Raw genomic sequence first — 115,343 nt, 5'->3', positions numbered from 1 at the left:
ATAAAATCACTTTGGCGGCCTTCACTCAGGCGCACAAACACCTCTTGCAACTCAACGGCACCCTGTGGATCGTAACCCGCATTAACCATGTAGTTCATACCGTATCTGTCTGAGTCCAATTCATCCTGGCGCCCATAGCGTGCTTGCCATGCAGCAGCAGTAATTCCAACAGTGGATGCGATGAGCTCGCCGTAGGGCGACTGTTGCGAAGACTGTGTGACAACCTGAGTGCCGAGGCCTATTACTGAAGCCTGAGTCATTTGCAATGCGCCATGGCGTGCAGCAGCGTGAACAATCTCGTGACCTAAAACCGCTGCTAGTTGTGATTCGTCTTCTAGGTATAAGAGCAGCCCACGATTAATTGCAATTTTTCCCCCCGGTAAAGCCCAAGCATTGGGTACGTCATTATTCAAAACCACAAATTCGTAAGGTAATTGCGGGCGGTCGCTGACTTTTGCTAATTTCTGTCCTATTTGTGAAACGTAAACGGATAATTCTGGGTCTACGACATACCGCCCGCCCTGAACTTGCTGGCTGGGTTGATAATTTTGTCGACCAATGGCAACCTCTTGTTCCGCCGAGACAAGGCTAAATTCATTTTCTCCCGTCACCGGATTGACCGAACAGCTGCTAATAATCACCGACAGCATTATCACTGTAAAAGTAACAAGGCTACGCGAGTTACCTTGGCGGTATTTGGTTGTTGTGCTGGGGAAGAATTTAAACAAAATCTACTCCTCTTGCTCTTGTATAGAGTCAGTTGGCATAAATAGCCTTGTTGAATACATCACAGAGTTACTTGGTGTCAGCGATTCTAAAGTAAACAGGCTGTTGATCTCTACCTCAGAATAGAACTTTTAAGAAACATTTCACGGTAATAAAAATATGCAGGCACTACAGGTCATTGAGTTAGTCGCGGGTTACGATCCGCAAGGCCAAGCTGTAATCGAACGTTTACAAATAAAAATCACCGATGACGATGCTTGTCAGCTGGTAAAGTCACCCGCGTTTATTAAAGGTATAGCGAGCGGTGACGTCATCAAGCTGGATCCAGAAGATGGTAAATTTGAAATCATTCAGCGTGGCGGCAATCTTTCTATTCGGATATTTTGTCGCGGTGATGTGCTCAGTTTGAGCGAGCAGTTGACACCGCAGCTCGAAAAACTCGGTGGTGATTTGGATTTGGAAACGGAGCGGATGCTGGTGTATTCAATCCATGTAAGCTGTGGATTTAAGATGATTGAAGATATATTAAATAAACACGTTGGTGAGAATACACAAAGCGCTTGGCAATACGGTAACGTCTATGATCCAAGCGATGGAACCACACCTTTAAACTGGTGGAACGAAATTTTGTCGCCGGAATAAAAATTCTTGTTAATAAAATGAAAGCAATACACATCGCAAAATAAAGGATACTGAATGTTAATCGTCATTTCTCCGGCAAAGACCCTCGATTTTGAAAGCAAAGCGAAGACCAAGCGTCATACATTACCGGAATTTATTCCACAATCTAAGCAACTGATAAAAGAATTAAAGCAACTGAGCCCCGCTAAGGTGTCTGCATTAATGGGTATTAGCGATAAATTGGGAGTGCTCAACTACGATCGATTTCAATCCTGGACGCCAAACTTTACTGAAGACAATGCAAAACAAGCCATTTTAGCGTTTAAAGGCGATGTGTATACGGGCTTAGAAGCGGAGAGTTTTAACGCTGAAAATTTTAATTTTGCGCAAAAGCATTTGCGTATTCTCTCTGGTCTGTATGGCTTACTGCGACCCTTAGATTTGATGCAAGCCTATCGACTAGAAATGGGTACTAAATTCAAAACCAAACACGGCAATAATCTTTATGAATTTTGGGGCGATACGCTTACCGAAGCACTAAACAAAGATTTGCAAGCCACTAAAAGCAAGACGTTTATCAATTTAGCCTCAAACGAATATTTCAAAGCCGTTAAGCCCGCGGCTCTTGATGCAGAGGCCATTAGTCCAGTGTTTAAGGACTGGAAAAATGGCGATTACAAAATAATAAGCTTCTTCGCTAAAAAAGCACGGGGGTTAATGAGCGCTTATATCATTCGCAATAAAATCAAAAATGCAGATGATATTTTGTCTTTTGATTTAGAAGGCTACCATCTAAGTAAAAAACACTCATCGGATAACAAGCCGGTATTTATTCGAAAAATGTAAACACTTTCTCGTAGATGAATAAAATGAACAAGCCCTTTTCACAAGCCTGCGAAAACAATAAACAGGCAATCTTCGATATTTTGTCGAGAGTGTTTGCAGATAGAAATCAGGTACTAGAGATTGGCAGCGGCACGGGCCAACACGCTGTGTTTTTTGCGGAGCGTTTGCCCCACCTCATTTGGCAAACGAGCGACTTACAGGAAAATCACGCAGGCATTCAGCAATGGATAGCCGAGAAAAATTTAGCCAACCTCAAAGCACCCTTCGACTTAAATGTGGAACAACTACCTTGGCCAATTGAAACTAAAGATGCTGTTTTTTCTGCAAATACTTTACACATTATGTCTTGGCAGAACGTAGAGCATTTCTTTATGGGCTTAGATCAGGCCCTCGGAGTAAAGGGTAAGTTAGCCGTTTACGGGCCTTTTAATTATCAAGGTGAATTTACCAGCGATAGCAATCGTCAGTTTGATGCTTGGTTAAAACAGCGAGGATCACACCAAGGCATTCGTGATTTTGAGGCCGTCGATAGATTGGCCAAAAATATTGGTTTAGTGTTAAAGGAAGATAATGCGATGCCAGCTAATAATAGGCTGCTCGTTTGGCAAAAACATAACCCTTAGTTAGCCTTGTGTTTAAATGGTAAATAAGACTTTGCATCTTCGAAATAACTAAGCGTTCCCTTTCTTTCCTGAACTAGAAACTGATTGATCGCAGAACGAAATTCGGGGTGGGCTATCCAGTGATTTGAATAGGTTATCGTCGGTGTAAAGCCGCGTTGAATTTTGTGCTCGCCCTGTGCCCCCGGATCGAATCGCGACAAGCCTTTCTCAATTGCAAAGTTGATTCCTTGGTAATAACACGCCTCAAAGTGTAAACATTCAAATTCCTGTTGGCAGCCCCAATAACGGCCGTACAGCGTGTCGCCACCGATAAAAAAAAGAGAGGCGGCGACCAAGCTGTTCTGGTGATAAGCGGTAACCATCATTATTTGCGATGGCATAGTGTTAGCTAATAGGGAAAAAAACTTTTCGTTTAAATAACCTTGTCTGCCGCTGCGTTTAAAATAAGTGAAATGATAGAACTGGTAAAATTGCTGCCACTCATCAGCACTGATTTCTTCACCACATTTTGTTTGCAGCATAAGTCCTTGATCTGCCACTCGCTTGCGTTCTTTATTGAGATTTTTTCGTTTTCTTGAGTTAAAACTAGCGAGAAACTCCTCAAAACTCGCATAATTTTGATTTAGCCAATGAAACTGACAACCAATGCGCGAGCTAATTTCATGCTCACGCAAATATTCATTTAATTCTTGTTCCGGAAATAAGCAATGCCAAGAGGACGCATTTAGGCGAGATGCTTCGGACTTAATAGCCGAGGTTGCTATACTGACGAGATGGTTGAGATCATAACTTTTATCGAAAAGTACGCGTGGGCCCGTAGCGGGCGTAAAAGGAATGCAAGAAATTAGCTTTGGATAGTAATCTATGCCGTGCTGATGATAGGCGTCAGCCCAAGACCAATCGAAAACATATTCGCCGTAGGAATGGGCTTTTATATATAGCGGAATAATCGCAATAATTTTTGCCGGGTTTTCAGCCGTTTGTTCGATAACAATATGATGTGGCGTCCATCCCGTTGCCTTACTGGTTGCACCAGAATGTTCAAGTGCCCAAATAAATTCATAACGCAAAAAAGGATAGTCATTATCGCGCAAAATATCCCATGAGGCTTTATCGATATCGTCGATAGAATCGACAAATTTAATCACCAAGCCTGCGTTAGACAATGAGCTTCCTATGGTTTTTAAAATTAAGAGGTTTTGAATTGTATAAGAGACTAATCAGAAACTAAACGACTTAAAGGAAACAAACAGGTAAAGCAGCTGCCTTTTCCTGGCTCGCTATCGATATGAAGGGTGCCATCGTGACGCAGCAGCACATGCTTAACAATAGCCAAACCAAGCCCTGTTCCGCCAGTATTAATCGAACGGCTTGCGTCGACCCGGTAAAAGCGTTCGGTGAGTCGAGATAAATGAATATCATCGATGCCAATACCATTGTCGACAACCTCTACCTCTATTCCCTCTTCACCGACACGCACATTGATTTGGATATCGGTACCGGGGGGAGAATATTTAATAGCATTGATAACCAAGTTTGAAACAGCGCTATGCAATTCCTTTTGATTTCCTTTCATCAAAATTTTTGGGTCACAGTCTGCGCTGACTTGATATTTATGTTTACCGACGACTTCTGCTTCGCTCTTAACAGCATTAACTAATTGGGCTAAATTTACCGTCGTCTGATTGCCTTGAGTATCTTCAGTTTCTAAGCGAGACAAGGTAATCAAATCGTTAACCAGTAAATTCATACGATCGGTTTGTTGTTGAATTTGTACAATTGGTTTTTCCCAAGTTGGAGCTACCTCGCCGGCATGGTCCGCTAAGGTTTCTACATAGCCTTTTATGACCGTAAGTGGTGTACGCATTTCATGAGAAACATTGGCGACAAAGTCTTTGCGCATTTTTTCTAAACGATAAATACGGGTGATGTCGCGCAGTAAGACAAGGCGTTCACCGTGACCATAGTGGGTTATCTGAATCTGTAAACGCTTGGCTTTGTGTTGAGGCGAGGGAATTTCAAATGGTAAGCGGTAATCTTGATTTTCGTAATACTCAATAAATTGTGGATCGCGAATAAAATTCACCAAAGGGGTTTGTAAATCACCGGACTGGAAGGCGAGTAGTTCACTGGCATTGTCATTCCACCAAGTCATACAACCGCGGGAGTCTAAAAGTATTACGCCGTCAGGAAGTGCCGCCACCGTTTCTTGAACCCGCGTTAAGACCGCTTGTAGCCTCAAGGCTTCTCGTTCTCGGCGTCTTTGTAGATGATAGATTCGGTCAAAAATATCACCCCATATCCCGCTGGCGTCAGGTGGTAGACCTGGTTCGCGAGCGATAATCCAGCGATCTAAGCGAAAGATTTGCCATAGGGTCCAGCCCATGTAAATGGCGCCGCCGGCAATGAGCGTCCAGGCCAAATAACCGTTGATTAGGCCAAAGCCAATACAGAGACCGGTTAATATGATGACTCGCCGAATCTCGGTCGCAAACCCTCTATGCAAAACATTGCGCCTTTAAAAATTGTAAAAATTGACCACCCGAAAGAATAGGTAAGACACTAAACTCGGGTTTAGTAAGCGGTGCGCATTAAAGCAAATTTATCCCTGCTATGCAGAAAGAGGCATCTTGGTGGAAAACCGATAGCCCGCGCCGCGGACAGTTTGAATGTATCGTTCGTGTCCATCAAGGGCTAAGGCTTTACGCAGGCGGCGAATATGCACGTCGACCGTGCGTTCTTCAACATACACATTCCCCCCCCATACGTGGTCGAGGAGTTGAGAACGTGTATAAACCCGTTCTTGGTGAGTGAGAAAGAACTCTAGCAGGCGATATTCTGTCGGCCCGATCTGAATCGGGTGACTATGAATACTGACGCGATGGCTTGCAGGGTCCAAGCAGAGGCCGTTTACCTGTAAGGGCTCACTCTCTTCCTGGCCCCCAGCTCGTCTTAGCACGGCCTTTAATCGGGCGACTAGTTCGCGGGGTGAGAAAGGTTTGGTGATGTAATCGTCTGCTCCGACCTCAAGGCCTTGAATCTTATTATCTTCTTCGCCCTTTGCGGTGAGCATGATGATGGGGATCTTGGCGGTGACTTCTTCGCGTTTGAGACGACGAGCCAATTCTATTCCGCTTGTGTGGGGCAACATCCAATCGAGAAGGATTAGGTCCGGTAGGCTATCGACGATAATGCTGTGCGCATCTTGTGCGTTGCTAGCTTCGAGACAGTTGTAGTCTGCCATCTCTAAGGCTATTCGCAGCATATCTCGAATAGCGGTTTCATCGTCAACAATGAGTATTGTTTTATCTGCCATATTAGGAAATTTCCTGAAAGCCCTAGATTAACCAAGGTTGATACAGAGCTTCACTTGGTTACTGAATGGTTTCCATTTAATAAAGAGACTGTTACAAGTTTATGACAATTTCAAAATCGTGCGCGATCTTCATTGATTAAGAAAAATAGAAATTTGCCACCAGCCCCAAAAAGATGACTAATCCTACCCAATTGTTATTGAGAAATGCCCGGAAACAATCTTTTGGATGGCGAAATTTAATGAGATATTGCTGGTAAGCAAAGAAAAGCCCAGCAACCACAAGGCCTAGGAAGTAATAGAGCCCTAACTCGAAGCGGACACCGGCCATCACTAGCGCTAATAGGGTGATGGCCTGTAAAAGGCCAGTTATGAGGCGGTCGTTGCTGCCAAATAAGATTGCCGTGGATTTTATTCCCACTTTAAGATCATCTTTTCGATCAACCATCGCATAAAAGGTGTCATAAGCAACAGTCCAAAGCAGGTTAGCGATGTAAATCAGCCAGATCTCGTTTGGTAATTCCCCAGTTTGTGCAGCGTAAGCCATTGGAATACCAAATGAAAAAGCGGCGCCAAGCACTACCTGCGGTAGATGGGTATGGCGTTTCATGAAGGGATAGCAAACCGCCAAGGCGATCGCACCAAAGGACAACTTGATAGTGAGTTCATTGGTCATTAATACCAAGGCAAATGCCACCGCAGTTAACAGCGCGAACAAACAAATTGCTTCTACGCTCGATACCCGTCCGGTCACCAAGGGGCGATTACGGGTTCTTTCGACATGACCGTCTAATTTTCTATCAGCAAAATCATTAATCACACAGCCCGCAGCTCGCATAAAAAAAGTGCCGAGCACAAAAATGACTAGTACTTTGATGTTGGGTTTGCCACTGCTCGCAATCCATAAACCCCATAAGGTAGGCCACAAAAGCAACAATGTACCGATGGGCTTATCAAGGCGCATTAGTTGCAGATAGGCAACAAACTTTGAGGTCTTTGCAGTAGTCATTAGTAGCGTTTGTCCCCATGAAAAAAGAATTGGATTAAATGGCGGGAATTAATTTGGGAGGCACTATAGCACTTTAGGTAAATTCACCAAAAACTCGAGTTAATTTCCAGCATCGCTTGTACTTATCTACCATTTTGACCTAAGGTCGGCGCATAAGATTAGAATGATCGAATCCACAATAATAATCGATTCAATAAGTTGAACCATCGGAGCCTGACATGAAGAAATTCCCCCTGCACTGGCAAATTCTCTCGGCGATTGTTTTGGCCTTTATTATTGGCGGTATTACCACGGAAGAAACCATGGTGCTTGGTGTTTCTACCTTTAGCGTGTTTGATTTTATCGGTAAGTTATTTCTCAATGGTTTGAAAATGATCATCGTTCCCTTAGTTTTGTCGTCGATTATTTGTGGCGTCGCTGGGATGGGCAGCGGCGAAGGTATTGGCCGCATTGGTGGTAAAACGCTGGGCTTTTATTTGGCGTCGAGTTTTGTTGCGATCATGATCGGACTATTCGTCGTAAATATTTTACAGCCTGGTGTTATTGATGGAGAACCAGCGGGTGATCGTTTAGAGCTAGTACCAGCTGAAGAAGTTGCCGCAGAAATTGCTCGCGCTGATGGCCGAGGTGTTGGTGATATCGTCCAAGTATTTTTGCGTATGGTTCCGCCGAATATTGTTCAAGCAGCTGCAGACGGCCAAATGTTAGGTTTAATATTTTTCGGCATGTTGTTTGGTTTTTATATGATGCGAATTAAAGGCAACCATAAACAAACGCTTTACGATTTTTGGCAAGCGGTATTTGAAACCATGATGTCCATCACCATGTTCATCATGAAATTTGCACCGATTGGGGTTTTTGGTTTAGTCGCAAAAACTATTTCAATTACCGGGCTAGAAGCATTAAAAATAATGTTTATGTTTTTTATTACCGTTGTAATTGCGCTAACACTACATGCGTTTGTAGCCTTGCCCTTAGTTTTAAAATACGTAGCGAAGGTTAGTCCTTTAAAACATTACCGCGCAATGGCGCCGGCCTTGCTTACCGCATTTTCTACGGCAAGTTCGTCAGGCACTTTACCGCTAACAATGGAGTGTGTTGAGAAAAATGCAGGAGTATCCAATCGCACCACTTCTTTTGTTTTGCCCTTAGGCGCAACGATCAATATGGATGGCACGGCGCTTTATGAATGCGTCGCGGTAATTTTTATTGCGCAAGCTTATGGGGGTGATTTATCGCTGGCGACGCAGTTTACGGTCGTGCTTGTTGCGTTGTTAACATCAATAGGCGTTGCGGGAATTCCCGCCGCGAGTTTAGTTGCCATCATGGTCATCATGACAGTGTTGGAATTGCCTTTGGAGCTTGTTGGCTTGTTAATGGTAACGGATCGCCTTTTAGACATGATGCGAACGGCGGTCAACGTATTTAGCGATAGTTGCTGCGCTGTAGTTATTGCAAAGTCTGAAGGCGAAGAAAATGTGTTAACGGCAGCGCCAGCTTCAGTCTAAATAAAGGGGCTTTAATTTGAAGAGCCAAACTAAGTAGTTTGGCTCTAGAATCTTATTTCCAATCAAGGGGAGTGCTAAGTATTTAATTGTTGTGTAATCAGGCTCAGATCATCTTTCGCTTTCATTACTTCAACAACAGCATTTTCTGCTAGTTCAGGATCAAGCCCCAAGCTTGTGTAAATAGCTTCTGGAATTTCTACTTTTGGCCCGGATCCAATTCCATAATCACGCAATTTAGCTTTTGCAATAAAAAGCAACTTTGCATATTCATTATGTTCGCCTTTAAATTGAGGAATACTTTGATAGCGTAACGCTGTTGATACTTCGCTAGGCATCTGCCAAGTCATCATCAGCCATCCAGCCAATTGTTCACGAGTCACATTCATGATGTGTTGCTCAATAGCATTGACGGGCACATGAGGATTAACTTCTATATAGCGATTTAATAATTCAAACTGTGGCGGGAAAATTTCCGCAAGAATCAAAAAGCCAAAATTATTTAACAGTCCAGACAAATAGGACATTCCAAAACTCGGACGTCTTTCTTTCGGAATGGCAGTTACTAAACTCTCTATCGTTGCGGCGGTAAAAACCGCGTCCTGCCAATAGGTATTTACGCCGTTGGGATAATCTTTGGGAAATTTGAGCGTTTTTCCTAAAGCTAAACCCAAGGCTAAATTCAACACCATATCAAAGCCCAATACGCGAACGATGGCATCGTGAATGGATTTAATTTTACCGGGCGCAGAATAATAGGGTGATGCCGCCCAACTAACGACTTGCGCGGCAAGGCTGGGATCGGTTTCAACGATATTTGATAGATCACTGATGTCAGCGTTAGGGTCGGCGCGTAATTGAATAATACGCTGTGCCGTCGCAGGTAGTGGCGGCAACTCCAGCGTTTCTTCGAGCCGTTGTTGGATTCGTAAACTGGTGAATGATTTTACTGCGCTAAAAATTTCTGATTCATCATCGGAGGACAAAGGTCCAACCAAATCGTCGATTGGGATACAAAAATTTAAGGGCGTAGAACTACTCACCACCTGTTGGAAATCACTTTGATCTATTTCCAACAATTGGCCGTTGATACCGGAATCGAGAAGTAGTGATTGAGCGTTAAACAGATGTTCATCTACGACTGTCGGAAAACCACCGAGGCTAGGTAATGCAGGGACGGTTTCAAGTTGGTGTTGTTTGTAGAAAGACTGCAAATCTTCAGCCGTAGCCGCACGCAGTTGGCGAACCAATTGCTGATTTAAGCTGGCTAAGTCCAAAAGGCAGTTTGAAGGGTATAGTACCTGGACTTTGCCTAAGCCATCACGCAACAACACCGAACGCACGGTTGTTTTCGGATCTGTTATTGGGTGGGAATCAAGATCAAGATTTTGCACGGTAAGTTCGGCAATGTTGTAGCGGACATTTTGTAGATCCAATATATTCTTAACGCTTGTCGGTAGCGGCATGAAAATCTCCTTTGCCTTACAATAACTGATACAGCCGGTTAATAAGCAATCACTTACGAAGTCGTTAGATGAGTGCTGTATTAAGTGTAGTTGAGAAAAGGAGAGGTCAAAGAATTTTCAGCGATTGACTTCGACCATCTAGCTAGGTTTTTAAACTTTGCTTAAACGTCGCCGTACTCAGTATTCGAGCCGATCCATCGATTGATAATTTGCGTGGATATTTTGGGTAGCTTGATGATGGTTTGGGCGCTGCGCCGAACCGGTGTTAGTAGGCTGGCATCTCTTTGCAGATCAGCGATTCGAAAGCGCATTTCGCCGGTTTGACGGGTACCTAAAACTTCACCGGGACCTCGAATTTCCAGGTCTTTCTCGGCGATGACAAAGCCGTCAGTGCTTTCTCTCATTACCCGCAATCGGGCTTTGGCTGTTTGTGACAATGGCCCACCATAGAGGAGCACGCAGTGACTCTCGGTGCGGCCCCGCCCCACTCGGCCACGTAATTGATGTAATTGAGCCAAGCCCAACCTTTCTGGATTTTCGATAATCATTAAGCTGGCATTAGGAACATCCACCCCTACTTCGATCACCGTGGTTGCCACCAGCAAATCGATTTTGCCCGACTTGAAGTCAGCCATAATAGCCTCTTTTTCTTGGCTTTTAATTCGTCCATGCAGTAGCGCTACTGATACTGCGGGTAAGGCTTCACTAAGTGCGGCCGCGGTGACTTCAGCAGCTTGAGCTTCAAGTACATCGGATTCCTCAATCAACGTGCAGACCCAATAGGCCTGCCGGCCTGATAAGCAGGCCTGATTGACTCGTTCAATAATTTGCTCGCGTCGGCTTTGGTTAATCAATACTGTCTCGACAGGCGTTCGACCCGGGGGTAATTCGTCGATCACGGAACAATCGAGGTCAGCATAAGCGCTCATCGCTAAGGTTCTTGGGATAGGAGTCGCCGTCATAATGAGTTGATGGGGGTGGATTTGATCAGTGTCGATACCTTTCTGGCGCAGTGTTAAACGTTGGTGGACACCAAAGCGATGTTGCTCATCGATCACGACCAAGGCCAAGCGAGCGAATTCCACGTCTGTTTGAATCAACGCATGGGTACCGATAACAATGTTCGCTTCGCCAGATTGAATGGCTTTGAGTTGTTCCCGTTTTTCTGCCGCTTTTTGTTTACCGGTGAGCAAAGCCACGTTGATGTCGAGATGCGAAAACCAAGCGTTAAAATTAATCCGATGTTGTTCAGCCAAAATTTCTGTCGGCGCCATGATGGCAACTTGGCCACCACTATTTACGGTTTGTAAGGCTGCCATTGCAGCGACAAGCGTTTTTCCTGAACCGACGTCACCTTGTACCAGACGCAACATGGGGTGATCCTTATGCAAGTCTTGGTAAATTTCGTTGATTACGTGGTTTTGTGCATTGGTAAGCTTGAAGGGTAAAGCGCTAAGAAATCGATGTTCTATTTCTTTGTTTCTGCCAATTGCCAAGGCCCGCGCACTTTGCACACGAGATCGGTTTTTTAACAGACTGAGATGATGTGCGAGTAACTCTTCGAAGGCTAAGCGTTGTTGGTACGGATGTTCGCCGGCAAGCAATAAATCTACACGCACTGTTTTCGGCGGAGAATGCAAAAAACATAAGGTCGTTAATAAGTCGTGATGATCCAGTGCTTGTAAAATTTCTGCAGGCAAAAGCTCAGGTAAATTTTCTGCCGATGCTTTTTTTAAGCTTTGTTGAACGAGACTTCGTAGGCGTGCTTGTGTAAGACCTTCTGTCGCCGGATAAATTGGCGTTAAGGTTTCCTCGAGTAATAGATCGCTGTCACCTGAAAGCAATTTATATTCGGGATGATAAATTTCTAAACCCGATGCACCACGGCGAACTTCGCCGTAACAACGTAATTTACTTCCGGTAGTGAGCTGTTGCTTTTGAGCATTGGAAAAATAATAAAAACGTAAAGTGATGATACCAGTAGAGTCTTGTAATACGCAGACCATGCTTCTACGTTTTCCAAAGACGATTTCACAGCCGCGAATTTCTCCTTCAATTACCGCTTCCATATGTGGCTTTAAAGCGCCGAGGGCAGTGACTTTGGTGCGATCTTGATAACGCAGTGGCAGGTGAAAAACCAAATCTTGTAGATTTAATAAATTTAGTTTCTTTAATTTTTCTGACAGGCTTGCGCCAACACCTTTTAATACGGTGATGGGAATATCTTGCAGGAGGGTTGCGTTAGAAGCGGACATAACGTCTACGTAAATCTGATAGGCGTAGAATTTCGACGAGCACGAGAACTATATATGTAGACTTAATTGGCACTGCTGAATCGCTTTTCTCAACATGTCGATGGCTTTTAAACGCGGATAACTGGCTCGCCAAGCCAACGCGACGGTACGTTTTGGTACTGGTTCGCAAAAAGGTCTCGTGGTTAATAAATTCTCAGCGTACTGGCTAGTGAGTGCAGCACTTTTGGGTAATACCGTAATACCTAACCCGGACACTACCATGTGTTTTAACGTTTCCAAAGAGCTGCCTTCTGAAGCCGTACGAACATGTTTCTTTGATTCTAGCGACGGTTCTAAATTCGGACAGGTTTCAAGTACCTGATCTCGAAAACAATGGCCCTCACCCAGTAGCAACACATTATGTTGATTAATATCTTCAGGCTTGACACATTTTTTTTCTGCTAAGGCGTGATTGTGAGGCATCAAGACGACGAAAGGTTCATCATAGAGCGCTTGAGTAACGACATCGGCCTCGGTAAACGGTAGAGAAATAATGATCGCGTCCAATTCGCCGTTGCGCAGCCGAGTTCGTAGGGTCGCGGTATAGCTTTCCTCCACATATAAAGGCATATCGGTTGCGAGTTTTTGCAGTTCAGGAATAAATTTTGGAAATAAATATGGGCCAATGGTAAAAATTGCACCGACCTGCAATGGACTGTTTAGCTGATCTTTGCCGGAGCTGGCAATGTCTTTAATCGCTGAAGTTTGTTCAAGAACGAGCTGTGCTTGTTTGATAATTTGTTCGCCAAGAGGCGTAGGGTGAACTCGTGACTTGGTTCTTTCAAAAATTGCTACACCTAACTCATCTTCCAACTTTTTAACCGCGATGCTCAACGTGGGCTGAGAAACGAAACATCTTTCTGCGGCTCGGCCGAAATGCTGCTCGCGCGCGAGAGTGACAATATAACGTAATTCTGTCAGAGTCATGATTAAATCCAATTACTGTTAAGTGCGAAGGCCTTAGTTTATCAAGGCGCTGTCGATTGCTTATCCGTTACTAAGTAAACTCTTCTAAAACTAAAATGTGAAATTAGCGTGATGATAACAAAGCTTTTGCTACTTGGCTGCGGTGATATTGCAATTCGTTTATCTAAGGCCCTATCAAGCGAAGATATTCAGTGTTTTGGAATGCGTCGAGACATTACCAAACTACCCGAACATATCACAGGAATTGAGCAAGATTTTTCGTCGCCGCAGGGTTTAACGACGCAAATCAATCAAGGTTTTGATATTGTCGTCATGACGCTGGTTCCTGCAGATCGAAGTGAAAGCGCTTATCACCAAATCTATGTTGATGGTTTAGAGCGCATCATGACCGCCATGGAAGAAGCAACGTACTTGCCAAAATTGGTAATATTCGTGTCGAGCACGAGCGTCTATGCACAGAACCATGGTGAGTGGGTTTCTGAACAATCGCCCACAGAGCCAACGCGTTATAGTGGGCAAGCAATAGCATCTGCAGAGGCGAGAATTTCCCGTAGCACTTTGCCTAGTTGTGTTGTGAGATTTTCTGGGATTTATGGGCCGGGCCGCTGCCGTTTGATTCAGCAAGTGATAGACGGCGATCGCGGTGAAAAGGATCTTGGATACAGCAATCGAATTCATGCTGACGACTGTGCGGGCGTTCTTGCCCATTTAATTAAAAGGCACACTAAGTGCGAACCTTTAGAAAAATTATATTTAGCAACGGATAGCGAACCGGTAAAGCTAAAAGAAGTAAAGCAATGGTTAGCAAACGTTATGGGGTTAAATTCACCCCCCGTTAATTCGAAAAGCAAGTTAGCAAGTGATCAGAAAAGCTATCCGCAAAATAAAAACAACTTTGATAACAGCTACAGAAACAACAAGCGTTGTAGTAATAAACAGCTGCTAAATTCTGGGTATCAATTCCGCTATCCGACTTTTAGAGAAGGCTACACCGAGTTACTGAAAGAAGATGGCCTTCTGAAAGTCAAATAACCATAATCGCGTCGGCCTCAACCTCTGCAGCTTTGGGCAATTCATTAACCCCGATTGCTGCACGCGCTGGGTAAGGTTCCTGAAAATATTCAGCCATAACTTCGTTTACAACTGGGAAATTACTCAGATCTGTCAAAAATATATTTAATTTTACTATGTCTTTTAATGAGCCATTTGCTGCTTCACAAACTGCACTTAAATTTTTAAATACTTGATGGGCTTGTGCTTTAAATCCGCCATCAACGATAGTCATAGACTTAGGGTCCAAGGGAATTTGACCAGACAAATATACGGTATTATTAACTTTAACCGCTTGTGAATAAGTGCCGATGGCTGCAGGCGCATCGTCGGTGTGAATAATAGCTTTATTAGTCATAACAAATTCCATTCAAGAATAAATAAAAATAATAATAGAGGTTAATTTTTTGCGCGGGTAATGCGAATGACGGAGCCCATTATACGAATGCGTCGCATAATATTGGCAAGATGAATACGGCTAGTAACACCGAGGCAGAGATTAATGACAGTGTTGTGAGCATCGCGTTCATCGACATTAATCTGCTCGATGCTTGCACCTTGTTCGCTAATACGTGTTGCTAAAGATGCAATGATGCCTCGTTCTGATTCAACTTCTACACGAACGTCTACTAAAAATTCCCCACTAACCGATGGCGCCCAGTTTACATGACTTATTTTTTCCGGATTATTGCGAATTTCAGATATGTTGTGGCAATTGTCTTGATGAATTACTAAGCCTTTCCCGGCACTAATATGACCTAATATAGGATCGCCTGGAATTGGCCGGCAGCAACGTGCGAAGCTGACAATCATTCCTTCCGTGGAATCTATCGTAAGAGGTGAGTAAATATTTGCAGAATTTTCATTTTCGTCGCTGGTTTTAGGTAGTAATAATTTTGCGATAGCATAAGCAATACGATTACCGAGGCCAATATCTTCAAGGATTTCATCCAGGGATTCGGCATTTGTTTCTTTTAATAATCCTGCTACTTGTTCTTCAGTTAATTTTTCGATACTGCTGCCATCGTTAGATAGTGCTCGGTTCAATATGCGATGACCGAGCTCAATCGACTGAGTGTGCAATTGATTTTTTAAGAAATGGCGAATGCCACTACGTGCTTTACCAGTGGTAACAAAGTTCAACCAATTATGATTAGGTTGTGCACTCGGAGAAGTAATTATTTTTACACGCTGCCCGCTTTCTAGTGCTTGCGATAAAGGCGCCAGTCTATCGTTTATTCGACAGGCTACACAGCTGTTACCAACATCGGTATGTACTGCATAAGCAAAATCGACCGGCGTTGCCCCTGCAGGTAATTCAACGATTCTCCCCTTCGGTGTAAACACATAAACCTCATCAGGAAATAAATCGATTTTTACATTTTCAATAAACTCTAAAGAATTTCCTGCACGTTGTTGCATTTCCAACAAACCTTGAACCCATTGCCGCGCTCTCGCTTGGCTACCCGTTACGGCATCATTGGTGTCTGATTTATATAGCCAATGCGCAGCGATACCACTGTTAGCCATCTCATCCATTTCTTTGGTGCGAATTTGCACTTCGATAGGCACACCATGCATGCCGACTAATACAGTGTGCAAGGATTGATAACCATTGGATTTCGGAATGGCAATATAATCTTTAAATTCACTAATGACTGGTTTGTATAAATTGTGGATCGCCCCAAGCACGCGATAACAGGTATCGACAGAATCAACAATAATCCTGAAGGCGTAGACATCCATAATTTCTTTAAAAGATTTTTTCTTCGCGCGCATTTTTTGGTAAATGCTAAACAAATGTTTTTCACGACCAATGACGAGAGCGGTAATGCCGTCTCTATCCATACGCAATTCTATTGCCCGTTGAATTTTCTCAACTAATTCTTTGCGATTACCTCGAACTGTATTGAGGGCTGCTTGCAAACGTTGTGCGCGCAAAGGATACAGGGCTGTGAAGCCCCTATTCTCATATTCGATACGCATATCGTTCATACCGAGTCGATGCGCTATGGGGGCGTAAATCTCGATAGTTTCTTTGGCGATGCGTCGCTTTTTGTCTGAGTTTAAGGAACCCAACGTGCGCATATTGTGCAGGCGATCGGCGAGCTTGACGAGGATGACACGGATGTCTTTCGCCATCGCCATCGCCATCTTTTGAAAGTTTTCTGCCTGCTTTTCGGCTTGAGTCTCTGCTTCGAACTGGGTGAGTTTGCTGACCCCATCGACGAGATTGGCAACGGTGGCGCCAAATTGTTCGGCCAGGGCTTTTTTACTGATGCCAGTATCTTCAATAACATCATGGAGCATCGCTGCCATGAGGCTTTGATGATCCATATGAATTGCCGAAAGAATATTAGCGACAGCAAGAGGATGGGTAACGTAGGGTTCGCCGCTGCGGCGGAATTGGCCATCGTGAGCTTGTTCGGCGTAATAGTAGGCCCGTCGCACCTGATCAATCTGTGAGGGCTCTAGGTAGGACGACAGTCGATGACCGAGTGCGTCGATGGTTTGCAACGTTCCCTCCAAAGGGGGTGAATGCGATCACGACGTCGCATTCAATGATTCGCGAAGCTGCTTACTGCTTATTCAGCTTCGAAGTCGTGATGTGGGCTCGGTTCAATTTCTTCAACTTCGTCAGGTTGATTGAGAACCTCGTCATCAATCAAACCAGCACTTATTTCACGCAAAGCGATAACGGTTGGTTTGTCGTTTTCACGAGGAACCATGGGTTCCTTACCGCCAGTAGCGATTTGACGTGCTCTTTTGCTGCCCACGATAACTAAGTCAAATCGGTTATCAACATGCTCTAAACAATCTTCAACGGTAATGCGTGCCATAGTTACTTTCCAATAGTTGCTTTTGCTTTCAGTATTTGGAGTTAAATTCCAAAACAGATCAATGTTATGTCGTATTTAATTCTTCCTGAACCAGCCTAAAACCCTTAATAAATTTCCCGTTTTTGCACTTTCATTTGCAAGAGAAGGCCCGGGTAAGGACGGTTAAAGGCGCCGAGGAGAATATTTTGGCCAATTATGCACCAGAAATTTGGGGCCGGCCAGTTTACGCAAAACCTTTGACTAGGACAACAAATCTTTAAGAAGATCCTGCTGAGTAATTTGCTGCTGATTCAAGCTTAGCCTATTAGCGAGGATGATGGACCTAAACTCGTTGAGTGCGGTTTCAAAATCGTCGTTTATTACGATGAAATCGCTCTCGACATAGTGAGTCATTTCTTCAGTTGCCTCCGCCATACGCGCATCAATGATGCTCTGATCATCTTGTCCCCTTTCGGTAAGCCGATTCCGAAGCGAGGTTTGTGAGGGCGGAAGAATGAAGATACTGATGGTATTGGGCAATTGCTTGCGCACTTGTTGCGCTCCTTGCCAGTCGATTTCCAAAATCACATCTTTACCTGACTTCAACGCGCAGTCTACCCATTCTTTAGACGTGCCGTAAAAATTGCCAAACACCAGAGCGTGTTCAAGAAATGCCGTCTTTTGTAGCATATCGTCGAAAACACTCTTTGATACAAAATGATAATTCACACCATCTTCTTCGCGCGGGCGACTAGGACGGGTGGTGTGAGAAATTGAGACGCAAATATCGGGAGTTGATTTAATTAACTCGCGCACTAAGCTGGTTTTTCCTGCGCCGGACGGTGCTGAAACTGTGTATAAAATTCCAGGGCGGACCGGGGTTTTAGTTTGAGAAGTCGACATAACAATTGGCTTTTACTTTAAGTTATTCAATATTTTGGATCTGTTCGCGCATTTGCTCAACTAAAATTTTCAATTCGACAGCTGATTGCGTGGTATCGGTTGCTATTGATTTGGATGATAGTGTATTTGCTTCGCGGTTTAGTTCCTGCATTAAAAAATCTAATCGTCTGCCAATTGGACCTGATCGTTGTAAGGTGTGACGTACTTCAGTGACATGTGTGAGCAAGCGATCGATTTCCTCATCGACATCGGCTTTCTGTGCGTAGAATACTAATTCTTGTTCCAGCCTATCTTGATTTAGCTCCTCTTTTACCGCTTCAATTCGCGCAATTAATTTGTTTCTTTGTGCGTCCATAATTGCTGGCAAGTTCTTTTTGGTCGCCGCGACTTCAACTTCAATTGCCGCCAAGCGTTGCTCTATCAAGGATGATAGTTCTTTCCCTTCACGTGCACGATGTTCAATTAACTGATTCAGCGCTTCTTCAAACAAAGGCAAAGCAACTTGTTGCAACTGAGCGCTATCAACTTTTTGTCCGCTTAGCACACCGGGCCAACGTAAAATATCAACTGCGCTTACCGGTGCCGCATCATAAAGCTTACTGTTTATTTGTTTTATACAAATACTCAATTGCTCGACGAGATTTTCATCAATGTTGGTGGATATCTTTTCGTCTGCATCCAAATTTATATTGGCGACAATTTCAATCTTTCCGCGTTGTATTTTTTTTCTTAATGCATTTCTTAATTCCGTTTCAAGTGGTCGCAATAATTCAGGTAATTTGAAATGAGGCTCAAGATAGCGATGATTAACGCTTCGCAACTCCCAACTGATGGTGCCCCAAGTCTCTGTAGCTTCTTGGCGCGCGAAGCCCGTCATACTGCATACCATAAAGATCTTCCCCTTAGGTTATTTCAAATAGCTATTTCTAAAAATTCGCAAATCGAAAACATGCGTCACTTGGTGATGGCTTGGCAGTTTACTACTGCGAATTTACTATACAAATTAAATTCGATACTTCTAGCAATAGTAACACAGCAAGACATTCGCATCGGCTATAATCCCCCGCAGATTTCAACACTAGAATGCTGAATTATTCACTTATCCCTAACGATTAAGGACTCACAATGCAACGACCGAGCGGAAGAAAAGCTGACCAATTGCGCGATATTAAATTGACTCGAAACTACACCAAACATGCCGAAGGCTCGGTTTTGGTTGAGTTTGGTGATACTAAAGTCATCTGTACGGCGAGTGTTGAAGCCAGCGTTCCACGCTTTTTGAGAGGCGAAGGCCGCGGCTGGATAACGGCGGAATACGGCATGCTGCCAAGATCGACGGGAACACGCATGGGTAGAGAAGCTGCCAGAGGCAAACAGGGTGGTCGTACGGTAGAAATTCAGCGCCTAATTGGTCGGTCTTTGCGTGCCGCAATCGATCTTTCCGCCTTGGGAGAAAACACCATCACTTTGGATTGTGATGTTATTCAAGCCGATGGTGGTACTCGCACAGCATCTATAACCGGCGCTTGTGTTGCGCTCGCCGAAGCGATTCAAGTGATCCGCGAGCGAGATAAAAAAATAACGGTTGACCCGATCAAGCGTATGATAGCGTCAGTCTCTGTTGGTTTGTATAAGGGCGAGCCGGTACTTGATCTCGATTACGCAGAAGACTCAACTGCAGATACCGACATGAATGTGGTACTGGGAAACGATGGTGGAATAATTGAAATTCAAGGAACGGCTGAAGGTGAGCCATTTTCTCAGGAGCAATTTGATAAAATGTTAGCGCTGGCTAAGAAAGGTATTGGCGAGTTATATCTTTTACAAGCTCAAGCTTTGAATAACTAGAAAAATAAATTACTAATCTGCACTGAGTCGTCTGGAATTAAAAAACTCCAGGGGGCTCGATGTCGTAATCAATAATAACCGGCAAATGACTAGAGAAAGATTGGGTTTTATAAATTGCGGCGTATTCGACACGATTCTTTAGCTCGTTGGACACCACTTGGAAATCGGTTCGCCACCCATCTTGATCACCAACAGTGCCGCTTGGCCACCAAGTAAATTCATCTTTATCTTTATTCACTTGACGAAATGCGTCGACGTATCCCAGTTCACTGAACAGCTGATTCATCCACAACCTTTCGTTATCGAGAAATCCCGGTCGATTTTCATTTTGATGTGAGTTTTGTACATCGATAGATGAGGGCGCTATCGCCCAATTTCCGCAAAAAATAAAGTTTCTACGCTTGCGACTAATTTTGTGTAGGTGCGCTTGGAGGTCATCAAAAAATTTCATTTTGATGTCTGCTGAGTCAGGCTCGTCGGTAATTTGTGGCGCTAACAAAGAGCCGACACTTAAGCGATCGAAGTCTGCTTGTATGTATCGGCCTTCCATATCGACGCCGCTAGAAAAACCTAAACCGTATATGAGAGCCTTAGGCTGCTCGCGAGTATAAATACCGACACCATAGGCGTCATCGATTCCAGAGTCGAAAAAATAACTGTTATAGCCTTCAATTTGAAAAGGGGGCTCTTCCAATTTATACGCGGGCAGGCGCAAGTCTTGAACACAAATAATGTCAGCATCTTGTGAATCTAGCCATTTATAAAACCCTCGCTCAGTCGCTTGCTTAACGCCATCGACACTGAGATTAATTATTCTCATGTTCGCCCCTTAATTACAGAGTGTGTATGATACCCACTTTACGGCTTTTTGTTAGTACTCCCGCCCGATTTGTATTGCAATGAATGTTCCTTACAGTCAGAAACAGCCCGATAAAATTAAGCCACGTTGACGCTTCAGTTGGCTTTTCATATTGTCGTTTTCATTGGCGATGGTTTGATTAATTATTCATCGGCTGCAATTTATTCGGCTGGTGGTTTTAATTCTATCGCGGCGGAACCCAAGCTTTGGGGTTTTAAAACAGATCCTTTAACCATCATTATTGGATCTTGCCCCGTATTTAAAGTTAGATCAAAGTAGGAACATTGTCATGCAAGACTATCAGCGCGACTTTCTTCGCTTAGCCATTAATCACAGCGCACTAAAGTTTGGTTCGTATACCTTAAAGTCAGGCCGCACTAGCCCATATTTTTTTAATGCGGGATTATTTAATTCTGGTGCGGCCTTGGCCGAGCTGGGACGTCACTATGCTGCTGCTTTGGTAGATTCTGGGCTCGAATACGACATGCTATTTGGGCCTGCGTACAAAGGTATCCCTTTAGTTTCAACGACCGCAGTAGCACTTTCCGATAAATTTGGCATTGATAAACCATATGGTTTTAATCGTAAAGAGGCGAAAGATCACGGTGAAGGTGGATCTTTAGTCGGCGCCCCAATGGTTGGCAAAGTCTTAATTGTAGATGACGTGATTACGGCGGGAACGGCGATCAGGGAAGTTATTGCGTTAATAAAAGCAAACGGCGCTGAACCTGCAGGAGTGTTGATTGGTCTAAACCGCCAAGAGCGTGGACAGGGCCTTTTGTCGGCTTTACAAGAAATTGAGCGAGATTTTTCACTTCCTGTGATCAGTATTGCGGCGGTAGACCATATAATCGCCTATCTTAATGAAGTTGACCAAGACCTGGAGACGATGGAAGACATTCGTGCCTATCGAAATCGTTATGGCGTTGAATAACCGCGTTAAATTTAAGTCATTAAAATACAAGAGCTTAAGCGTTATGAGATTGCGTTTGACCCTAAAACACACCGCTTCAATTTTACTCGCCATTCTATTGTTCTGTGGCTTTAGTACCGCGTTCGCGGCGGAGACCCAGTTCTATCGTTACACCGATGAGAAAGGCGTATTGGTTATGAACAGTTCGATCCCCCCGGAATACGTCAAACGCGGCTATGAGATTGTTACGCTTACTGGCAAAGTGATTGAAGTGGTTCCGCCAGCAATGACAGAAGAGCAAGCCGAGCTGGCGACTGCTAATCGAATGCGAGAAGCAGAATTAGCCGAATGGGACAAATCGCTTCGCTTGCGCTATAGCAGCGTTGCTGAAGTAGAGTCCGCAAAGAACCGAAAATTAGAAAGCTTTGATGCCAACATACTGATACTGCAAAGTAACGCAGATACGGTAAGAGGTAAGATTACCCAATCACAGGGGCGCGCGGCAAATGTTGAGCGCTCTGGTAGAGCCGTACCACAAAGAATGATTGATGAAATAGAAGCACTCAATGGAGAGCTAAAAGAAATTCAACAACAAATAGAATTAAGAAACGAAGAACGAAATAAAATTGCGATGGAATATGATGAGGACATCGCGAGATTCAAAATAATCAGCGGTAAATAAAACCTTTATAACTTAGCTAAAATTTTTTGTGCCGCAAATAAAAAATTTAACCACCAGCAACTTGCTGTAACTCTTCACGTGCAAACCCATGAATCAACACCGGCCATTGTGCTGGCCAATTCTCTGTTGGTGATCTTTTAAATTCACTACGAACAAATTGCGCTATTCTGCCTTCGGCGGTTGCCATCATCAAGTTAGCTGCAGCTGTAACTGATAAGTTTAACCGTAAATTTTCACGAACTTCTGCTTCGCGTAGCGTTTGCTTAATTTGAGTTTCGAGTCGATCAAAAAATTGAACAATTCTGACTCGTAAGCGATCGGTTTCTCCAGCCAAGGCATCGCCGGTTAAGATACGAGATATTCCTGGATTTCGTTCAGAAAAAGTTAACAGCAATAATAAAATTCTTTCACATCGTTTTATTGCCGATGCCTCCTCAGAGACAATTAACGTAATCCTAGAAAAAATTGTATCTTCGATAAATTCAATCAAACCTTCAAACATTTTTGACTTGCTTGGGAAGTGACGATAAAGAGCCGCTTCTGAAACACCGACTTCTTTTGCCAATGCCGCCGTTGTAATACGAGAGCCTGGGCAGCTTGATAGCATGAAAGCTAGGCTCTCAAGAATTTGCTGACGACGAGAAGATTTTTGATTAGTTTTATTCATAATTCTAATAATTTGCAGGTTAGCGTTCTTGAATGAGAATTTGAATGTGGCGCTGAATTCAAATCTATTGTTATAAATCTATTGTTATTATCATACTTCGCGCTTCGCTGGGTGAGGCCCCACTAAAATCTCACCTGGCTAAACTTCTCGGGTAAGCTCCAGTTTCAGACTCAAACCTCGCCCTATCCTAGCCGGATATGGTGTCAGCTTCAATACACCCCGGAGACAAATTCGTAGTTTGATCTCAAGGTTTACGGCTGATCAAGGTTCCAACCCCTGTATCGGTAAAGATTTCTAGCAAAACCGCGTGAGTGACACGGCCGTCAATGATATGCGCACTATTAACGCCCATTTTGACTGCATCTAGAGCACAGGTAATTTTTGGTAGCATGCCACCATAGATTGTTCCATCAATGATTAATTCATCGACCTGCTGTGGCGTTAGACCGGTGAGTACGTTGCCGTCCTTGCCCTGCAAGCCTTCGACATTGGTTAGCAACATTAGCTTTTCTGCTTGTAATACTTCCGCAATTTTGCCAGCAACTAGATCAGCATTGATGTTATAAGACTCTCCCTCGGTACCAACTCCGATAGGCGCGATAACCGGTATAAAATCGCCATTGATAAGCGTATCAATTACTTGTCGATTAATCGTAACAACTTCTCCGACATGTCCGATGTCAATTATCTCCGGCGCCTGTACTTGCGGTGAACTACGAGTAACGCTAAGTTTTTTGGCCTTGATTAACTGTCCATCTTTACCGGTTATACCAATTGCTTGTCCGCCGCTACGGTTAATTAAATTCACTATTTGTTTGTTAACCGTAGCGCCTAAAACCATTTCCACAACGTCCATGGTTTCGCTATCGGTAACGCGCATACCATCAACAAAGCTTGATTTAATATTCAAACGTTCTAAAAGCTGTCCGATTTGAGGGCCGCCGCCATGAACGACAATCGGATTCATGCCCACAAGTTTCATTAATACAACATCACGCGCAAAACTTTTTTGCAGCTCAACGTCGACCATCGCGTTACCACCGTATTTGATAACAATGGTTTTGCCAATAAAACGTTGTATATAAGGTAGTGCTTCAGTTAAAACTTTAGCGACATTCAGGGCGTCATTACGTCCTAGGGGCATAGGGAATTCCTAATTAATTAATTCCTTAGTCAAGTAATAGCTAAGTGTGTAGAAAATTATTTTTAATGTTGAGATTTTTTAAAAATCTAATTTTAATTCCGGATCAATTTCAAGGATGGCTTGTTTGAATCGATCTTGTATATGAATGAGCATTGCAGGCATATCAGCTTCAAATCTAAGTGTTATCGCGGCAGAAGTATTGGAAGCTCTTACCAAGCCCCAGCCTTCAGGATAATCAACTCGTAAACCGTCAATCGTGGTGATTCTGCCATCATCGAATTTATTTGAGGTGATTAGTTTTTTAATTAAGTCGAACTTCCTATCTTCAGCTATTGGCACTTTAATTTCCGGTGTGCAAGGTAAAGAGGGGAAACTCTCAAAAATACTATCGAGATCTTGATCTCTTAAGCTCATTATTTCTAATATTCGCGCTGCCGCATAAAGCCCATCGTCAAAACCATACCAGCGATCTTTGATAAATATATGACCCGATAATTCTCCACCTAGAAGTGCGCCAGTTTCCCTCATTTTGGCTTTCATATGAGAATGCCCAGTTTTCCACATGATTGGACGGCCGCCGTAAGAACTAACCACTTTATTAAGATCGCGGCTGGATTTTACATCAAAGATTATGTCAGCACCGGGGTTTCGAGACACGATATCTTTTGCTAACAACATGAGCAAACGATCTGGAAGAATAATTTGCCCCGTAGCGGTAACGACCCCTAAACGATCACCGTCGCCATCGAAAGCTATACCTATATCCGCACCTATCTCTTGCACCTTACTAATTAGGTCTTGCAGATTCTTAGTGACGGAAGGATCGGGCTCGTGATTTGGGAACTCGCCATCAACATCACAGTATAAAGGTGTGACATTACAGCCAAGCTCGGCTAGTAAACGCGGTGCGATATCTCCCGCGACACCATTACCCGCATCGACGACAACTGATAATTCGCCGGCTAATGCAACGTCAGAAAAAATCCTCTCTATATATTGAAACGAAAAATCACTAAAGTCTTCTTTACCTGAGCCCTTCGCAAAGTTCTTTTGCAAAATTCGTGAGCGTAATTGTTGAATATCTTGATCAAAGAAAGTTTCATTATTAATTACAATTTTGAAGCCATTGTACTCCGCGGGGTTATGGCTTGCGGTTACCATTACGCCGCTATTTGAAGTTTCAGATTCGTATATGGAATAGTAAACAAGAGGCGTTGGCACCATGCCTATATTTATTACATTGCAGCCAGTTGTTAATATGCCCTCGATTAATTGTTCAGAAATTTCATTGCTATGTGTTCTGCCATCGCGACCAATTATTAAGGTTTTTTCGCCACTTTCGATTGCTTGCGAGCCAATAGCCTGGCCAATTAAAACTACGTTGCTCGGGGTCAGTTGTGAATCTACCAAGCCTCTAATGTCGTAAGAGCGGAAAATCTCTGCGGGAATATCGTCAGAAGAATCGGGCGCCTTTGATGAGGAAGCTGCAACAGTTTCCTTTGCCTGGCTTTTGCTTTGCTTGATATCGAGAGGATCATCGACAATCTGATCTTTTAGTCCCAGCAAGCTCGTATCTTCTTCGCTGACATCGACATCAAGTGCATTACGACCTTTGTCGCCGGTTTTAGGAGCTTCACTAGCATGACTAATAGTGGCCGCTTGCATTTGTTTATTGATCGAGCGACGACTATAAGATTGTGCCGCGAAATAACTTGCGGTGACACACAAGCCGATCGATACCGTTAAAAATATTAATATCCAAATCGGAGAAACGGAAGCTTGTTTCACTACCATTGCCGACGGTATAAAGCGAAGATGCCAAAAACTATTTGGAATTTGAACTTCCTGTCCTTCAAGAGAAGACAATTCCCCAGTTCCTAAAAGCAATTGTGCTTGGCCGTTCGGATATTGCTGGAATAGTTGTAATTGACCTAGCGTGCTATCAAATCGGTTTAGTAAGGCCTGTAATTCAGTGAAATTAAAATTTACTAGAATCGTACCTATGACGGGGGGCTGAACCTCATCCGAATTTGCGGCTGCGAATGGCAACGCTTCAACTAGATTGAAGCTTTGCCATTTGTCCTCTAGCTTAACAGCTTCAGGAGCAACATTTTCACGCTTTTCAACGCGATTAATCATATCTTTTTGCGAAAAACTTAACGAATTGCTTGCTTGAGCGGTTCCAACTTTAAATACAAATAAGTCCTCAACGCCGGAAATTTCTTCACGGATACTGGTGAGAGTTCGTGTTAAAACTGCTTGGTTGTCTTGCGCAATGGCGTCAACGAAGGTGCTTCTTTGTGTAAAACGACGAATGTCGCCACGGGTTTTTTCGATATATGCATCGATGATGGATACTTGTTGGTTCGCATAGGTTTGTGATAATTGATTTAGATTGTTTCGTGTCGCATCTGCTACCCACCGTGTATACACGACATAGCCAACCAAAAGATTAACAACTAAAACAAATGCTATTAAACCAGAAAAAATGTTAATGAAAGGGGAAGCAATCTCTTGAGATTTGGGGCTGGGTTTTATTTTTACTTTCGACACGCCACAATTCCTTCTAAAAATTTAAATAGGCAAATTTAAAATAGTTTTTTATTTGGTTTTGACAGAAAATTGCTTAGCAATTCGTGCAATTAAAATTTTTGCCAATTGAGTTTTACTGCACTGCTCGATGTTTTCTTGTTTATCAGGCCATACTAAAATCACGGCATTGTCATCGCTATTAAAGCCTATATTGGTATCTGAAACATCATTGGCAATAACCAAATCAAGATTTTTGCGCGCCAACTTACTCCTTGCGTTTGCAATTAAATCCTCTGTCTCAGCAGCAAACCCAACTGTAAATAATTCTGGCGATTTTGCTGAAATACTCGCGATAATGTCGGGGTTTTTTACTAACTCTAAAGACATCGTATCGTCCTTAGTTTTCTTAATTTTTTGATCGGTAAAGCTTTGTGGCCGAAAATCTGCGACGGCTGCTGATGCAATAAAAATGTCGCACCCGGTAATTTCCTCCAGGCTTGCTTGATACATTTCCTCGGCAGTATTGATATGCCTTACTTTCACGCGATCAGGGTCGGCGAGATTTGTTGGGCCTGATATTAATATGGTTTCAGCGCCAGCATCTACAGCGGCCATTGCTAAGGCGTAACCCATTTTTCCAGAGCTATGGTTACTAATATAGCGTACGGGATCGATAGCTTCTCGCGTTGGACCGGCGGTGATAACAACTTTTTTACCGCTGAGGCTCCCAGTTTGGAAAAGTTTCTCGGCTTTATCGATGATTTGTTCGACTTCCAGCATTCTTCCTAAGCCGATATCGCCGCAGGCTTGCTCCCCAGCTGCTGGGCCAAATTGAGAAATATTGCGCTCAATGAGTGTATCTAAGTTTTTCTGTGTGCTTTGGTTGTGCCACATTGCTTGATTCATGGCTGGTGCAAAAGCGATGGGCGCTTTTGTTGCTAGGCATAGAGTTGTCAGCAAATCGTTCCCTTGTCCCGTGCTTAAGCGAGCAATGAAATCGGCGCTTGCGGGTGCAATGAGGATTAAGTCAGCCCAGCGTGCAAGCTCGATATGCCCCATAGCGGCTTCTGCTTCAGTATCGAGTAGGTCTAGGTGTACGGGGTTTCCGGAGAGTGCCTGCATCGTCAAAGGCGTGATAAATTCTTGTGCGGCTTTGGTCATCACTACTCGAATGCTAGCCCCACGGTCTTGTAGGCGTCGTACCAACTCGGCACTTTTATAGGCAGCGATTCCGCCAGTAACTCCGATGATTATGCGTTTGTTGTTCAGTGAGCTCATTGTTGGGGGCATATTTAGGTCGAGGAACAAATTGTCCAGAGAGAAAAAGTATAGATGCAAGTATCGCGTTTCGAATTTGTTCAATTAGCAGCAGAATAATAAAAATGAAATTTTAAACGACTGTATTGATCAATGGCAGGTTTTTAAATCTTCCTATTCGTCTTTATTCAAGCTGGGAGATCTATGACTCCAATGTTCCAAACTAAAGAATGGGATAAGATAGCAGCTTTCGTGATTATTTCTACTCGCGGTTAGTAAGCATTTAAGTTTAGGCTTCACGACTGACAACCTACTCGGTTTGAAAACACCGATATATTATCCACGCTATTACAAGGAGTGTAATACATGGCGATTTCTGATTGGCCCGCAGGGGAGCGTCCCCGTGAAAAACTACTCGCTTTTGGTTCTGGTGTTCTTTCTGATGCAGAGCTTCTCGCTATTTTCCTGCGCACAGGCTGCGCTGGAAAATCCGCTGTCGATATTGCCCGTGAGCTTTTGTCAAAATTTGGCGGTTTAAGGCCGCTAATCGATGCAGGGGAAAAGGAATTTTGCGAGTCTCGAGGAATAGGTTCCGCTAAATACGCACAGCTCCAAGCTGTTATGGAGCTAGCCCGCCGGCATTTATCAGAACAATTACAATTTGGGGACGCCATGTCTTCAGCAGAGTCAGCCAAGCAGTATGTGAGCGCACACTTACGACACAGGCGTCAAGAAGTATTCGCGGTGATGTTTCTAGATAGCCAGCATCAGTTATTGGCTTTTGAAGAAATGTTTTTTGGCACGATTGATGGCGCCAGTGTTTATCCCAGAGAGATCGTTAAAAAAGCACTTAGTCACAATGCAGCGGCCGTGATTCTTGCTCATAACCATCCATCTGGTGTCACCGAGCCAAGCCAAGCTGATATGAGAATAACAGAACGCCTACAAGCGGCCTTGGAGCTCATCGACGTCAGGGTATTAGATCATTTCGTTGTTGGAAATGCCGAAGTGCTGTCCTTTGCCCAACATGGGTTATTGGTTTGATCGCCCCCCAATTAGCTATCATTGGCGGGCTAAAATTTCGTTTTGGTTGCTATTGGGAAGGTGTTTTGGTATAAAGCCCGGCTCCTCGCGCGCCGCATTTCAAGCCAGTAGATGGCTTCTCATTCGGACAAGCAGGTAAATACCCCAGACATCTTAAGAATTTGGTAATAATTGAACCGAATTATGTAAGTGAGGTGGTATTCAGAATTTTAGGGTTGGTGGAGCTGTCCTAGGTGTAGGCTCGCTCCAGTCCAAAAACGTAATCCTTATTTGAAGATTAAAGGCAGATAAATCCATGTCCAGAGTATGTCAGGTTACCGGGAAAGCACCGATGACTGGAAACAACGTTTCTCACGCGAAAAATCATACCCGTCGCCGTTTTTTACCTAATCTACAATCCCATCGCTTTTGGGTTGAGTCGGAAAAACGCCACATTAAATTGCGCGTTTCTACCAAAGGTATGCGTATTATTGATAAGCAGGGTATCGATCAAGTGTTAGCGACTTTGCGCGCTCGCGGCGAAAAAGTTTAATTTTATTTACGGTTTTGTATCGCAAGCGACTTGCTTTTAGCAGCAATTAACTAAAAGTTTAGAACCAAAGCGATACCATCAAGAGGAAACAACAATGCGAGAGAAGATTCGCCTAAACTCTAGTGCCGGAACAGGGCATTTTTATACAACGACTAAAAACAAACGTAATATGCCCGATAAAATGGAGATCAAAAAATTTGATCCTGTTGCGCGAAAGCATGTGATGTATAAAGAAGGCAAGATCAAATAGCGATACGCTAGTTTGTTTTTCTTTTTGACAAAGTTTAAAAAACCCGGCCAACATGCCGGGTTTTTTGTTTGTGTATGAAGAGTAAGGCTAGAGTTTTTCCAGTAGTAAATTACCAACCCTATCAACTTCGAGTTTCCATCCGCTTTGCAACAAGGTTGTCGAAATGGTTTCGCAAATTAGCGCTGGGCCGATGATCAGGGTTCCAGCTTGTAAATTTGAGCGTTTATAGATTGCGGTATCGCCGATCCCAAACAAAGCAAGGGAATCATCCGGAGAAGGCGCGGTACCACCATTTTTAATGAGCGGTATCTCAGGAAGCTCTATTGATTCTGGCAAACAATAAACTCGTTGCCGTATATTTACCAATTCGAGGTCTCGTTTTAATTGATGGCCATATAACTTTAAATGTTCCTGATGAAATTTTTCAGCGCTTTTTTCAATGCTGTCATAAGGAATGTTTATGGTATAGCTTTGACCTTGATAGCGGAGATCCAAGCTTGGCTGGATTAAAATACTCGTTTTGGTGTTACCTTCCGCGACTAATTCTTTTTGACCTAATTCGGCTAAGTCCTGAAGCCAAAATTTGAGTTCTTTGTCCTGTACTTTATTTAATAGACTTTGGCGAGTTTTAGAATACTGTCGTTCTCTCGGGGCAACTAACATACCAAATGCGGAAAGCACGCCACCGAATTGTGGGATTAAAATTTTTCTCATGCCGAGAAGTTCAGCTAGTTCACAGACATGTAATCCGCCGGCTCCGCCGAAACAACATAAATGAAAATGTGCAGGATTATGACCCCGCTGCACCGACATCACACGTAAAGCGCGCGCCATATGTTCATTTGCGATTTGAATAATGCCAAGTGCCGTTTCGAAAATTGATAATTCTAAATTCTCGGCGAGCTCTGCGATGGCAGTTTTAGCCAGCGAAATATTCAGGGACATTGTCCCGCCTAAAAATTGATTTTCTGGTAGCCTTCCCAGTACCGCGTTGGCATCTGTTACGGTAGCTTCTTTTCCGCCAAGTCCGTAACACACTGGCCCTGGGCGAGCGCCCGCTGACTGTGGGCCTACCTGTAATAGCCCTCCCTCATCGATGTAAGCAATTGAACCACCGCCTGCGCCAATGGTATGCATATCCACCATCGGCGTCGCGACAGGATAGCGACCAATTTTTCCCTCGTTGGTAATTGAAAGCTCTTCTTGAACCAGTGCGACATCGGTTGAGGTACCTCCCATATCAAAAGTTAACAGCCCTTCTGTGTCACAAAATTTTTTAAAATATTTAGCCGCAGCTAAGCCGCCAGCAGGACCGGAAAGCAACAAGTTTACGGCACGCTGACTCGCTTGTTTTGCTGAAATAGTCCCTCCGCTTGATTGCATTATTGCTAGCGGCGCGGGTGACACAGCAGACTCTAAATTCGCTAAATATTTTTCTATCAGCGGCCCCAAGTATGCGTTCAACCAGGTCGCGATACCACGTTCGTATTCTTTATATTCTGGTAATACTGTGGAAGATAACGAAATAAAAAGTGTGTCAGAAAAGCGAAGTGAAAGTAATTCTGCTATTTTTTCTTCTTCTTCAGACCGCAAATAAGAAAACAATAAATTTATTGCGATCGCTTGAGGCGCAGCACTTTTAATTTCTGCCGCAAGCTTTTCTAGCGCTTCTGTCGATAGTGCTTTAACAACCTTACCGTTTGCATCGACCCTGCAATCAATTTCAAAACACAATTCTCTAGCTACAGCGGCTTTTTGAACGCCTGGTTGTAAATTATAAAGTTCTTCTCGAGTCTGCCGTCCTATCGTTAGCATGTCTTTAAAACCAGCATTGCTGACAAAAGCCGTGCGCACGCCCTTTCCTTCAAGCGCAGCATTTGTTGCGACGGTGCTGCCGTGAATGATGCAGAGTTGATTGTTCTTTGCTGCAGCCAATAGTTGTAGCTGCTCAATACCTGTGAGGATGGCCCGCTCCGGTGCGTCGGGTGTAGATAAAACTTTATGAACGCGAATGATTCCATCGCGTAATAAAACAAAATCAGTGAAGGTTCCGCCAGTATCGACTCCTAACAACATAGTATTTCCAATATATTCAGACCTTAAAAAACTAAATCAAAGTACGTTTAGGTTACACTTACCGGCACTGTTTATAACTACCATTTAAAAGAGTCCCCAGTGCCTGAGCTTCCGGAAGTTGAAACCACGTTAAGAGGAATCGCGCCGCATATTGTTGGCAAATCGATTAAAAACGCTGTCGTACGTTGTGAGAAGTTACGCTGGCCTATTCCGCAAGACCTTCCCGAAATTCTTCGCAAGAGAAAAGTGCTTGCGGTTGAGCGTCGAGGCAAATATTTAATCATCAAGTTTAACCATGGCGCCTTGATATTGCATCTCGGGATGTCAGGGAATCTTAGAATTGTGAGCAAGCGATCGGCGGCGAAAAAGCACGATCATGTAGATTGGGAGCTGAACTCCGGTCAAATACTTCGCTTCACCGACCCTCGTCGTTTTGGGGCTGTACTATGGACAACGGATTCAGCGGAAAACCATAAATTATTATCTACGTTGGGACCAGAACCCTTAAGCGAAGACTTCAATGGTGAATTGTTGTTTCAGCAATCAAGGAAACGAAAAGTAAGTATCAAATCTTTTATCATGGATAGTCATATCGTTGTTGGTGTGGGGAATATCTATGCGAACGAAGCATTATTTTTAAGCGGAATTCGCCCAAGCAAGCCTGCGGGTAAGGTAAGTCGAGCTAAACATGCACTACTGTCAGAACAGATTAAAGAGGTACTAGGCAAGGCAATTTCTGCTGGAGGAACAACCTTAAAAGATTTTGTTGGTAGTGACGGTAAACCCGGATATTTCAAGCAGCAGCTTTTTGTGTACGGGCGTGCAGGCCAAGCCTGCGTGATTTGTGAGCAAACCCTCAAAGAAATCCGTATCAGCCAGCGATCAACCGTGTACTGTTCACATTGCCAAGGATAAGTTTCAATTTGCCAGTGCTGATAACCCGAAGATTGGCTACACTTTTGGAATCAAGAATCTACCGCTGATACTTAAAGTGGGTTCGTTGATGCACAAAGTCGACTATGCTGCACTGCGATTAGTGGTAATTCCCCGTTTACTGTGCCATAAACGGTTTTTTTAACGAATAAATATTACTTGAAACCAAGAAGCAAGAGAGGAGTCCTACCGTGACCTTGAAAAATCAATTTAGCGCGAAAGCGATGATTTTGGTCTTAACCCTATTTCTGTCTCAATGGAGCTTCGCGGCGCCACCAAGTGGAGCAGCAGACGAAAACCCTTCTGCTTTAGCCATGACTGGAGACTTGCTGGTTGTAAGACCTGTCATGTTCGGAATCACCGTTGTTGGTTCAGTGGCCTGGTTAATTAGCCTACCTTTCGCGGCAGCGGGTGGAAATGTTAAACAATCGACCGACACCTTAGTCGTTGGCCCAGCGAAGAATACTTTTGTGCGCTGTTTAGGTTGTACTCGACCAGGTTACCGCAGAACCGCTGAGCAGTAAGCAAGCACTTACTATTTGCAGGCTGGTCTAATTCTAAAAGCCTCGATATTTTTACCAACTAAAACCACATCTCTATTTGAGAGAGTGGTTTTATTTTTGCTCGTCTTTTAATTCCTTAAATTTCGACTTCAAACGCTTTTCAACCAAGGGTGGGACGAAGTTGCTAATATCTCCTCCTAACGCCGCTATTTCCCGAACTAAAGAAGAAGAAATATACGAAAAGTGTTCTGAGGGCGTTAAGAAAATACTTTCCATCTCCGGCAGTAAAGCCCGATTCATATTTGCCAACTGAAACTCGTATTCAAAATCCGACACCGCACGCAGTCCACGCAAAACGCCATGCGCTTTTTTCTCTTGAACGAGATGAGCGAGCAAGATATCAAAGCCGCAAACCTCAACATTCTCAATGTGGCTGAGAATGGTGCGTGTCATCTCGACCCTCTCCTCAAGTGTAAATAGCGGACCTTTTTTCTCGCTGGCCGCTATTGCAACCACCACATGGTCGAACATGCGGCAACCCCTTTCAACTAAATCTATATGGCCATTAGTGATTGGGTCAAAGGTTCCTGGATAAACGACTTTGCGAACGGAGCTCGTTTTTGACATAAAAACACTCATTGAGAAATTTATAAATTGAGCCTAGCTCGTGTTCGCGGATGGTAAACAATTTACATCGGAATCACAAAGCCGGCGTGAATTAGCCTGCCATATTAAGGCGGCTACGCTTGTTGATATAAACCGTAGGCTACTTGCCCAGCTTGCTTCTGTTTTATTGGCCGCCATTTTGGGGGCAGTTTGAGTCCTTGGTCACTGCCTTGTTCTAGGTAAATTAAAGAGCCTGGATGGAATAATTTGCTATCAGCTAGTAAGGCGGAATTTCTTTCGAGCCAATTGAGTTGGAAAGGTGGGTCGATAAAAACAAGGTCGAAGTAATCTTGGCCATTTTGAAACTCATGGTTTGCCTGTAAAAGCCATTGTTCGGCGGTTGTATGGATAATTTCTGCATTCTCAGCGTTGAGGCGCTCGCGATGTGCACACAATAATTGATAAGCTTTGGCAGAGTGTTCGATCATTACTGCTTTGCTCGCCCCTCTAGATAAGGCTTCAAACCCCAGCGCACCAGACCCAGAAAACAGGTCTAGACAATTAGCTCCAGGAATTTCAGCAGCAAGCCAATTGAACAATGTTTCGCGAATTCGGTCACCAGTTGGGCGCAAACCTTCAATTTTAGGGAAATCGAGCTTTCTCCCGCGCCATTTACCCCCGATAATACGCAACTGATTTCGGCCATCGCCTTGCGAAGGCCCTCGCTGGCTAGAGCGCCGTTTAGAGAAAGGTGACATCTAGTCTCATCATCTTTAGTTTGGTTTATAAAATAGTTTGAACGTGAAAGGATTGTGCCTAGCTCGGCAAGGCTTTTCCATCTGTAATTTAGGTAACAAGACAATGTTTTTTAAAAGATCAAAAAAAGCAAAAGAAGCTGAAGCGGAAATAAAATCACAATCCTCCGATCAACAAGAGCAAGATCTCCCAATCACTGATATTGAAGCTGATCAATCGTCATCAAAAAAACCGAATTTCTTTGCACGCTTTAAGCAAGGCTTATCTAAGACTAGCCAACAATTTGGTCAAGGTTTTGGTACCTTACTTTTTGGTAAAAAAGTTATTGATGAGGAGCTGCTTGAAGAAATCGAAACTAAATTACTCATGGCAGATGTCGGAATTGATGCGACGGCAAAAATCATTGATGACTTGGCCCGACAAGTTGAGCGAAAACAGTTAGCAGATGGCGAAGCGCTCTACAACGCTTTGCGCACTAATTTGAAACAACTCATCGAGCCAGCCGAGGCGTCATTAGTCATAGACGCAAATCATAAGCCTTTTGTAATTCTTGTTGTGGGGGTGAACGGGGTTGGCAAAACCACGACAATAGGTAAGCTCGCAAAGCGCCTTCAAAATGAAGGTAAAAGTGTGATGCTTGCAGCGGGCGATACATTTCGAGCGGCAGCAGTTGAACAATTAAAGGTTTGGGGCGAAAGAAATAATGTACCTGTCATAGCGCAAGCAACAGGGTCCGATAGTGCTTCCGTTGTTTTCGATGCTGTTGAATCTGCAAAGGCACGCGGCATAGATGTTATTCTTGCCGATACCGCCGGCCGCCTGCATAACAAAAGCCATTTAATGGATGAGCTTTCAAAAGTAAAACGTGTTATCGGAAAATTAGACGCTAGCGCGCCTCACGAAGTCTTATTAGTTCTTGATGCGGGAACGGGGCAGAATGCATTGAGTCAAGCGCAGCATTTTATCGATGCGGTCGGCGTAACTGGACTTGCGTTAACCAAGCTCGATGGTACGGCAAAAGGCGGGGTAATTTTTGCGCTGAGTGAAAAATTCAAAATGCCTATTCGTTTTGTTGGCGTCGGTGAAGCGGTTGATGATTTACAAACGTTTGTTGCGGAAGACTTCGTCGATGCCCTTTTTTCAAATGAGCAGAATTAACATCACGGTAATTAATTAGCTAATGATTCGTTTTGATAATGTGAGCAAACGCTATAGTAGTGGCCATGAAGCGCTATCTAGACTTAGTTTAGAGGTTGAACAAGGCGAAATGGTATTTTTAACTGGCCATTCTGGCGCTGGAAAAAGTACCTTATTGAAATTACTGATGATGATGGAACGCCCAACTGAAGGGCAAATATATTTTCGTCAGCAAAATTTAAGTCGAGTAAAAGGCGCCAATATCGCGTTTCATCGGCGCAATGTCGGCGTTGTTTTTCAAAATCATCAGTTATTATTCGATCGAAGTGTTTTCGAAAATGTTGCATTACCTTTGCAAATTGCTGGTTACGATCCAAGAGAATTAGCGCGACGGGTGAGAGCGGCATTAGATAAGGTTGATTTGCTGAATAAAGAAAAATTAAATCCCATCGTGCTTTCTGGCGGAGAGCAACAACGTATCGGTATTGCGCGTGCAGTGGTGAATAAGCCGTTGCTATTGCTAGCTGACGAGCCCACCGGAAATCTTGATCCTGCTTTATCAGCCGATATCATGGCTCTGTTCAAACAATTTAATGATGTAGGCGTAACGGTGCTTATTGCTAGTCACGATATTTCATTGATTGAAAAATTACAGCGTCGCGTACTGACTTTAGCGGATGGACAATTAATTCGTGATGGCCTTATTAATCCGTCATTTTATCATTCAGAAATTGACTCATGTCTAAAATAAATCGTAGTGCCGATTATCGAGTCGGCGCAAGCCAACGCAAAACGCGAATAAAAGATAAATTGCGAGCCTACTGGCTTCACCATCGTATAGTCGCGATTGATAGTTTAATGCGTTTACTAAAAAGCCCGCTGCAGAGTTTGCTTACTTGGTTGGTCGTCGCAATTGCTCTGGCTTTGCCTGCTATTTTGTATCTGGGTTTGGCGCAATTTCAACAGCTAGGAGAAGACTGGGAAACCAAACCGCAACTTTCAATTTATATAAAAATAAGAGCTAGTGAAGATGCGGTAGTTAAACTACAAAATGAATTACAAAGTAAGTCCGAAATCGAAAACGTCGAATACATTAGCCCAAAACAAGCATTACTAGAATTTGAAGAATATTCTGGTTTGGGCAACGTGTTGCAAACCCTTGACGACAATCCTTTGCCTGCCGTTTTGTTAATTCAGCCATCGGGAGCGAACAGTTCTCCTGAGCAGCTCGAATCCTTGAAAAATGAATTGCTGACCATAACTATCGTTGACGACGTACAAATCGACATGGAGTGGGTTCGACGCCTACAGCAAATAATGATCTTAGGGCAACGCTTAGTGGCTGCGTTGGGCTTATTGTTGGCCTTGGGTGTTTTATTAGTCATTGGTAATACCATAGGACTGGCTATTGAAAGTCGCCGTGATGAGATTGTTATCGTCAAGTTAGTAGGGGGGACGAATGCATTTGTTCGAAGGCCGTTTTTATACACTGGATTTTGGTATGGATTGGGAGGCGGGTTAATAGCTTGGCTCTTGTTGTTCGCTGGAGTGAATTGGCTATCAGGTCCAATCGAAAACCTAGCTTCTTTATATCAAAGCGAGGTAGAGCTAAAGGGCTTAAATTTCGTAGAAAGTTTGGCTATTTTATTGGGTTCAGGGGTTCTTGGACTGATGGGAGCGGCGCTAACTGTAAGTAAGCAGTTGCATACCATAGAGCCCACTTAACAAAATAGATGGCATGGTTTTGGTTGTAAAATCAGCGATATCCAAATGCTTTCTGAGCGAAGAAGAACTTTTTTCTCAAATAGCGATCGAACTGTGGAAGTGCTAAACTTGCTAAATCATTTTGTGGAGGTTTTCTAAATATGGGCACAGGCCTACTTCGAGTAGACAGTCTTTCACCTGGTGGCAATCTTAATGCCTACATGCAGGTGGCCAACGGTTTTGCGATTCTTTCCGCCGAGGAAGAAAAGCGCCTGGCGGAAGAACTGTATTACAACGAAAACTTAGATGCAGCTCGCCAATTGGTACTTGCACATTTACGTTTTGTTATTCATATCGCTAAATCCTATTCTGGTTATGGTTTGTCGCAATCCGATTTAATTCAAGAAGGTAATGTTGGATTAATGAAGGCGGTAAAACGTTTTAATCCAGAAAAAGGCGTACGCCTCGTGTCCTTTGCTGTGCATTGGATTAAGGCAGAGATGCATGAATTTATTCTAAAAAATTGGCGCATCGTAAAGGTTGCGACAACTAAAGCGCAGAGAAAATTGTTTTTTAATTTGCGTGGCGCGAAGAAAAATTTAGCATGGTTGTCTCATAACGAAGCTGAAGCAATTGCGAAAGACTTAAACGTTGATATTAAAAACGTTCAACAAATGGAAGGTCGTTTATCTTCTCACGATACTGCATTTGACGCTGGCGCCGATGATGAGGACGATACTGCTTACCAAGCACCAGCTAATTATTTGGAAGATAAGCGTTATGATCCTGCCGCACAACTAGAGCAAACTGATTGGCGTGAAAATAGCGTCAGTAATTTAGAGTCTGCAATGAGCGAATTAGACGATCGAAGCCGCGATATTTTACAGCGTCGTTGGCTCAACGAAAGTAAAGAAACCTTGCATGAATTAGCAGCCGAGTACAATGTTTCTGCCGAACGCATACGCCAACTTGAAAAGAACGCAATGCAAAAAGTTCGCGCGACTATGGAAGCATAAGGTTTAGTTTAAAATACCATTACTTTGCTAAAACCGCGCCTATAAAGCGCGGTTTTTTTATTTCAAAATTCATTACGCCATTCTTTTAAATTATGCATACAAAAATATTTCTAGCGATTGCCGCTAGCAGTGGTTTTATAGCAGTAGTACTCGGTGCCTTCGGAGCGCATGGACTTAGAAATAAGTTGGATCAATCGCTGATGTCTGCATACGAAACCGGCATTCAGTATCACTTCTACCATACCTTTGCGATTCTTGCTGTTGCTTTGCTGATTAGAGAGTTCGGCGAAAAAGTATTATTGCTGTTAAGTGGATATGCTTTTTTAATTGGCATCTTATTATTCTGTGGCAGTTTGTATGGTTTGGCTTTAGGAGGCCCTCGGTGGCTCGGGCCAATTACACCACTTGGCGGTTTAGCATTTTTAACCGCCTGGATATTAATGTTGGTTGCCGTTGTTCGAAATTAAAAACACGAATTATAAACAGACATATTCATGACTAACTCATTAGATGGAAAGATAGAATCGAAGAAAAAATCAATCAGAAGCTTTGTAATTCGCGGCGGTCGAATTACGGATGGCCAGAAAGCTGCTTTCGATAGGTCTTGGCCGAATTACGGTTTGAGTTTGTATGATGGCTTAATTGATCCAAGCACAATTTTTTCTCGCGAGGCCCCCTTAGTTGTTGAAGTTGGCTTTGGCATGGGGGACTCGCTTTTAGAGATGATGGAAGCAGAGCCAGAAAAAAATTTTGTTGGTATCGAAGTTCACCCGCCGGGTGTGGGCAGATTAATTAATAGCGCGGATAAACTCGGTTTAAAAAATCTACGTGTTTTTATGGCCGATGCAACCGATGTATTACAAGATTGCTTTCAAGATTCCTCGATTGATCGTCTACAGCTGTATTTTCCTGACCCCTGGCACAAAAAAAAGCACCATAAAAGACGTATTGTACAAACAGAATTTATTGACTTGGTGAAAGCGAAATTAAAACCCGGTGGTGTATTTCATTTGGCGACAGATTGGGAAAATTACGCCGAGCAGATGTTAGAACTTCTCAATGATTTTCCAGGCCTTAAGAATTTGAGCCCCTTAAATTTGAGTGTTGATCGCCCTGCTTTTAGACCGATAACCAAGTTTGAAAAACGTGGTAATCGATTGGGTCATGGCGTTTGGGACTTAATGTTTTCTAAGGAATCTGTCGATTCATAGAATCAAACTGAATTTAATTCAAATCTTTCGTTAATGCTTCCAACTCTTCTTGTAACATTAGCCATTCTTCCTCGGTACTTGCTAAAGTTTGTTTGATATCACCCTGCTCTTTTAAGAGCTCTTGTAATCTCAATTTGTTGTCAGCGAGATACAATTCTGTATCAGCTAAGGACGTTTCAATTTCGTCGATACGCTGATGCTTAGTCTCCATTAAACTTTCTAATTTTTTAATTTTATTCGTTAGCGGTTTTAGAAGCGCACGGGTATTCGCCGCCGCTTGGCGCTGATCTTTCTTACTCGGTGTTACGCTATTTGTGTCTGCTGCAGATTTCTTGGCAACGCTTTCTTCGTTAGCTTGTTTAGCAAGCCAGTGTTCGTAGGCTTCGAGATCGTCATCAAAATCCTGAATTTTTTGATCTGCTACTAACATTAGTTCTTCGACGGTATTTCGAATTAAATGACGATCGTGGGAAACTAAAATTATTGCACCTTCAAAGCCTTGTAGAGCCACGGTTAAAGCGTGACGCATCTCTAGATCAAGATGGTTTGTTGGTTCATCCAGAACCAGTAAATTCGGACGTGACCAAGCAATTAGCGCTAGGGATAAGCGTGCTTTTTCGCCCCCGGAAAAATGCACTATTGGTTCAAACACGCGATCACTTTGAAAATCGAAGCTACCTAAAAAAGTTCGAATTTGTTGTTCGCTTGCCTTTGGACTCACACGCTGAATATGCAAAGCTGGTGAAGCATTAAGATCTAAACTTTGTAGTTGGTGTTGTGCAAAATAGCCTATACGCAGGGCATCATTGTCATGTTTTTCGCCGCTTAATAATGCAAGCTCTCCAGCGATCGACTTGAGTAAGGTAGATTTGCCAGCGCCATTGGCGCCGAGTAAGGCAATTCGAGTTGAGTTGTGGATAGAGAGATTGATATTTTTTACACAGTGTTCGTCGTCATAGCCAATCGTCGCTTGCGAGAAATTGACCAGCGTTTGCGGGCATTTTTCTGCGCAGGGGATTCGAAAGCTAAAAGGTGAATCGCTGTGTGCGGGGGCAACCAGCTCCATACGCTGCAATTCTTTTACTCGGCTTTGGGCTTGCTTTGCTTTAGATGCTTTCGCACGAAAGCGACTGACAAAGGCATTTATTTCTTTAACACGTGTTTGTTGTTTTTCAAATAGAGCTTGTTGTTGGCTTAAACGCTCACTGCGTTGAATTTCAAAGTCACTATAGCCTCCACGATAGTAATTCAGCTGCTGTGCTTCAAGGTGAACAGTGGATTTTACAACATGGTCGAGGAAGTCTCGGTCATGAGAAACAATAATCAGGGTACCTTGAAAAGTATTAAGCCAATTCTCCAGCCAAATTGTCGCTTCTAAATCTAAGTGATTGGTGGGTTCATCTAATAGCAAAAGATCAGCGGGGCACATCAGTGCCTGCGCGAGCGCGAGGCGAACTCGCCAACCACCAGAAAAGCTATCTATTGGGTTTTCTATTTCGTCATTCTTGAAACCTAAGCCACCTAATAGTGAGGCCGCACGAGCTTTTGCCGTATAACCGTCAGCCTCTTCAAGTCGGGAATATAAGGCCGCTAAAAAAGTGTCATCACCGGCGTGCTGTTCAATCTCAGCTTCGATTTGTCGCAGTGCTTTATCACCATCAATGACAAAATCTAGGGCAGATCGAGTGGCGCTACTGATTTCTTGCAGCATATGGCCGATCCGCCACTGCTTAGGTATATGCAAACTTCCGTTATCGGGCTGTAAATTTCCTAATAACAACTGAAACAAGGTAGATTTACCGCTGCCATTGGCGCCAACCAGGCCTATTTTTTCGCCAGGATGGATTGTTAGGCTGGTATCAGTTAGTAGCTGCCTACTACCGCGGTGTAGACTTAGGGTTTGAAGTTTAATCATGAATAAAGAGAAGTACGGAGTGATATACAGAGCACCAACTAAAAGTCTGGACTCGATTAAAAGCAATCCTTTGAGTAAATTTGCGCTGGCACTTTACAGTAGTCCTGGTGTTGAAGAAACCTCAATAGCCTTACAGGATAGCTTAGGAGCGAACGTAAACCTGCTGCTTTGGTGTGTTTGGTTGGAATCAATGAGTGTCGTACTATCGAGTGAAGTACTTAATCAAGCAGAACAAACGATTTTCCCTCTGGAAAAAAACATCATTGCAAAGCTACGCCAAATTCGTAGAGAAATTAAAGCTAGGCAAATCGATACCAGCAAAAATCAAAGATTTTATCAATTAATAAAGCGCTTGGAACTCCTCGCCGAAATGCGGGTGATCGAGTCTCTGTGGAATTTGTCAGAAAAGTATGTGAATAAGACTGGCTCGCTTGAACAAGGAGCCAACGTTAAGTTTTATTTAAGTTCGCTTGGCGATCGCGAAGCAGGAACTTCCTTTATTTCGATATGCGATCACGCTTTAGCACCGACAAACAGCAAATAGGCTGTGCAAACCTAAGTACAGTGACCCTCAGCTGATATCGAGGGTCACTGTAAATGTCCTTTAATCTTCCGAACCAAACAAAGAATTGTCATTTCTCGAGAATGGATTTGCTTCTTGCGGCTTCGTTTCTTCTATCGTGCTCGATTGCGAAAAGCTTGGCTGCCCTACTGTTTGTCCAGGAGGTGTTGACTCGACAACTTCCTTTATCACTGGTTCGACTTTTGCCGCCGGTGGCGCTGATTCCATACTTGGTGTTTTTTCCTGTGGCTTTTTTCCTTGAGATTTTTTTTGCGTCGGCTTGGCGGCGACCTTGGCTTTCTTCGTGGGGCCTTTAACCGTGGCGGTTTTCGCTTTTGAAGTGCTAGTCTTTTTTACTGGCTTTTTCTTGGGTCCTTTTTCCAAATTCTTTATAGCTTTTGTCATTACCTTTGCCAAAGTATCCGCATCTTTCTTGGATTTTGTCGCCTGAATCAAAATGTTTTTAGCTGAAGTAAGATCTGTAGCAAGCTTAGCAACCAAGGCTTTTTGTTTTGCAAGTGCAGATTTGTCGGCACTAACACGTTTTTTAGCACTGGTTTTTGCTGCCTTGGTTTTAGCTTTTTTGAGGCTTGCGCTGCTCGCTTTTAATTTGGCATTCAAACTCACGATGCCTTTTTTACCTTTTTGGCTAGCCTTGGTGATGTTGGCGAGCGATTTTTTTGCATCACTTATCCGTTTTGCACGAGCTTGGTCAATTTGAGTTTGTAATTTTTTGACCTTCGCTTCTAAGGAGGCAACGAGTTTAGATGCGGGTGAGGAAATAGATTTTTTTGCGGCCATGATATTAAACCCTTGTAAGATGTCGGTTAAAGAATTTTTATGATTTACAATCAAAAAATCATATTCAATAAATATTTAGATAGATCAAATATGGTTTTTATTTTTAATTTCAAGATCAACAAGTAAAATTTGTAGATACAAAAAGGCAGTGTAACTCGTTTAAAAAATATTTCTAGAAAAGGAATAAAGTTTTTTGAGAAAATGACGAGTGGTTTATGTTAAAAAGTTCTCAGAAAATTTTTTTTGCTCTTCAGATCTAAGATCACAAGTAATTATTTTCTTATCAATACGAGAAGCGAGTGGAGCAAAGTGAAAGCTGGGAAACTTATCGAATCTAGGTAGCCAAAGGCTAAAAATAATCACTGCCTATTTGCGATACCGAAGAAGTGCTTAGATTGAGTGATTGAGAGCCTAAAACTTAAGGAATTTCCTTAAAATAGGCACTAGTTCGCAATTTCTGGCTTGGTGCGGGGATATTTATCACCGGTGAGGTCCATAAAACCTTAAGAAACATGCTGCGCATATGAGGACATTTGCGTTATTATTGCCGCCGGTGCTGAAGCCAGTCGATAATATAAAGCGATAGAAAACTATAAAAAGTCTAGGCTGGGCAAAGCGAATCACTGGAAATCAAAATCGGGATTAACTGTAGTCGCAAACATAAGTATTGGCTTAGCGGCCAAGCTATTACGAATTCCTCCTGAATTTTTCAACACACTATTCGAACAAATAAACAAAGCGTGGTAATTAAGCATGATAGGTAAACAAACTATGTCCTTGGTGGTAATTGCCGCCTCTATATTGGTGCTCGGCTGTGACAAGCAAGCTGAAGAGGAAGTCGTAACATTAGAAACCGTTGAGCAGCGTTTTAGCTACGCTTTCGGACTCAATATCGGGCGCCAATTCAAACAGGAAGAGATCAATCTTGATGTGGACGCGTTAGCTTTGGCAATTCGTGATACCTACGCTGAGGTAGAGTTCAGATTGAGCGAAGAAGAGATTCAGGCTGCGGTTGAGGAATTCCAGAAAGAGCAACAAGAGAAGTTTATGGCTCGTCAACAAGTGCAAGAAGAAGAAAATGCCAAGGTCGCTGAGGAGAATGCAAAAATTGGTGCAGAATTCCTCGCTGCCAATGCAGAAAAAGAAGGCGTGGTTACCTTAGATAGCGGTTTACAGTACAAGGAAATAAAGCCAGGAGAAGGCGCAAAGCCGGCGGCTGATGCAACCGTTACCGTACATTACCGAGGCCGCTTAATTGATGGCACTGAATTCGATAGCTCTTATAGCCGCAATCAACCTGCTAGCTTTCCTTTGCAAGGTGTTATTGCTGGTTGGACTGAGGGTCTCCAGTTGATGTCTGAAGGGTCCACCTATGAACTATATGTTCCGGCTGAGCTAGCCTACGGTGAAAGAGGGAGTCCTCCAACAATCGGACCGAATTCAACGCTGATTTTCGAAGTTGAGTTACTGCAAGCGGCAGCTGCTGAGTAGTTTTTATTTGAAGGCGGCAAAGCTTAATTTATTGTAGTTTTGTCGTCTTCACTTCCCACCATTGTTGCACCAATTTTCGCCGTCATTCTTTTGGGCAAAGCGTTATTTGCTGTAATCCAACTCGATAAAAATCAATATCACTCGGACCGATCCAATTGGTGAATAAAGCCATTTGAAGCCATTGCTTTGAATCGTTTGGGATCTGTTGTAAATGAAACAGCAATGATTGCGGCGCTTGTAGGCTTCCAAGGATCGCGTTTTGGGACAAGCCAGCGATCGATTTCTTGAAAGGTGGTTAGATTCCAGAGCTGCACTTCTCTGTCAGGCAAGCCTGTTAACAACAAACTGCCGTCGGGATTGAATTGCGCAGCACTAAATTTTACACCCCGCTTAAGACGCTCCTTAGGGATTGGAATCTCGCCAAGCACTTGGCCATTTGTCGTATCCCAGACGATAGTTTTGTCATATTTAGCTGCTGAAAGCGCGCGCTTGCCGTCCGCACTAATCAACACCTGCGTGACCTCTTCATCGTGAGATAACTCAAATAACCTCTTACCCGTACTCGTGTCCCAAAGCACTGCTGAGCCATCTTCAGATCCTGTAATCGCAATTTGATTATCGCTACTCAGGTCGACACTGCGAACCCGGCCGTTGTGTTGGAACTTTTGAAGGATGCCACCGCGTCGAATATCAAAAATGACGGCCGTATGGTCGCTCATTCCCAACAGTGCGAAATTCCCGTTGGCACTTAGTGCCACATCCAAGACTTCACCAGGTGCAGTCCAATAGCGAGGTGCACTGCCATCTTCTCGATTCCAGAGAACTAAAGTATGGACTTCTGCAGTTAGGGCCCACTTTCCGTCTGGCGAAAAATCAACAGCGATAAGTGATGAGAGTTGACCCGCTTGATGATTCCAATTGAATAGCCGCTCGTTCTTTTCTGTTCCCCACAAGCTTCCGCCCTGGTGTACTGATCCGACAATCGCAAAATGGCCGTCAGTAGTAAAAGCGCCGCTTTGAATACCAACCGAGGCAACTTCTAGGCTATCGCTAGGCTCCGCTGCTTTATTGCAGCCGAGAATAGCCAGTAGACTTAGGCAACAAAGCAGAACGGGTAAATGGCGAGGTGTGGACATAAAATTCAACCAAAAAAAATAGTAAAGTCCGCTAAATTATTTAGGGCGCTTTACTATTAGCTTAGTTGAGTCTTACAGAGTTTTCCGGGATTCGGAAATTTATGGCTTAGGCAACTAAATCCTTGTGAGCCATATGAAGTACGGCGATCATTTTGTCTTCGGCTTCAAATCGGTTCGCGAGTAATTCGCCGACGTGTGATAAATCTTTTTGTAAGGTTGAGAGGTCGTCAGTTTCTTGGTACTTATCATTAAAATCCAATAGAGGATCGGTGGTGCCTTCGGCTTGTTGATAGAGAGTTTTAGCTTCCTCAAGTGCCTCAGTGTCGTTAAATTCCTTACCTTCTCGAGCGAGTTGCTCATACACTTCAAAGTGGCCAGCTGACACATAATCCATCATTATTTGACACATACGCCTTACTAAATCGGTTTGGTTTTGATCTTTTTCGTCGAAGCTTTTATTTTCTGAAAGTGTGCAATATTGAACCAGCAAGTCTTGGCGTTCCTGAAGCCAGCGATCAATAATCTCACTAACGCCGCCCCATCGTTCTTTTGCAGATTCACAATTTTCTAACATATCGATCTTACTCCAACCACTCTAAAGAAATAGAAATTTATAATACCACTGTAGCGAGTACTTTCCGGTGCTGAGCTAAGTGACACCAAGTGTTAATGATAATCCAATGCAAATATTCGTTTGTTATTAGTCGCCCAATATCTCGTCTTTTTATTGTTGTGATACGACTCACAAATAAAAGGTGTATTGCCAAGATAGGCGATACAACAAAATTCAGCAAGAAAAATTGCTCCGCTAAGATGAATTTACATTTGTAAAACAATTTTTCGGTATAACAACATAAAAGCCGGTTAACTACTGATAATTAAAAACCCAGCCTCATTAACTCACTTTTTTGGCGCTCAAATGAGAACGAAAATTATTTGCGGCGCAATAATTGCCAAAGACTAAGAAGTATTAACACGATGAAACCAACTAAAGAAATACCGGGGATACTTAAGCCTAAAATCGGCATCTGCCAAAGCGTTTCTGCGCAGTTTCCATCGCCTCGCAATAAAACTTCTAAGCCTTTTTGCAAAGGATAAGCCTCTAATATGTAAGCTAAACCTGGGCCACAAGGTGGCGCTCTATCTGGAGGTAGACTTTGTAGCCAAAGATGGTGTCCGGCAAAGTAAGCGCCTGCTATGGAAGCAACTAAACATAAGCCGGCGAAAATTTTGCGGCCAAGAGTCTTTGGGTTAACAATAAAACTTATTAAAGCAAAAATGCCGACGGCAATGACAAAGGCCCGCTGGGTGAGGCAGAGAGCACAAGGAGCCAGGCCAAGGGCCCGTTGAAAATAAAAATAAACCGTCAACATGACAATGACGCAAGCGACGAAGATAGCCAAATTAATTAAGCGAATACTTGGCAAGCTGAACTCCTAGGGTATTTGTTAGGCGCTAAAAAATACCCTCTACCTTAGGAGAAATTGCCTTAAAAAACAATAGGCTAACAGCGCAAATATAGGGCAATGCGCAACCCTAGACCACATCGAATTATGAGCTATGCTTATTTAAGGTAGTGATAGATTAGATAGGATGGATTATGAGATTGGTCTCGCGAACATTAAAAATAATGACTGCACTTTTTGTGCTATTACTCTCAGTTGTGGCTTTGGCACAAGAAGAAGTTAAAGATGAAAAAGCGATATACATTCCCTTGAAGCCACCATTCGTTGTTAATTACGGAGGTGTTGGTCGTTTAAAATATTTAAAAGCCGAAATATCGGTAAGAGTAAATAGCTCCGATGCCGCAAATTCTGTGCGTCACCATCTACCTTACATTCGTAACAATTTAGTTTTACTTTTTAGCAAACAAAGCGATGTCGATCTTGATAGTCAGGAAGGTAAAGAGGCTTTAAGGCAGCAAGCCTTGGCAGAGATCTTATCGATCGTCGAAACCGAGGATGGTGAAACAGGGATTGTCGATTTGTATTTCGAAAATTTTGTCGTTCAACGTTAAAGCAAAAAAATAATCATTTAGAACAAAGATTATATTGTTGGTAAAATTTTTTTCGGTATTCTTCGAAACTTATATCTTGATCAACTTCAAGACTTTCGTGTTCGGCTAAGGATTGGGCCGACAAATTTTTATAATGCTGAATTAATTCCTCAGATAGCGGGTTGGAACGAAAATATTTTTCGTTCGCTAAGGTTCGCCGCATATTAAATTCGAAATAAGAAAGATTATCTTTTTTCATATCAGCAATGATATTTGCTGATGGCGTTAATTCTGGGTCTGACAATTTTTCTCGTTGTCGATTAATCGTTTGTGAATAATCGTTGGTACTAAATGTACTATCCATTAACTCCGCAACGGTTGTCAGTTCCTCCATGACCTCACGGGAACATTCCGAGAAGTTCAACTCTTTGTTACCACACAATAATTTTAAGTTTGGATCACGGCCGTGATAAACAATGCGCTGTTGGTTTTCTTGCACGCACTGACTTTCGTTTTTATCGGCTGGAGGGCTGTCTTTTAATAAGCAATACATTAAAAACGTATCGAAGAAATGAAGTTGTTCCTCGTCTAAGCCGAGCGGTTGATACGGGTTTAGATCGATACAACGGACCTCGACATACTCAACTCCTCTATCGTGAAGAGCGCTTAATGCGGTTTCACCGCTTCGAGATATTTGCTTGGGTCGAATGACACTGTAAAACTCATTTTCGATTTGCAAAATACCCGTGTTTAATTGCTTATATTCACCATTCTCATCGAGTATCGCAATTTTTTCATAGTCCGGATGGGGCTGCGTTATTGCCTTGCATAGAGTTGATAGGTAATCAGGCAAATTATTGTAATTCACCAGTAAAGATTGTTGGGCGGTGCTCTGATAGCCTAAATCGCCCATCCGCAGTGACGTACCGTAAGGAGCGTATAACGATGAAACTTTTTCGTTATTGAGAGGAATTAGCGAATGTTTCCGGCCTTTCACAAAAGTCGGACAAACAGCTGGTGCTGCGCCAAATAAATAAAGCGCAAGCCAAAAATAACGACGGAAATTTCGAATCAAATCAAAGTAACGCTGAGTTTTAAAATCTTGCAATGTGAGCGAACTTTTCTCTATTTCTTTTAGTGAAGACCAAAAGCTATCGGGTAAAGAAAAGTTGTAATGAATCCCCGAGATTGTTTGCATAAGTCGACCGTAACGATGGCCTAGTCCAACGCGATAAATGGTCTTCATTTTGGCGACGTTGGAGTTGCCATACAGCGCAACTGGGATAGCATTATCATCCCCAAGAATGCAAGGCATGCTGTTTGCCCAAAGATATTCGTCTTTTAGATTCGCATAAGTAAAGCGATGGATTCTATCGAGCCGGTCTAATGCTTCGGCAGCGCTGCTAAAAGGCGGTGTAATAAATTCCAGGAGTGCTTCGCTAAAATCGGTGGTTATTTCGGGGTGAGTTAAAGTAGAACCAAGCGTAATAGGATGAGGCGTTGATGCTAAAGAACCGTTTGCCGTGACGCGGAGGCTTTCTTTTTCTAAGCCTCGCAAGATGCCCTGTATGTGTTTTTTATTTTCTTGATTTGCCAAAGATGCCAAGTGTTGATGAAGTCGTGACAATGTGTATACCTCTTGGCTCGCTCTTTGGCATTGTAAAGACGGCGAATACCTTGTGTTGCCGAATCAGAATTTAATAACAATATTGGCCAGCATGTCTTTAAATTGCCGCAACAGAGCGTAATGACTGATCGCTACTGTAGGTTCATCGTTAGAGCTTATTTAAAGGAGAAAATAAGACCCAAATTAGTGTCGATGCAGACCGGAGAGTTCTGGAAATCAAAATTGAAAGTGTTCGACTACTTTATCGATGCTTAGTTCGATTATTGAGAACTAATTATCGGCGATTTCAGCTATCGATTCGGCACTGCCTGTAGTGACTTCATTGTCCTCTGATTCGGATTGATCATGATCAGGGCTATCTTCTGCAGCTATTTTTGGTAGTGGCGGCGGTAAAATGTCTGGATCGATTTCCGGCAAACCATTGGGCTTGGAAGGGCAACTAACAAGCTGAATACGAAGACTGTAATCTTTGCTGGTCGCTTCAAAAGATTGATTCAAGGCTTCATCTTTGTGTTTCGTCTTAAAAATTACCTGTAAATCTCGACCGTCTACCCATTCACGCTGTTTGCTTAAAAACAACTTATCTTGATTTTGTAAAATATAAACCTGATTTTCACTCATAAATATTTAATTCATGTACTGGATTACTTGGAACATTGCTCGAAACTAAGGCGAATTTGCAATACACCGAAAGCAAATCACCAAAAAACGACTAAATATTAGTGGGGCAGGAGTTTAACGCTAAATGCTGGCCATCGGTAGTATCGGTATGACAGCAGTTGCCAGTTTCTTAGGGTTCTTTGTACATGCTGTGACGTTTTGATCACAAGAGCGTCATATTTTTGTGGAAGAATCGACTGTTTGTGTCTTTGCTGGGCAAAAAATCAGCACAAAGTGAACTAAGGATGGCGGCTGTGATCTCAGCAGAACCCGAACAGACCCGCGAATAGTCTGGCTATTCGGCAATTGAAGCCCTAAAATTCTGCTAAACGACAAAAATATGATGTATCTGAGTGAATGACAAATATCGAGCGACTAGCAATTCCTTGTCATCGTATCTCGTTCAATAACAGCACCCTAAAAATCGAAGAACCTTAAACTCAAATAGGAGACGACACAGTGTCGACCGACGGCGGAATCGACAGTAACAATGCACGTAGCATTGGCGGACAACTGGAACCCCTTGCCAACACAATAAGGCAAGTGCCGTTGGCCGTATGGCGTCGTATCTGTGTGGTTCTACTTCTGCTTTGGTTGTGTTACAGCCTCGCTCAGTTGTTTTGGATTGTCATGCCTAAGCCTGACATCGCAGAGCCATCTTTAGTCCTGCCCAGCAATTCCGCATTTTCAAATTCCAGCAGTACTGATTCAAGTAGTGTCGATGTTGCCGCACTACAAAATTTTGATTTGTTTGGTAAGTCCAGTGGTCTGTCAGCTGCACCAGTAGCAATTCAAATCCCTGAGATCGATCAAGCAGTAGATACACGTTTAAAACTTATTTTGCGTGGCACGATGCCAAGTAATGATGAGTCGCTCGCGCGTGCAGTGATAGGTGATGGGCCGAAACAAAAAACTTTTTCGATCGGCGAAGAATTGTCGGTTGGTCCGCGAGGCGTAAAATTATCCAGAGTTTTTGCTGACCGTGTAATCCTGGATAACAATGGTCGTTATGAAAATTTACCGCTGTATCAAAGCAAAGATGATTACAAACGTTTGCCGCAACCCGCACGATCAGTAAGCCAACAAACACCAACTCGCCGACCGGCTGGATCCATCCCAATTAGCACATCGTCTCAGAATCGAACGGAGTCTGACGGTATCGATGCCAGTTCATTTGTTGAATCTATTCGGCCCGATGAAGATCAAGATGAACCAACTCAAGCACAGATCAACGCTGTTACTGATGTAATGAATATTGGAATTCATCGTGAAAATGGCCAAGTCATTGGTTTTCGTATCCGTCCAAAAAATGACAGAAAATTATTTGACGAACTGGGATTACAGCCTGGGGATATTGTTACGGCGGTAAATAATGTTGGTTTAACTGATACCAATAAAGCGATGGAAATTTATCGTTCCTTGGGTAGTGAAAATCAGGCGACTTTAGAAATTTTAAGAGACGGAGCCACGCTAACGATCGACGTAGCAGTTGATCGTTAATTAAAGCTTCAGCAAAAAATTAATTTTTACTTAGGCAAAAAAAATGGGTAGTTGGCAAGGTATTCAGAAAGCACATAAATTTCTCGCGTATACGTGTTTGATTTTGATTTGTAGTTCAGCAGTGAGTCAAACGAATGATGCTGCTAAGACGTGGACACCAAATTTTAAAGACGCAGACATACTCGAAGTCATAAATTTTGTGCAGCAAGCGACCGGACAATCAATGGTAATTGATCCGCGAGTTAAAGGCACAATCACCGTTATGACGGCCCAACCGGTAAACGAAGAAAAATTATATGATTTATTTTTGGCCTCTCTAAGCGTTCATGGTTTTACTGCAGTAGAAGTAAATGGCATTGTTCGCGTCCTGCCTGATCGTGAAGTTCGATCCTCGGCCCTACCCTTTCAACAAAGTTCTTCAGAAGCTGATCGTTATGTCACCGCGGTTATTTCACTTAATAACGTTGCGGCCAACCAAGTAATTGCTTCAATCCGTCCTTTAGTTGGACAGAATGCACAGCTAGCGCCATATCAAGGTAGTAACGTATTGATCATGGTTGACACTGCAGCAAATGTCGCGAGGATTCGTGAGCTTGTTGAACAATTGGATAAAGCCGCCACTCCCGAAACTGAAGTGATACGTTTGGATTACGCTAACGCAGAAGAGCTGGTACGAACCTTGACGCAATTGGAACGAAGTGAGGCGGCAAATAATCAAGCGGCAGCAACAAAATTACAAATTGTTGCCGACAAGCGCAGCAATGCCGTGTTGGTAACTGGTGAAGGGCGACAGCGTGCTCGAGTTAAAGAATTAATTCAGGAATTAGATCGGCCTCAATTACAAAATGGCGGGTCGCGAATTGTTTATCTAGAATTCGCTGATGCTGCAAATATTGCGCAGTTACTAAACTCTGTCGCGCAAAATGAAGCAAAACAAAATCCTGATGCAGCGGCAGCGCCTGGCGGAGCACGCGGCGATACGACCGCTGCAATCGTTGCGGACCCTGATACCAACGCATTAATCATTACCTCCGATGTAGAATCTGCAAATAACTTAGTCGCGCTTGCTAAAGGTTTGGATGTGCAACGTGCACAAGTTTTGGTTGAGGCAATTATCGTCGAGATAAGCGACGAGGTTGGAAAAAATCTTGGTGTGCAATGGTTGTTTCGAAATGATGATGGTGGTTTTGCAGGAAATTTCAAACCCAACGATCCCGCTAACGCGGTACTAGGGGACATTGTTGGCGGCGCTCTTGATGATGACAGAGAGCAAGGATTAACGGATTTGGCTGGGGCATTAGTGCAGCTGGGCGGCCAGTCTATCGGTGTTGGGCGTTTAAAAGACGGCGCTGATTTACTCGCCTTAATCGATATGCTTTACGTAACATCGGGCGCAAATATTTTATCTACACCAAATATTATTACTACCGACAATAATACGGCGACAATTTCTGTTGGTGAAGCGGTTCCTTTTGTTACCGGATCGTTTACCAATACTGGCACCGGTGGTAGCGGAGCCCAAAATCCATTTCAAACAATTGATCGCAATAACGTGGGCACAACCTTAGAGGTGACGCCGCACGTAAATGGTGGAAATAAAGTTGCGCTCGATATTGTTCAAGAAGTTTCAAGTATTTCTCCGAAGACTGGCGCAGCAGACTTAATTACCAATGAGCGCCGAATTGAAACCAGCGTAATAGCAGGCAATGGTGAAACCATTATTTTAGGTGGCCTGATTCGAGATAATGTTATTCAACGTGAAACACGCGTGCCCTTATTAGGGAGTATTCCAGTACTTGGACATTTGTTTCGATCACAATCAACTTCAGTTCAAAAAACTAATTTGTTAGTTTTTATTCGCCCTACCATTATTCGTAATGATGAGGAAATGCGTGGCGCGACGGCGGAAAAATATAATTACATTCGTGAACGACAAATTGATCAGCGTGGCGTTGCTCCGCTGCTGACGGACGACAGTAATTTACCATTGTTGCCAGATTGGGATTCCGTTCAGGAGCAGCTTCAGGCATTACAAAAACAGCAAGCTGAAAATCAACGCCTACTAGAATTAGAAAATTCGGACACGCAAAACGATACAGGTGCAGTTCAGTGAGCGAAATAAAACGTCTGCCCTTCGATTTTGCTTCTGGGCACGGTGTGTTAGTAGAAGATGGCCGGGTATTACATAGACCTGGTCTAACGTTGCCAATTATTTTAGAAATGCGTCGTTATCTGGGTAAAGCGTTTGATCTTGCGGAAATTAGCGAACAAGAATTCCAAAAAAAATTAACTTTACTTTATCAAAGTGGTGATGGCGCAGCACAGCGCGCGGTTGATGAGATCGGCGCGGATTTAGATTTAACCAGCATCGCCGACGAAATTCCGCAAAATAGTGAATTGTTATCGGGAGAAGATGACGCCCCAGTAATTCGCTTAATCAATGCAATTTTATCTCAAGCGGTTCGCGATAAAGCCTCAGATATTCATTTAGAACCTTTTGAAGATCGCATCGCCGTGCGCTTTCGTGTTGATGGCGTACTCACAGAAGTCTTAGCGCCTAAACCAGAATTAGGTCCCGTTTTGGTTTCTCGTTTAAAAGTTATGGCGCGTTTAGATATTGCAGAAAAAAGATTGCCGCAAGATGGTCGTATTACCGTTAAGTTAGCGGGTCACGGTGTTGATATACGGGTGTCAACAATTCCTTCCGCCCATGGTGAGCGTGTTGTTCTGCGCTTGTTAGATCAAGCCTCGGGTCAGTTAGGTTTGGATCAGTTAGCGATGCCTGCTTTTGTTAAAGATCGTTTTCAAGGGGCGCTTAAAAAACCACACGGTATTATATTAGTAACCGGTCCAACGGGTTCCGGTAAAACCACCACACTTTATGCTGGCCTCAGCCATATAAATGATCGCAGCCGAAATATTTTAACAATCGAAGATCCTGTCGAGTATTTGTTACCGGGCATCGGTCAAACACAGGTTAATACCAAAGTAGATATGAGCTTTGCGCGAGGATTACGCGCGATCTTACGGCAAGATCCCGACGTCGTAATGATCGGTGAAATTCGCGATAGCGAAACCGCAGCGATCGCGGTGCAGGCAAGTTTAACAGGACATTTGGTGTTATCGACTTTACACACCAATACGGCAATTGGCGCGATTACACGATTGCATGACATGGGCGTAGAACCGTTTTTATTATCATCCAGTCTCGAAGTTGTGATGGCGCAACGATTGGTCAGACTCTTATGCGGTGCATGCAAACAGCCTTATGCACCAACACCCGCCGAACAAGAACGATTTAATTTCCCCGCTGATGCAAAACTTTTTCATCCAGGTGGCTGTGAGAAATGCAATAACAGCGGCTATCGCGGGCGTACCGGTATTTACGAACTAATTGAAATAGACGACACCTTGCGGCAGATGATTCACGAGTCTACTGGCGAGCAAGTCATGTTAAATCACGCGAGAAAACAAAGTGCCGCAATAGATCAGGATGGTCGCGAACGTGTATTAGCCGGCGACACAAGTTTAGAAGAAGTCTTGCGCGTTACGGCTACAGCCTGATTCAGTATGTTAGAAATGTGTCTAAGCCAAACAATAAAATTTTTGTGGAACTGTTATGCCTGCATTTAGTTATCGCGCACTGAACCCCACTGGTAAAACAGTGAAAGGTGTTCTGGAAGGCGATTCAGAAAGGCAGATTCGTAGCCAGCTCCGTACTCAGCAATTAAAACCGCTAGAGGTACAAAGTGTTTCGCAAAAGGAGGCGGCGAATGGCCCGCAAAAAAATTCTTTTTTTCAGCGTGGAAAAAAGTTAAGCGTTCGAGATCTATCCTTGGTAACAAGGCAGCTGGCATCTCTGGTGCAGTCTGGGTTACCACTCGATGAAACATTGCAAGTTGCCGCAAAGCAAGCACGTAAAGAAAGTATTAAGGGTATTTTGCTGCAAGTACGTTCGCGAGTGCTAGAAGGTAGAAGTCTCGCCCAGGCCTTGGCCGAAAGTCCTCGTGCTTTTGATCATATGTATCGCGCCATGGTACGAGCTGGCGAAAGTGCTGGTTTCTTAGGTCAAGTGTTAGAGCGCTTGGCGGAATATACGGAATCGAGCCAGCACACTAAACAAAAACTACAAATGGCGATGATCTACCCGATGGTGTTATTAGGAGTGAGCATTACCGTTATTAGTTTGTTAATGGTTTTTGTGGTGCCGAAATTAATTGGCATTTTTGAAAATTCAACGCGCGAACTACCCATGCTTACCAAGATATTGGTAGCAACTAGCCATTTTGTCGGCTCTTATTGGGGCTTGTTAACCCTGGCAATTATTATTCTTGGCTTTGTTTTATTTAAGTTGTGGTTGCGAGACGAAAAACATCTGATGTCCTGGCACCGCTTTTTATTAAAGCTGCCTTTTATTGGCGATATATTAATACAAGTCGATAGTGCACGTTTTTCTGCAACATTAGCCATCTTATTGTCCAGTGGTGTGCCACTGTTAGAGGCGTTACGTATCGCCGGGCAAGTATTAAATAATCGTGTATTGCGCGTTGCTAGTGAGCAAGTAGCTGTATCGGTACAAGAAGGGAGTAGTTTGAATCGCGCTTTAGATAAAGCAAAGTTTTTTCCTCCACTGTTAACGCAAATGGTCGCCAGTGGTGAAGCGAACGGAACCTTGCCCGAACAATTGGGCTATGCAGCTCGCAATCAAGAGCGCGAGTTAGAAATGGTTTTAGGAACCACGATGGGTTTGTTAGAGCCACTGACCATCGTGTTGATGGGTGGCATGGTAGTTATGATTGTGTTGGCGATCCTATTGCCAATCTTCGATATCAATAAATTAGTTTAAAAAGTAATAGAGTAATGATCATGAAAAATAGAAATCAAAAAGGTTTTAGTTTAATCGAAATTCTCGTTGTCCTAGTAATTATCGGTTTGTTAGTCGCGATTGTTGCGCCGAATGTTTTGGACTCCGCGGATAAAGCCCGAATTCAAAAATCATTTGCAGATTTCAAAAACTTTGAAACTGCTTTAAGTCTTTACAAGCTTGATAACTACGTTTATCCCTCAAGTGAGCAAGGCCTACAAGCCTTGGTTGAGAAGCCCGTACTAGATCCCGTACCCCGTCGCTGGAAAGAAAGCGGCTACATTCAAGACCTCCCCAATGATCCGTGGGGTAACCCCTATCTTTATCTTAGTCCGGGTCAAAATGGCCCTGTCGATATTTTTACCTACGGCGCCGATGGGGTTGAAGGTGGTTCTCCGGATTATGGAAACTGGCAAGACCCAGATCAACTTGAACAAGACCAGTAGCTTAAGCTTGCGCAAGCCGCATAGTTTTTCATGAGAAGTAATTCAGGTTTCAGTTTAATAGAGTTGCTAGTCGTTGTTTTTATCATCGGCATCATGGCAACAGTTGTTTCATTAACCGTTGATCTTGGTGGAACAGATAGTGTTAACGAAGAATTACAGCAGCAAGCGGAAAAACTTTTAGAGTTTTCGATTCTTGCTGAAGATCAGGCAGTGCTAAGCGGCGATCCTATTGGTTTGGTATTAATTCCACCCGGTAGTGAAACGACCTGGCGATATACCTGGCAACATTACCGCGGTGGCGCATGGCGCGACTTAGAAGCGCCTTTTGTAATACAGGGTTTGTCAGAGGGAGTGGAGTTAGCAATTGATGTTGAAGGCGAGGAAGTTAATTTCGAACCCCTAGAAGAAGACGAAGTACGCCTGCCAACAGTTGTTTTTTATCCCGGTGGTGAAGTAACACCGTTTTTTTTGACTTTATTTGATCGTACTGAAATAGATGTAAAACAAGTATTAAGTAGCCAACGCAATGGCCGTGTTGAATGGCTCGATGAAGAAGATTTAGAAAATTGGCCCTAGCTCGGCTATCTAAAGTTTTCAAAAACTAAAAGCGAAAATATAAAGTAATGAGATTTTTCAAGTGAGAAAAATTTTAACATATCAAAAAGGCTTCACCTTGATTGAAGTTATGGTGGCTTTGTTCGTGGTGGCTATTGCTTTGCCCGCATTAATGTCGCAAGTGGTCACGCAAGTTGATGCAACGGCTTATATTAGAGATAAGACCTATGCAAACTGGGTTGCGCAAAATCAAATCGAGATTCAGCGCGTTGAATATGAATTAACTGAAAAATTATTACGTGGCACTGCCATAGGGCAATCGGAATTGGCAGGGCGGACTTGGTATTGGCAAATAAAATCCGAACAAACCGCCGTGCCCAGTATGTGGCGGCAAAGCGTAATCGTTGGTTTAGACGAAAAAGATTTAACAGAAGATAATACTTTGGTCTCCGTGGTAGGGTTTTTACGAGAAAGAACACGAGTAGCGCCGACCAACTAAAGGTTTTTATTCGTTGTTTGAAATAACTGTTGCTGAATGTTTATGAAAAGTCGCACAAAAAATTGGAACGGCTTTACTCTCGTCGAACTATTGGTCGCTATTTCAATCACATTGATTGTAGCGACTTTGGCCTATGGATTTTTTGATAGCGCAACCCAAGCAACGGCAGATAGTGAAGCGGTACTGCAACAGGTCAATAGTGTTGAAACAGTGTGGCAAGTATTAAACGCTGATTTGAATCATGTGATTGATAGAGATTTACCGCAGGCAGCAGCGGGTGTTGCGAGTGGACAAGCCACGCCTTCTTTTATGGGTGGGGACAACCAAAATAGCGGCGCGAATTATTTACAAGGCCAATATTTACTGAGATTTTCCCGCGATGGTTGGGCGAATGCCTTACAGCAACAACGTTCGGATTTGCAGCGCATAGGCTATCGTTGGCTAGATGGGCAATTGTGGCGAGATTATTGGACTGAACGCAATCAGCCGTTAGAAGACGAGCCAACAGGCAGCAGATTGTTGCTAGATAAAGTAACCGCGATTCAGGTACGTTTTTTACCGAATACCGCAAGTAATGCTATCAACGGCCCTTGGCAAATTGTGTGGCCACCGCAACGGCAAAATCTAAATGTCGCATCGAATATCCAGCGCAAAGGTCGCCTACCTTTAGCGCTTGAGGTGACACTAAGTATTGAAGAGTTAGGCGATGTGCAACGTATCTTTGCATTACCCGGTGTTTAAAAGATATGTTGATACTAAAAGCGAAGAGGAAAAATGAACACGGCGCAGCTCTAGTACTCGCGATTTTAATTGTCGGTATTGTTACGGCTTTAGCGGTGAAGTTTTCCTTGAGTTTTATTCTTAACTCGACGCGAGCGGAAAACCGCCTGTATGGATCGCAGGCACAATCTTATTTATTAGGCGCGGAAATTTTAGCAGGTGTGATCCTGGAACAGGACGCTGAGGAATCAGCAACCGATAATCTAAGTGAAGTATGGGCACAAGACGCGCCGCCCTTTCCAACGGATGATGGACTGTTAGAAGCGAAGCTAGAAGATGCTTTGGGGCGACTTAACTTAAATAGTTTGGATGGCAGTGTTGGTGCGAACAGTAATCCGAATAATATCCCGGCCTTACGATTTACACCGCAACAGCGTCGATTCATTCGCTTGCTACAAATTTTTGAAGAGCCAGCATTAACAGAAGATGAAGCGATTGAAATTACTGAAGCAGTAATTGATTGGATAGATAAGGATGATGATGCCAGTGGTTTTGGCGGCGCCGAATCTTTATTTTACAGTGGCGAAGAACCGCCCTATCAGGCAGCGAACACACTATTTAGTAGTGTTAGTGAATTGCGATTGGTACGGCATATGACTCCGGAGCTCTACCAACAGCTCGAACCGTTATTGGTGGCATTACCAGAGAATACCGATTTAAATGTCAATACAGCCTTGCCGGCTTTATTGCGCACACTAAATAATCCGACCAGCCTTCTACCTTTAGAGGAAGAAGAAATTGAAAGTTTGCTTGAAGATCGCGAGTTGCAGCAGTACGAAACCGTGAATGATTTTTTTAATAATCCGCTGGTACAAACTTTAGCACCAGACTTAGATCCCGCGGGTTTTGGTGTCGAAAGTAATTATTTTATTTTGCATGCAAAAGCATCCGTAGGCGATCAAGAACGATTTTTGCAAAGCTATTTATTTCGAGACGATAAGAAGCTACGAACACTGCGAAGACGATACACAAGTTATTAATATAGATTGCTTCGATTGTCGTTAGTGAAGAAAAAATTGAATATAAAAAAGTGAATGAGGGTGTAACGCCAGAATGGCTAACAAAAAAATTACAACACAAGTGATGATAAAACTTTTATCGCGTGACGATGAAGGTGTAGCACATTACATGTGGCGACGTTGCGACGATCAAGGTCGTTGGTTGGGTGAGGCGCAACAAGGCGATATTGAATTATTGCAAACCTTATTACCTGGAAATCACGTAGAAGTGTGTTTGGTGCTTTCTGGTACAGACGTCGTATTACAAGATGTTCCTTTTAATACTAAAGAACGTCGTCATTTGGCGCGAATGATACCTTTTGAATTAGAAGATGAATTAACCAGTGAAATAGATGAATTACATTTCGCGCTAGCGGCACCCAGTGACGATGCGGTAACAACGGCTTATGTCGACAATGATTGGCTCGCGCAACAAATTACTGAGCTAGAAGCGGTAAATTTTGAAGTTAGCCACTGTATTCCTGAGCCTTTGTTGTTGCCTCACACTGCGGGGAGCTGGACGCTTCATCTATCCAACCAACAGTTAATGATGCGACAAGACGAGAATCTTGGTTTTACTGTCGAAGAAAGTTTAGCAGCAGTAAGTATAGAGGCCTTAAGTCAGTCAGCCGCGACACCAGAGAATTTGTTACTGCTTGCGCCAAACGAAGAACAACTCAACACACTCTATGGTCTGATCCCGCCGCATTTAGAACAAAATATTATCGCAGAACAAATCGAATCTAGACTCGCCGATTATTGGCAAAGCATTTCGTTCCAAAATGCTCCCTTATTAGATTTACGCCAAGGCCGCTACGCACGGCAATTTCCTTATATGAAATGGTGGCAGCAGTGGCGATCAGTCGCCGCAGTCGCTCTGGTTTCCCTAGTGGCATATCTTGGTGTCAGCATTGGTCAAATTCAAATTGCTAACTCGCAACAAAAAGAATTACGACAACAAATAAACGATACCTATCGTCAGGTTGTTCCCCAAGGGGCTGTTGCGAACGCTGAACAACAGTTAAAACAAAAAATCGCCCAATTTGAGGGTTCGGGTGGCGGCGGTAGCGTAGTTGCTTTACTCGCGAAAATTGCTCCGATCATTGCTGAAAACGATGACGTTAACTTACGTGATTTACGCTACGTCGATCAGAGCGGCGAAATGCAATTAACTTTGCAAGCAAAAAACTATGACACGATTTCTAAACTCGAAAGCGCAATTAAAAAGAGTGGTCTAGAAGCGAAATTGTTAAATACCAGTAGAGCCGGTGATGAACAGCAGGCGCGCATGGTCGTATCGAGGGCTGGTATATGAGTGCGGAGTTAAGAATATGAAATGGTTTCAAGAGCAAACACGCCGAGATCAAATAGCAATTATTATTTGCAGCGTATTGGTTGGCGTATTTTTATTGTGGATTGTCCTCATCAAACCTTTATCTGTCGCCGCTGATAGAGCAAATGAAAGTTATCAATTAACTGCCGAATCGTTAGCGCGAGTAAAAACACTTGCTGCCAGTTTAAAATATTATCAAACCAGTGCGGCGACACGTCCTCGCGCGCAACAAATTAGTATTCAAGGCGCCGTTAATACATCGGTGCAATCCGCGGGCTTGTCATTTACCAGTTTGGTACCAAGTGCAAATGGCGAAGAGGCTTCTGTGCGCTTTGAAAGCGCAAATTACAAAAATATTATTCAATGGCTACATTCCCTCGAATCGATCTATGATATTCAAATTGCGAGTTTAAATTTGACCGCTGGTATTCAGCCGGGTCAAGTAAGCGTCAATATTAGATTGCGAAAAAAATAAATTTTGTAGAAATTAAAAGAACCTTTGTATAACACGCCAAGTTTTTCAAAGGTATTATTTATTCTCCTGTTATGAAACGAGCATTATGAAAAAACTTCCTTGGATTTTGTTATTTGCCGCGTTTTGGTTGGCGTTGGTTGTTAGAGCAACCCCTGCGCAGTGGGGGGTTTGGTTTGCCGATCCGCCACTACAAATGGATGGTGTGTCAGGCACGCTTTGGTCGGGTAGCGCCGCAAGTGTTGTTGTGCCGATTCAAGGCGGTAGTTATTCTTTAGGCAGTTTGAAATGGAAGCTCAAACCCTTGTCGTTATTAACTTTGTCACCTTGTGCAGAAGTTGAAACCCGCTTAGATATCCAAACAATTTCCGGTCTTGCTTGTGCTGGAATCGGTGGAGATTTCACACTTGAAGATATGCAGCTAACGGTCCCAGCTGCAGCGGTAGCAGATTTATGGGCCTTGGTAAAAGTTGAAGGTGATATTTCTGTTCAGCTAGAATCCGCTGAGTTTAATCAAGCAGCCGTGACTCAATTACAAGGTAAAGGCAGTTGGACGCAAGCCCGTTATCACAACAGCGAGAGCTGGTTAGGTTTAGGAACAATAGCCTTCGATTTATCTGAAGACGGTAGTGGTGGTTTAAAAGCGAAAATATTTGATATCGAGGGCCCGTTAAAATTAGATTTAAACACGCAGTTTTCAATGTCCGGTGCATATGATATCCGCGGTAATATTGATCTTCGCCAAGAAGCGCCAGTAGAAATTGGACAGTTGTTACAGGTTATTGCCAATCAAAAAGGGCAAAATAGTTTTTCTGTTGAATGGAACGGCAGTTAATTGATATAAAATCAATTATTAGTTAAAAAGTGAAATTTTTTAATCGATAGGTTTTCCATGAGACGAAATGATTCGCGGCGAATTTTAAAAACTTTATCGATACAGCGAATCAAACGCGTTGTCTGCGCTCTAATTTTTTTTGCTAGCTCACCTAATGTCTTTGCCGAATGGTATAGCGAAGAACGAGCAATAATGGGAACCGCTATCAGCGTGACCTTATGGCATGAAGATGAGAATACTGCTAAACGAGCTATCGCCGCAGTAATGGCGGAAATGCACCGCATCGACAATACCCTTAGCCCTTATAAATCGGAAAGTGAATTATCTCGCGTCAACCGAGAGGCGGCGGGCAAACCGATTTCAATCTCCCCGGAGCTCGTAAACATTATCGATAAAGCCCTCTACTTTAGTCGTTTAAGTGAAGGCGCATTTGATATTAGCTTCGCCAGCGTTGGCCAATATTACGATTACCGGAACCGCCAGCAACCTCAGGACAAGCAGCGTGAAGACCTACTTGCCGCAATTAATTATCAATTAATTGAACTCGATAAAAGTAAATCTACTGTTCACTTTAAGCACCCACAATTGAAAATTGATCTCGGCGGTATTGCCAAAGGCTATGCGGTTGATCGCAGCATCGCCTTGCTAAGGCAATTTGGCGTTGAACACGCGACCGTTAGCGCTGGTGGTGATAGCCAAGTTTTGGGGGATCGCAGAGGTCAACCGTGGATTATCGGCATCAAAAACCCTCGGGGGCAGGCGCTAGAGCCTGCTGAAATCGGCAAACAAGAGAAGATCGACAAGGCCGCGATCTTGCTGCCCTTAGAAAATGTTGCCATTTCAACCTCGGGGGATTATGAGCGTTTTTTCATCGATGAAGATAGTGGTGAGCGAGTTCACCACATCCTAAATCCAAAGACTGGTAAATCAACCACCGGCATAGCCAGTGTCAGTATTCTGGGTCCCCGAGGCTTTGATACCGATCCGTTGTCGACTACAGTATTTGTATTAGGGGTGGCAAAGGGCTTGCATATCGTGAACCAGTTGGCGGAATTTGACTGTGTGATTATCGATTCCCGCGGCGATGTGCATTACAGCGATGGGCTAATGCCGCCGGTCACATCTAAGCAAAATTAATGGCAAAGAAGCGCTAAAATTCAATGAGTTGGACCAAGAAGCTAAAAAGTTGCCAATAACTTGTGTGCTAATGCGCACAACGGATTTAGACAAATCAGTAAACTGTTAAGCTTGAAAGCCGCCACATATCCACGGAGATAACATTCATCAAATAGTTTCAGGATGCGCACGAATTAAACAATTGATGTTCGGCGAATGATGGAATGTGAACCCTTTCACAAAAAATGATGCTGTAAATCAGCTTGGTGATGGACACTAAGTGCCAAAAGCCGAAGGCTGCTTTGAAACACTGACTACAAAACGTAGAAAGACTACTTAGAAAAACAACAACAGAATATTTACAAACTAGCTTGCACTACGAGTGGCGAGAGGAGAAACATTTAATGCGATCACAGCAAAGACCGCGAGCGCAGAAATTTTCATGGCTTAAGATTGTGTCAATGCTTGGCTTGGTAATAGCTTTGCCATTTACTCAATTGTCGTTCGGCCAGGATGAAAGCGATGCAGAGCCAGCAAAACCGCTCACCAATCAAGTGGAAGATTTAAAGCAAGCCGTGCTTGATTTGAATCGCGACTTATTAATTCTTGAAGAAGAATTATTATTTCCCGCCAACACACAGATCGCGATATTTTTATCAATGGATGTCGGCGAATTTTTTCAGCTTGACGCAGTAAAAATAAATGTCGATAACAAACTGGTAGCCAGTCATCTCTACACTCCTCAGCAAGCTGACGCATTATTTCGTGGCGGCGTTCAACGTGTATACATTGGCAATTTGCGATCCGGTACGCATGAGATCACCGCATTTTTTACCGGCAAAGGGCCAGAAGGCCGAGAGTACAAACGAGCCGCGACGATCAGTTTGGAAAAAGAACTTGATCCAAAAATGCTTGAACTTCGCATAGTCGACTCCACCACTAAATTGCAGCCGGTATTTGATATAAAAGAATGGGAACTGTAAAACTTCATTTGTGCCGGTGGTGCATACTTCCGCTGTTATTCCTTAGTTGCTCGGCATTTGCAGAGAAGCCGCTTTCGAGTGTGGCCGATCTTCGCTATGGCGCTGCACTTTATGAATATTATCAGGGCAACTATCTTGACGCCTTAACTGAACTCATGATTGCAGAACAACGCGGTGGTATTAAAGGCCACGGTGATAATCCCAAATTAATAGAAGGCGGGATCAGTCTTTCTTTTGGTATGGAACAAAAGGCAGGCGATATTTTTTCAGAGTTATTAGTTGCTGATGAAAATGGTGAGTTTAGCCGACCATTAGAAGTGCGCAATGCCGCATGGTTCTATTTGGGAAAGCTGCGTTATCTTCGTGGCGATTGGGATGGCACTGACGAGAGTTTCAAAAATATTGGTGGTCGTTTTGATCCGGCTTTGTTGTCCGAATTAGAATCCTTGGCGATTAATTTGTCTATTCGTCAAAACCAACTTGAAAAAGCTGAGGGTGATTTAGCTCGTGCCCGATACGTCGATGACATGTTGCCCTATCTCTATTACAACTTGGGCAATGCTTATAGTCGTCAACAGCAGTACGATAAAGCCATCGAGTACTACAACAAACTTATCGAATTTCCTTTTAGCGTTAACCTCGCTGTTCGCGAAGAACAATTGGTTTTATATGACCGAGCGTTAACCGCGGCAGGTTATGCTTACGTACTTCAAGGTCAACCAGAAAAAGCCATCGAACAGTTTCTTCAAGTGCGCTTAGACAGCCCGTTTTCCGATCGCGCATTATTAGGTTACGGTTGGGCTGCGTTCGATATGGAAGACTACACGATAGCCCTGAAACCTTGGCAAGAATTAAGTCGTCGTTCCCTGGTGTTCGCAACGACTCAAGAAGCCATCATTGCCGTTCCCTACACTTATGAAAAACTACGAGGTAATGGCGAGGCGTTACAAGCCTATCTTTCTGCAGAAGGCGCCTTCGAAAAAGAAATTGCTCGTATTGATGAAGTCATGGCAGAAATCGATGAGCTCGATTTATTAGCGGCATTTAAGATCGACGAAACCGACGAAAGAAATTGGTTTTTATTGGATGAAAATGCTGGCGTTAAACCTCACCTCACCTATCTCACCGAATTATTTTCATTAAATCGTTTTCAAGGTGCTGTGCAAGAGCTTCGTGATCTTTTGAATATCTCTGCGGAACTCGATGTTTGGCATGAAAAATTAGAATCTTACGAATACATGTTAGACATACGTCAGATCTATCGTGATAACCGTATTGCAGATATTCAACAGCGTGGCCTCAACGAAAACGTTGAGCAGTTAATGGTAAAGCGCGATGTTTTAGATGCTGAATATAAGCGTATTATTGCGGAGCGCGATTATTTCAGCTTAGTAAAAGACGATGAAAATGAGTTGGTAAGTATTGTCGAGCGAATGGAACGTAATATTGACATTGTGCGCCGAGCCGGTGAGCCTACCGATGAATACGAAGAACAGTTACGACGATTTAAAGGCTTAGTTACCTGGCAAGCCAGTTACGTTTTTTCCGAAAAATCTTGGGAATTAAAACGCGCGATCGGCGAACTTGATGGCGTTATCCTAGAATCCTTAACAGACTTTGATCGTTTTAATCGTGTCGTTGAAGAAGAACCCGATATCGCACCTTATCGACGTCGAATTGATGCCATGCAGGCACGTCTTGATGTTCAACTTGCCGATATAAATTCCGCTGTAGAGTTTGCTGAGAATGAATTACGCGGGCAAGTACAAAATGAATTAGCCAGCCAAAAATTACGACTACAACATTATATGTCTCAGGCACGCTTGTCAGTTGCCCGTCTGTATGACGAAGTGGCGAAGGATCAACAGCCATGAGACTAATCAGGTCAAAAATCAATTTGCATCGAGCGCGATTACCACTAGCAATCGCAGCGGCAACTTTAATGATTAATGGTTGTACTTGGTTAGCAGGGCCAGAAGAAGAAGTGATTGGTGCAACTTTGGCGGATTTGCAACCGGCACGTATGCCAAATTTGACACAAACAGTACCCAGCGTGAGTTTAGAGGAAATTGAAGAAAGCTATCAGCTCGCGTTAGAAGTCGCGAGCGATGATGAAGTAAGACGAAAAATTTTAATTCGTTTAGCCGGACTGCAAATGATGCGTAGCGAACAAGAGCAGTTGGACGCTACGGAAGCAGGACAATTTTTTACCGATACTATTTCAATGTATGAAGAGCTAGTAAGGCTTCAAGAAGGTCGTCCCGGTAGCGACAAACTGATTTATCAACTGGCCAAAGCCTATGCGCTTGATGGCCGCACCGACGAATCAGCGCAAGCATTGAATCGCTTGGCAGCGGAATTTCCCGACTCCCCTTATATAGGCGAAGCGCAATTCCGTCGTGCGGAGCGAGCGTTTAGTGAAGGCGACTATGCCTCGGCGGAAGAATATTATCGTTCAGTCAGAAATGCCGATGAAGATTCTGCTTATCGTGATAATGCGATCTACATGCTCGGTTGGTCGCAGTTTAAAAGAAATCGCTATGACGAATCTTTAGCCTCGTTCACCGAAGTGCTCGATGGCATTATGCAAGGCGAAGAAAATTTTAAAAATATTGACGCCCCACAGAAAAACCTAGCGGAAGATACGCTCCGTGTCATGAGTTTAATATTCTCCTATTTAGATGGCGCCAAATCGATTAGCGAAACTTATGAGATGGCAGGGGTCCGCTCCTACAACCACTTGCTGTATCAAGCACTTGGTGATTTATATTTAGAGAAGAAACGTTACGTAGACAGTGCCGATACTTTTTCACACTTTGTTAGTAACCATCCAAGCAGTGATTACGCGCCTGAATTTAGCGTGCGTATTATTACTGTGTATGACGAAGGTGATTTTCCTGCGCAATTGTTGCCTGCTAAAGAAGATTTTATTAATAACTACGGTATTTCTAGTAACTACTGGCAACAAAAACCTATTGCCGTTCAAGATTCTTTAAGCCCTTATCTTCACGAATATTTAGAAGAGCTCGCGAAATATGAACATTCTCTCGCGCAGTCATTACGTGACCCAGAAGGCGAAGATTTAGATTCAGCGCAAATTGCAAAGATGCAATCAGAGTCGAGTGGCCATTACGAAAAAGCCGCGCGTTGGTATGAAGAATTTGTCGAAACTTTTCCTAACGATGAAAAAACACCGGGTATGGTTTTCTTGTTGGGCGAATCGTTTTACGAATCTAATCAGTTGGCGAAGGCTATCACTGCCTATGAAAAAGTTGCATATGAATATCTTGATGGCGAAAACGGAGCAGAAGCCGGTTATTCCGCAATTTTAGCCTTAGAAGAGTTAGCCAGCGACGGCCCTGAAGCTGATCGTGAAGTATGGCGAGATCACAAAACCGCAAGCTCTATTTCTTTTGCGGATTTTTATCCCAATGATCCTCGCGCTGCCAATGTTCTCGCGCAAGGCGCACAAGCCTTATTGGCCAAAGGTGAAAATGTCCAAGCTGTTTCTGCCGCTACTCGTTTAACCCAGTGGAATCCTGCCGTCGAACCCGAAGTACTGCAAACGGCTTGGTTGATTGTCGGCCAAGGTCAATTTGATTTAGAGGTTTATGCTGAATCCGAATACGCCTACCGTCAGGTGCTGGCGATGATGCCGCAAGGTCAAGAAGTTGCAGGCGATGGGCCTAGCCGTGCCGATGTTATTGATCGTATTGCTGCGAGTATGTTTAAACAAGCAGAACAAAGTTTAGCGTCTGGAGATAAAGGCGCGGCGATTGACCAATTGTTGAGTGTCAGCGCGATTGCACCGAATACGGAAATTGCTATCAGCGCCGAATACGATGCGGCGACTTATTTAATGGATCTAGAGCGTTGGCAAGAAGCAGAGAGAGTGCTTGTTGCCTTCAGACAAAACTATCCAAACAATCCTTTTGTCAACACCATTCCAGCTAAGCTTGTCGTCATTTATCAAGCACTGGAACAATGGCAAGCGGCAGCGAGTGAGTTAAACGTGATGGCGGCGAACGATGCCGATCCAGATGTGCGGCGTCAGTCTCTATATTTATCGGCAGAATTGTTCGAGCAAAGTGGCAATGTTAATAATGCTATTGTTGCCTATCGCGATTACGCCAACAATTATCCCATTCCATTTTCCGAATCTCTGGAAGCGTCAAATAAATTAGTAGAACTCTACGAAGAAACGGGCGATATGGAAAAGCGCAGTTTCTGGCTCAATAAACTGATTGAGCGAGACGCAAACGCTGGCCCTGATCGTAGTGAACGATCAAAGTATTTAGCGGCAGGTGCAGCGGCGGAATTTGCAGATAGCATTTATCAAAATTTTGCACGTATTCAATTAACCTTGCCTTTAAAACAAAGTTTAGATCGTAAGCGCGCTGCTTTAGATCAAACATTAAAAGCCTATGAAAATATTCTCGATTACGGTGTTGCTGAGTTTACAACCGAAGCAAGTTTTAGAATTGGTGCAATTTATAGCAATCTAAGTCAAGACCTGATGGATTCTGAGCGCCCAGCGGGTTTAGATGTATTGGCTTTAGAGCAATATCAAATCCTACTGGAAGAACAGGCTTTTCCCTTTGAAGAAAAAGCCATTGAAATACATGCGGCCAACGCTCAGCGCAGTTGGGATGGCATATACGATGAATGGGTGAAGCAAAGTTTTAGCACGCTAGCGCGATTGCTTCCTGCTCGATACGGTAAAAAAGAACAAGTAGCGGACTATAGTGATGCGATTCAATAAATTCTCGATCGCCAAACGTAAAGTATAAAAAAGTATGATTAACAGAAAGCTTTTTAATTTGCTCGTGATCGGTGTACTGATAAGTATGCTTGGTGCCTGTAGTTTTTTACCGGGCGATTCCTCTTCGAGTGCGGATACACAAGCGGCAAGTGAATCGGAAGTGACAGCAGAAACAGCTGACAATGTGCCGAATGGTTTTGATGCAAGTGCTCCTGATATCAATCCTTATTTAGCACAAAAAATTAATGTACCGGGTCCTGCACTGTCTGCGTTTACTCGCGCAATTACCGCTATGCAAAATCAACAATGGAGCCGCGCGGAAGTTATTTTGCAAGAATTAACGGCGTCAAATCCGGATTTATCGGGGCCGTTTTTAAATCTAGGTATTGTGTATCGACAACAACAACAGTTTGAAAAAGCGGAACAGGCCTTCGAACAAGCAATTTTGGTAAATCCGCTCAATATCGAAGCGCATAATCAACTTGGATTAATAAAGCGCGAAGCTGGTGATTTTCAGGCATCGGAACAGCATTATTTGGCGGCGATAAAAGTGTGGCCAAAACATGCAAATAGCCACAAAAATATTGGCATTTTGTATGATTTATATATGGGCCAATCTGCAAAAGCCTTACAGCATTTCGAGATCTTTCAATACTTACAATCAGAACCTGATCGGCAAATGGCTGGTTGGATTTTAGACCTTCAACGTCGAATGGCGGGTAGTTAAATGCAAAACAACACATCTTTTTGTGCAGTCATGAAGTGGCAAAAGGTGACAATTTTGGTCTGCATTTTAGCGGTATTTCCCGTTTTTTCCGCCAAGCTCTTTGCGCAGGAAGAACAACAAGAAACCGCCCAAGAAGCAGCTCAACAAGAGAGCCAAACCGAGGCAAGTGAAAGTGAATTGCTGAATCAAAGCGATTCAATACAAGCAACGGAAACAGACCTTGCAACTGAATCTCAGCCGACGTCCCAAGAAAGTGCCGACGAGGCGAATCAAGCACAAAATGCAGATAGCGAAAGTACAGAGCAACAAGAGCAGGCGGCGCCCCAAGCGGCCCCTAGACGGCGGCCACAGACCGGGCAAGTCGTTACCCTAAGCTCAACTATTGTTGGTAACCAAGAGCAACCTCAAGTTCTCTACATTGTTCCATGGAAGCCCGTGGGCGATTCCGATTTGGAAAATCAAAATATACAAAGCCAACTTGATATAATTTTTGGCCATGTCGAACGCGTTGAATTACGCCGTGAACTTTTATACATGGAGCAATTCGCCGAGGCCGAAGAAAAAACCGAGTCGAATTAAAAGCAGTTCCCCACTCATGTTCTAAACTTCAAAATGTCGGTTAGATCACAAGTCTAACGAGACGCCTTCTGCATCTAAGCAAATACTTATTTATAGCTATCTATTCACGATGAGATAGGCACAAGTCTTGAATAAGACCTGTGTCGAGTGACTGTCGGTAGTGATTTGGTGATGGCTAAAGTGTTTACTAGACAACAACTTAGCTACACTTACTTAAGTACTTATCTAGTAGTGAGAGCCCAGTAGTAGCAGTCGCGCTGCAATAGGATGATTAACTTTGGCCCGAGTCTCGGGCCAATTTTTAATCGATCAATTAAACAGTATTCTTAAATGATTATGCCTAGGCAGTAATTGTTAGATCACTTTGTAACATTGGCGTTATAAGATTTGGCGCCCAAGATGTTGATCAGCCAAGATGATTCGCGATCAATAATCAGCGTTCATCAACTTGACAACTGAACTACTCGTAGAGGAAGACGAAACCGTAAACAGCTTTGTGCCCAAATTTAAGAGCCGATGCTTTCGTTTCATCCATTCACGAATATTCAATACTTGCGAATTTCAGCAGCGTGCTAGATAGCGCGATTGCTTATGGTAAAAACTTTTTAGTTTTAGATATTTTAGTTTTATATTTTTATTGAAGTACTTCTAGAGGCGGAAACACTATGAACATCGTTAATGGCATTTTAAGATTTTTTCAAGACGGCGGAGTATGGATGATCCCGATCGGCATCGTTTTGTTTATTGGTATCGCTGTAGCAATTGAGCGTTGGTTGTTTTTAACCTACGCGAAGTCTGCCAACAAGCGAGCTTTCGAACGTATTATGCCGCTTTTACAAAAGCGTGACTTTAAAGGCGTTTTACAAATGGGTAAAAGTTCGAACGCGCCTGTTTCAAGAATGATTAGTGCTGGTGTCGCGCGCATGGATTCTTCACAGCGTCGTGATGATATTGAGCTAGCAATGGAAGAAGGTGTGATGGAGGCAACTCCACGTTTAGAAAAGCGTACGCCTTACTTAGCAACGCTAGCTAACATCGCCACCTTACTCGGCCTGCTTGGTACCATTATGGGTTTGATCGGCGCTTTTATCGCGGTTGCCAACGCTGACCCAGCGGATAAAGCGACATTACTTTCTGAAAGTATTTCACGTGCGATGAATACCACAGCATTTGGTTTGATGTCTGCAATTCCACTGCTACTAATCCACACATTGTTACAAACCAAAACAACTGAAATTGTTGATGGTTTAGAAATGGCTGGTGTTAAATGTTTAAACCTGATGTCAGCAGCGAAAGCAATGGCAACTAAAACGCGTACTCAAGATTAATTGAGAAAATTTTTATTACGTTCAATTACGGTTGTAAAAATCGAAATTAAAAATCTTCAAGGTTATGAGTAATGCGAACACGTCGCCATCATTTTAAAGAAGAAAAAGATCTGGATATCACCTCTTTCATGAATCTCATGATTGTACTGGTGCCGGTGTTGTTAATGAGCATGGTATTCGCTCATGTCACCGTGCTTGATCTGAAGCTACCGGACATGGCCGCCTCACCGGATTCGGTAGAAGATCAAGAAGAGAATCAGATATTAGAATTAGTGATTCATCAAGATCATATGCAACTCAATTTTCCTGCGGGAATTCCATTTAAGCGTATCGATCAAAAAGACGGAGAATACGATTACGAATTTCTGTCTACCTTTTTGCAAGAGTTAAAAAGACGCTTACGTGAACAGGGAACTGAAAAGCGCGATATTCTCGTGCTTTCACAGCCTGATACAGATTACCAAACCATCATCAGTGTGATGGACACCGTAAGATCATTTAAAGCAGTAGTTGTTACCAGCGTCGTAGATGCTGAGTTGTTCCCAGATATAAGTTTGGGTGACGCCCCGGTTGCCGATGACGAACTTGCTGCGGTAGGAGGTGCGCAATGAAGAAGTCAATGCGCGCGCGTCGAATGGAGCGGCATCACAAACGTTTAAATCAAAAACAAAAACTTAATCTAGTGTCCTTGATGGATATTTTTACCATCTTGGTATTTTTCTTATTGGTAAATTCATCTGACGTAGAAATTCTGCAAACCAACAAATCAATTGAGCTACCCGATTCTTCTTCGGAACAGCGTCCTGATACAACATTGGTGGTAACGGTCAACGGAGAAAATATTGTTGTTGCCGGACAGGCCGTTGCGAAAATTAATGATGTGCTGTCTAGCGCGGAAAATACTATCCCCGGTCTTGAACAAGAGTTAAAGCATCAAGCCAATCGTGCAGGACCAATGAATGAAGAGCAGGAAGTATTAGGGCGACCCGTAACAATCATGGGCGATAAAGCTGTTCCCTATACGATTTTGAAAAAAATCATGACGACCTGTGCGAGTAACGAGTATCGCAACATTTCTCTCGCCGTGAATCGCATCGCTAGCGCCGATCCTTTGGCGACCGATAGCGCAGTCGTGGGGGAATAGAATGTTTATATTGCATGCCCCCAATCTTCAGTTGCCTTGGTACTCTTCTGCTGATGAAGACAATCGCTTTTTCAAACTCCTAAAAATTATTGTTGGAATTTTCATTGTTTTAACTATTGCGATTGCATTTATTCCGGTACCAGAATTAACCCGAGAGCAACGAGAAACTATTCCTCCGCAATTGGCGCAAGTGATTTTGGAGAAAAAAGAAATCCCCAAACCGCCACCGCCACCACCGCCAGTTGAAGAAGAACCAGAACCTGAGCCTGAGCCAGAAGCTGCTCCGGAACCTGAACCAGAGCCGGAGCCTGTTCCAGAACCCGAGCCTGAGCCAGAGCCACCTAAGCCAGAACCAGTAATTGATCGAGTCGCAGAAGCCAGAGATCGCGCAGCAAACAGCGGCCTCATGCAGCTTCAAACTGAGCTCAACGATATGCGTGATGCGATCGATGTCTCCAAGGTCGATAACACTAATTTGTCTCGTGGTGAGGCGAATGCCGCTAAGGTTGATCGCTCAATAATTACTAGTGGTGCGCGCAGCACTAGTGGTGGTGTAAATACCGCTGCACTCAGCCGCGATACAGGTGGTGTGGCTTTACTGGGCAGAGAAACCACTGTCGTTGAAAGTAATTTAGCAACCCGAACGGGCCTAGGAAATGAAGGCGGCGAAGGCGGCGGAAGTCAAAGCGCAGGTCGAGGTGAAGCAGAAATTCGGCGGGTGTTCGAGCAAAACAAAGGCGCCATTTTTGCAATTTATAACCGTGCTCTACGTGGCGACCCAACGCTACAAGGTCGAGTAATCATCGAGCTAACCATTGAGCCTAGCGGACAAATATCTGCGGTGAGAATCGTTTCCAGTGAGCTGAATGATCCTGACCTAGAAAGCAAAATACTCGCACGAATAAAACTGATCTCATTTGAGCCGAGTAATGCATCGTCTACCGTAACAAACTACAGCATGACGTTCTTGCCGAACTAACGATATAAAATGGATCAGAAGACTGAAGCTTTACTGATAGAAACTTCAGTCTTCTGCTAATCAAAACCAAAGCGATAAAACTTCGAATCGACTTCCATGATGGGAAAGTTCTCTGGGAGATTTGTTTTGTCAACTATTTCAAAGCCGTTTTTTTCATAAAATCGATGTGCAGCAATAAACCTATCCGTTGTCCCCAAAAACAGTTCTGAAACATTATTATTCCGGCAGTGCCTAAATACAGTATCGAGTAATCGAGAAGCGGTAGCGAACTCCCGCCCGCGAAATTCTTTCTTGACGAACATCTTTCTCAATGTGACTTGTTGATTACCAATATCGACCAAAGCGATGGTTCCGACGACTGTTTCATTCAGAATCGCTAACCAAAATTCTCCATGTTCTTTTTGATAGAAACGAGGAATATCATTCAAATCAGCTTGGGCTTGCAAATTAATAGGGATATTAAATTCTATATTTTGAATATTCAGGATAAGTTGAATGACTTGCTCTTTGTAGTTGTCAGTATATCTACGAATCTTCATAGTGGCTTCGCTACGACTAGATAAATTATCGGTAGTAGTAACAAAATAGGCGTCTCGTTAAATACCCTTAGGAATATCTTATTGGGAAAGTTTCCTGACCTAACAGCTTTCATTAACATTAAGCCGCTAACAACATGATAAACAATTAGTAGCCCAACCAAGCCGATTTTTACATGTAACCATGTTCCGGTGATACCAAAACCAAACCATAGCCACAGACCTAAACCGATCGCAATAAAAGCCATGATGCTGCCAAAGCGAAAAAGTTTAATAGATAAAATTCGAATTGAGCTTGATTCGCTGCCATTCTCTAAACCCATCTTCCAGTGCAGCAGAGCTCTAGGCAAGACAAACAAACAGCCTAACCATGCGATTACAAAAAAAATATGCAAAGTTTTTATAAGAAAATAAATAATCCGCTCCAGATAGCGGGATCCCGCCGACTTAGATCACTCTTAATACATAGGCTTAATTGAGACTGATTTTTCCATATTTATAAGCGTATAGAACTCGTTCTTCATCTAAAGTTAAGGTGCGTCTAGAAATAGCGCTGGCAATAAGTCCGTTGACTATGGCAAGCAAATAGTAAAAAGGGTTCACGCCCATAGCGAAAAATATCGTTGCGATAAGTAATAAGGTAACAGCACCAGGAATAATTCTTAAGCTAGAATCAAAAGGCCTACCGCAAAATTTCACAAATAAACCAACCGCGATACCGGGTATTAGCCAAGTGATGATAGGAATATAACCCTGCGTCGCGATAAGCATCATCAGTGCCAGAGACGGCACTAGGCCCAGAAACGTTCCCACTACAACACCGATAATACTTTGTTCTCTGATAAGTCTTCGTAGAATTACTATTCTTTCGTCGTCGTCTTCTAGATTAGCCTGAGGAGAAATATATGCATCTTCAGTCATCAGAAATACCCCCTAAAATTTTTCTATTTATTATTTGAATTATAGAAATCGGACTCTGGTTTAACTTTTATAAATACCAAAAATATTCCGTATTCTCTGTTGGGTAAACTCATTCATATTGCCGCTAAAGGAAAGTCGAATATCTCGCGAAGATTTACTGGCTATTATCTTTCCTTGATCATGTTTGGATAAAGCCGTTTCGAATTCGCTGATCAATCTATTAGAAATATTCCCTTTAGTTTTAGTAATCTCGCCGTTTTCCACGGTAAGCTGAAATACCGCAGCGCTCCGGTTAAGCAGATAAATGACGCCAACGATCACGACAAGTAAAACGATGATATGCAATGTACCTGCTCCCAACTTATTATAATTTTACGTCCCGTTGATAAAAAAATGGCACTAATTAACGCGTAAATATTCCTGTGAATATCCGATATTGCTGCAATTTTCATAACTGAATGCGTGATTGTAAAAACCCTAAGATTCTCCTTCAAGATAATCAACATTTTCAGACAGCCTAGACATATGTCTGAAACTGCGATCGCCTTGATCTCCGGCCATTGTAAGCACTTTATTCGAATCTGGGTATTCACAAATATCAACCGGTTCCATGGTACTGAGACACAAATAACGTAATTCGTTTTTGCCAGTATTGATAATTTGGTGAGCTAGGTCTTGCCCGCCGGGAGGACAAGCAATTACATCGTGTGTTTTAATCGAGTAACGTTGATCACCAAATCGCAATGTACCCTCTCCTTCAAGGATCAAAAACATTTCTTCGTTAACATGATGGTTGTGAAATGGACAAGCCTTGAAACCCGGCTGCAAAACAACGACATTATAGCCGAGCTTTTTAGCGCCAATCCTTTCACTAACCGGACAATACTGCTCTTTAAACGCTCCGTCATGATTATTTTTAAAATCAGTAATTTCGGATAAATTAAGAAGTGGCTTCATTTGCGTGTTTTCCTCTACCGTTTTTCCGTAAAAACTATAATTTTAATTAGCTATCAACTTACCCTGTTCTTTTATTTAGATATCAGGCCGACTACCAGCTTCACACGCATCGTAATTGAAATTGTCCCCGGAGCGACCGCGTTTTCAGAGAAAGAATTTCTAGCAACAGACATAACTACATTTTGATTCGCTGGATAGATATCATTTGATTCGTCAATGATTGAGATAACTTCGCTCAATTCGAGATCCATGGTGGTCGCGAGTGATGCGGCTTTGTCCTTTGCTGCTAACAGCGCCTGTATTCTCGTTTCATTTTGTAATTCTATGCGTTTGGAGTAATCATAAGAAACGTTGTTGACACTAACAGAAGGCATCTTCGATAAGGATAGCCAAGTAGATTCATACTCCTCAAAATCCTTTAATACGAAGGTAACGGTCGTTGAAGCAATGTACCCTTCCTTAATCTGAGAATTATTTCTGTAAACAATATTTTCACCGAAATTCATGTTCGTAGTTTGTATCTTGTTCTCGTCAACCTTTTGTTTTTCAAGCAACTCAAGTAAACCGCTAACGCGCTCTGTATGTAATTTTGATACAGATTCCAGCTCACTACCTTTGTTCACAACTGACAGAGTCCAGAGCATTAGGTCCGGCGCTACCTCTTGTTTTGCAGTTCCGTACACGGCTATATGGGGTTGAGTAATTTCGTGAGCTATATTGGGTAGAGATAGAGAACATACAACTAAGGCAATTAAGATTCTGATTGTTCTGAATTTCATACTAACTCCATTGTTAAGCATTGGTTAACATTACGTTGATTCGGCTATGTGGTATTCCGCGTCAATCTAGGAACATTTATCTTAAAACAGTTAATTTTATAGAATTCAAATTGATTTAAAAATACCAGGGCAGTATTGTTCGTAAACTCTTTACAAAATACAGCTGAAAAATTGATGAATGATGCAAAAATTTCCTTATCGTTGACCAAAATAAGTATTTATATCCTAGCTCTTACGCTTATTTTTGTAGGAATTTTTTTCATTTCTGTAGAAAAGAATAAAAATATCGAAAGCAACATTGTTAAAAAAGAGAAGGTAACGATACAAAGCACTCAAACTTCCTACATTTCTGATTCACCGCAGCCAATTAAATCTGGGAAAGCAGTCGCTACGCCAGATCCTTCAACTAATGACAATGACCTGTACTATTTGTCCCAGTTGATCGAAATTATTCCGAATCCAAACAAAGATTTTTCGGATTACAATCAAATTCAAGATATTAGCAAAGACCCGCGTATACCCTTAGGAGATATATCGCTACTTAGCGCAGAAGACGCATTTGGTTTATATAAGTGGTTGATATTTTGTCAGACGTTTAATGAGATGTCTTGGACAGAAAAGCGAAATTATAAACTAGATGATATTCCATCTATTCAAGTCGACAAGGGAGAAGAAATCAATAGGCGTATTGATGCTTGTGAGACTATAAACGAAACGGATTACCGGCCGGCCCACGATCTTCTTTTGCATGCTGCGAAAAAGGGTTTGCCGAATGCACAGCGAATACGCAACAACAACGAGTATTTGGACCGGAGGCCGGTATAAGACGATTCAAGAGCTCGAACGCAGTACTGATAAAGAAGAGATGGCACTCGCAATGGAGGTTCGTGAATTTCAAATATCTCTATTGAATAGCCTACATAAGAATGACTATCACATCGCTACTTTTGAGCTGGGTTATTTATATGCAAGTAACAGTTTGAACCGCGATCAGGTTAAGGCCTTAACTTACTATTTAATATTTTATTCGGAGATGAAAAAGCCAGATAACTTTAAGAAATTTTTAGCCAGTTTTAGTTCTGATACGATGCGACCCGTTGATATTCAATTGGCGGTCGATGCAGCTAACAAGTATCTAGATGAAAAATACAATAAATAGTATTTTAAATTTCACTCTAAGACTCGAGCGCCTAAAATCACTTTAGATTCGTTCTGAGTTTCTTTTCTTCGCTGTTATTAATTTATAACCAACATCTAAAAACGAAGCATTTAAAATAGCGCTATTGTTTTTCTTCCATTTCCCGTTTGAGAGGTCTTGCGTTAGCTTTTCCAAACCTTCTGATACGTTATCCAAATTCGAAAACGCAGAAATAGACTGCCGTACTTGCTCGTTAAGATACGCTTCCGGTCGTTTCCAAAACGCTGCGAGAAACCCATCTTTGCAGTCATCGGGTATCAGTAGTGGCTTCATCTCGACTTCGTCAAAATATTTTTCTAACTCATTCAATTTAGGAAAAATTCGTAGATCTGCTTTATAAATCTCGGGGAAGTAATCGCGAGTAAGCCAGAAGGGTGCGGAGTTAGGATCCCAACTAACAGCAACGAATTTATCTGTTGTAACCCTATTAATTTCGCGGAATGCGCTGTCTCTATCTTCCCAGTGATGCATGGAAAGCACGGTCATGGCATGGGAAAAACTATTATTTTCAAACGAAAGGTTTTCAGCAAAACTTTGCTCGACCTTATGAGCGCCTTTCTTTCTTTGAGAAATCATCTCAAGTGAAGGCTCTACCGCCACCAACTCCACACCTTCGGGCTCATAAGATCCGGTTCCAGCACCTATGTTCACGATCTTTGTCGCATCGCGAAGTTCTGCATATAGCTGTTTTGCTATTTTAGGGTCAGTACAGCGAGAAACTGAATAGTTAACGCCGATTTTGTTATATTTTGCATCCATTAGGAATCATTCGTTGCTCAGATTGAAGGTATGAGTAATGCAACGTATCGATATCCCCAATCTTAGGGGTTTACCCACTTTCCAGTATTAGCGCAACTCTGTAGGTGACTCAAAGAGACATGTGGAGCGCTACACAATTCTCGATTGCTTCGACCAAGCATCAGGCGTTGAAACAAATAGATCATCATAGCGATTGGGTTGCCGCCCGCTTCCGGCCCAAAGATCTCTACCCAATCAAAGTTAGATATATCCATATTAAATTTCTTCGCGAAAGATTCGATAAAATCCTTGCCGTCTTCACCCGCTAATTTAAATCCACAGAGCAAACATGTGTTTTCATTTAAATCGCCTTCGGGTTTCCAAACTTCCGAAATGGTGAACTCGGTAATTTCTTTTAGGGATATCTTACTCATTATTTACCTAAGTATAGTTAGATATGACGGGTTAGGAGTGAAGAAACATCTGAACAGCTTAAAAGCGCTAAAAAAATTCTATCGTCTCGTTGCTTTGGCGCTTAACCCAGTTATTCCATTTAATTTCTAGTGCTTTAACTCCGCCAATATAATTATCATCAACGAGATAATATGACAGTGTACGATCACCCCGCTTAAACTTATGCATCAATCGCATCACAAAACTTTGACTTGTCTGAGTTGAAAGTAGGAAATAGACAAACTGGCCTGCTTGGCTTTGTAAATTTTTCTGACCGTCGACAAGCGAATGCCGCCATTTATCACTAGGAAGTTTCAAAAACTCGTCGATGCTAGTCAAATTATTATTGTCGAGACTATTAGCAACACTCCATTGATTACCTGTATGGGGCTCTATATACAGACCAGCGTCAGTTCTTTGTAGTGTTTCCATTTGCTCCGCCAAACCCTCGTTCAGCCATGCAGGCGAATAAGGCACTATAGTGTCGACTACTGCATGGCTTACTTCGTGGCGAATAGTTTTGAATGTGTCATCTCGATTTTCCCGAAGATAGACGACTATTTGATTTTCCTTGCTAAAGTAAATCCCATAAGACGAAACCATATTACCCCGTTTTTTTTGAATGAGGTATTTTGTGTATTCGTTTCTATCTTTAAGAATTAATATATTTACCGGGACGGTTTTATAAATATCAAAAAATAGAATTCGATCAAAAAACTCGTAAACATTATTTACATCGTCGCTAATATTTTTATTCTCTTGCTCGCTTAGCTCGACGCCTATTGCTTTGATATTAATATCAAAGCGAGTCCAATCGGACTTTGTATCATCCAACGCAACTACATCCTGATCAACACCTTGAACTTTTTTGTCACCAAAATGTACTTTCCCCTCCTCGTCTACCCATTTATAGATTTGAGAAAAACACATTCCGGAGGCAAATAGACATATAAGCCCTAAAAACAAACGAAACGACATTAAAAATACAACTCCCTAATTTTTTGCACTCGTGGCGCGATATCTATTTCCGAAAAAGGCTTAAAACTAAATCTATTGTAGACGGGGCTTCGAGCAAAGGCCGGTAATAAACCTAGCGGTTGTTATTCATAACATGCAGTACGGCAGTATTTTGATGCCACCAGGACAAAAGCAAAGGAAGCAAAACCGCAAAAAGCAAGAATATGATGAGACTCTTAAACACAACTGCCAATATTACACCAAAGATCGGCAAGATATTAATAAGCACATTAGCCATGGCTTTATGGGCGGTGGATGATGTACTCAATGCACCACAAGATTCGCATTTGTATCGTAGTGAAAAGATATTTTTGAGTCGCAACGCGTTGTTTTTACAATTAGGACATTCTCTCATTACGCTTCCTTCATTATTTTGTTTTAAATTAATTTGACTCCTGAGACATCCCTCTAGTCTTCAGTAAGTTCACTGCTTACAAAAAGGGGGAGTGAAAGCAGCATTTAGTATATTCCTCTGAGCGTGTGCTTTATGTAACGGAAGTATAGCTCAACGCCCAGTATGCCGGTCCACTTACATATCTTCATCTATACAGGTGCAGCGCTAAGTTATCATTGAAAACTAAACCGAAAAATTCAAGTAACTCTTTGTTTTAATTAAATAAATTTTCGTAGAGATTATTTAAAAACAACCTGTTCGCGCAAGAAAACTTATGACTTTTCGCATTCAATCATGTGAACGGATTGTTGTCGATAGCCTGTCTTACCTTAGGTCTTTGAACTATTTTAATTACTTTTTACGTGTAACTTTCTATTTGGGGTGCTTGGTTATCGGCCAATCGAAATTATCTGGTGGTCGGTTTTTAATTCAGGATTAGCTTGAAGGGTGGGGAATTTGGATAATAAAAAATCGAGGGTATTGTTATTTAACAAAATGTATTGCGATGCGCGGGCGAGACTGGATGAATTGAATCGGATAGTGAGAAAATAAAATCCGATTCAATTCATACGAGTAGATTAGTTGCCTAATTAGAAGAGCATTCCTAGCTTGCGAGAGGATTCAAACCGTCGTCATGGGCAAGTACATTTCCTGCAGGAAGTGGTGGCGTTTCTTCTTTACCTCGAGTTAGCCATGCAGACTGAAAAGCAGTAAGTAAGCCCCAGATTGAAATCCATGATAAGCAAATCAACCAAAAATAAGAGAAAGGTAAAGCCCATTTAAATCCAAACCAGCCACCGTAGCGAATGCGGTGAACGATTCCTGGAATTATCGCAGCGAACAAGCCACCAATTACAATAGCGACTAGCGTGCGGCCCGGGTTTAAAAACAATTGTAGTAGTAAAACAATTTTCAAACCTTCAATTAAGGTCATTCGTAATAATTGTGTTGCTGCAAACAAGCGAACCCATGGAGCACCGCTGTCTTGTTGTCTGAAAGGTTTAAAAATATAGCTCATCATCACTAAATTTTCGCGAACATTGCTGCGCGCCCAACGCAACAACATTTTTCGAAGTTGTGTGAAATGTTCGGGGACTTTTGTCATGACAACGGCGTCACGAGCGTAAGTGACACGCTTACCGGAGGCTAATACTAAATTCGTCAGTGCGCGGTCTTCGCCAATATTGGCGGGTTGTCCCAAAAACGTTTGCTGCTCCCATTCTGCAAGCAGCGGTCTGAGTACGCTGGCACGATAAGCAGACAGCGCACCGGGTGTACAAAACACGCCGCCGAATACACTTTGTCCCGCGCGAATAAAATCAAAGGCGCTAGTGAAAGACACTTCCATCATTTTCGCGATAGGTCCCGAGTCTATATTCAATACGCGAACATTTCCGGCAACGGAGCCTATGCGTTGATCAAACACAAAAGGGCTGACGATACGTTCTAGAGTATTGGTGAGAACTTCAGAGTCGGAATCAATAGTGACGATGACTTCACCGCTGCAACGATTAAATCCGGCCATCAGTGCTTTACGCTTACCGGCGTTTTTAGCCTGGCGTAACGCTGTGACGTTATTGGGAAATTCTTGTTCAGCCTTTTGCATCCAATGCCAGGTGTCGTCTTTAGAGCCGTCGTCGACACAGATTACTTCTAAGTCGGTTAATGGATAGTTGCTAGCAAGAATGCTGCGAACAGTCGCGAGTACCTGTTCGCCTTCATTAAAGGCCGGAATGATGACGGATAGACTGGGTAAATTAGTGTGTGAAACCGCACCACAGGGCCGATAGAGAAGCGCGAAGCTTACTCGCCATATTAAGGTGAGTAAGCCGAAAGCGATCAGTAGCCAGGTTAGATAATCATTTGTGATGAGCCAGCGAAAATCACCAGCGAGTGGGTTGTTAATAAATAAATTAATTTGGCGAACAATTAGACCTAGGGTGAGAAGTCCAAACACTGCAACCAGCCCTGGGTACAGTCGATCTGTGTTTGAGGTAAGACGCATCGTAGTTCCTTTTCGTGAAGACACGGAATAGATAAATAAAAGTGTTAACTGAAAACCGGTAAGTACATTGGGACGATCATTCGAGCGTTCAAGTGATACAGTCGAAGCGGAAGACTCAGTGTTACAAGCGTTTACAATTTGAAACGTTTGACTATTAAAACTGGTTAACGCGCCTCAATCCCAAGGACCCGCCGTCCAAATTCTAAGGGCGCTATTTTCACTCAGGTAGACAAGTGTGAGTAGAGTAGATTCTATTCAATGAAGGGAAGTATTGAGTTTTGTGAAAACCTACCACTAACTTTTAGGGGTAAGCTTACGACTATAGTATGACTTTGATTGTTCATGGTGCTCGAAAGAGTTTTAAAACATTTTTAAAGTAATGAATTGGAAAAAAACGGCGCAGTTTACAACCAGCACATTCTTTAAAACAAGGTATTTTAGACGTGATCTAAAAAAATATTTCTGCGACTCATTTCACTAAATTTGGCCTGAGCTAAAAGGCAATTCGACTCTCCTACCAATTCATGCTTTCTCGGTTTAATAATGAGTAGCTGCAATTTTAGACTTGTCCAACAAATGATATTTAGACACGGGAGCGTTTCGATATCGCAAGTCCGTGGTCTAAGTAATAGCTTTAAATATCATCACTTCGTCATCTAAGCGCAATATTCTTCTCATATCGTAGGCAACTCAATTTTGACAATCAGCTGGTCTTATAAATAGATCTACGGAGAATAGTATGCGCAATACAGTATCCTTTTTTTGCCGCAAGACTTTTTTGCCAAGTTTATTGTCTGCAAGCTTGGTCGTTACGATCGTCGCGAGTGCGGGAAATGATCACTATGATAAAGACAGAAAACAAGGTGTCGAAAAGTATAAAAACACTAAAGTTGAGTTAGGGCCACGCCCATTCTTTTTAGTTGATGACATGGATGAAAGTTACTTAAAGCATCGACTTAAAAATTGTAGTCGAGGACCGTTCAAATCGAGTGATTTTTCCATTGGTCATCGCGGTGCTGCGTTACAGTTTCCAGAACATACCAAAGAGTCTTATGAAGCGGCTGCAATAATGGGCGCAGGTGTCGTCGAATGCGATGTCACCTTCACTCAAGATCAAGCCTTGGTTTGTCGTCACTCTCAATGTGACTTACACACTACCACCAATATTCTTGAAACTGAGTTAGCAGAGAAATGCAGTCTACCCTTCGAACCTGCACAGTTTGATCTAGACGACAACTTAATTAAACCAGCGACGGCAAGATGTTGTACCAGTGATATTAGTCTGGATGAATTTAAATCCTTGCAGGGCAAAATGGATGCCTTCAATCCACGCGCAACAACAGTTACAGACTATCTCGCTGGCACCGCTGCTTGGCGGACAGATTTGTACGCGAGCAGAGGTACATTGTTAAGCCATAAAGAAAGTATCGAGTTGTTTAAAAAGTTAAATGTAAAAATGACACCGGAGTTAAAAGAGGCCAGCGTCGCGATGCCTTTTAATGGTTTAACGCAGCAAGCTTATGCACAGAAGATGCTCGATGAGTATCGGGAAGCTGGTGTTCCTCCTTATAAAGTATTTCCTCAGTCATTTAATTTAGAAGATGTTCGTTACTGGATTAAAAATAATTACGCTTTTGGACGACAAGCGGTTTATCTAGATGGCCGTTACGAAACAGCCGATTTCGATTTTAGAGATTCCGCAACGTGGCAGCCATCGATGGAGCAGCTCGTCGCTGAGGGCGTAAAAATAATTGCACCACCAACCTTTATGCTAGTTGAAGTTGAGAATGGAAAAATTGTACCGTCGGATTATGCCTTAGCGGCAAAAGCGGCAGGCTTGGATATTATTACCTGGACTTTGGAGCGTTCTGGCCCGCTCGCTAACGGCGGTGGTTTTTACTATCAATCAATTGATGGCAGCAATCCAAAGCCAACCAACCCTGAAACCGGTGTGATCAATAACGATGGTGACATGATGGTTTTACTTGATGTGCTAGCGCGCAAGGTGGGTGTAAAAGGCGTTTTTTCAGACTGGCCGGCGACAACCAGCTACTATGCAAACTGTATGAATATCCGTTAATAAAATGGCGAAGCCGCTGCAAAAAAGTTTAATTTTGTAGTGGTTTTGATCGATCAGTTAAATTCAAACAAATTCCGTTTTGAACATTGCGCTAACCGATCGATAGCTCGTTATTGTTGCACCCGGTACTGAATATCGTTATCTAGCCAGCGGCGTACAAGCCCCCAGCCGTCGTCAACGATTCGCGAGTAGGTATTTATAATTTCACTCGACAGTTTAAATAATTGTTGTCCATCAATATCTTTTTCTCCCTCACCTAATAAGTCGTTTTCTAAGCAGCCAAAAAGAAACAGTAATTTATTTTCATAAGCTTTTATATTGCCTATTGAATGAAATTCAATATCAACTAAAGTTGAAATTCGGTCAGCTTGATAGCGAAGTTTTTGATTCTCAGTTTTAACACACTGGATCAAATAACGAAGATACCGGCCTTGCCAATGCTCGACTTTGCCGATCGTTGCTGCGTGACTCGAAAGCCCGCGAATTTTTGCAACTTGTTCTATAGTTTGAGGTAGTTGTTTAGCAACAAAATTGAGCAGTTCAATTTGCTTAAACGTTTGTGGATAAGTAACAGATTCATCATTATCTGCGCTGTCGATTGGCGTTGATTGATCGTTAGAAAAATAGGTAAGGCGCTTTGAAAGACTCACAACCATGGTGAGTAACTCATCGACAAAATGGGAGTGTAGCTCGAAGTTGTCGATAACATCATCGTCATGCCAGTCATGGGCAATGGTTCGCCAAGCATTGTCCAAACAAGATCTATCTTTGTCTGATAGCAGCTCATCGATGGGGTCAGTGAATACCTCAAGAGCAATGATTTGTCGCTGTAATTGTTCTTGCAGCTCAACAATCTCTGTTTGGAAATATTTCCCACCCGCTAAAAGAGACATACTCATACCGCGGTGTAGCTGCACAGATTTAATCATTTGGTTAAGTTGACGGATTATCAGCAGTGCATCATTTTGTTGGCGTATTCGTTTCCAGAACGCCTTGAAATGTCGCCTATCTTTTAGGTTCTGACTAGACTCTTCTTTAGGGTTTGAGTCAGTGTTTGAGATTGGTGCAAGCTTGGCTTTAGATTGGTTTGTCATGGTGCATCAGGCATTCGAGATCTTATTAATAGAGTATCTTCAAGGTGTTTCCGAATCTTTCCAAATTTTTATAGCAATGGTCGTACCATAACGGCTTCGGTACAGTGTTACCAGTATACTGGTCTTGAAATCCCTTACTCATGAGTCAAGATAAACTCCGTTGTAAAAAACCCAGCTGCAAAAAAATTCAGCCGCAAAAAACCGCGCTAAAAGCACGGTTTTTCGACGTGCTTGATAATGCTTACTTAGGGTTTATTCAAATAATTTGCCCAAGCCCATAAAGCGGGTCTCGCCCGAGGAATCGTCGACGCCGTCGTTATCGGTGACGATAAAGACTTCACCGTCTTTGGTGATTGCAGTACCTTCTACTTTGTCTAGTACCCAGCCATAGCTCGCCTTCAGATCAGGTAGTAAATCGCGAACCAATAGCTTCTCTAGCACTGGAAAATCTTGTCCTTCGGCAACCGTGGTAAGACCTTCGGTAGAAAACCGATACAAACGTTTTAATCTAGCTTTAGTCCCCTGCTGATTATCCCGTTCAATTACAGCGAAGTTATTGTCATCAATCGCAGTCAGTTCACTAAGGCCGACCCATGCACCTGGCTGAGCGTCATCAATTGGATAATACGCAAAAGTCCATTCATCGCTCGCGGGAGAATAAAATCCGATACGTACTAATCCTGCTGCGTCACCATTCCACTCGCGCTGAAATGCAATGACAACTTTTTCGTTTGTAGCATCACCTACAACTGCTACGCCTTCAAAGCCATTACTTTTTTGTTTGGCACTAGTATCTGCTGGTAAATTAATTTCTTCTAACACGGTTCCGTCTTTAGCGGCGCGAATTAATAAATTGGGTCGGCTGCCGCCGTTGCCTTCGGAAACTAACCAGAAGCTGCCGTCGGTACGTTGCGCGATACCTTCCAAGTCGTAATCAACGGTGGCGCCATCTTTTTGTAGAATAATCGCAGTGTTAATAATGGCAGGCTGTTGACTAACATCGATTTTGAAAATTCGCGATTTAGCATAGTAACTATCCGGTACTGCGTAGATAGTGTCTTCATCATTGTTATCGCCAACCATGCCGCTGAGAGCACCCCAAGGTAGTAATGTATTTTCTGTCGATTTTATTTGTGGATAATCCGGACGAGACTCACCATAACGGTAAATAGAAACCGTGGAGCGAATGCCGTCATCGGCGCTATCTTCTTCGCTGGCGACAACTAAAAGATTCCGACTCGGAATCGTTAATACGCCTTCCGGCCCAACAGTTGTTGGTAAGAGTTGATGCAGTTTTGGTTCCTGACCAAAACGGGTTGAATATACGGCGATGATGTTGGCGCGTTCGTTACCGATAAAAATAAAATCATTTCTGCCATAGCGATCAACAGTAACCGCTTCAGGTTCAATACCTTTGTTTTCAGATCGGCTTTCTGGGTAGTGTCCCGCGCGAATTAATTCATGCTCAAGGCTAGAACCTGATTCATAACTCACTCGGCCACTAGCGTTAAAAATAGTGAAACCACGACTACCACCCGCAACGCTTTGCTCATCCTCATAATCACCTTCGTTTGCTGTGACCAGTTGCCAGTTGTTTAGCCATGCAACCGCATCAGGTTCGCGTCGCCGATCTAAAATTAAATCAATAGGCTCGATAACATCGTCCTCGATAGTATCGACATCAAATAAGTCCGCGGAGCCCGCAGTGAAATCGTGAATGACTTTTGCGCGTCGTAAATCAACAAGAATGACATGATTATTTTCCTGCAAAGTTACAGCGGCAATATTAAATTTGTTTATCGCAACATATTCAGGTTCAGGATCGCTGGGTGCGATGTCGCTATAGCCGCGGAGGTCTACATTTCTGACTTTCCATTTTGATGTTGGGCCACTCATGGTTATCACCGACAAATGGCCAGCAGGTTGTTGCGGAATAAAACCATCGTTAAGGTCTTCATCGCGTTCATTCTCAATTGCGATTGCTGCATAACGACCATTGGGGCTTATTGCGATTGCATCTGGTTGACCGCCTAAATCGAAATCGCTCAACCAACGAGGTTGCAAAGGATTCCCTATCCAATAAACAGACAGCTTTCCACTTGGTTGAGTAAAACTTGAGGATGTATTAATGCCAACTAATAAGTAGTTATCTTTTACTGCCACGGAAGTAGGTTCGCCGTCTAGCTGGACAAATCCTGCGGGTTTAGGTTTGGCAGGGTCTTTAATGTCGATTAAACCAACGCGCCCTTTTGGACTATCACTGTAAAAAATAACCTTGCCGTCTCGGCTCGCGGCACTGATTTCTGCCGCTGTACTGTCGTCGAGTGAATCGCCGCTAGCGAGATCTAGGTTTTCAAATACAGGAAAGGTTGCGATACGTTCAAAGTATTGTGCGTTGTTGTGGTGCTTGAAATTTTTCCAATGATCATATTGTGTTGCATGAGTGTTGGCTATCATTACGCCACTTGCTAGTGCGCCATACGCTATCGTGCGAATAGCGCTTGCCAAGAAATTCTTTTTCATGGACTGTTCCCCTCGTTGGTCAATTGTATTGAGATAAATTGATTGAAAGAGAGGGAGAGTAAGTGAGTTTTTTTACGGTGGTGTTAAGGATTTATTGCGAGTGAACTAGAAAAAATTCAACATGGATGAAGAAATGAATTTCAATTGAATCCAAAAAAATCGGTGAACGTTAATAATCAACAGTCTGTTTCTTGGCTACGCTTGTAAAATATGCACATAACAAACGGCACCGACGCCCACCATATGAGCAAGCCCTGTTTTTGCACCCTTGTGTTGTCTTTGGCCTGCTTCGCTGCGAAGCTGCATGGTAAGTTCACCTATTTGTCCGATGCCGGTTGGTCCAATTGGATGTCCCATGCCAATCAAACCGCCGGAACTATTCACTGCGCAACGACCGCCTATTGAAAACTCACCCGCTTTTAATGCATGAATGCTGGTACCTGCCGCACATAAGCCCATGGCTTCAACATATTCGAGTTCCTCAATGGTAAAGGCATCGTGTAATTCGACGAGATCTAGTTCATTCGCTGATAGCTGTGCTTGTTGCAATGCTAATGCGGTTGTTTCTTTGGTGAGGTTCGTATCGAAACTGGTCGCGTCATCGTAGACTCGTTGGCTTCTAGCCGCTGATGCGCTGACACGAATGGCTCGGCTGCTATCAATGCCAAGTTTTTTTATCCCCTCTTCCGAAGCAACGATAACAGCCGCAGCACCTTCACCAATTGGCGTGCATTGCAAAGAGGTGAAAGAACCTGCGATTTTTTTACCATTCAAAATTTCATCCAAACTGCGTTCTTTTTGTCGTTGCGCGTTGGGGTTTTTCGAAGCATTGCGATGGTTTTTAAGTGCGACCAAAGCGATATCGTCGAGCTTTACTTTGTGTTTGTGAACATATTCATCGGCTAGCAAAGCAAAATGTGTAAACGGTGCAATCGCATCACCAACCAAGTTGGGGATACCTGCAAGCGTTTCAGCGCGAACGACTTTCGCGGGCTTATCAACACCGACGGCTAAGGATACCTCCGCAAGTCCTGCCGCAACTTCAAAACAAGCGTGACGAAATGCAGTAGAACCGGATGCGGATGCATTTTCGATGTGCGTTATCGGTAAACCGTGTGATCCCAAATGCCGCAACATGGGACGACCAGGTGCCATCGGCAGCAATGCTTTTGCGACATACGCTGAATCAACATTGGGCCATGCAATATTCGCATCGATTAATGCATGGCGTACCGCTTGTAAGCCCAATGATACGTAGGGTGTTTCGCTTACATACTGATAGGGATGGTAGCCGACACCAACGACATACACAGGTGATAATTCGCGAAGAATACGTGGCATGGACACTCTCAGTTTTATAGCGCTACAAAATTTAATTCATGATCGTTGTTGAAGGTGCTGTTTTGGCCTAATGCTTCGGGTGCCGACCTGGAGACAACTGTTGCCGTCATCGCTTGGCCAGGCTCAAGTGCGCCTTTATTAGCGGCATGTTTAATTAGTGCTCTTATTACCGGGCCCTCCTGCAAGCGAATAGCACCGACGACAAACGGCGCCTCGCGTTGGTGACCGCCGTAAACATGAACGGTGGTAGAAGAAACTAATTGCCCCTTTGGCAACAGCGCGTATTCCTGTAATGAATCACCATCTGCACCACAGCGTTCGCAGCCATAATGTTGCAGAGGAAAAAATAGATAACCACAAGTACAGCGAGCACCGCATAAAGTTATTTCATTGTCTTCATTGAGAGAATAGGTCGCGGCTTGAAAGGGCAAAGAGGGTGATGCCAAAATTTTTCTCCAAACTTTACGATAGCTTCTGATCTGAGCAGGAACAGCGGCTTCAAAATAATGTGGCGAACTTCAATCCCTGTGCCAGCTAGGTATAACCAGTAAATCTTCACCAAAAACTTAAAAACAGATGGTGACTTTTAGGTATTATCCGAATAACATACTTGCTGGTCAACAAGTATGTTGAGAATAGGAAAAGTAAACGCGACTCAGCAACAAACAGAGAGTAATTTTGTGCAAGCCAGTAGTCTGTTTGGTTGCCGATAATTAACGCCCTAACAGTTAGATAAATTTTATGTCAGCGAACCCACAAGCCACTTCACAAAAAGAGCTGCGACGCACGCAAGCAGAGAGAAAACAGGAAGCTGAGCGGCGCATTATTGAATCAGCAATCTCAATTATGGCCGAAAAAGGCTTAAGTGGTTTGACCCTGGCGGCGGCAGGTGAGGGAGCGGGCTATAGTCGCGGTATTGCGGGGCATCATTTCGGTAAAAAAGATGAGTTGTTAATTGCCACCGTTCGATACATCACCGGAAAGTTCAGTGAAGAACTAATAAAAAGAATGCATGACAGGCCGGGCTTGGCCATGTTGCAAGAAGTCATTAGAGAGTATTTTGTTCGCGCAAATAAGGATGCCAGGGCGATAAAAGCGTTACATATTTTGTTATCGGAAGGTGTTTGCAATCCGGTGTTAAGAGCGCCATTAGCCGAAGTAAACGCTGCTGGTATTAAAGGGATTGCATATCATATTCGCTGCGGAATTGATCAAGGAGAAATAAGAAAAGACATCGATGCCAAAGCACAGGCACTCATAATCATTTCGAGTTTGCGTGGCATTATGGCGCAATGGTTGGTTGATAATCAGCGAATCTCATTAGCAGCGGTACAAAAAGAATTCTTAGCGAGTGTAATCCGGAGTCTAGCGCCGTGAACAATACCGTCGCCATTGATTTTACAGCCAAAAAAGTGGTGGCCAACCGCTTGGAAGATTGGGCGCAGCGAGAACCAGATCGTGTCGCACTTATTGAAGGTGCCCGGCAACTAACTTATTTTCAGTGGAACGAAAAAGCAAATCGCTTGGCAAGTGCGTTGATTGCAAAGGGTGTCGATCAGCAAGATATCGTTGTAGTGCGGACTCAAAATTGTTTGGAATGGCCAATTATCTATGCGGCACTCGCCAAAATTGGTTGTAGTGTTCTCGGTTTAAATTGGCGATTAACGGCCGATGAAATAAATTACATTTTAGTAAATAGTGGTGCTCGGGTTTTTATTTGCGATGACAAAAACCCAGAACAACTCATCTCAGCTTTCGATAATATCGAAATGAAGTTGTTAGCCGCCATTGATTGCAGTTTTAACATTGCAAAGATAAATTTCATTTCTTTCTCAAGCCTGCTTGAATCGTCTGCAGCGAAAAACTTTTTTTCCCAACAAGATCCGAAACTTATTATTTATACTTCGGGCACAACGGGGTTTCCCAAGGGCGTACAAAGCAAACATTTTCGTGCCGACGAAGATCCGAATTCCGCAAAAAATACCGAAATACGCGAATATCTTGCCAGTGTACGCGGGCAGAGTTCGGGCGAAGCGGAGACTGTTTTGGTGACGATGCCAATGCATCATGCTGCGGGGCCGAGCATCGTCCGAACCGGTGTTAGTCGTGGCAGTACCTTGGTTTTTCTCCCGCGCTTCGACGCAGAAGCCGTCTTGCGGTTAATCGAACACCATAAAATCACTGCCTGGAATGGTGTACCGACCATGTATAAGCGCATCGCTGCGCTGCCGGAGACTGTTCTTAAAAAATATGATGTTTCATCTATTCGTTCATTAAGCGTTGGTGCAGCACCGGTCCCCTCGTCTTTAAAACAATGGATCATCGATTTCTTTGGCAACTGTTTACGCGAAAATTATGGTTCGACTGAAGTCAGCATGGTGTCAGCTTTAGCTCCAGAGATGCAGGCCTTGAAACCGGGTTCGAGCGGCAAGCCCTTTCGTCATGTAAAGATATCTGTACGTGATCAAAATGGCCGGGAATTGCCGACGGGTGAAACCGGAGAACTGTGGATATACACCCCCGTCGCCATCAGTGTTTATCTCAATGCTGATCCACTCGATGAAAATGTAATCGATGAGCAGGGTTTTTTCCGCATGGGTGATATTGGCCGACTCGATGAAGATGGCTATCTTTATATTACTGACCGCAGTAAAGACATGATTATTTCTGGTGGCGTTAATATTTATCCTGCGGAAATCGAAGCCGCACTTATTCAACATCCATCTGTTCAAGATGTCGCAGTTATTGGAATTCCTGATGAAGAATTTGGAGAACAGGTCAAAGTTTTCTGTGAATTGATTCCTAATAAAAATGTTTCTTTAGAAGAGCTCAATAAATTTGCTGCGGAAAAGTTAGCCTCTTATAAACGTCCTAAATCGATTGAAATTGTTGAAGAGTTACCGCGCAATACAATGGGAAAATTATTGAAGCGCGAATTGCGTGATCCCTACTGGCAGCAGCAAGAGAGAAAAGTATGAGTGATATATTAAGTTTAACGGGAAAAGTCGCTTTTATTACCGGCGCTGGTCGTGGTGTGGGAGAACAAATTGCAAAACATTTTGCAGAACATGATGCCGCTGGCGTTGTTGTGAACGATTTCTTTGCAGAGCGTGCAGAAGCTGTGGCCAAGGCTATTAATGATAAGGGTGGTAAGGCGCTCGCACTGCAAGGCGACGTGACCAATCATGACAGTGTAAAAGCATTAATCGCACAGGCCATCGATCATTTTGGAAAAATAGATATTCTCGTCAACAACGCAGGAAACGCTGGCGCTGAACCCGATCCCGATGCGCGAAAACCTTTTTGGGAGCATGGGCCGGAGGTGTGGAATAGTTTTATTGGTGTTAATTTTTACGGTGTATTGAATGCTTCGAGTGCGGTTATACCCGGGATGATTGAGCAAAAGGGTGGCAAGATTATCACGATTATTTCTGATGCAGGCCGTGTTGGCGAAACCGGATTGGAAATTTATTCCGGAGCGAAAGCCGGCGCCGCTGGTTTTACTCGCGCCATTGCGCGCTCCTTAGGTCGTCATCAAATAAAAGCAAATTGCATTGCGATAGCAGCGACTTTAACGCCGGATGTGCAAGCACGTTTAGAAGCAAATCCCGAGCGTTACAAAAAAATTATGGAAAAATATGTAATTCGTCGACCGGGCAAGCCCACTGATGTGGCCAATATGGCCTTGTTTCTAGCCTCTGAAGCAAGTGATTGGATTACCGGGCAGACCTACCCTGTTAATGGCGGATTTTCTTTTAACCTTTAAACAATGTTGGTGAAGTGTATCTAGCTTGAAGTTTATCAAAGCAAACAAGAGTAAATAAAAATGAGTGCAGCACAAGGCATAGTCACCGAGCGACGGGGTTCGATTTTTATCATCACTATTAATCGACCAGAGGCAAAAAATGCTTTTAATAATATGCAGTCGCAACTAATGAACGATGCCATTGATCAATTTGAAGCGGATGACAGTTTATTTGTGGCAATCATTACCGGCGCTGGCGGGACTTTTTCAGCGGGCGCGGATTTAAAAGAAGCGGGGTCGGGCGTAAAACGCATTAGCCCACCGCGTGGTGGTTTTGGTGTTTTTGCAAAACCGCCGGCAAAGCCATTAGTAGCGGCAGTCGAAGGTTATGCAGTGGGTGGTGGCTTTGAACTGTGCTTGACCTGCGACATTATCATTGCCGCTGAAACCGCTAAATTTGGCCTGCCAGAAGTTAGACACAATGTGGTTGCGATTGGTGGGGGTTTATTTCGCTTGCCTAAACGTATGCCCTATCATCTTGTTATGGAGCTCGCCTTAAGTGGTGAATTCAAGGATGCAAAATATTTTCAAGAGCAAGGCGTGGTTAACCAAGTGGTCGCAACCGGCACAGCTTTAGAAGCAGCAATTCTCTTTGCGGAAAAAATTCAGCGCAACGGCCCTACCGCACTTGCGGCGACTAAGGAAATAATTCGTCGTTGTTACGATTGGAATGATGAAGAAGCTTGGCAAGCACAAATGCCTTTCGCGAACAAAGCATTTGAATCAGAAGATCGAAAAGAAGGCCTTAAAGCCTTCGCGGAAAAAAGAAAACCCAACTGGAAAGGTCGATAACGGACAGTAAAAATGCACTATTTTGCAATACTAAAAAAATTAATTCGTGTCGCTGTTCGCGTAGGGCAAGTAGGCAATTTATTTTTGCCACTGTGTTTAGTTTTGGCGATGTCACCAAAGCTGTATGCGCAAGCACAATATGGTGGGACATTAACTATTGCTCTAGAGGCTGATTTCCCACCTTTTGATCCGCTGTCGATGGGTGCACTGGTGGAACGAACAGTTGCGGCGTCTTTTTATGAAACCTTATTTGAACAAAATGAAAACGGCGAGCTAATTCCATTATTAGCGAAATCGTATAAGGTATCTGAAGACGGTAAAACCTATACAATCAATTTGCGCGAAGGCATTAAATTTCATGATGGTACGTCGTTTAACGCGGCTGCTGTGGTTAGCAATTTTCAACGTTTACTAAAACCGGACAATGCCTGCCGCTGCATCGCAGAGATTTCTTTTGTTGACCGCGTTGCTGTTATTGATGAGTACGTTGTGCAATTCGAATTAGCGCGCCCTAATTCTGGATTAATCGGAATCCTCGCTGATGTGAGCGGTTTGCAGCCGTCACCAACGGCTATTGAAAAACTAGGAGATAAATTTTCATCGCAACCTGTGGGTACTGGACCGTTTCGTTTTGTTAAATGGGATCGTGGTATCGCATTAACGGTTGAGAAGAATCAACAATACTGGAAGCAAGGAATCCCCTATTTAGATCGCGTTATTTATCGACCGATACCCGATACCCAGACGCGCATGGCGAGTCTATTAGCAGAAGATATCGATATCGTCACTGTACCGGCGCCTGAGGACATTGCCAGTGTTCAAGAAGGTAAAAGAAAGCTCAGTTTGGTAAGCGCGCCAGGGCTGGGCACGGTTTTTACAATGTTTAATACAAGCAAACCGCCCTTTGATGATGTGCGTGTACGCCAAGCGATGTTCCATTCAATTGATCGCGCCACCATAAACAGCGCACTGAATAAAAGTGTTTACCCCTTGGTTAATAACCCATACGCTGAAAAAGTCTTTGGTCGTCATATCACAAATGACTTCCCCTCATTTGATCCAGTTAAAACGCGACAGTTATTAAAAGAGTACGCTAAACCTGTCAAATTTGAATTGTCCATCACCGCTGTCCCGACACAAGTGCGCATGGCCCAGGTTTTTCAGCAAATGTGGAAACAGTTCGGCATTGAAATGACTATCCAACAATTAGAACAACGGCAGTTAGTTGGCAAAGCAATTGATGGTAGCTTTGACGCTATGTTATTCCGCTGGTCGGGTCGTGCCGATCCTGATTTAAATGCCTACCAGTTTTTCCACTCGCAAAGCCCAAGAAATTATACAGCTTACAATAATCCCGAGATGGACGCGCTGTTGTTAAAAGGCCGAGAAGCGGTTCAGCAAAGCGATCGCATCGATGCCTATCAAAATGTTGCAGATTTATTGGCCCGCGATGGCCCGTATTTATTTTTATGGTCACAGCGTTATTATTTTATTACCACTCCCAGTGTTGAAAATTTGCCGCCTATTCCTGGCGGGATTCCTCAATTGCGAGAAGTTTGGCTCTCTTCTGAATGACAAATCGAATGCCTTGGTGGAAAAAATTAATTCCGTCGATAGTCGTCATATGGGCCGTAACTTTGGTCACTTTTCTTTTAAGTAGATTGCTGCCTGGGGATCCAGTCATCGCTTTACTTGGAGAAAATGCGACTCCTGAATTAATTGCATTATGGCGTGATCGATTTGGTTTGGATGAACCTCTATATACGCGATACTTTCAATGGCTAGGGCGAATCTTTATTGGTGATTTTGGCTATTCCTATCATACCGAGGAAAAAGTACTCGATATGATTCTGTATCGTTTACCGGTAACGCTAGAAATTCTTGTGGTCACTCAAATACTCGCACTGGCAATCGCTTTACCTCTGGCGATCACCAGTGCTTGGCGCAACAATAAGCTATTCGACAAGATTGCAATGGCTGGCTCCTTGAGCTTTCTTTCGATGCCACCGTTTTTAGTAGGTATCCTGCTCATCTATTTTTTTTCCATCCAATTAGGTTGGTTCCCAGCGACAGGATTTACTCCTGTTTCTGAAGGTATAGGTAAAAATTTAGCTTCAGTGTTCCTGCCTTCTCTCGCCTTAGCGCTCGCAGAGTTTCCAATTTACATGCGCTTGCTCCGCGCCGACTTAATTCAAACACTGCAACAAGATTTTATAACGGTGGCTCGGGCAAAAGGTATTAGCACGAAGAGAATATTGTGGCGGCACGCCTTAAAACCCTCTTCGTTTTCTTTGCTTACTGTGGTTGGCGTAAATATTGGAAGACTTATTGGTGGCACGATCATCATAGAAGTCTTGTTTGCGATTCCCGGCATCGGACAATTACTTATTCAATCGATTTATCAGCAGGATTTTTTAGTCTTGCAAGGTATTGTGTTGTTAGTCGCCGTTGGTTTCGTTGTGGTTAACATTTTTATTGATCGCTTATATATTTGGTTAGATCCCCGAGCACATTAATTATTACTATGATTTTTAACAAAACAATTTCAATTGGCGTAATACTCTCTGCAATTTGGCTTGTCGGCATAGTCACGCTGTCGGTATTCGCTCCTTTGTTGCCAATCAATGATCCGGAAGAACTTGATTTATTCAGCATGTTGGCGACACCTAATGGCGACCATTTTATGGGAACCGATTCACTGGGTAGAGATATTTTTTCGAGAGTCATTTATGGCGGACAAATTTCATTGTTTGTTGGTTTGGGTTCGGTAATGATCGGTTTACTCTTTGGCAGCACTTTAGGCGTTATCGCTGCGTTTTATCAGGGACGCATTGATACGATGATTATGGGAGTGATGAATGTTATGTTGTCGTTTCCGGCACTTATTCTGGCGGTAGCAATTATTGGTTTCTTAGGTGCATCTATTATTGTTGTAATTTCTGCTATTGGCGTGGTATTTATACCTGCTTTTGCTCGTATTGCTCGCGCTAATACTCTAGTGTACCGAAGCAAGGAATTTGTTTTAGTCGCTCGCACTTTGGGCGCAACGGATTTAAGAATTCTGAGCAGGGAAATACTGCCGAATTTAATTGGGCCGCTTTTCTCATACAGTTTAGTGATGTTTGCGGTTGCAATTTTGGCTGAGTCATCTTTAGGGTTTTTGGGTTTAAGCGTACCGCCACCTGCGCCCAGTTGGGGCGGTATGATAAGCGCCGAACGAACCAACCTAGAAACTGCAGTACACACCATTCTCATGCCTGGTTTGGTCATGTTTATTACGGTTGTTGCGTTAAATATCTTGGGTGAAAAAGCCCAACGTCATTTTGATGTTCGTAAGACGGTGTTGTAAAAATGACGGTCAATAACAATCAAGCGTTTCGTGAAACTGGTTTGTTGCAAGTCGATAAACTAAAAACCTATTTCGAAACATCGGGGGGCTTGGCGAAAGTTGTTGATGGTATAAGTTTCACCTTAGAAGCTGGAAAAACTCTGGCGATTGTGGGTGAGTCAGGTTCGGGAAAAACCATGTTAGCGCGTTCGATTATGGGATTGATTCCGGTGCCACCTGGCATTGTTGCTGGTGGCTCTATTCATTTTCAAGGCCAGGATTTACGTCTATTAGAAGAACATAAACTATCAGCTTTACGCGGTAATGACATCGCAATGATTTTTCAGGATCCGATGTCATCGCTTAATCCGGTGCTCAATATCGGTGAGCAACTGAGTGAAGGTTTGATTCGTCATAAAAAATTATCCAAGAAAGAAGCTCTCAAGCGCGCCTTAAGCTTGCTCGAGGATGTCGGTGTGCCGGCACCTCAACAACGACTTGGCGAATATCCCCATCAGCTCTCGGGTGGTTTGCGTCAACGAGTGATGATTGCCATCGCCATCGCTTGTGATCCTGCCGTACTTATCGCCGATGAGCCAACCACCGCGCTTGACGTGAGTGTGCAAGCGCAAATTCTACGTCTATTAAAAAACAAACAGCGCCAAGCAAATATGGCGATGATTTTTGTCAGTCATGACTTGGCGACTGTTGCCGGCATCGCCGACGATATAGCAGTGATGTATGCGGGAAAAATCGTTGAAATTGGGCCGGCAAAAGCATTAATTCAAAATCCACGGATGCCTTACACCCATGCCCTTCTACAATCGATTCCGCGAATTGACGCCCGGAGTCACCAGGAGCTCGCGGTGATTGAAGGGCGACCGCCAGACTTAAGACAACTGCCTCGAGGCTGCAATTTTGCTGATCGTTGTCAGTATGCGCAGCAAAAATGCCGGGAATCCGAACCTGAATTGGGTGGCGAAATGAGCGAAAACCAATCTCTGGTGCCCGAGCATCGTTTTGCCTGTTGGTATCCGGTCGCTGACAATAAAAATAAACCTAAACCCGCGAGTGAATCATTTTGAATCAAATTCAAAAAGACGAGACAGCAAACAATTACGTGCCTGAATCAGAGACCATTCTGTCAGTTCAAGGTTTGGAATGTATTTATCACAACGCGAGTGGCGAGCCACTGCGAGCGATTAATAAAATAAGTTTTGATGTGTATAAAGGAGAAACCTTAGGTTTGGTGGGTGAGTCGGGTTGTGGAAAGTCGACGACGGGAAAATGTTTAGTTCAGCTAGAAAAAGCGAGCGCGGGCCGCGTGATTTTTCAAGGCATGGATTTATTAACCGGCGATAAAAAATCATCTCATAATCAAAAACGCCCCGAATCCAAACAGCAACTTCAAATGGTATTTCAGGATCCGATTTCGTCTTTGAATCCTCGACGTCAGTGTGGCGAAATTGTTGCGGAACCCTTGAGAATCTCAAAAAAATTCGATGAAAAAATCATTCGAGAGAAAGTAACCCAAGCTTTAGGATTAGTGGGTTTTGATCCCGTTTCAGTTTGGGATAGAAAGCCACATCAGTTCAGTGGAGGTCAATGCCAAAGAATTAGTCTGGCCCGTGCAATCGTGAGCGAGCCAAAATTTTTGATTTGTGATGAACCCGTATCTGCGTTGGATGTTTCGGTACAAGCGCAAATTCTAAATTTACTAGAAAAAATGAAGGTTCGTTACGGCCTCACGATGATTTTTATATCTCATGATTTAGCGGTAATTAAACAGATTTGCGATCGTGTCGCGGTGATGTATCTGGGAAGCTTGTGTGAGATCGCACCAATTGAACAATTGTACTCACAGCCAAAACATCCTTATTCCCAAGCCTTATTACAATGCGTTCCCGATATCGATAACCCGCTCGCCTATGATGAGAACGATTTTATATTAGGGGGTGAAGTCCCGTCGCCACTGAATCCGCCAAGTGGGTGTCGTTTTCGTACCCGCTGCCCTAAGGCGAAAGCACTGTGCGCACAGCAGGAACCGTCAATGCAAGAACTCGAAACAGATCAATTTGTCGCTTGTCATTTTCCAGATTAACAAGCCGTGTAAAAATTCGATGGTATTAAAACGATAGCAGATTAATCACTATGACTATTTTCGTTTTTTTAAATCGAGAACATTGAGCAAGGTTTTAACACAGGCGTTCGCGGCTTCTTCACCTTTTATTTTAAAGTGATCATAAAAATAATCGTGGTGTGCTTTACCTTCATGAAAATGATGTGGAGTAAGTACGGCCGATATTATAGGTATTTCAGTTTTAAGTTGAATATCCATAAAGGCTTTAATAATGGCGTCAGCAACAAATTCGTGTCGATAGATTCCACCGTCAACAATTAAGCCTGAAGTGACGATGATGTCGTAGTCGCCAGTTTTTGATAATAATTGTGCTTGTAAGGGGATCTCTAAGCCGCCAGGTACTTCGTAGCAATCGACACGGTCTTTAGTGATACCCATCGCGTCGACATTTGCGATGAATGAATCACGACATTGATCAACAATATCTTTACTCCAGCATGATTGAATAAAAGCTACGCGTACGTCCTGTAGCAATTTAGACACTTTAGATTTGCTTAGTCGCTTGCTCATGATGAAACCCTGTAAAGTTCGAATAGCGGATAAATACTTCAGGGCGGCAATTGTAAAGAATGTCACAGGGTCGGACAATCACCATTCCCAATTTAGATTCGATAGAGTTCGAATTGATGGGGATGTATCTGTCGGATTGATAAATGATAGGGAAGGAGAGGAGCGGTAGTATAAGTAATGCAAGGGAGGTTTGGCTCCCTTGCATTGAGGCATTTACGGTTACTTATTTAGCAAGTTTTTTGCTTCGTCCATTTTCTTGCTCGCCGCTTCTTTAGTTTCTTTCAGGGCTTCTTCTGCGTCTTCAACGGCTTCAGCGCCAGCTTCTTTAGCGTCTTCTAATTTTTCTTTGGCTTCTGCAGTTAATTCTTCCGCTTTTTCTTCGATGGCTTCACCGGCGTTTTCCGCTCGTGCTCGTAAATCTTCTGAGCCTTCAGCTACGGTTTCAACCGCAGAATCGACGGCTTCGCTGACCCCAGAGTCTTCAGGTTTTTCTGAACACGCGCTAATAAAAAAAGCAAAAGAAAGTGCGATGCAAAATCGAATAAGATTGTTGTTCATGGTGGATTCCCCGTTAAGTGTTAAGAAATATATTCAGGCATAGTGTATGGCGCTTACGAGATTACCAGAAGTGCTTAAATGTAAAACAGTGACAATTATTTTAGCAATATGGTACTTGCGATAATACTTAAGTGTGAGACTGAGGAAAAGTGGTTGCTGACCGTACGGACATGGGTCGAGGAACTCTGTTGGGGTAGATCCGTGAGAACGGCTCTGGTTAAGGCTCTTGGAAGCTGTTTGCTCGAGTTGGAGAAAAACAATAATTCAGTGCGTCGTCTGACTAGTACCAGAAAGAGAAAAATAGGCGAATGACATTGGCGTTAAATGAATATGGATCTTCGCTGCCGGGGGCAACGCCGGTTTGCGTCGCGTCGAGGAAATTATCGTAATCTAATTGAATGTGATCCCAATAAAGATTGACACTGCTTTTGTCAAAAAATGGAATGATTCCAGGAGGGATTTCATAGCTGGCGCCAAGGCCAAAAGTGGTTGTGCCGAAATCGCTCATTTCTTTATCCCGTGCACGAAACTCAACTCCGTTCCCATTAGCGAATGGAAATAAATCGCTATAAAAATCGGCTTGGTTTTGTTTATAAAAGCGGAGTTTGCCTTCTAGGATAACGTTCCATGCTTCAATTGGGTGGGTATACCGAAATTCAAGGCTGTCTGCATTAATCCCCCATGAGTCACCGAAAGTTCGATACTCACCGCGAATAGACGCACGATAAGGCAAATAATATAAAGCTTTTATTGAGAACGCGTCGCTATTGCGAGTTTCCGGATACAGTTCGGGTTCTAGTACGGTATCGTTTGGATCTACGGTGGTTGGGTCGAGATGTCGAATTGAGCGATAAGGGTTATTTAAAAACCCCTCGTCAATCACAGTTTCGAAGTTAAGTGCGACTAACAAATTCTTCGTTACAATTTGTGAAATTCCTAAACTGTAACGACGATGTTCTGCTTCGCCAACTTTGTTTGATCCATCGACTGGGTTGACGGTTCCATTTCTGCCGACAATATCCGAACCATAACTAAAGCCAAGAGAGATGTTGGTCAAGTCACCAAAAAAATCTTGGCTAATACCGAAGCCAATTGTTTCAGCGTCATAGTCACTTTCTGAACTATTGGAGTAGCTCAAACTCATTATGGTTTTGTCATAAAGATAATCGAAGCCGACACTGTATTCAGTACGTTCTTCGGTATAAGTACTTGCACCCGCGAACACTACATCAATGGAAGCGCTAGTTACCATGTCGACATAATAATTTCCGTATATTGAAATAGTGTCGGCGAAGCTTTTACGGACTAACACGGAAGGCCCGCTAATATCCGCACCACCCCCATCGTAGGCATGGTAAAGAACATCCACACGGTCTTCAGGCAGAACTGCACTGAAACTTAAATTAGAATGAAAAATTGCGCTAACCGCTAGTATCGCGAGTAGTGCTTTCAATCTAGTTACAACCACATCCGCCTCCGGCACTACCTTCTGCTCCACGCATTGCTTCACGCGCTTCGTAAACGTGGTTGAGATACTTCGTTGCTACGGCATCACGTTCAAAGCTCATGATTGGGTCGGCGAGATTTTGTCGCTCGTAAGGTTTGACCCAGGGCTGAATAGTGCAGCCGCTAAAAAAAGCTAGAGCGAGTACCAGTACAGAAATTTTTAACGTTAACGTATTCATTCGCGAATTAACTCTTGAATTTGTTTTCGATAGTCTTCTTCATAACCAGGCTTATAACCTTTGTGTAAATATCGCATCTTGCCATCACGATCGATCATAATCGTCGTTGGCATGGCACTAACATCATACAGTTCGCTAATTTTGTTTTCTGTGTCAAAAAGTACTGGAAAGGTAACAGGAATTTTCTTTAATGCTTTATTGGCATCGTCAACATTAGCGTCGACGTTAACACCTAAAATTTTAAAACCTGCTCTGCTGTACTTCGAATAAAGCTCATCAAGAATAGGCATTTCTTGTCGACAGGGGCCACACCAGGAAGCCCAGAAATTTATCATGATTACTTCGCCACGTTGTTCTGCGAGGCGAATATTTTCGTTTTTGTTACTGGGTAAGGTAAAGTCCGGTGCAACGCCCTCTAGTTTGGTCGCGGCGTTGGCACTAGTAATTGCAAAACTGCTCATAATCAGAGCCAATAAAAACTTTTTCATTCGAATCTCCTGAAATACTTCGTTAGCCCTACTATATGTATCGCTAACATTTGGTTAATTTGTTTTTTAGCTTTTTGTACGTCTTATCTATAACGTATTTTTCAGTAAGCCATAAAAAACAAATAAATATCCCCAAAAAAATAAAAATTTACACCCACGATAAAAAGCTCAGCAAAAAATTCTCGTATTAGAAAAATATACCGAAGCCGATGTGTGCCTCTAAGTTGTTGGTGTCTATTTCCTCTCCTAATAAATCGTACGAAAACAAATGGTCGCGAATGTCGACATGAAAGGTTAGCCAATCCGTTAGATAAAGCCGCAAGCCGCCACCAAAGTTATACGTGAAATGTGATTCATCTGCGAAATCGGTATTCCCAAAGCCACCAATTATGTAGAGCGAGGTATTAAAGGCCCAGTTCTCACCGATAAATATTTCGCCGGGAAAAATGTTGTAGCCAATAGAAACATTGTAGTACGTCAATTTTCTATCGTTGAAAAAATTCAAGTTACCACTTTGCCGCTCGAAACTTGTCTCGCGTAAAGTCGTTTGACCGAAAGTGGTTTCTAAAAAGAAATCTTCAGTAACGTGATAGCCTAGGCGAAGCCCTGCCACATCATTGCTACCGAATTCTTCAATACTAAATACGCCGTAAAAAATACTGATTTCAAAGTCTTCATTATCGAGAATGTCATCTTCGATAACACGACGTTCCATATCAGGCGTGATTATTTGGTCAAGCACTGAGCTTGTTGTGACGCGTTCGGGTTCCGCGTCATCGCTTTCTTCGTCCTGACTAAAACAGGGTGCGATGAACAAGCAAGTTAGCAGTGCTAGAAAAAAACGTTGATTCCGAGTTTCCACTCTTTAACCTCTTGGTTTTCATTACGGCTAGTTAGAATTAAATTATTGGTGTATTCCAGTCGAACCATTAAGCGACGTGAAATATAAGCTTGTACGCCGGCCCCTACGGTCAACATGTTATCCGTTCGATCTTCTGAGGCGATAAGTGTTGCATCGGGTTTCGTCTGAATGACCGCTGCGCCTAGAGAAAAGAAAGGTGAAACTCGCCAATGAGGAAAGGTTTCATGAACAATATTAGTACCGAAGATCAGGCTATCCGAAAAGTTTCCGATGGCTTGTGTCAACTTAGCTTCCACTGACAAATTATTTGAAAATCGGTAGCCCAGAAACAAGGTCATCGCATCGGCACCGCCAAAATCTCCAGCAGCCATGCCTCCGCTCCAGCGTCTGCGCAGGTAATCATCGATGTCCGGGGTATCGAATATATACAGCACATCATCGGTACCAAGGGTCATTTCTAGCTCACTGCGGCGAGCCCAACCGGATTTGCCGCGCTTGGTCTCAATCATTACCCAGTCGGTTCGTTGCTTTATCAGTGAGATGGTTTCGCCATATTCGACGGCATGAAATACGGGGTAGCCCCGCCCAGGGCCGGTGTGTACTTCCACATATTGGTCCAGAACGCTCACAGCCAGCGCTTCCTTCGCATGTGTTGGTGACGTCAAACAACACAAAGTGAGGATGCCGAAGAGGGCTGTAGACCACCACTTTGGTCGAAAAATCTTTTGTTTCATCAATGGCTTAACTAGTTTACCGGGGCTTGGAATGGGTCGTTGTAGTATTGTGCCCCAATATCTAACCATTCTGAAATTAATTTTATCTCCGCAGGCGTCAATAAGCCTTCGTGAGTCGCATTTCCTGAACCCGTTCTAAATCTTGCAAAGAATCGTGGGCTGTTTATTGCGCCGGCAGGGCTCATAGAGCGAGGCACTGTTATGGTATCGAGTATCTGGATTGGGTTGCCCATCCCATCAAGGATAAGGTTGCCCATCGCGTCGGTCTGAAAAACCGGATTACCGTTGTTATCAACGCGCGGTACTGTGATTGGCGTTAACACGCCTCCAACGACTTGCCGTTGCACGTCGTTTCGAAGCAATTCTCGAAATGATTCCAAATGGATAATGCTTTCGTTTGGATTTGCGGCAACGTTGCGTAAGTCTAGGTGGCCCAAGGGCTCGGCGAGAGTAGTATCGTCAACATTATCGGCGATATCGTGACAATAACTACAAGGCTGCATTTGCGGTACGGCGTTGATCACCACCGGACGTGGTAAATCCCAAATTTGCTGAATATGCGTTGGGTAGTGGATTGTAATCCGGCAATCTGCCGCCCAATTCGCAACACAGCCAGCAAGTGTCGGTATTCGAAAGGAGGCGTCGAGGTCATTGTAGGAGTAGTTGATAGCCGCTGCTGTATCGAGGGGAACTGACCATGCATCGTCGAAAACCAAGTCGACACTGGGGGTGCGTGGGCCATTAATTCTTGCGTAGGTTTCCGCCATGGTTTCGCCCATTTCAGCACTAAGATTTGGCTGTGCATTTGGGAAAGGACCAATGGTGGTTGCACCGGGGTTTGCCGAAGCCGCTTGAGCATCCATTCGGCCATGAGGTAACTGGCTATTTGCGGTATGACAACCATTACACTCGAGCTCTTCACCGGCACGTACTTGCATCCAATTCTGATGGCGGGGGCTGGTTCGTGCTCCGTCTCGATTCAAAATCGAGATGGTAAAGGCAACATCAGCTGGAACCTTAAATTTCACCGAGCCGTCTGGTTCGATGGGAACGTAACCCAAAATTTCTCGCATTGATTGACCGCTTCCGCCGATGCCGAAAGCATCGTTATTAAAATCGTATAGGTCGTCATCAGGGATACTGACAGCCTTAACGATGCGGATAAACCGTGAGGGTCGTGCGCTCCAGGCAGTTTGGTTGGGGTCAGCCATTGTGGCGATCCCGTTAGCAGTGGTGTCTACCCCATCCAAGTCGTAAACACTGCGAATGTGTACAACACCCACTTTTTCGCCTACTAAACCGACATCGGCTGCGGGCGGGATAAAAACGCTTGGAATCGCGCGCGGTTCCATTGCGACGGCTTCCGAATAGATGAGCCCGTCTTCAGGAAGAATAATCGGTAACTGAGTGCCGCCAACTGGGTCGTAAATCCAAATGCCGAACAACGGTTCTGCCTCAACGATGTTGGGTATTAGCAAATTGGCATCGGTACAAGGAAGAAACGTCGTTGGGTTCGCAGGATCTGGGTCATTCGGATCAACTAAGCGGCACTGATTCCAGCTAACTAAAAACCGGTCTGTATTGTCGAAAAAGGGGTAAGCAGAATTAAAATAACCGTGGGGAGAAATGGTCGCATCGATATTCACTGCAAGGTTCGAAGCTGACACTTGTCCAGGTGCTGTCGCTCCTGCATTTGCGGTTGTTGCTTGATTAATATCGATGTAATTCGCTCCATCAATCAAGACCATATCACCACCAAAACGAGCATCTGTTCTGGTACGAAGATTCACTAGGATTTCACCATTGGGTGTTTGTCTAGGTTGAGCAAAAACGGCTTGAACCGCATTGGTACCGGTGTTTTGACTGTGAAAACCGTAGTAAATTTGCTGATTGCTGCCGTCGGGATTAATGGTGTAGAGACTCATATTATTATTGCCATAGCGATCCCAGCGCAAAAATAATATCCGACCGTCATCTAGGACAGTGGGTTGTAGGTCATGGCTTTGGTTGTAGGTGATCTGATCGATATTGGAGCCGTCGTCATCCATGGTGTGGAGAACGAAAGCGGGCTCATCGCCATTTAAGTTACCTTCGTGCAGGCCACCGAATTGAGATTTACCCTCCAATAGCAAAATTGAGCGATTGTTCTGTTGGCGATCTGAGGAAAATACAATTTTGCCAGATTCCGGCAAGTAGTGAGGAGCGACGTCGTGACTGCGTTGTGCGAGGCTGTCCGAAGGAATCACTCGCCGCAGGGTGTCATTTGGGAGGTCGTATTCCCAAATATCCCATTTTGCTTGCTCGTCTGCGTTGAGGTTAGGGTCATCGGGTGCGCGCATGGCGAACAACAATTTGGTTCCATCGTAAGAAGCTTCGACATCCTTGACGTCATAAAGCTCTCCTGCGGGCCAGGCACGGTCTGTGATGTTAAATTCTTGCGCGGTAGGCGAGGCACGATCACGAATGTACAGGGCGGCACCGGGATTGAAAGCGTAGGGTGTCGTTATATCGTCAGGGACGATGGCATTCATATTGTTTGGGTCGATCGGAATGGAGCGCTTAACGTAGGCAATTGGAAGGTCGAGCTGAACTGGATCAGGGTCTTGACCGCCACCACTGCCGCCGCCGCCACAAGCCGTCAAAAACAACGCTGATGCAGCAATGCTCGACATAATAAAGCGAACTGTGTTGGAACCTAGATCTTGCCCATTCATTGGTTTTTACCTGTTTTGTTTTTTGCTTATCAACAAAAGTGAACTCATGGCGTTGGTCATAAATGCGTTAGCGGCCATTACTTATTGTTTCTTATTGAGCTTGTTTCATTTCACTTCGATTCAATTCTTTTGCCAAAGTGTCTGAAATAAATATTTAGTTCTAGTTTTTCGCTAACAAATCACATTGTCGATAAAAAATAAAAATATTTCCGCCAAAAAAGTCACGAATTTTCTAGATATATAGTAAGCCCATCAGATTTTTTAAGCAGCTTTAAGGTGGGATTATTGACGATCGGCGGCATTCAATCGATGAAATAACATGAATTACTGAGCACCCGGAAGTACTTGAAAAATAAGCGCAAAATACTGTGATGTACTATACAAAATTCTCCCATGTTAGAAAAATGGGTTTCTGTATTGATAATAATCCAATAGGATTTTCGCTACTAAATTGGAAAATTTATTTGCTCTTGAGCACGAAGCTTGCAACACCGCTCGATAGAACAAATAAATTCAGTGCATTGCATGTCATTCTGGGAATTAGTTGTGATCAAGTTCAAACAAAATCAAAACATCGTAATTTCAGCCCTGACAAAAAGCGTCGCTTTATTCGCGACATTGTCAGTCTTCGCATCATTTGCTAACGCCGGATCTCGCGAGCAAGCCAAGTTTATTCACGATCGGATTGCTGGGGTGCCGCCCACCGAGACTGTTTTATTGGAAATGCAGACTCAAATTGAAGCTGGGAATATTTCGAATATTGGTGGTGGCACACCGAGTGCCGCTGAGATTGCTATGAGCAACGACGGATTCTACAACGCGACCTTGAAGAAAATGGCCGCGCCTTGGACGAATCGAGATTTCGATCCATTTGTTCCTCTCAATGATTACATCGCCACGTTCATTGGTATTGTTCGCGATACCGAGAGCGATCCGAATATTGATTTTCGATCCATCTTAACGGACGACATTTTGTATGTAGGTAATGGTGTTACGACGGGTTATGCGATCAATAGTAATCAGCATTACCTTGAGCTAGAAGCAAGCGGTGCAAATTTACAAACTGCCTTAACGCAAACGACACAATCCGCACAAACTGGTGGCATACCGTCTGCGGCAACTGCGGGTCTTATGACTACCCGAGCGGCTTCGAGAGCATTCTTTATCGACGGGACGAACCGCGCGATGTTTCGTTTTACTCTGATGTCTCAACTTTGCGTTGATCTTGAGGAGCTTGAAGATGCTACGGGTGTGCCGAATCGTATTCGTCAAGATGTGAGCCGCAGCCCTGGTGGCGATAGTCGTTTATTTACCAATGGTTGTGTTGGTTGTCATATCGGTATGGACCCAATGGCTCAAGCCTTTGCTTACTATGACTTTGAATATCCGGTTGATGGCAATGGCGACCCCGATCCCGATCGAGGTTCTTTGCAATATAACTTAGCGGGCGATACCGACAACGATATAGAAGTCGGCTCGCGAGTGAGAAAAAAATATCATATTAACGCTAGCAACTTCCCTTACGGTTTTGTTACTCCAGATGACAGTTGGGAAAACTACTGGCGGCAGGGGCCAAACCGCAAATTAGGTTGGTCAAATGCTTTGACCGGGTCAGGTACAGGCGCTAAGACAATGGGTGAAGAAATGGCTAACAGCGAAGCCTTTGCGCAATGTCAGGTTAAGAAAGTATTTAAAGCTGTGTGTTTACGCGATCCTGTTGATGTGGCGGATCAAAATCAAATATTGACTACCACCACGAATTTTAAGAGTGGGTATAACTTGAAACAAGTATTCGCAGAAACTGCGGGTTATTGCAGCGCGGGTCTTTAAGTAAAATTTATTTTTAAATTTTACTTGGTGATGAAAATCGGCAACAAGGTAAATCGTGAATTTTTTGCGATTAAAAAGTAACTAAGTGATTGGGCTTATGTACAAAAAAATAGATCAACTCAAAAGACATTTCGACTGCAATAGTAAATTACTACTAGCGCTTATATTTGCTTCCGCTTTTTTAGCGGGTTGTTCCGGTGGTAGTGGTGGCGATAATCAAACCAATACGACTGGCGGCACCGGCGGTACCACAGCCACGGGATTTACTTATTCTGGTCCTCCTGCCCTCAATAGTGATGTGACGGAATTTCAGGTCAATGTGTGGGCGAATCTTGTTGCCGATAATCGTTGTGGCAATTGTCATAAGCAAGGCGGTGTTGGGAATGGCGCTTTTGTTAGAGACGACGACATTAATATGGCCTATAACATTGTTACGAACTCTTCTAATCCGCTAGTAGATTTAACGAATCCTGGAAATTCTTTAATGGTTCAGCGAGTTGGTGCTGGCCATAATTGTTGGTTAGCCAGTGATGTTGATTGTGCGCAAATTCTAACAAGCTGGATTAATGATTGGGCAACCACTGCGGGTAGTGTTACCAATACAATCAATTTAACGGCACCGCAATTTAACCCCGTTGCCGATAGCCGAAATTTTCCATCGGGTACCGCTGCGTTTGCGGGTATCTATGACATCTTGGTAAATGATGCGCGCGGAAACTGCGATCGCTGCCATTCTGAAGATGGTACGCAAATGGTTCAGCAACCATTTTTTGCTAGTTCGGATATCAATACAGCCTATTTGGCGGCGCAAAGTAAAATTGATTTAGGTGATTTTGACCGAGTCAATGCAACTCCAGCAGAGCCTACTCGTTCGCGATTTATTGTACGTTTGCGAGATGAGTTCCATAACTGTTGGACTAACTGTGCTGCTGACGCAGTGACTATGCAAGACGCAATCATTGCTTTTGCCGGTGGAATTACGCCAACAGTTGTTGATCCGAATTTATTAACCAGTGGTGCCGTTGTGCTGAGTAATGACGGTGTGATTGCCAGTTCAGGTGGTCGCGTTGAAACAGACATGATCGCGTACTACACCTTTAGACCACCCGATAGTAGCAGTGCGCAAACACTAATTAGTGAAGTGTTTGACGTGAGTGGTATTAATCCACCCGCGAACCTACGAGCATTTGGTAACGATGTACGTTGGGTTGGTTCTTGGGGTGCGGATATTACTAACGGACGTCTCCAGGGTAGCGCTTCAAAACTTTATGATTTGATAAATTTAACGGGCGAGTATTCGATCGAAGGTTGGGTCGTCCCGGCCAATGTCGTGCAAGATAACACGGCGAGAATCGTGACGTATTCGGGTGGTGCAGTAAGCGGAAATAATTTCGCCATGGGCCAGTCAACTTATAACTATGATTTCTTAGCTCGTAGTTCTGTGACTGACGATGACGGTGCGCCTGCGTACTCCACACCAGATGCCGATGAAGTTTTACAAGCAACTTTACAACACGTAGTGATGACTTTTGATCCTGTGAATGGGCGACGAATTTTTGTTAATGCACAAGAAGTTGGTGATGGCGTTGATCCACAAGGTGGCGGTAACCTAAGCGATTGGGATCCGAGTTTTGCTTTATCACTGGGTCAAGATGCAGGCGGCGGCAGCCAATGGCAAGGAACGATTCGTATGTTGGCGATTCACAATCGCGTCATGCCACAAGCGGACATCCAGAATAATTTTGATATAGGTGTTGGCGAGAAATTCTTTTTGCTTTTCGATTTGACGACGGCAGGTTTGGTAAACATGCCGCAGGCTTATGTCGTTTTCGAAGTTGAGCAGTTTGATAGTTATGGTTATTTATTTAAAAATCCATTCTTCATCAGTCTTGATTCAGCAGCAATGCCTGGAAGTATTCCATTAAGAGGTATGCGTATCGGAATCAACGGTAAAGAGTCTATTCAAGGTCAAGCATATGCGAAGATCGATACCGTCATCACTGATGCGACTTATACCAACGCAGGTCAATTACTTTCTGATTTTGGAACCATAATTCCATTAGAAAACGGCCCTGATAACGATCAATTTTTCTTAACTTTCGATGAAATTGGTACAAGTACATTTAATCGTCCTGCGGAACCTGCGGCGGCTACTTTGACACCAGAACTTACTACGGAAGAGCAGTCGCTAATTGGCGTGCGGCATTTTGATGAAATAAACGAAGCGCTTCATCAAATGACGGGTGTACCTAAAGATGACGCTCAAGTTGTGGCGACTTTCGGCAATGTCAGACAGCAGCTTCCACAAGATGAAAACATCACGGGGTTTTTGCCCGCGCATCAAATGGGCGTTACACAATTAGCAGTAACCTATTGCAGTCGCTTAGCGAACAATAATGCAGGTAATCGCGCGACTTACTTCCCCGGTTTTGATTTCGGTGCGGCGAATACGGTATTCGGCGCGGCGGGTTCGACTGCTCGCGGGCAAATAATTAATCCCCTATTAAATGCCTTGGTTGCACATACAATTGCACCTAGTGGTTCTTATGGTGCTGCGGCGCATTTAACAACGCATCCTGCGCCGGGCGATCAGGCACCGGCTACTGTGGATAATCCACAAGATGTTGTTGATGAATTAAATGATCTAATCGATATTTTGGTTGGGAATGGTTCTACGACTCCAGAAATTGTCACCGCGGTTTGTTCGGCGGCAATGGGTAGTTCATTGATGTTGATGCAATAAATCGATTTAGCTTTAAATTGAATTGATATATTTAGCGCAACTAATTATTAAATGCAGATTGAATGCGGAAAATTTTTAAGAGTTAAATGACTTTTAAAAAATTATTAAGAAAGGTGTGAACATGGCAAGACGTAAAAAAACAATTGGCTTAAATGATCCGTTATTTCATACAGATCATCGTCGACCTCGCACTCGCCGTGAATTCATAGCACAGGGTTTTACTGCTGGTACAGGCGCATTTATCGGAACCTCTGCCTTTAGTATGCTCGGTGGTCCCTCTGCACATGCGGCTTTGGCTGCAGATACGCAAACGGTGTTTGACAATCTTTGCGCATCATCAGGCGGCGGTAAAATACCTTTTATCGTTTTCGATTTGGCTGGCGGTGCAAACTTCGCGGGTTCAAACGTGTTGATTGGCGGCCCTGGCGGACAAGAAGATTTCCTAAGTACTGCGGGTTACAGTAAACAAGGTCTACCGGGTGATCGAACTCCTGCAAACGCGCAAACGAATTTTATCGACACGCAACTAGGCTTGAAATTTCATACCGAGAGCGCGCTGCTTCGTGGCATCATTTCTAAATTAACCGTTGGTAATCGCGCTAACGTCAATGGTGCGGTTATTCCAGCACGCTCACAAAATGATACGGGTAACAATCCCCATAACCCGATGTACGCGATTAACCTTGCCGGTGCAAACGGCGATGTGGTGGGTTTAATCGGTTCACGGAATAGTGATTCCGGCGGTAATTCAATGGCTCCGGCTGATTTTATGATGGCTGCAGGCCCTGAGGCGCGACCCACTAAAGTCGATCGCCCTTCTGATGTTACTGGCTTAGTTGATTTAGGTGATCTAGTTAATGTATTAAGTGCGAACGATACCGTCGCTTCAATGGAATCGATGTACCGTTTAAGTGATCAGAAATTTAATGTTGTTCAGACTGGGCTTACTGGCGCAGGCGGTGGATTAACTGACGCTGCCGCAAAAGATTTAGCGCGTTGCGCATATTTAAAAAGTGCGTTCTTAGCGGATCGTTTCGGAAACATTCCAATTGATCCTGCTGCCGATCCAGAAATTTTTCCACAGACAAATCAACCAGCAGGCATAACACCTGTATTTACAACGCAAGATTTCGGTGATAACGAAATTCGAAAAACTGCCTCGGTCATGAAAATGGTATTAAACCGCAACGCTGGTGCCGGTACGATTACCATGGGCGGTTACGATTACCACACTGGCGATCGAGAAACTGGCGAGCGTAGAGATGAGCGAGCGGGCCGTTGTATTGGTGGCGTATTGGAATACGCCGCGAAACTTGGTGAGCCGGTAATGATTTATGTTTGTTCCGATGGTTCGGTATTCAGTAACGGTACTATTGATAATTCTGCAGATGGTGATGGAAAAGGCGTTTGGACTGGCGACAATCAACAAACAGCTTGTTCATTCTTCCTCGTGTACAACCCAACCGGTGCTCCAGTATTGCGTGGCGCAAATATTGATGAGCAATTTAGACATCAGCAAATTGGTTATATGCGTGCGAGTGGTGACGTTGAAACTGCGGCGACTCCTGCAGCAAATAACGTAAACTTATTAGTGCAAACTGTGTTGCTGAATTACCTTGCATTGCACAATCAAGATCAGCAATTTCTCAATTTGTTGAATAATAATGGAATTGTTAATGGCCTCGGGGATAATAATTTGCGCGATAGCCTCACTGCATTTAACTTTATTCAAGATGATTCGGGCACTATTTTATAGTTCTGGTTTCTCAACCTCCAAATAAAAAAGCCGACACAGGTAATGTGTCGGCTTTTTTATAGGAAAAATTATCGTGTTTTATCTATATCGTTAACTCGTGAGCCCAGCAATATTTTTCAATAAACTAATAAAAGCATTGCATGACTGAATCGATGCAGATTCTTCCATCGTATGGTAACCGGTTGTAGGTATTTGCAGTGTCGTGCCGAGAACCAAGCCATTTGAAGCCGCGATAATTCTCCCCATTTCCGTACTGCCATAAGACTGTGGATTTTTCCCCTGCGCCAATGCCTCGCTATTTTTCTGCGTAATGTAATCATCTTTATACGAATAACTAATTCCGAGTTTTTTACAGGAGTCCTCGAGTCGTTGCGTTATCGCATGACTAAAGTCTGCATTGGCATCTTTGTGACGAAGCACCAATTGCTGTTTGTCCGCTGTTTCTCGGTCGGGATAGGGACTTGTGTCGACAACGACTAATTCGTTGCTTGGTTCGCCAAAACGCCGGAACCACTCCAGTAAGTAGCGCCAACTTTTGCCGGCTTCTTCTTGAGCAGTAAAAAAAGCAGTGCCCTGAAATCCGCAAGTAAAAAGATGAACAAGTGCTGCTGCAGTTAAAACATTATCAAGTTGACTTGAATAACATCCGTTTTCGATACTGAGTTTGTCCGCAAAAGCGACGGGCGTACCGGCTACTAAATGTTCCAAGCCATCTACTTCAAAAATCAAATTGTTTCGAAACTCACAAATGTAAGCGCGTTTAATGGTACCAGAACCGCGATAAGCACCGGACCATGGCTCATAAGCCGTTAATGGCAACGCGCCAAAACGATCGACAATTTTTCGCATTAGTTCTTCAGAAACCGAATTTCCCAATAAGTCGGACCGGCTACCAGCAACAAATGCGGCGTATTGAAATTCATTGGGGCCAGTACAAATTAAGCCATGTCTGTCGATGTGCGCAGAAAACATCGCTGAGTTTGGTTGATTGCCGCGCGCGACAAGTAAGCCTTCATACCACGTTACATTTGCACCACGCTCCTCTAACTCGCGTTGCAAAACTCGAAAAAAAGAATGCTCTGCGCCGACCACGCTCGGTTCGCGAATTAAAGCTTTAAGTAGATCAACAAAATCTTCTTGTTGGGACACAGTTTAAACCTTTTCTAGTGGCGGCAAATCAGTTGAATCGCCAGCGCGAATATACTCAAATCGCGGAATGTTTTTATTGTCAATAAAGACATCTTCAAGAAACATTTCCAGCGGGCGTACCCACAAATCATAATTTCCATATAAGCAGCGGTAAACAACCACAGTTTCATTGGTTTCTGAATGTTGGGCAGTGGAATATACCTGATATTCTTGGCCCTTGTAATGTTTATAAATACCCGCTTTTATATCCATGTGTTCCTCAAGTTCTACTTCTACTCGTATTCGATATGATCAAAAACTTCAGCAGACTAATCTAAGCCGCCTTGAATTCTACATATATTAATGATGTCGTT

At 43.4% G+C, this 115,343-nt stretch carries 112 protein-coding genes (1 of these 112 cut by a window edge); 60 read left to right on the top strand and 52 right to left on the bottom strand.

The genetic code is table 11. The annotated features are described in order from the left end of the window. Positions 1 to 728, bottom strand: the 5' portion of a protein-coding gene (locus ACYUCY_RS15100) for a M48 family metalloprotease (protein ID WP_460227350.1). Its footprint begins 613 nt before the window's first position; the window shows 728 of its 1,341 coding nt (coding positions 1–728); the start codon lies at positions 726 to 728; the stop codon falls past the left edge of the window. Positions 729 to 885: 157 nt separating this feature from the next. On the opposite strand from ACYUCY_RS15100, the gene ACYUCY_RS15095 reads away from it, so the two are divergent. Genes ACYUCY_RS15095 through ACYUCY_RS15085 form a run of 3 tightly spaced genes read left to right on the top strand, consistent with a single transcriptional unit; the run spans position 886 to position 2,816 of the window. Then, a complete protein-coding gene (locus tag ACYUCY_RS15095; protein ID WP_460227349.1) occupies positions 886 to 1,368 on the top strand; it encodes a DUF4265 domain-containing protein in 483 nt (160 codons plus the stop codon). Between the two features lie 54 nt (positions 1,369 to 1,422). After that, positions 1,423 to 2,193 (top strand): peroxide stress protein YaaA, encoded by a 771-nt coding sequence (yaaA, locus tag ACYUCY_RS15090; protein ID WP_460227348.1) that lies wholly within the window; start codon positions 1,423 to 1,425, stop codon positions 2,191 to 2,193. A 14-nt stretch (positions 2,194 to 2,207) separates the two neighbouring features. After that, on the top strand, positions 2,208 to 2,816 hold the full coding sequence (locus ACYUCY_RS15085; RefSeq protein ID WP_460227347.1) for a DUF938 domain-containing protein: 609 nt from the start codon (positions 2,208 to 2,210) through the stop codon (positions 2,814 to 2,816). Here the strand turns inward: ACYUCY_RS15085 and ACYUCY_RS15080 are convergent. The 4 genes from ACYUCY_RS15080 to ubiA form a co-directional block, all read right to left on the bottom strand. Then, positions 2,813 to 3,982 carry a GNAT family N-acetyltransferase gene (locus ACYUCY_RS15080; RefSeq protein WP_460227346.1) on the bottom strand — a complete coding sequence of 390 codons (1,170 nt, stop codon included), beginning with the start codon at positions 3,980 to 3,982 and terminating at the stop codon, positions 2,813 to 2,815. The two genes, ACYUCY_RS15085 and ACYUCY_RS15080, sit on opposite strands and share 4 nt — an antisense overlap. A gap of 50 nt (positions 3,983 to 4,032) precedes the next feature. Further along, entirely contained in the window at positions 4,033 to 5,322 is a 1,290-nt protein-coding gene (gene phoR, locus ACYUCY_RS15075; protein WP_460227345.1) for a phosphate regulon sensor histidine kinase PhoR, read from the bottom strand. A gap of 105 nt (positions 5,323 to 5,427) precedes the next feature. After that, positions 5,428 to 6,132, bottom strand: a complete 705-nt coding sequence (gene phoB, locus ACYUCY_RS15070; RefSeq protein WP_460227344.1) for a phosphate regulon transcriptional regulator PhoB — start codon at positions 6,130 to 6,132, stop codon at positions 5,428 to 5,430. Between the two features lie 136 nt (positions 6,133 to 6,268). Beyond that, entirely contained in the window at positions 6,269 to 7,138 is an 870-nt protein-coding gene (gene ubiA / locus ACYUCY_RS15065; RefSeq protein ID WP_460227343.1) for a 4-hydroxybenzoate octaprenyltransferase, read from the bottom strand. Positions 7,139 to 7,356: 218 nt separating this feature from the next. Here ubiA and ACYUCY_RS15060 point away from each other — a divergent pair, with 218 nt between their 5' ends. Next, positions 7,357 to 8,646, top strand: coding sequence for a dicarboxylate/amino acid:cation symporter (locus ACYUCY_RS15060; RefSeq protein ID WP_460227342.1), 1,290 nt, complete (start codon positions 7,357 to 7,359; stop codon positions 8,644 to 8,646). A 74-nt stretch (positions 8,647 to 8,720) separates the two neighbouring features. Here the strand turns inward: ACYUCY_RS15060 and ACYUCY_RS15055 are convergent, their stop codons facing one another. The 3 genes from ACYUCY_RS15055 to ACYUCY_RS15045 all read right to left on the bottom strand — a co-directional run bounded on the left by ACYUCY_RS15055 (position 8,721) and on the right by ACYUCY_RS15045 (position 13,330). After that, positions 8,721 to 10,109 (bottom strand): HDOD domain-containing protein, encoded by a 1,389-nt coding sequence (locus tag ACYUCY_RS15055; protein ID WP_460227341.1) that lies wholly within the window; start codon positions 10,107 to 10,109, stop codon positions 8,721 to 8,723. A gap of 161 nt (positions 10,110 to 10,270) precedes the next feature. Then, positions 10,271 to 12,364 (bottom strand): ATP-dependent DNA helicase RecG, encoded by a 2,094-nt coding sequence (gene recG / locus ACYUCY_RS15050; protein ID WP_460227340.1) that lies wholly within the window; start codon positions 12,362 to 12,364, stop codon positions 10,271 to 10,273. A gap of 48 nt (positions 12,365 to 12,412) precedes the next feature. Next, complete coding sequence (locus ACYUCY_RS15045; protein WP_460227339.1) at positions 12,413 to 13,330, bottom strand: hydrogen peroxide-inducible genes activator; 918 nt, start codon at positions 13,328 to 13,330, stop codon at positions 12,413 to 12,415. Positions 13,331 to 13,441: 111 nt separating this feature from the next. Here ACYUCY_RS15045 and ACYUCY_RS15040 point away from each other — a divergent pair, with 111 nt between their 5' ends. Continuing rightward, on the top strand, positions 13,442 to 14,362 hold the full coding sequence (locus ACYUCY_RS15040; RefSeq protein ID WP_460227394.1) for a sugar nucleotide-binding protein: 921 nt from the start codon (positions 13,442 to 13,444) through the stop codon (positions 14,360 to 14,362). Here ACYUCY_RS15040 and ACYUCY_RS15035 read toward each other — a convergent pair. The 5 genes from ACYUCY_RS15035 to ACYUCY_RS15015 all read right to left on the bottom strand — a co-directional run bounded on the left by ACYUCY_RS15035 (position 14,355) and on the right by ACYUCY_RS15015 (position 18,979). After that, positions 14,355 to 14,738 (bottom strand): RidA family protein, encoded by a 384-nt coding sequence (locus ACYUCY_RS15035; protein ID WP_460227338.1) that lies wholly within the window; start codon positions 14,736 to 14,738, stop codon positions 14,355 to 14,357. The two genes, ACYUCY_RS15040 and ACYUCY_RS15035, sit on opposite strands and share 8 nt — an antisense overlap. 41 nt (positions 14,739 to 14,779) lie before the next feature. Beyond that, the gene (gene spoT / locus ACYUCY_RS15030; protein ID WP_460227337.1) at positions 14,780 to 16,897 is read right to left on the bottom strand and encodes a bifunctional GTP diphosphokinase/guanosine-3',5'-bis pyrophosphate 3'-pyrophosphohydrolase; all 2,118 of its coding nucleotides are present in this window, start codon (positions 16,895 to 16,897) and stop codon (positions 14,780 to 14,782) included. Positions 16,898 to 16,965: 68 nt separating this feature from the next. Then, positions 16,966 to 17,220 (bottom strand): DNA-directed RNA polymerase subunit omega, encoded by a 255-nt coding sequence (rpoZ, locus tag ACYUCY_RS15025; RefSeq protein WP_460227336.1) that lies wholly within the window; start codon positions 17,218 to 17,220, stop codon positions 16,966 to 16,968. A gap of 240 nt (positions 17,221 to 17,460) precedes the next feature. After that, the gene (gmk, locus tag ACYUCY_RS15020) at positions 17,461 to 18,102 is read right to left on the bottom strand and encodes a guanylate kinase (RefSeq protein ID WP_460227335.1); all 642 of its coding nucleotides are present in this window, start codon (positions 18,100 to 18,102) and stop codon (positions 17,461 to 17,463) included. Positions 18,103 to 18,124: 22 nt separating this feature from the next. Beyond that, positions 18,125 to 18,979, bottom strand: a complete 855-nt coding sequence (locus tag ACYUCY_RS15015) for a YicC/YloC family endoribonuclease (protein ID WP_460227334.1) — start codon at positions 18,977 to 18,979, stop codon at positions 18,125 to 18,127. A 248-nt stretch (positions 18,980 to 19,227) separates the two neighbouring features. Here ACYUCY_RS15015 and rph point away from each other — a divergent pair, with 248 nt between their 5' ends. After that, positions 19,228 to 19,950: a ribonuclease PH gene (gene rph / locus ACYUCY_RS15010; RefSeq protein WP_460227333.1), complete on the top strand. Its 723-nt coding sequence runs from the start codon at positions 19,228 to 19,230 to the stop codon at positions 19,948 to 19,950. 37 nt (positions 19,951 to 19,987) lie between these two features. On the opposite strand, the gene ACYUCY_RS15005 is transcribed toward rph, so the two are convergent. Continuing rightward, complete coding sequence (locus ACYUCY_RS15005; protein WP_460227332.1) at positions 19,988 to 20,770, bottom strand: exodeoxyribonuclease III; 783 nt, start codon at positions 20,768 to 20,770, stop codon at positions 19,988 to 19,990. 328 nt (positions 20,771 to 21,098) lie between these two features. Here ACYUCY_RS15005 and pyrE point away from each other — a divergent pair, with 328 nt between their 5' ends. Together pyrE and ACYUCY_RS14995 are read left to right on the top strand one after the other, a co-directional pair. Further along, positions 21,099 to 21,743: an orotate phosphoribosyltransferase gene (pyrE, locus tag ACYUCY_RS15000; protein WP_460227331.1), complete on the top strand. Its 645-nt coding sequence runs from the start codon at positions 21,099 to 21,101 to the stop codon at positions 21,741 to 21,743. Positions 21,744 to 21,786: 43 nt separating this feature from the next. After that, a complete protein-coding gene (locus ACYUCY_RS14995; RefSeq protein ID WP_460227330.1) occupies positions 21,787 to 22,404 on the top strand; it encodes a hypothetical protein in 618 nt (205 codons plus the stop codon). A 46-nt stretch (positions 22,405 to 22,450) separates the two neighbouring features. Here ACYUCY_RS14995 and slmA read toward each other — a convergent pair whose 3' ends face one another. From slmA to coaBC, 4 genes are all read right to left on the bottom strand, one after another. After that, on the bottom strand, positions 22,451 to 23,071 hold the full coding sequence (gene slmA / locus ACYUCY_RS14990; RefSeq protein WP_460227329.1) for a nucleoid occlusion factor SlmA: 621 nt from the start codon (positions 23,069 to 23,071) through the stop codon (positions 22,451 to 22,453). 244 nt (positions 23,072 to 23,315) lie between these two features. After that, positions 23,316 to 24,215: an acetylglutamate kinase gene (gene argB / locus ACYUCY_RS14985; RefSeq protein WP_460227328.1), complete on the bottom strand. Its 900-nt coding sequence runs from the start codon at positions 24,213 to 24,215 to the stop codon at positions 23,316 to 23,318. A 78-nt stretch (positions 24,216 to 24,293) separates the two neighbouring features. Further along, positions 24,294 to 26,768 carry a phosphomannomutase/phosphoglucomutase gene (locus ACYUCY_RS14980; protein WP_460227327.1) on the bottom strand — a complete coding sequence of 825 codons (2,475 nt, stop codon included), beginning with the start codon at positions 26,766 to 26,768 and terminating at the stop codon, positions 24,294 to 24,296. A gap of 48 nt (positions 26,769 to 26,816) precedes the next feature. After that, positions 26,817 to 28,025 (bottom strand): bifunctional phosphopantothenoylcysteine decarboxylase/phosphopantothenate--cysteine ligase CoaBC, encoded by a 1,209-nt coding sequence (gene coaBC / locus ACYUCY_RS14975; RefSeq protein ID WP_460227326.1) that lies wholly within the window; start codon positions 28,023 to 28,025, stop codon positions 26,817 to 26,819. A gap of 345 nt (positions 28,026 to 28,370) precedes the next feature. Between coaBC and radC the strand changes: the two genes are divergently transcribed. The 3 genes from radC to rpmG all read left to right on the top strand — a co-directional run bounded on the left by radC (position 28,371) and on the right by rpmG (position 29,830). After that, positions 28,371 to 29,048 (top strand): RadC family protein, encoded by a 678-nt coding sequence (gene radC, locus ACYUCY_RS14970; RefSeq protein ID WP_460227325.1) that lies wholly within the window; start codon positions 28,371 to 28,373, stop codon positions 29,046 to 29,048. A gap of 295 nt (positions 29,049 to 29,343) precedes the next feature. Then, the gene (gene rpmB, locus ACYUCY_RS14965; RefSeq protein ID WP_460227324.1) at positions 29,344 to 29,580 is read left to right on the top strand and encodes a 50S ribosomal protein L28; all 237 of its coding nucleotides are present in this window, start codon (positions 29,344 to 29,346) and stop codon (positions 29,578 to 29,580) included. Positions 29,581 to 29,674: 94 nt separating this feature from the next. Continuing rightward, on the top strand, positions 29,675 to 29,830 hold the full coding sequence (gene rpmG / locus ACYUCY_RS14960) for a 50S ribosomal protein L33 (RefSeq protein ID WP_460227323.1): 156 nt from the start codon (positions 29,675 to 29,677) through the stop codon (positions 29,828 to 29,830). Between the two features lie 87 nt (positions 29,831 to 29,917). On the opposite strand, the gene ACYUCY_RS14955 is transcribed toward rpmG, so the two are convergent. Further along, entirely contained in the window at positions 29,918 to 31,906 is a 1,989-nt protein-coding gene (locus ACYUCY_RS14955) for a hydantoinase/oxoprolinase family protein (RefSeq protein WP_460227322.1), read from the bottom strand. Positions 31,907 to 32,005: 99 nt separating this feature from the next. On the opposite strand from ACYUCY_RS14955, the gene mutM reads away from it, so the two are divergent. Together mutM and ACYUCY_RS14945 are read left to right on the top strand one after the other, a co-directional pair. Beyond that, positions 32,006 to 32,821, top strand: coding sequence for a bifunctional DNA-formamidopyrimidine glycosylase/DNA-(apurinic or apyrimidinic site) lyase (mutM, locus tag ACYUCY_RS14950; RefSeq protein ID WP_460227321.1), 816 nt, complete (start codon positions 32,006 to 32,008; stop codon positions 32,819 to 32,821). A 209-nt stretch (positions 32,822 to 33,030) separates the two neighbouring features. After that, entirely contained in the window at positions 33,031 to 33,363 is a 333-nt protein-coding gene (locus tag ACYUCY_RS14945; protein ID WP_460227320.1) for a hypothetical protein, read from the top strand. 90 nt (positions 33,364 to 33,453) lie between these two features. On the opposite strand, the gene coaD is transcribed toward ACYUCY_RS14945, so the two are convergent. Both coaD and rsmD read right to left on the bottom strand, forming a co-directional pair. Next, complete coding sequence (gene coaD, locus ACYUCY_RS14940; RefSeq protein ID WP_460227319.1) at positions 33,454 to 33,969, bottom strand: pantetheine-phosphate adenylyltransferase; 516 nt, start codon at positions 33,967 to 33,969, stop codon at positions 33,454 to 33,456. A 113-nt stretch (positions 33,970 to 34,082) separates the two neighbouring features. After that, the gene (gene rsmD / locus ACYUCY_RS14935; RefSeq protein WP_460227318.1) at positions 34,083 to 34,706 is read right to left on the bottom strand and encodes a 16S rRNA (guanine(966)-N(2))-methyltransferase RsmD; all 624 of its coding nucleotides are present in this window, start codon (positions 34,704 to 34,706) and stop codon (positions 34,083 to 34,085) included. Positions 34,707 to 34,809: 103 nt separating this feature from the next. Here rsmD and ftsY point away from each other — a divergent pair, with 103 nt between their 5' ends. The 6 genes from ftsY (at position 34,810) to trmB (ending at position 39,772) form a co-directional block, all read left to right on the top strand. Next, a complete protein-coding gene (gene ftsY, locus ACYUCY_RS14930) occupies positions 34,810 to 35,862 on the top strand; it encodes a signal recognition particle-docking protein FtsY (protein WP_460227317.1) in 1,053 nt (350 codons plus the stop codon). A gap of 22 nt (positions 35,863 to 35,884) precedes the next feature. Further along, positions 35,885 to 36,592, top strand: a complete 708-nt coding sequence (gene ftsE / locus ACYUCY_RS14925) for a cell division ATP-binding protein FtsE (RefSeq protein ID WP_460227316.1) — start codon at positions 35,885 to 35,887, stop codon at positions 36,590 to 36,592. Next, entirely contained in the window at positions 36,580 to 37,566 is a 987-nt protein-coding gene (gene ftsX / locus ACYUCY_RS14920) for a permease-like cell division protein FtsX (protein WP_460227315.1), read from the top strand. Before ftsE ends, ftsX begins: the two co-directional genes overlap by 13 nt. A 140-nt stretch (positions 37,567 to 37,706) precedes the next feature. Continuing rightward, a complete protein-coding gene (rpoH, locus tag ACYUCY_RS14915; protein ID WP_460227314.1) occupies positions 37,707 to 38,561 on the top strand; it encodes an RNA polymerase sigma factor RpoH in 855 nt (284 codons plus the stop codon). Between the two features lie 92 nt (positions 38,562 to 38,653). Next, on the top strand, positions 38,654 to 39,028 hold the full coding sequence (locus tag ACYUCY_RS14910) for a DUF423 domain-containing protein (protein ID WP_460227313.1): 375 nt from the start codon (positions 38,654 to 38,656) through the stop codon (positions 39,026 to 39,028). Positions 39,029 to 39,055: 27 nt separating this feature from the next. Next, a complete protein-coding gene (trmB, locus tag ACYUCY_RS14905) occupies positions 39,056 to 39,772 on the top strand; it encodes a tRNA (guanosine(46)-N7)-methyltransferase TrmB (RefSeq protein WP_460227312.1) in 717 nt (238 codons plus the stop codon). Between the two features lie 13 nt (positions 39,773 to 39,785). Here trmB and ACYUCY_RS14900 read toward each other — a convergent pair whose 3' ends face one another. Then, positions 39,786 to 41,687, bottom strand: a complete 1,902-nt coding sequence (locus ACYUCY_RS14900; protein ID WP_460227311.1) for an ATP-binding cassette domain-containing protein — start codon at positions 41,685 to 41,687, stop codon at positions 39,786 to 39,788. Here ACYUCY_RS14900 and ACYUCY_RS14895 point away from each other — a divergent pair. After that, a complete protein-coding gene (locus tag ACYUCY_RS14895; protein WP_460227310.1) occupies positions 41,686 to 42,231 on the top strand; it encodes a TIGR02444 family protein in 546 nt (181 codons plus the stop codon). The two genes, ACYUCY_RS14900 and ACYUCY_RS14895, sit on opposite strands and share 2 nt — an antisense overlap. A 60-nt stretch (positions 42,232 to 42,291) precedes the next feature. Here the strand turns inward: ACYUCY_RS14895 and ACYUCY_RS14890 are convergent, their stop codons facing one another. Then, positions 42,292 to 43,050 carry a hypothetical protein gene (locus ACYUCY_RS14890; RefSeq protein ID WP_460227309.1) on the bottom strand — a complete coding sequence of 253 codons (759 nt, stop codon included), beginning with the start codon at positions 43,048 to 43,050 and terminating at the stop codon, positions 42,292 to 42,294. Between the two features lie 753 nt (positions 43,051 to 43,803). Between ACYUCY_RS14890 and ACYUCY_RS14885 the strand changes: the two genes are divergently transcribed. After that, entirely contained in the window at positions 43,804 to 44,541 is a 738-nt protein-coding gene (locus ACYUCY_RS14885) for an FKBP-type peptidyl-prolyl cis-trans isomerase (protein ID WP_460227308.1), read from the top strand. 137 nt (positions 44,542 to 44,678) lie between these two features. On the opposite strand, the gene ACYUCY_RS14880 is transcribed toward ACYUCY_RS14885, so the two are convergent. The 3 genes from ACYUCY_RS14880 to ACYUCY_RS14870 form a co-directional block, all read right to left on the bottom strand. Next, a complete protein-coding gene (locus ACYUCY_RS14880; RefSeq protein WP_460227307.1) occupies positions 44,679 to 45,677 on the bottom strand; it encodes a WD40 repeat domain-containing protein in 999 nt (332 codons plus the stop codon). A gap of 106 nt (positions 45,678 to 45,783) precedes the next feature. Next, positions 45,784 to 46,251, bottom strand: coding sequence for a sigma D regulator (gene rsd / locus ACYUCY_RS14875; protein ID WP_460227306.1), 468 nt, complete (start codon positions 46,249 to 46,251; stop codon positions 45,784 to 45,786). 358 nt (positions 46,252 to 46,609) lie between these two features. Further along, positions 46,610 to 47,104, bottom strand: coding sequence for a disulfide bond formation protein B (locus ACYUCY_RS14870; RefSeq protein WP_460227305.1), 495 nt, complete (start codon positions 47,102 to 47,104; stop codon positions 46,610 to 46,612). 173 nt (positions 47,105 to 47,277) lie between these two features. Between ACYUCY_RS14870 and ACYUCY_RS14865 the strand changes: the two genes are divergently transcribed. Beyond that, positions 47,278 to 47,694 carry a flagellar basal body-associated FliL family protein gene (locus ACYUCY_RS14865; RefSeq protein ID WP_460227304.1) on the top strand — a complete coding sequence of 139 codons (417 nt, stop codon included), beginning with the start codon at positions 47,278 to 47,280 and terminating at the stop codon, positions 47,692 to 47,694. 13 nt (positions 47,695 to 47,707) lie between these two features. Here ACYUCY_RS14865 and gshA read toward each other — a convergent pair whose 3' ends face one another. Further along, a complete protein-coding gene (gshA, locus tag ACYUCY_RS14860) occupies positions 47,708 to 49,300 on the bottom strand; it encodes a glutamate--cysteine ligase (RefSeq protein WP_460227303.1) in 1,593 nt (530 codons plus the stop codon). A gap of 270 nt (positions 49,301 to 49,570) precedes the next feature. Continuing rightward, positions 49,571 to 49,921 (bottom strand): hypothetical protein, encoded by a 351-nt coding sequence (locus ACYUCY_RS14855; protein WP_460227302.1) that lies wholly within the window; start codon positions 49,919 to 49,921, stop codon positions 49,571 to 49,573. A gap of 498 nt (positions 49,922 to 50,419) precedes the next feature. Here ACYUCY_RS14855 and gspC point away from each other — a divergent pair, with 498 nt between their 5' ends. From gspC to ACYUCY_RS14745, 22 genes are all read left to right on the top strand, one after another. Continuing rightward, positions 50,420 to 51,460, top strand: coding sequence for a type II secretion system protein GspC (gene gspC / locus ACYUCY_RS14850; protein ID WP_460227301.1), 1,041 nt, complete (start codon positions 50,420 to 50,422; stop codon positions 51,458 to 51,460). Positions 51,461 to 51,503: 43 nt separating this feature from the next. After that, complete coding sequence (gene gspD, locus ACYUCY_RS14845; protein ID WP_460227300.1) at positions 51,504 to 53,573, top strand: type II secretion system secretin GspD; 2,070 nt, start codon at positions 51,504 to 51,506, stop codon at positions 53,571 to 53,573. Beyond that, entirely contained in the window at positions 53,570 to 55,024 is a 1,455-nt protein-coding gene (gene gspE / locus ACYUCY_RS14840; RefSeq protein ID WP_460227299.1) for a type II secretion system ATPase GspE, read from the top strand. The genes gspD and gspE overlap by 4 nt, the downstream gene beginning before the upstream one ends. 55 nt (positions 55,025 to 55,079) lie before the next feature. Continuing rightward, the gene (gene gspF, locus ACYUCY_RS14835) at positions 55,080 to 56,306 is read left to right on the top strand and encodes a type II secretion system inner membrane protein GspF (protein ID WP_460227298.1); all 1,227 of its coding nucleotides are present in this window, start codon (positions 55,080 to 55,082) and stop codon (positions 56,304 to 56,306) included. A gap of 14 nt (positions 56,307 to 56,320) precedes the next feature. Further along, positions 56,321 to 56,770: a type II secretion system major pseudopilin GspG gene (gene gspG, locus ACYUCY_RS14830; protein WP_460227297.1), complete on the top strand. Its 450-nt coding sequence runs from the start codon at positions 56,321 to 56,323 to the stop codon at positions 56,768 to 56,770. 30 nt (positions 56,771 to 56,800) lie between these two features. Then, positions 56,801 to 57,346, top strand: a complete 546-nt coding sequence (locus ACYUCY_RS14825) for a GspH/FimT family pseudopilin (RefSeq protein ID WP_460227296.1) — start codon at positions 56,801 to 56,803, stop codon at positions 57,344 to 57,346. A gap of 61 nt (positions 57,347 to 57,407) precedes the next feature. Then, the gene (gene gspI / locus ACYUCY_RS14820; RefSeq protein WP_460227295.1) at positions 57,408 to 57,824 is read left to right on the top strand and encodes a type II secretion system minor pseudopilin GspI; all 417 of its coding nucleotides are present in this window, start codon (positions 57,408 to 57,410) and stop codon (positions 57,822 to 57,824) included. A gap of 42 nt (positions 57,825 to 57,866) precedes the next feature. Further along, the gene (gspJ, locus tag ACYUCY_RS14815) at positions 57,867 to 58,565 is read left to right on the top strand and encodes a type II secretion system minor pseudopilin GspJ (RefSeq protein ID WP_460227294.1); all 699 of its coding nucleotides are present in this window, start codon (positions 57,867 to 57,869) and stop codon (positions 58,563 to 58,565) included. 5 nt (positions 58,566 to 58,570) lie between these two features. Continuing rightward, entirely contained in the window at positions 58,571 to 59,584 is a 1,014-nt protein-coding gene (gene gspK, locus ACYUCY_RS14810) for a type II secretion system minor pseudopilin GspK (protein ID WP_460227293.1), read from the top strand. Positions 59,585 to 59,657: 73 nt separating this feature from the next. After that, positions 59,658 to 60,917 carry a type II secretion system protein GspL gene (gspL, locus tag ACYUCY_RS14805; protein ID WP_460227292.1) on the top strand — a complete coding sequence of 420 codons (1,260 nt, stop codon included), beginning with the start codon at positions 59,658 to 59,660 and terminating at the stop codon, positions 60,915 to 60,917. A 16-nt stretch (positions 60,918 to 60,933) separates the two neighbouring features. Beyond that, complete coding sequence (gene gspM / locus ACYUCY_RS14800; RefSeq protein ID WP_460227291.1) at positions 60,934 to 61,410, top strand: type II secretion system protein GspM; 477 nt, start codon at positions 60,934 to 60,936, stop codon at positions 61,408 to 61,410. Positions 61,411 to 61,495: 85 nt separating this feature from the next. Next, positions 61,496 to 62,242, top strand: a complete 747-nt coding sequence (locus ACYUCY_RS14795) for a type II secretion system protein N (RefSeq protein WP_460227290.1) — start codon at positions 61,496 to 61,498, stop codon at positions 62,240 to 62,242. Positions 62,243 to 62,434: 192 nt separating this feature from the next. Continuing rightward, on the top strand, positions 62,435 to 63,379 hold the full coding sequence (locus ACYUCY_RS14790) for an FAD:protein FMN transferase (RefSeq protein WP_460227393.1): 945 nt from the start codon (positions 62,435 to 62,437) through the stop codon (positions 63,377 to 63,379). Between the two features lie 383 nt (positions 63,380 to 63,762). Further along, positions 63,763 to 64,341, top strand: coding sequence for an AraC family transcriptional regulator (locus ACYUCY_RS14785; protein WP_460227289.1), 579 nt, complete (start codon positions 63,763 to 63,765; stop codon positions 64,339 to 64,341). An 80-nt stretch (positions 64,342 to 64,421) separates the two neighbouring features. Beyond that, on the top strand, positions 64,422 to 66,215 hold the full coding sequence (locus ACYUCY_RS14780) for a tetratricopeptide repeat protein (protein ID WP_460227288.1): 1,794 nt from the start codon (positions 64,422 to 64,424) through the stop codon (positions 66,213 to 66,215). Continuing rightward, complete coding sequence (locus ACYUCY_RS14775) at positions 66,212 to 69,103, top strand: tetratricopeptide repeat protein (RefSeq protein WP_460227287.1); 2,892 nt, start codon at positions 66,212 to 66,214, stop codon at positions 69,101 to 69,103. Before ACYUCY_RS14780 ends, ACYUCY_RS14775 begins: the two co-directional genes overlap by 4 nt. A 34-nt stretch (positions 69,104 to 69,137) precedes the next feature. Further along, positions 69,138 to 69,830, top strand: coding sequence for a tetratricopeptide repeat protein (locus ACYUCY_RS14770; RefSeq protein ID WP_460227286.1), 693 nt, complete (start codon positions 69,138 to 69,140; stop codon positions 69,828 to 69,830). Then, positions 69,831 to 70,409 carry a hypothetical protein gene (locus ACYUCY_RS14765; RefSeq protein ID WP_460227285.1) on the top strand — a complete coding sequence of 193 codons (579 nt, stop codon included), beginning with the start codon at positions 69,831 to 69,833 and terminating at the stop codon, positions 70,407 to 70,409. It abuts the gene before it with no gap. Between the two features lie 665 nt (positions 70,410 to 71,074). Beyond that, positions 71,075 to 71,737 carry a MotA/TolQ/ExbB proton channel family protein gene (locus ACYUCY_RS14760; RefSeq protein ID WP_460227284.1) on the top strand — a complete coding sequence of 221 codons (663 nt, stop codon included), beginning with the start codon at positions 71,075 to 71,077 and terminating at the stop codon, positions 71,735 to 71,737. 71 nt (positions 71,738 to 71,808) lie between these two features. After that, entirely contained in the window at positions 71,809 to 72,348 is a 540-nt protein-coding gene (locus tag ACYUCY_RS14755; protein ID WP_460227283.1) for an ExbD/TolR family protein, read from the top strand. Continuing rightward, positions 72,345 to 72,881, top strand: coding sequence for an ExbD/TolR family protein (locus tag ACYUCY_RS14750; protein WP_460227282.1), 537 nt, complete (start codon positions 72,345 to 72,347; stop codon positions 72,879 to 72,881). Before ACYUCY_RS14755 ends, ACYUCY_RS14750 begins: the two co-directional genes overlap by 4 nt. Position 72,882: 1 nt before the next feature. Continuing rightward, positions 72,883 to 73,860 (top strand): AgmX/PglI C-terminal domain-containing protein, encoded by a 978-nt coding sequence (locus ACYUCY_RS14745; RefSeq protein ID WP_460227281.1) that lies wholly within the window; start codon positions 72,883 to 72,885, stop codon positions 73,858 to 73,860. A gap of 56 nt (positions 73,861 to 73,916) precedes the next feature. On the opposite strand, the gene ACYUCY_RS14740 is transcribed toward ACYUCY_RS14745, so the two are convergent. The 6 genes from ACYUCY_RS14740 to ACYUCY_RS14715 form a co-directional block, all read right to left on the bottom strand. Next, positions 73,917 to 74,399, bottom strand: coding sequence for a GNAT family N-acetyltransferase (locus ACYUCY_RS14740; RefSeq protein WP_460227280.1), 483 nt, complete (start codon positions 74,397 to 74,399; stop codon positions 73,917 to 73,919). Continuing rightward, a complete protein-coding gene (locus ACYUCY_RS14735; RefSeq protein ID WP_460227392.1) occupies positions 74,396 to 74,800 on the bottom strand; it encodes a CopD family protein in 405 nt (134 codons plus the stop codon). The genes ACYUCY_RS14740 and ACYUCY_RS14735 overlap by 4 nt, the downstream gene beginning before the upstream one ends. Positions 74,801 to 74,867: 67 nt before the next feature. Continuing rightward, on the bottom strand, positions 74,868 to 75,317 hold the full coding sequence (locus ACYUCY_RS14730; RefSeq protein ID WP_460227279.1) for a hypothetical protein: 450 nt from the start codon (positions 75,315 to 75,317) through the stop codon (positions 74,868 to 74,870). A gap of 60 nt (positions 75,318 to 75,377) precedes the next feature. Beyond that, on the bottom strand, positions 75,378 to 75,662 hold the full coding sequence (locus ACYUCY_RS14725) for a DUF3634 family protein (RefSeq protein ID WP_460227278.1): 285 nt from the start codon (positions 75,660 to 75,662) through the stop codon (positions 75,378 to 75,380). 132 nt (positions 75,663 to 75,794) lie between these two features. Beyond that, entirely contained in the window at positions 75,795 to 76,274 is a 480-nt protein-coding gene (locus tag ACYUCY_RS14720; protein WP_460227277.1) for a cupin domain-containing protein, read from the bottom strand. A 71-nt stretch (positions 76,275 to 76,345) separates the two neighbouring features. After that, positions 76,346 to 77,053, bottom strand: a complete 708-nt coding sequence (locus ACYUCY_RS14715; protein WP_460227276.1) for an SIMPL domain-containing protein — start codon at positions 77,051 to 77,053, stop codon at positions 76,346 to 76,348. 174 nt (positions 77,054 to 77,227) lie between these two features. On the opposite strand from ACYUCY_RS14715, the gene ACYUCY_RS14710 reads away from it, so the two are divergent. Both ACYUCY_RS14710 and ACYUCY_RS14705 read left to right on the top strand, forming a co-directional pair. Then, positions 77,228 to 77,878, top strand: a complete 651-nt coding sequence (locus tag ACYUCY_RS14710; protein WP_460227275.1) for a hypothetical protein — start codon at positions 77,228 to 77,230, stop codon at positions 77,876 to 77,878. Next, entirely contained in the window at positions 77,826 to 78,212 is a 387-nt protein-coding gene (locus ACYUCY_RS14705) for a hypothetical protein (RefSeq protein ID WP_460227274.1), read from the top strand. The genes ACYUCY_RS14710 and ACYUCY_RS14705 overlap by 53 nt, the downstream gene beginning before the upstream one ends. Before the next feature lie 42 nt (positions 78,213 to 78,254). Here ACYUCY_RS14705 and ACYUCY_RS14700 read toward each other — a convergent pair whose 3' ends face one another. From ACYUCY_RS14700 to ACYUCY_RS14690, 3 genes are all read right to left on the bottom strand, one after another. Beyond that, a complete protein-coding gene (locus ACYUCY_RS14700; RefSeq protein ID WP_460227273.1) occupies positions 78,255 to 79,010 on the bottom strand; it encodes a class I SAM-dependent methyltransferase in 756 nt (251 codons plus the stop codon). 62 nt (positions 79,011 to 79,072) lie between these two features. Further along, positions 79,073 to 79,423, bottom strand: a complete 351-nt coding sequence (locus ACYUCY_RS14695) for a DUF1493 family protein (protein ID WP_460227272.1) — start codon at positions 79,421 to 79,423, stop codon at positions 79,073 to 79,075. Between the two features lie 67 nt (positions 79,424 to 79,490). Beyond that, positions 79,491 to 80,420 carry a DUF4124 domain-containing protein gene (locus tag ACYUCY_RS14690; RefSeq protein ID WP_460227271.1) on the bottom strand — a complete coding sequence of 310 codons (930 nt, stop codon included), beginning with the start codon at positions 80,418 to 80,420 and terminating at the stop codon, positions 79,491 to 79,493. Between the two features lie 203 nt (positions 80,421 to 80,623). Between ACYUCY_RS14690 and ACYUCY_RS14685 the strand changes: the two genes are divergently transcribed. Next, the gene (locus tag ACYUCY_RS14685) at positions 80,624 to 80,851 is read left to right on the top strand and encodes a hypothetical protein (protein ID WP_460227270.1); all 228 of its coding nucleotides are present in this window, start codon (positions 80,624 to 80,626) and stop codon (positions 80,849 to 80,851) included. Between the two features lie 606 nt (positions 80,852 to 81,457). Here ACYUCY_RS14685 and ACYUCY_RS14680 read toward each other — a convergent pair. Further along, the gene (locus ACYUCY_RS14680; RefSeq protein WP_460227269.1) at positions 81,458 to 82,858 is read right to left on the bottom strand and encodes a glycosyltransferase family 2 protein; all 1,401 of its coding nucleotides are present in this window, start codon (positions 82,856 to 82,858) and stop codon (positions 81,458 to 81,460) included. 739 nt (positions 82,859 to 83,597) lie between these two features. Between ACYUCY_RS14680 and ACYUCY_RS14675 the strand changes: the two genes are divergently transcribed. Then, positions 83,598 to 84,938 carry a glycerophosphodiester phosphodiesterase family protein gene (locus tag ACYUCY_RS14675; protein ID WP_460227268.1) on the top strand — a complete coding sequence of 447 codons (1,341 nt, stop codon included), beginning with the start codon at positions 83,598 to 83,600 and terminating at the stop codon, positions 84,936 to 84,938. Between the two features lie 110 nt (positions 84,939 to 85,048). Here ACYUCY_RS14675 and ACYUCY_RS14670 read toward each other — a convergent pair whose 3' ends face one another. From ACYUCY_RS14670 to ACYUCY_RS14655, 4 genes are all read right to left on the bottom strand, one after another. Beyond that, positions 85,049 to 86,032: a lytic murein transglycosylase gene (locus tag ACYUCY_RS14670; protein WP_460227267.1), complete on the bottom strand. Its 984-nt coding sequence runs from the start codon at positions 86,030 to 86,032 to the stop codon at positions 85,049 to 85,051. 252 nt (positions 86,033 to 86,284) lie between these two features. Next, a complete protein-coding gene (locus tag ACYUCY_RS14665; RefSeq protein ID WP_460227266.1) occupies positions 86,285 to 88,555 on the bottom strand; it encodes an esterase-like activity of phytase family protein in 2,271 nt (756 codons plus the stop codon). Between the two features lie 195 nt (positions 88,556 to 88,750). Beyond that, positions 88,751 to 89,896, bottom strand: a complete 1,146-nt coding sequence (locus ACYUCY_RS14660) for a thiolase family protein (protein WP_460227265.1) — start codon at positions 89,894 to 89,896, stop codon at positions 88,751 to 88,753. Positions 89,897 to 89,910: 14 nt separating this feature from the next. Next, a complete protein-coding gene (locus ACYUCY_RS14655) occupies positions 89,911 to 90,342 on the bottom strand; it encodes a Zn-ribbon domain-containing OB-fold protein (RefSeq protein WP_460227264.1) in 432 nt (143 codons plus the stop codon). Positions 90,343 to 90,637: 295 nt separating this feature from the next. Here ACYUCY_RS14655 and ACYUCY_RS14650 point away from each other — a divergent pair, with 295 nt between their 5' ends. From ACYUCY_RS14650 to ACYUCY_RS14610, 9 genes are read left to right on the top strand one after another with little or no spacing between them, the layout of a single operon-like run. Next, positions 90,638 to 91,273, top strand: a complete 636-nt coding sequence (locus tag ACYUCY_RS14650) for a TetR/AcrR family transcriptional regulator (protein ID WP_460227263.1) — start codon at positions 90,638 to 90,640, stop codon at positions 91,271 to 91,273. Further along, positions 91,270 to 92,874, top strand: a complete 1,605-nt coding sequence (locus ACYUCY_RS14645) for a class I adenylate-forming enzyme family protein (protein ID WP_460227262.1) — start codon at positions 91,270 to 91,272, stop codon at positions 92,872 to 92,874. Before ACYUCY_RS14650 ends, ACYUCY_RS14645 begins: the two co-directional genes overlap by 4 nt. Then, positions 92,871 to 93,662: an SDR family NAD(P)-dependent oxidoreductase gene (locus ACYUCY_RS14640; protein WP_460227261.1), complete on the top strand. Its 792-nt coding sequence runs from the start codon at positions 92,871 to 92,873 to the stop codon at positions 93,660 to 93,662. The genes ACYUCY_RS14645 and ACYUCY_RS14640 overlap by 4 nt, the downstream gene beginning before the upstream one ends. A gap of 60 nt (positions 93,663 to 93,722) precedes the next feature. Next, complete coding sequence (locus ACYUCY_RS14635; protein ID WP_460227260.1) at positions 93,723 to 94,493, top strand: crotonase/enoyl-CoA hydratase family protein; 771 nt, start codon at positions 93,723 to 93,725, stop codon at positions 94,491 to 94,493. 12 nt (positions 94,494 to 94,505) lie between these two features. Then, on the top strand, positions 94,506 to 96,068 hold the full coding sequence (locus ACYUCY_RS14630; protein WP_460227259.1) for an ABC transporter substrate-binding protein: 1,563 nt from the start codon (positions 94,506 to 94,508) through the stop codon (positions 96,066 to 96,068). Continuing rightward, positions 96,065 to 97,009 (top strand): ABC transporter permease, encoded by a 945-nt coding sequence (locus ACYUCY_RS14625; protein ID WP_460227258.1) that lies wholly within the window; start codon positions 96,065 to 96,067, stop codon positions 97,007 to 97,009. The genes ACYUCY_RS14630 and ACYUCY_RS14625 overlap by 4 nt, the downstream gene beginning before the upstream one ends. Before the next feature lie 8 nt (positions 97,010 to 97,017). Continuing rightward, positions 97,018 to 97,842: an ABC transporter permease gene (locus ACYUCY_RS14620; protein ID WP_460227257.1), complete on the top strand. Its 825-nt coding sequence runs from the start codon at positions 97,018 to 97,020 to the stop codon at positions 97,840 to 97,842. Positions 97,843 to 97,844: 2 nt separating this feature from the next. Further along, positions 97,845 to 98,906, top strand: a complete 1,062-nt coding sequence (locus ACYUCY_RS14615) for an ABC transporter ATP-binding protein (protein ID WP_460227256.1) — start codon at positions 97,845 to 97,847, stop codon at positions 98,904 to 98,906. Beyond that, positions 98,903 to 99,922: an ABC transporter ATP-binding protein gene (locus tag ACYUCY_RS14610; RefSeq protein ID WP_460227255.1), complete on the top strand. Its 1,020-nt coding sequence runs from the start codon at positions 98,903 to 98,905 to the stop codon at positions 99,920 to 99,922. The genes ACYUCY_RS14615 and ACYUCY_RS14610 overlap by 4 nt, the downstream gene beginning before the upstream one ends. Positions 99,923 to 99,976: 54 nt before the next feature. On the opposite strand, the gene ACYUCY_RS14605 is transcribed toward ACYUCY_RS14610, so the two are convergent. From ACYUCY_RS14605 to ACYUCY_RS14570, 8 genes are all read right to left on the bottom strand, one after another. After that, a complete protein-coding gene (locus tag ACYUCY_RS14605) occupies positions 99,977 to 100,471 on the bottom strand; it encodes a 6,7-dimethyl-8-ribityllumazine synthase (RefSeq protein WP_460227254.1) in 495 nt (164 codons plus the stop codon). A gap of 219 nt (positions 100,472 to 100,690) precedes the next feature. Further along, a complete protein-coding gene (locus ACYUCY_RS14600) occupies positions 100,691 to 101,029 on the bottom strand; it encodes a hypothetical protein (RefSeq protein WP_460227253.1) in 339 nt (112 codons plus the stop codon). A 280-nt stretch (positions 101,030 to 101,309) separates the two neighbouring features. Further along, positions 101,310 to 102,497, bottom strand: coding sequence for a DUF3570 domain-containing protein (locus tag ACYUCY_RS14595; protein ID WP_460227252.1), 1,188 nt, complete (start codon positions 102,495 to 102,497; stop codon positions 101,310 to 101,312). Further along, complete coding sequence (locus tag ACYUCY_RS14590; protein ID WP_460227251.1) at positions 102,484 to 102,714, bottom strand: DUF4266 domain-containing protein; 231 nt, start codon at positions 102,712 to 102,714, stop codon at positions 102,484 to 102,486. The genes ACYUCY_RS14595 and ACYUCY_RS14590 overlap by 14 nt, the downstream gene beginning before the upstream one ends. Further along, the gene (locus ACYUCY_RS14585) at positions 102,711 to 103,202 is read right to left on the bottom strand and encodes a TlpA family protein disulfide reductase (RefSeq protein WP_460227250.1); all 492 of its coding nucleotides are present in this window, start codon (positions 103,200 to 103,202) and stop codon (positions 102,711 to 102,713) included. Before ACYUCY_RS14585 ends, ACYUCY_RS14590 begins: the two co-directional genes overlap by 4 nt. A gap of 187 nt (positions 103,203 to 103,389) precedes the next feature. After that, the gene (locus ACYUCY_RS14580) at positions 103,390 to 104,064 is read right to left on the bottom strand and encodes an outer membrane beta-barrel domain-containing protein (protein WP_460227249.1); all 675 of its coding nucleotides are present in this window, start codon (positions 104,062 to 104,064) and stop codon (positions 103,390 to 103,392) included. After that, positions 104,034 to 104,798, bottom strand: coding sequence for an outer membrane beta-barrel protein (locus ACYUCY_RS14575; RefSeq protein WP_460227248.1), 765 nt, complete (start codon positions 104,796 to 104,798; stop codon positions 104,034 to 104,036). Before ACYUCY_RS14575 ends, ACYUCY_RS14580 begins: the two co-directional genes overlap by 31 nt. 11 nt (positions 104,799 to 104,809) lie before the next feature. Beyond that, positions 104,810 to 107,512 (bottom strand): HzsA-related protein, encoded by a 2,703-nt coding sequence (locus ACYUCY_RS14570; RefSeq protein WP_460227247.1) that lies wholly within the window; start codon positions 107,510 to 107,512, stop codon positions 104,810 to 104,812. A 546-nt stretch (positions 107,513 to 108,058) separates the two neighbouring features. On the opposite strand from ACYUCY_RS14570, the gene ACYUCY_RS14565 reads away from it, so the two are divergent. The 3 genes from ACYUCY_RS14565 to ACYUCY_RS14555 all read left to right on the top strand — a co-directional run bounded on the left by ACYUCY_RS14565 (position 108,059) and on the right by ACYUCY_RS14555 (position 113,841). Continuing rightward, on the top strand, positions 108,059 to 109,342 hold the full coding sequence (locus tag ACYUCY_RS14565) for a hypothetical protein (protein WP_460227246.1): 1,284 nt from the start codon (positions 108,059 to 108,061) through the stop codon (positions 109,340 to 109,342). Positions 109,343 to 109,439: 97 nt separating this feature from the next. Continuing rightward, positions 109,440 to 112,085, top strand: a complete 2,646-nt coding sequence (locus ACYUCY_RS14560) for a LamG domain-containing protein (RefSeq protein ID WP_460227245.1) — start codon at positions 109,440 to 109,442, stop codon at positions 112,083 to 112,085. A gap of 121 nt (positions 112,086 to 112,206) precedes the next feature. Next, positions 112,207 to 113,841, top strand: a complete 1,635-nt coding sequence (locus ACYUCY_RS14555; RefSeq protein ID WP_460227244.1) for a hypothetical protein — start codon at positions 112,207 to 112,209, stop codon at positions 113,839 to 113,841. A gap of 90 nt (positions 113,842 to 113,931) precedes the next feature. Here ACYUCY_RS14555 and ACYUCY_RS14550 read toward each other — a convergent pair whose 3' ends face one another. Then, a complete protein-coding gene (locus ACYUCY_RS14550) occupies positions 113,932 to 114,990 on the bottom strand; it encodes a peptidase M42 (protein WP_460227243.1) in 1,059 nt (352 codons plus the stop codon). 3 nt (positions 114,991 to 114,993) lie between these two features. After that, positions 114,994 to 115,242, bottom strand: a complete 249-nt coding sequence (locus tag ACYUCY_RS14545) for a DUF1653 domain-containing protein (RefSeq protein ID WP_460227242.1) — start codon at positions 115,240 to 115,242, stop codon at positions 114,994 to 114,996. Between the last annotated feature and the right edge of the window lie 101 nt (positions 115,243 to 115,343).

This window comes from Aurantivibrio infirmus, assembly GCF_054767315.1.
The sequence above is the reverse complement of the archived record's forward strand: the minus strand, read 5'-3'. Positions and strand labels throughout refer to the sequence as shown.

What these genes read in the sequence shown, in the direction of transcription:
- ACYUCY_RS14890 (WP_460227309.1), bottom strand. Translation starts at nt 43,050, where the DNA reads ATGGCCGCAAAAAAATCTATTTCCTCACCCGCATCTAAACTCGTTGCC.
- ACYUCY_RS15085 (WP_460227347.1), top strand. Translation starts at nt 2,208, where the DNA reads ATGAATAAAATGAACAAGCCCTTTTCACAAGCCTGCGAAAACAATAAA.
- ACYUCY_RS14910 (WP_460227313.1), top strand. Translation starts at nt 38,654, where the DNA reads ATGCATACAAAAATATTTCTAGCGATTGCCGCTAGCAGTGGTTTTATA.
- ACYUCY_RS14825 (WP_460227296.1), top strand. Translation starts at nt 56,801, where the DNA reads ATGAGAAGTAATTCAGGTTTCAGTTTAATAGAGTTGCTAGTCGTTGTT.
- ACYUCY_RS14745 (WP_460227281.1), top strand. Translation starts at nt 72,883, where the DNA reads ATGTTTATATTGCATGCCCCCAATCTTCAGTTGCCTTGGTACTCTTCT.
- pyrE (WP_460227331.1), top strand. Translation starts at nt 21,099, where the DNA reads ATGCAAGACTATCAGCGCGACTTTCTTCGCTTAGCCATTAATCACAGC.
- ACYUCY_RS14715 (WP_460227276.1), bottom strand. Translation starts at nt 77,053, where the DNA reads ATGAAATTCAGAACAATCAGAATCTTAATTGCCTTAGTTGTATGTTCT.
- rpoH (WP_460227314.1), top strand. Translation starts at nt 37,707, where the DNA reads ATGGGCACAGGCCTACTTCGAGTAGACAGTCTTTCACCTGGTGGCAAT.
- ACYUCY_RS14730 (WP_460227279.1), bottom strand. Translation starts at nt 75,317, where the DNA reads ATGACTGAAGATGCATATATTTCTCCTCAGGCTAATCTAGAAGACGAC.
- ACYUCY_RS14750 (WP_460227282.1), top strand. Translation starts at nt 72,345, where the DNA reads ATGAAGAAGTCAATGCGCGCGCGTCGAATGGAGCGGCATCACAAACGT.
- gspL (WP_460227292.1), top strand. Translation starts at nt 59,658, where the DNA reads ATGGCTAACAAAAAAATTACAACACAAGTGATGATAAAACTTTTATCG.
- ACYUCY_RS14670 (WP_460227267.1), bottom strand. Translation starts at nt 86,032, where the DNA reads ATGACAAACCAATCTAAAGCCAAGCTTGCACCAATCTCAAACACTGAC.
- gspM (WP_460227291.1), top strand. Translation starts at nt 60,934, where the DNA reads ATGAAATGGTTTCAAGAGCAAACACGCCGAGATCAAATAGCAATTATT.
- ACYUCY_RS15040 (WP_460227394.1), top strand. Translation starts at nt 13,442, where the DNA reads ATGATAACAAAGCTTTTGCTACTTGGCTGCGGTGATATTGCAATTCGT.
- gmk (WP_460227335.1), bottom strand. Translation starts at nt 18,102, where the DNA reads ATGTCGACTTCTCAAACTAAAACCCCGGTCCGCCCTGGAATTTTATAC.
- ACYUCY_RS14635 (WP_460227260.1), top strand. Translation starts at nt 93,723, where the DNA reads ATGAGTGCAGCACAAGGCATAGTCACCGAGCGACGGGGTTCGATTTTT.
- ACYUCY_RS14605 (WP_460227254.1), bottom strand. Translation starts at nt 100,471, where the DNA reads ATGAGCAAGCGACTAAGCAAATCTAAAGTGTCTAAATTGCTACAGGAC.
- rph (WP_460227333.1), top strand. Translation starts at nt 19,228, where the DNA reads ATGCAACGACCGAGCGGAAGAAAAGCTGACCAATTGCGCGATATTAAA.
- ACYUCY_RS15035 (WP_460227338.1), bottom strand. Translation starts at nt 14,738, where the DNA reads ATGACTAATAAAGCTATTATTCACACCGACGATGCGCCTGCAGCCATC.
- argB (WP_460227328.1), bottom strand. Translation starts at nt 24,215, where the DNA reads ATGCCCCTAGGACGTAATGACGCCCTGAATGTCGCTAAAGTTTTAACT.
- ACYUCY_RS14855 (WP_460227302.1), bottom strand. Translation starts at nt 49,921, where the DNA reads ATGAGTGAAAATCAGGTTTATATTTTACAAAATCAAGATAAGTTGTTT.
- ftsE (WP_460227316.1), top strand. Translation starts at nt 35,885, where the DNA reads ATGATTCGTTTTGATAATGTGAGCAAACGCTATAGTAGTGGCCATGAA.
- gspG (WP_460227297.1), top strand. Translation starts at nt 56,321, where the DNA reads ATGATCATGAAAAATAGAAATCAAAAAGGTTTTAGTTTAATCGAAATT.
- ACYUCY_RS15005 (WP_460227332.1), bottom strand. Translation starts at nt 20,770, where the DNA reads ATGAGAATAATTAATCTCAGTGTCGATGGCGTTAAGCAAGCGACTGAG.
- ACYUCY_RS14640 (WP_460227261.1), top strand. Translation starts at nt 92,871, where the DNA reads ATGAGTGATATATTAAGTTTAACGGGAAAAGTCGCTTTTATTACCGGC.
- recG (WP_460227340.1), bottom strand. Translation starts at nt 12,364, where the DNA reads ATGTCCGCTTCTAACGCAACCCTCCTGCAAGATATTCCCATCACCGTA.
- ACYUCY_RS15060 (WP_460227342.1), top strand. Translation starts at nt 7,357, where the DNA reads ATGAAGAAATTCCCCCTGCACTGGCAAATTCTCTCGGCGATTGTTTTG.
- phoB (WP_460227344.1), bottom strand. Translation starts at nt 6,132, where the DNA reads ATGGCAGATAAAACAATACTCATTGTTGACGATGAAACCGCTATTCGA.
- ACYUCY_RS14760 (WP_460227284.1), top strand. Translation starts at nt 71,075, where the DNA reads ATGAACATCGTTAATGGCATTTTAAGATTTTTTCAAGACGGCGGAGTA.
- ACYUCY_RS14585 (WP_460227250.1), bottom strand. Translation starts at nt 103,202, where the DNA reads ATGAAAAAGTTTTTATTGGCTCTGATTATGAGCAGTTTTGCAATTACT.
- coaD (WP_460227319.1), bottom strand. Translation starts at nt 33,969, where the DNA reads ATGTCAAAAACGAGCTCCGTTCGCAAAGTCGTTTATCCAGGAACCTTT.
- ACYUCY_RS14650 (WP_460227263.1), top strand. Translation starts at nt 90,638, where the DNA reads ATGTCAGCGAACCCACAAGCCACTTCACAAAAAGAGCTGCGACGCACG.
- ACYUCY_RS14575 (WP_460227248.1), bottom strand. Translation starts at nt 104,798, where the DNA reads ATGAAACAAAAGATTTTTCGACCAAAGTGGTGGTCTACAGCCCTCTTC.
- ACYUCY_RS14590 (WP_460227251.1), bottom strand. Translation starts at nt 102,714, where the DNA reads ATGAATACGTTAACGTTAAAAATTTCTGTACTGGTACTCGCTCTAGCT.
- trmB (WP_460227312.1), top strand. Translation starts at nt 39,056, where the DNA reads ATGACTAACTCATTAGATGGAAAGATAGAATCGAAGAAAAAATCAATC.
- radC (WP_460227325.1), top strand. Translation starts at nt 28,371, where the DNA reads ATGGCGATTTCTGATTGGCCCGCAGGGGAGCGTCCCCGTGAAAAACTA.
- ACYUCY_RS14600 (WP_460227253.1), bottom strand. Translation starts at nt 101,029, where the DNA reads ATGAACAACAATCTTATTCGATTTTGCATCGCACTTTCTTTTGCTTTT.
- ACYUCY_RS14660 (WP_460227265.1), bottom strand. Translation starts at nt 89,896, where the DNA reads ATGCCACGTATTCTTCGCGAATTATCACCTGTGTATGTCGTTGGTGTC.
- ACYUCY_RS14630 (WP_460227259.1), top strand. Translation starts at nt 94,506, where the DNA reads ATGCACTATTTTGCAATACTAAAAAAATTAATTCGTGTCGCTGTTCGC.
- ACYUCY_RS14755 (WP_460227283.1), top strand. Translation starts at nt 71,809, where the DNA reads ATGCGAACACGTCGCCATCATTTTAAAGAAGAAAAAGATCTGGATATC.
- ACYUCY_RS14695 (WP_460227272.1), bottom strand. Translation starts at nt 79,423, where the DNA reads ATGAGTAAGATATCCCTAAAAGAAATTACCGAGTTCACCATTTCGGAA.
- rsmD (WP_460227318.1), bottom strand. Translation starts at nt 34,706, where the DNA reads ATGTCACCTTTCTCTAAACGGCGCTCTAGCCAGCGAGGGCCTTCGCAA.
- ACYUCY_RS15015 (WP_460227334.1), bottom strand. Translation starts at nt 18,979, where the DNA reads ATGACGGGCTTCGCGCGCCAAGAAGCTACAGAGACTTGGGGCACCATC.
- ACYUCY_RS14560 (WP_460227245.1), top strand. Translation starts at nt 109,440, where the DNA reads ATGTACAAAAAAATAGATCAACTCAAAAGACATTTCGACTGCAATAGT.
- ACYUCY_RS14545 (WP_460227242.1), bottom strand. Translation starts at nt 115,242, where the DNA reads ATGGATATAAAAGCGGGTATTTATAAACATTACAAGGGCCAAGAATAT.
- ACYUCY_RS14615 (WP_460227256.1), top strand. Translation starts at nt 97,845, where the DNA reads ATGACGGTCAATAACAATCAAGCGTTTCGTGAAACTGGTTTGTTGCAA.
- rsd (WP_460227306.1), bottom strand. Translation starts at nt 46,251, where the DNA reads ATGTTAGAAAATTGTGAATCTGCAAAAGAACGATGGGGCGGCGTTAGT.
- ACYUCY_RS14790 (WP_460227393.1), top strand. Translation starts at nt 62,435, where the DNA reads ATGGGAACCGCTATCAGCGTGACCTTATGGCATGAAGATGAGAATACT.
- ACYUCY_RS14680 (WP_460227269.1), bottom strand. Translation starts at nt 82,858, where the DNA reads ATGCGTCTTACCTCAAACACAGATCGACTGTACCCAGGGCTGGTTGCA.
- ACYUCY_RS14885 (WP_460227308.1), top strand. Translation starts at nt 43,804, where the DNA reads ATGATAGGTAAACAAACTATGTCCTTGGTGGTAATTGCCGCCTCTATA.
- ACYUCY_RS15045 (WP_460227339.1), bottom strand. Translation starts at nt 13,330, where the DNA reads ATGACTCTGACAGAATTACGTTATATTGTCACTCTCGCGCGCGAGCAG.
- ACYUCY_RS14555 (WP_460227244.1), top strand. Translation starts at nt 112,207, where the DNA reads ATGGCAAGACGTAAAAAAACAATTGGCTTAAATGATCCGTTATTTCAT.
- ACYUCY_RS15055 (WP_460227341.1), bottom strand. Translation starts at nt 10,109, where the DNA reads ATGCCGCTACCGACAAGCGTTAAGAATATATTGGATCTACAAAATGTC.
- gspJ (WP_460227294.1), top strand. Translation starts at nt 57,867, where the DNA reads ATGAAAAGTCGCACAAAAAATTGGAACGGCTTTACTCTCGTCGAACTA.
- ACYUCY_RS14705 (WP_460227274.1), top strand. Translation starts at nt 77,826, where the DNA reads ATGCACAGCGAATACGCAACAACAACGAGTATTTGGACCGGAGGCCGG.
- ACYUCY_RS14775 (WP_460227287.1), top strand. Translation starts at nt 66,212, where the DNA reads ATGAGACTAATCAGGTCAAAAATCAATTTGCATCGAGCGCGATTACCA.
- coaBC (WP_460227326.1), bottom strand. Translation starts at nt 28,025, where the DNA reads ATGAGCTCACTGAACAACAAACGCATAATCATCGGAGTTACTGGCGGA.
- ftsY (WP_460227317.1), top strand. Translation starts at nt 34,810, where the DNA reads ATGTTTTTTAAAAGATCAAAAAAAGCAAAAGAAGCTGAAGCGGAAATA.
- rpmB (WP_460227324.1), top strand. Translation starts at nt 29,344, where the DNA reads ATGTCCAGAGTATGTCAGGTTACCGGGAAAGCACCGATGACTGGAAAC.
- gspD (WP_460227300.1), top strand. Translation starts at nt 51,504, where the DNA reads ATGGGTAGTTGGCAAGGTATTCAGAAAGCACATAAATTTCTCGCGTAT.
- ACYUCY_RS14685 (WP_460227270.1), top strand. Translation starts at nt 80,624, where the DNA reads ATGATGAGACTCTTAAACACAACTGCCAATATTACACCAAAGATCGGC.
- ACYUCY_RS14665 (WP_460227266.1), bottom strand. Translation starts at nt 88,555, where the DNA reads ATGAAAAAGAATTTCTTGGCAAGCGCTATTCGCACGATAGCGTATGGC.
- ACYUCY_RS14895 (WP_460227310.1), top strand. Translation starts at nt 41,686, where the DNA reads ATGAATAAAGAGAAGTACGGAGTGATATACAGAGCACCAACTAAAAGT.
- ACYUCY_RS14700 (WP_460227273.1), bottom strand. Translation starts at nt 79,010, where the DNA reads ATGGATGCAAAATATAACAAAATCGGCGTTAACTATTCAGTTTCTCGC.
- ACYUCY_RS14690 (WP_460227271.1), bottom strand. Translation starts at nt 80,420, where the DNA reads ATGTCGTTTCGTTTGTTTTTAGGGCTTATATGTCTATTTGCCTCCGGA.
- ACYUCY_RS14720 (WP_460227277.1), bottom strand. Translation starts at nt 76,274, where the DNA reads ATGAAGCCACTTCTTAATTTATCCGAAATTACTGATTTTAAAAATAAT.
- ACYUCY_RS14995 (WP_460227330.1), top strand. Translation starts at nt 21,787, where the DNA reads ATGAGATTGCGTTTGACCCTAAAACACACCGCTTCAATTTTACTCGCC.
- ACYUCY_RS14740 (WP_460227280.1), bottom strand. Translation starts at nt 74,399, where the DNA reads ATGAAGATTCGTAGATATACTGACAACTACAAAGAGCAAGTCATTCAA.
- ACYUCY_RS14785 (WP_460227289.1), top strand. Translation starts at nt 63,763, where the DNA reads ATGCGATCACAGCAAAGACCGCGAGCGCAGAAATTTTCATGGCTTAAG.
- ftsX (WP_460227315.1), top strand. Translation starts at nt 36,580, where the DNA reads ATGTCTAAAATAAATCGTAGTGCCGATTATCGAGTCGGCGCAAGCCAA.
- gspK (WP_460227293.1), top strand. Translation starts at nt 58,571, where the DNA reads ATGTTGATACTAAAAGCGAAGAGGAAAAATGAACACGGCGCAGCTCTA.
- ACYUCY_RS14765 (WP_460227285.1), top strand. Translation starts at nt 69,831, where the DNA reads ATGCAAAACAACACATCTTTTTGTGCAGTCATGAAGTGGCAAAAGGTG.
- slmA (WP_460227329.1), bottom strand. Translation starts at nt 23,071, where the DNA reads ATGAATAAAACTAATCAAAAATCTTCTCGTCGTCAGCAAATTCTTGAG.
- ACYUCY_RS14625 (WP_460227258.1), top strand. Translation starts at nt 96,065, where the DNA reads ATGACAAATCGAATGCCTTGGTGGAAAAAATTAATTCCGTCGATAGTC.
- gspF (WP_460227298.1), top strand. Translation starts at nt 55,080, where the DNA reads ATGCCTGCATTTAGTTATCGCGCACTGAACCCCACTGGTAAAACAGTG.
- ACYUCY_RS14955 (WP_460227322.1), bottom strand. Translation starts at nt 31,906, where the DNA reads ATGTTGTTAGGAGTCGATACTGGCGGAACCTTCACTGATTTTGTTTTA.
- rpmG (WP_460227323.1), top strand. Translation starts at nt 29,675, where the DNA reads ATGCGAGAGAAGATTCGCCTAAACTCTAGTGCCGGAACAGGGCATTTT.
- ACYUCY_RS14620 (WP_460227257.1), top strand. Translation starts at nt 97,018, where the DNA reads ATGATTTTTAACAAAACAATTTCAATTGGCGTAATACTCTCTGCAATT.
- ACYUCY_RS14770 (WP_460227286.1), top strand. Translation starts at nt 69,138, where the DNA reads ATGATTAACAGAAAGCTTTTTAATTTGCTCGTGATCGGTGTACTGATA.
- ACYUCY_RS14865 (WP_460227304.1), top strand. Translation starts at nt 47,278, where the DNA reads ATGAGATTGGTCTCGCGAACATTAAAAATAATGACTGCACTTTTTGTG.
- ACYUCY_RS14675 (WP_460227268.1), top strand. Translation starts at nt 83,598, where the DNA reads ATGCGCAATACAGTATCCTTTTTTTGCCGCAAGACTTTTTTGCCAAGT.
- ACYUCY_RS14880 (WP_460227307.1), bottom strand. Translation starts at nt 45,677, where the DNA reads ATGTCCACACCTCGCCATTTACCCGTTCTGCTTTGTTGCCTAAGTCTA.
- ACYUCY_RS14900 (WP_460227311.1), bottom strand. Translation starts at nt 41,687, where the DNA reads ATGATTAAACTTCAAACCCTAAGTCTACACCGCGGTAGTAGGCAGCTA.
- yaaA (WP_460227348.1), top strand. Translation starts at nt 1,423, where the DNA reads ATGTTAATCGTCATTTCTCCGGCAAAGACCCTCGATTTTGAAAGCAAA.
- ACYUCY_RS14570 (WP_460227247.1), bottom strand. Translation starts at nt 107,512, where the DNA reads ATGAATGGGCAAGATCTAGGTTCCAACACAGTTCGCTTTATTATGTCG.
- rpoZ (WP_460227336.1), bottom strand. Translation starts at nt 17,220, where the DNA reads ATGGCACGCATTACCGTTGAAGATTGTTTAGAGCATGTTGATAACCGA.
- ACYUCY_RS14710 (WP_460227275.1), top strand. Translation starts at nt 77,228, where the DNA reads ATGAATGATGCAAAAATTTCCTTATCGTTGACCAAAATAAGTATTTAT.
- ACYUCY_RS14795 (WP_460227290.1), top strand. Translation starts at nt 61,496, where the DNA reads ATGAAAAAACTTCCTTGGATTTTGTTATTTGCCGCGTTTTGGTTGGCG.
- ACYUCY_RS15095 (WP_460227349.1), top strand. Translation starts at nt 886, where the DNA reads ATGCAGGCACTACAGGTCATTGAGTTAGTCGCGGGTTACGATCCGCAA.
- ubiA (WP_460227343.1), bottom strand. Translation starts at nt 7,138, where the DNA reads ATGACTACTGCAAAGACCTCAAAGTTTGTTGCCTATCTGCAACTAATG.